The organism is Clostridium sp. FS41 (assembly GCF_000954015.1).
GTDB lineage: Bacteria > Bacillota > Clostridia > Lachnospirales > Lachnospiraceae > Enterocloster > Enterocloster citroniae.
Map to the genome: position 1 here is coordinate 1 of NZ_JYHN01000064.1, position 115,343 is coordinate 115,343.

The window sequence follows — 115,343 nt, forward strand, 5'->3', positions numbered from 1 at the left end:
CTGAAGATATTCCCTCCACCTGCAGAGCAGGTGGTTTATTTTTACTGTGACACAATAAAAACACCTGCGGGACAATACGAGTAAACGACTGTCCCACAGGTGCTTTCCTACCTGCTGCCGCATGTTGCGGCCCGGCTCCTTTATGGTTTCATTCCATATCAGGCCTGTTCAGATTGTACTGTAGCTCTTATGCAGTGCAATGGATCCGGATATATCGGTTTATATCCGTTTGTATTAAGGTATGATGGAATGATTCGATTTGTGCTATATAGGTTTACAGAAGGTGCTTTCTAAGTTCTTCCCCCTCCTGGGCGCTGAGGTAAGACGGCGCAATGTCAAACACAGTCCTGCATCCGGTCTGCCCTTCTTTGCTCAACCGGTAGGCGGCTCTTGCATAGGCCGCGATCACGGAAGCTGTAAATTCAGGATTGGAATCCAGCTTCAGGCTGTATTCGATCACATGGCTGTTCTCATCCTCCCAGCCTGTCTTGCCTGTGCGGATGACAAAACCTCCGTGGGGGATCCCTGCATGGTCACGGAGAAGTTCCTCCTCCGAGATAAAATGTACCGTGGTATCATAGTCTGCAAAATAGTTGGGCATGGTCACAATGGCCGTTTCAATGGCCTTAAGATCCGCCCCCTCTTCTGCCACTACAAAACACTCCCTTGTGTGCTTCTGCCTGGTGGTAAGCTCCGGGCAACTCCCGCTTCTCACCGCTGTCAGCGCTTCCTCCACCGGAATGGTATACTGCCTTGCATCCTTCACCCCATGGATGCGGCGGATGGCGTCCGAATGGCCCTGGCTTACGCCCCGGCCCCAGAAGGTATAGTCCCTGCCGCCCGGAAGGACAGCGCTGGCATACAGGCGGTTCAGTGAAAACATGCCCGGATCCCAGCCAACGGAAATGATTCCTATATGTCCGCCTGCCCTCGCAGCCCTGTCCACCGCGTCAAAATGCTGAGGAATATTGGCATGGGTATCAAAGCTGTCGATCACATTAAAATATTCCGCCATCTGGGGCGTCTGCACAGGAAGATCCGTGGCGCTTCCGCCGCAGAGGATCAAAACATCGATCTCATCCTTCATGGAGGGAGCATCCTCTGCTGATAAAACCTTTGCCCCTTCCGTAAGGATCTGAAGGCCCGCCGGATCCCTCCTGGTGAAAACAGCCTTCAGTTCCATATCCGGATTGTGCCTGACCGCACACTCCACGCCTCTTCCAAGGTTGCCGTATCCTAAAATTCCCACTCTGATCGCCATGTATAACACTCCTTTTGCATATGTTTTTAATTTTTGTAAATTATACTATAGCTAAAGGTGAATGGCAAGTTTTTTTCTCTAAAGTATAATCCTGGTCTTTTACTGTACTTACTTTTTTCAGGCTGACAGGATCGACAGCAGTTCTTTGCTGATCAGGCCATTGCTGGCCACAATAGGACTGGGCACTGAAACATCCGGATCCTCACCATTGTAACCGGTAACCCTTCCTCCAGCTTCCTGTATCAGCAGCATTCCAGCGGCAAAATCCCAGGGTCTTAACACCCTCTCAAAATAAGCATCCGTGCGGCCGCAGGCCACATGGGCAAGTTCTATGGCCGCAGATCCGTTCCTCCTGATATCGGAGCAGCGCAGAAACACCTGTTTAAAATCCTGGAAATTCCTGTCCGCCAGCTGGTGGTCATAGGGGCTGGTGCCAATGGCGATCAGGCTTCTCTCCATGGTGTCCACACCGCTTACATGGATGGGTTTTCCATTGAGCCATGCCCCTCCTCCCCGGATCGCATAAAACATCTCGTCCGTGTAGGGCTGGTAAATAATCCCCAGTTCCAACTGCCTGTTGTCACAGAGCGCAAGTGACAGCGCGCTGTTTCTATTGTCATGGATCAGGTTGGTGGTTCCGTCCACAGGATCCAGGATCCACACAGCTCCTGAAAAGTCGATCTCACTGTTATCCTTTTCCTCCCCCATAAACTGGATATCCGGATACAAGTTTCTAAGCCCCTTCTGTATCATCTCCTGCACCTGGAGATCCACCTGGGTCACAAAATCCGCCACCCCCTTAACCTGGATCCTGGATGCCCCCTCATGGTCTAAAAACAGGGGCTTTACCGTCCTTGCAAGCTCCATTATCTTTGCCGCGTCAACCTTCATCTTCTTACGTCCTCCTGTCTTTCTATGTGTACTCTCGGAGTCTCCTCCGCACCCATTTTTACGGGATGCCGGATCACTGTCTTCCGCCTGGAAGCCTCGGTCTTCCTGGGATCGGAAAGATAGATTTCATGGTGCAGGCGGGTGGCGCTTAAATCGTTTTCATAGCCGTTGGCGGCGATGTACCCATCCATCCTGGCAACGGTGGCTGGCTCCTCATCATATGCGCCGTGGTGCATGATCTGGACACACAGTCCTTCATCTATGGTAAGATATTCGGCAAGGGAACAGTCCAGTTTTTTCTTTCTCTCCGCCTCCCTTACCGCCCAGTCAAAGTCCTCTTTTTTCACAAAATCCGGCAGCCGGATCACGCTGATCCAGTTAAAACTGCTTTTGTCCGAATAATCCACGCCATCAACGCCGTCCTGCCACCTGAAGCCCTCCAGAGGAGGAACCACATACTCAAAAAAGCCATCGATCTTGTAGGGTCCCTTATAGCTCATCTTTATGGTATAGGCGACTGCATATAAAATCCCCACCCCGCGCTGGTATTCTCCCCCCTCTTCGTTGGGATCGCCCTTTCCGCGGACAGCTATGTACCTGGCCGGCTTAACCGTAACAAACTCAGGCTGGTCCTTTGGCATGTAACATTCTTTGTACTCCTTTTTAAAGTCAAACGGCATTGCAGTCACCTTCCTTTGTTTTACTAGAATATTTTTCTTTTTGTATACCTTTTCATTCTAATATCCGTCTGTGAAAAAGTCAAATGGATCAAACAAAAGGAAGGTCTTATATTATGCCCCATCCACTGAGTTCAGCCGTTCCATCACCTGCCACTCCCTCTCAATATAGAACATCTGGTCCAGCATCAGCCAGTTGGCCCGAAAGAAACTCATCAGCTGCCAATAACCGGCCCCGGAAAGCCCGTATTCCTTGATCAGGTCAAACTTGGCTTTGATGCTCCTGACATCCTCAAACCACACCTCATGCTGGATCCCATACTGCCAGTACCGGAAATAGGGAGACATGGCGGTCTCGTCAAACCGGATATCCACTCCAAAATCAATGGCGATCTGCACGGCCTGCCTGTTATTGATCGTCCTGGCCCTTGTCACTCCCCTCTCATAGGGAAGGGCCCAGTCATACCCGTAGTTGGGAATCCCCAGGCTCAGCTTTTCCCTGGGGATGGCGGTTATGGCATAATCCACCACCCGTCTCACCATGTTGATGGGTGCCACGGCCATGGGCGGCCCCTGGCTGTACCCCCATTCGTATGTCATCAGCATAGCCCGGTTGGCGGCCGCCCCCAACAGCGCATAATCAATGCCCTCGTACAAAAGCCCTCTCTGCTCCGCCGATGTCTTGGGGGCCAAAGCCACTGAGACAGGATAGCCGAACAGGTTCATCACCCTTGTTGCAAGGCTTACAAAGGCTGCGAACCCCTCCCGGTCATCTGCCAGCACATATTCAAAATCAATGTCCAGGCCGCCGAATCCCTTTTCCTGCATGGTGCGTCCCAACTCCCATATAAGTCTTTGCTGCAGCTCATGATCCCTGACCAGCCCGGATACAAGGTTATTGTTAAAATGTCCGTCTTCCCCCAACGGAGTCAGCGTCAGTATGGGCCGTGTCCCCCACTGACGCGCCTTTTCAATCATCCAGGCATCATCCGTCATGGGCGGTACCAGCTCTCCCTCCAGGGTGAACCCATAGGAAAATACCTTCAGTCCATCCAGAAACGGCAGGGTTTCCTCCAGTACCTCATTATCAATAAAGGGATATGCGTACCCACTGGTGTAAAGAGGCGTCCTGTCATGGACAGGATTCCCATCTGAAATATAAAGAGCCTGGCCAACGGCCAGGCGGTATGGGTATTCAATCTGATTATCCCAGATCACGGTCTGGGTGGAAATGTTGAAAGTCCTTGCAATGGAGTCCACACTGTCCCCCTGTTTTACCACATATAGTTCCAAGGCATTGCTCCTCTGCCTGTATTTATAGAATTATATGCAGCAGCAGCGGGTTCTCATTCGTAAATTATGCGTGATGGGACTCTCTTTATTCCGCAGAACTTTATTCCGCAGAACTTTATTCCACAAGACTTTTTGACATCCATTTCCCGCTCTTTACCCGCAGGAAGGAAAATATAAATCCAAAGGCCCAGCCGGTGGGAATGGACCACCAGATCGCGCTGGCGCCTATGTAGTGCGCAAGGAGGTATGCGATGGCCACACGCGAAAACAGGTTGACCATGGAGCTGAGCATGAATGCGCCCATGTCCCCGGCTCCGCGCAAAAGACCATTGCCCACAAACAGTGCGCCCATCAGCAGATAGAACACGGAAACTGTCTTCATGTACTTAAGGCCGTAACTCATGGCGCTTCCCTCCGCCCCCTGGTTCAGGAACAGCCCCAGAAGCTGCGGGCCAAAGAGGTAGATCAGGGTGGTGATGATCAGTGAGAAGATAAATACCATAAACATACATGATTTATATCCCTGCTTCACCCTGTCCATCTTGCCCGCTCCGATGTTTTGGGCCGTATAGCTGGAAATGGCATTGGAAAAGTTCATATTGGGCAGCATGGCCAGGGTATCGATCTTGGTGGCCGCTGTATAACCGGCCACAAACACCTTGCCGTAGGAGTTGACCAGTCCCTGCATCATCATCATACTCACCGACACGATGGACTGCTGAAGCATGGAGGGAACGCCCACCTTGGCAATCCTCCTGGCCGCATCCATATCAAAATAGGCGAAGGCAGCTCCTCTGGCTGAGGGTTCATTTTCCATCTTCCTTAAACGCCCTATGAGTACAAAAAATGAAATACATGCGCAAAGTCCCTGGGCGATCAGTGTCGCCCATGCAACGCCTGCCACTCCCATATTAAACTTAATGACAAACAGCAGGTCCAGTACAATATTGGTCAGGGCTGACACCATAAGAAACTTAAGGGGTGTCTGGCTGTCTCCCAATGCATTATAAATACCATTCAGGGAATTGTATAAAAAGAGGAATATGGCTCCTCCAAAATAGATCCTCAGATAGGCCAGGGAATCAGCCATGATATCCGGATCTGTTCCCAGAAGTTTCAGCAGAGGGCCTGCTGCCAGTTCACCGATCCCCATTATGATCAGCCCAATGACACCCAATGAGATCAGGGCGGTGGATACAGTTACCTTCATCTCCCTTATCTTTCCCGCCCCAAAAAACTGGGAGATCACCACCGTACATCCCATGGACAAACCGGCCGCCACTGCCACTGACAGGAATACCACGGGGAAAGATGAGCCAACCGCGGCCAGGGCGTCCTCGCCCACAAACCGGCCCACCACCATAGAGTCCACCATGTTGTAGAGCTGCTGGAACAGGTTTCCCACCACCATGGGTATTGCAAAGAAAAACAGAAGTTTTAAAGGCTTTCCCTCTGTCAGGTTATTGATCATTTGTACATCCTCCTTGTCTGTGTCGGTATTTCATTGCATTCTCAGCAATACGTCTTACAAAATCCTGATGAAGGGACCGCTCCTCCTCCGTAAAGCCGGAATAGCAGATTGCGTCCCATCTCATGAATATCTTGTCTGTCTCCGCCAGAACCTTCTCACCTTCCGCTGTCAGGCTCACCAGCTTCTGCCGCTTATTCTTCTCATTGACCACCCGGCAGACCAGCCCCTTTTCCTCCAGCTCCGACAGATTTCTGGCGATCCTGCCCTTGTCCATGTCAAAATGGGCGCACACATCCTCCTGGGTGCAGCTGCCCCTGCGCAAAAAATTAAGGACCTTCCCCTCCAGCGGTTGAAGTCCAAATCGTTCTAACTCGTTCCGTATAAACAACAATTCACAGCGGCGGTATATTCCCGTATACTGATTCATCCTTCCTCCCGGATCCCATGGATCGCTGAACGTTTGTATAATACAACAGTTGTAACATTCAACTATTATAGTGGCATATGGTATGGATGTCAAGTCCGTTATGTGGTATTATGTTGGATAGTATCATATTTTGAAAAGACAGGTGATCCTATGAAGAACTTCCACAAAAAAACAGCCCTTGAAGCAGAATGGGCCAGATTACAAAGGCGGGAGGAGCGTTTTCTCAAAAAAATTGCTATGGAAAAAGAATCCGTTCTGAACCGCCGTCTGGAGCATCTTGTTCCCCCTAAGCTGTCCTCCACCCTTGATACGGCGTTCTACAAAGCATTTGAGGTGGTGTTTGAAAAAGGCACTCCCATCATAGAAAAAACATACCGCAAAGAGGATCGGGAGACGGCCTACAAGGTCAGCGCGTACGCGGTGAGCCTGAAGGAAAGCAGGCGGAATCTGAAAGCATTTTCCAAACGCGCGCAAAACAGCAGGGCGGTCAACCTCCTGGCCTCCGGCGCCAGCGGAATCGGGCTTGGCGCCCTTGGCATTGGGCTGCCCGATATTCCGCTGTTTACGGGAATGCTTCTTAAATCTATTTACGAGATTGCATTGAACTACGGATTTTCTTACGATACGGTGAGGGAACAATGCTTTATCCTAAAGCTGATCCGGGTTCCCCTTTTACCAGGTGAGATGGCTGTCCGGGCGGACGGGGAAGTAAATCAGCTGATTGCGGAGAATCATGGCGGTGACGGCAGCATCCGTATGACAGGTGAAGCAGAAACATCCATCCACGAAAAAAAGGCGCAGATGCGCCTGACCGCCCAAGCTCTCTCCCACCAGCTTTTATACATGAAATTCCTGCAGGGGATCCCCATTGCAGGGATCGTGGGCGGAGCCTTTGATGCCGTGTATTTGAAAAAAATCACAGACTACGCGGACCTGAAATACAGGCGGCGGTTCCTGTTAGGACGCGGCCCGCAAAATGAAGGATAGCACTAATATGGCGTGGGAATGGCGCAAAGATGTACCAGTTACAAACAGGCTTTCCCGGTTCACCAAAATTTATTTCCATCCTGCCTATGGTCCCCCAAAACTCCACGGTCTCCGCCCCTGCCAGTCCGCCTCCGATTTTCATGGAAAAGCTTTATGTACTGGAGGATGCGCCAGTCATAACCGAGGATCTGCTGCGGGAAAATTATCATTTTTCCACCTGCTCATCCGGCTCCCTATCTGCTTTGCAGTTCAAGCCCCTGAAAACAGCGGCGGATGAATTTGAAAAACAGTATATCAGGGAGGTGCTGGAGCATTCCCATGATCTGGACGAGGCTGCCATGATCCTTGAAATTGACAGGAACTGGCTGGACCATAAGTTAAAGGAATAAGGGGCGCTGCAGGATGGTAAGAACCATCGCCGCAGCACCCCTTATTCCTTTAGTCCTGTAAATCTAATACAACCGTTTATAATCATTGGGAGTTACCCCCATTTGCTTCTTAAACACCTGGATAAAATAGCTGGTATCATGATATCCCACCAGATCCCCAACCCTGGAAATACTGTAATCCGTTGATGTTATAAGCTCCACCGCCTTATTCATCCTGATCCGCAGCACATTCTCAGAAAAGCTTTTGCCCGTATACCGCTTGAGCAGGCGGGTAACATAGTTTTGGCTCACGTGGAATTCATCCGCCAGTTCATCCAGGGAAATGTCGTTTTTGTAGTGCAGTTCCAGATATCCCAGCATGCTTCCCACGGTGAGCAGAGAGTTGGTGGACATAGGACACACATTGGGCATGAACTTGCTGAAGGAATAAAACAGCTGAATGGAGTAGGACAATGCAAATGCCACCTGGGGCAGTATGATGGCCGCATATGTGTTCAGCAGTCCCATCTTGCTGAAAATAGTAAAGAGGGGGATCAGCGCCACCTGACATGGAAGCATCAGCCCCAGCATAAAATAATTCAGCATGAATTGATTCCGTTTGAACTTGATCTTGGCCAGCGCAAACCCGGCCATTGAACTGATGACCAGAAGCACTGCCAGGGTGAATACCAGAATGATGATGCTGTTCTTAAAGTAGGTGACAATGGGACTGACCTCCAGCACCCGTTTGTAATTGGCCAGCTGGAAGGAAGAGGGAAATGCATAGGACGGCAGTTTGCGGAAATCTTCCTGGGTTTTCAGACTGGATAAAAACACATAGAAAATAGGGTATACCTGAATGACCGCAAGGATAACGGCCGCCAGCCCTTTAAGAGGCGCAAAAACCATTTTTTTCTGACTTGTCTTCATCCCATCACTCCCTTTCCGCCGTCATTTTCCGAAATCCCAGGCCAATGACCAGACACAGGATCACAATGGCCATGGCCACCGCACTTCCGTATCCATAGCGCTGGCTGGTAAACGCCTGTTTGTACATGTAGGTGGACATCAGTTCAGAGGCATTGGACGGCCCTCCCTTTGTCAGCAGGAAGGAGACGTCAAAGGACCTCAGTGAGCCGTTTAATACCAGCAGACAATTGGCCACGATCACCGGCATGATATACGGAATCTTTACATAGATGAATTCCTGGACCACATTGGCTCCGTCCACAATGGCCGCCTCGGACAATTCCCCCGGCACGCCGATCAGGGCCGCATAAAAGATGACCATATAAAGCCCCAGATACTTATAAGCTTCTACAAAGGCCGCCACATAAAGGGCCAGTTTCCGGTTGGAGATCCACTCCATGTATAACAGGTCCGGATTGATGGCTCCCAGCACAGCGTTGATCACACCTGTTGGGGTAACGGAAAACAATTTGCTGAATATCTGGCAGATAGCCACGGACGAGATGACCACAGGCACATAGTACAGGGTCTGAAGCCCTGCCCTGAAATGGGTGATCCGCGTCAAAAAGATTGCAAACAGCAGGCCTCCGAACACCTGGATCACCACATCCACAACCGTATAGATCAGCGTATTCTTTACGCTCAGCCAGAACACCGGGTCCCCGGTCAGCAGATCCATATAATTCTTAAGCCCTGCAAATGTCATGGAACCCACACCGTTCCAGTCAAAAAAGCTGTAAAAACAGGCCCAGACTACTGATACCGCCACAAAAAGCGTGTACAGTATAAAAGCAGGAAGCAGGAAAGTAAAGATCACCTTTCTTTTTCCAAATGCGTTCTGCATGGTTCCTCCTTATCCCGGTCCGGAGGGGTAAGGCCCTCCGGACCGTCCCACTACTTTGTTACATAGGTGTCTGCAATTGCACAGTATTCATCAGGCGTGATCTGGCCCTGAACCAGCAGCTGCTGTAGATCCACCAGCTTTGTGAGGGTGGCTGAATCCAGCTTGTCGTCCCAGGATACCCAGCTCTGCTTTGCATTTTCAAAGAACGGGTACACTTCCTTCATGATCGCACCTGCTGAATCCGGCACCGGATCATTAAAGGGCGAAAACACCTTGGCCTGGTCATAACAAAGACCGGTGAACTCATTGCAGAGATACTGGAAGAATTCTTCCATCACATCATCATAGGTCTGTTTATTAAAGGCATAGGCAAATCCTGCGTGAAGGGGTACGTTGGTCTCCATGTTCTCCATGCCGTCCACGTCCGGCACCGGGAAAAATCCCAGCTGGCCATTGCCGTAAAGTTCATCTGCTTTTGCAATATCGCCTGAGCCTGAGTACATCATAGCGCCTGTCCCGCCATAGAACAGTTCTCCGTTGGCCGTATTGTCCGTGCTCAAAAAGCCCGGCTGGAAGTAGCCTTCTGTCCCCAGTGTATAGAGCAGGCCAGCCCCCGCCTTTGCCGCTTCATTTTTCTCAAAGCTGTCCTCCCCGGAGATATATCCTGTTATGAACCCGTCATGGGTCACCCTCCAGGGGGCAAAGGAGAGGTAGCGCATCAGCTGCCAGTTTTCCTTGCCGCCTACGATCAGGGGGATCTCTCCGTTATCCTTAAGGACCTTACACACATTCAGGAACTCATCCCAGGTCTTTGGCACCTCAAGCCCGTACTGACCAAAGATATCCTTTCTGTAGGCAAAATACTCGGCATACAACGCGTTGGGCATAAGATACATCTGACCGTCTTTTGCATCCGTAAGGAAATCAATGATCGCCTGATTCATGGAGTCATATTTTCCGATTTTTTTCAGCTCCTCCCCTATATTCACCATGGCGTCAATTTCCTGGGCCGCTGCAGACAAGGAGCCATTGGCACAGCCGTAAATATCAGGAAGGGAATTGCTGTTGATGTAAAGCTGGAGCTTTGTAATATAATCCGCATCCGTGGGCACAAGTTCGATCTCACAATCCAGGCCCTTCTGCTGGCAGAAATCCTTGATCGCCTTGCCGTATATCATATTGGACTCCGAGGTCTCGGATCCTTTTAACAGGGCTGTGATCTTTTTTCTCTGGGAACCGGCCCCGGCTGTTTCCCCCAAACCGCCGGCTGTAGCGGACGATGAACCGCAGCCGGCAAGCAGGGAAGCTGCCGTCACCACTGCCGCCAATAAAGATATCATTCTTTTCTTTCTCATATAATTCTCCCTCTTATAATTAGTTTTTGCTTGTATCGGATCCGATCTCCTTTGATATACGAATTATACCATTGCCCATACCGGCCAACAATCTTAAATAAACACACAAATATGACTATTCAACACAATGGATGAATTAAAATAGAGGAACAAAGCAAAAAAGCACTGCCCGTCCCACCAGACCAGGCAATGCTTTTTCTATTACTATGATCCCCACCCGGGAACCATTTTTTTATTCAGCTTTTTCCCCAGCCATGATCATCATGATCTCATTGCTGCGGCTGACAAACTTTGTCATACGCTCAGGTGACAATGCACCGTGGCTTAAGCTGGCCAGATCATAGAGCTGCTCGCAGATCTTGCCTGTATTGTCCCCTTCCTTGTGGTTCAGCACATACTGTACCAGCGGATGGTTGGCATTGAGCACCAGTGTCTCTCCGGTTCCGCCAAACATTCCCATATCCATACCGCCCATGCTGTACATCTTCATCATATCCTGCATACGGCGGGTATCCTCTGACACGGTGATCATGGATGCCACTCCGGCATTCTTCATCTTCTCTACCTTGATGTCCAGCTTGTCGTTATCCAGGGCTTTCTTAAACAGCTCCGACAATTCCTCTGAAGTCTTCTTAAATTCCTCATCATCCTCCTTTACTTCCTCCTTAAAGGCAGCGTTTAAGTCCGTGTCAATACGCAGGAATTTAAGGCCTTCCTTCTTCTGTTCCACATGGCTGATAAAGGGGTTGTCAATGGCGGCCGGCATGATGACAGCGTCAATTCCTTCCTCCTTAAACATGTTGATATACTGGCTCTGCTCCTTCTCATTGGTCACATAGAACACTGTATTCTCATGCTTTTCCTTATTCTCATCCAGGCAGCCCTGAAGGGTGAGGTACTTGCCGTCCAGGTTCTTGTAGAGAATGAAATCTCCCATCTTCTCAGCAAACTTTTCATCCTTAATATATCCGAATTTGATAAAGGGCGCAATGTCGTCCCAGTACTTCTCATAGTTTTCACGGTCTGTCTTGCACATACCGGACAATTTGTCCGCCACCTTCTTGGTGATATAATCGGAAATCTTCTTTACAAAGCCATCGTTCTGCAGGGCGCTTCTGGATACGTTCAGAGGCAGGTCGGGACAATCGATCACACCCTTAAGCAGCATCAGGAACTCCGGGATCACTTCCTTTATATTGTCCGCAATAAACACCTGGCTGTTGTACAGCTTGATGGTTCCCTCCAGACTGTCGTATTCCATGTTGATCTTTGGGAAATACAGGATTCCCTTTAAGTTGAAAGGATAATCCATGTTCAGGTGGATCCAGAACAGCGGCTCCTTGTAGTCCCTGAACACCTTGCGGTAAAAGCTCTTGTAATCCTCCTCGCTGCACTCGTTGGGATGTTTGTTCCACAGCGGATTGGTATCATTTAAAGCAACCGGACGTTTTAAGATCTTATATTTTTCCCTGGACGGTTCGATCTCAACTGTTTCCTTGGTCCCGTCCTCATTTTCCTTTTCCTCAGTCTTCGCAGGCTCGATGACAGTCTCTATCACCTTGTCCCTGTCCGTGAGCTCGTCCTTCTCAATAGTCTCATACTGGGGTTCTGCCGTTTCATTATCCAGGAAAATGTTCACCGGCATGAATGCACAATATTTCTCAATGACTTCCCTGGCCCTGTACTCGTTGCAGAATTCCGTGCTGTCCTCGTTGAGATAAAGGGTGATGGTGGTTCCCACACTTGCCTTATCCCCTTCTTCCATCTCAAACTCGATTCCGCCCTCTGACTCCCAGTGGACAGCCTTTGCGTCCTTCTGCCAGGAAAGGGATTCGATACTTACCTTATCAGCCACCATGAACGCAGAATAAAAGCCCAGGCCAAAATGTCCGATGATCTGGTCCTCGTTAGCCTTATCCTTGTACTTGGACATAAAATCCTGCACGCCGGAAAACGCGATCTGGTTAATATACTTGTCGATCTCTTCCTCTGTCATGCCCAGACCGTTGTCCGTGATCTTGATGGTCTTGTCCGTGGGGTTCACGGTGACCTGAATCTTATATTCCACATCCTCAGGTCTTTCATACTCTCCCATCAATTCCAGCTTTTTCAGTTTTGTAATAGCATCACAGCCATTGCTGATCAGCTCCCTGTAAAAAATATCGTGGTCTGAGTACAGCCACTTTTTGATTACCGGGAAAATGTTCTCGCTCGTGATTGATAAACTGCCTTTCTTTGCCATCTTTCATCCGCCTCTTTCTTATATAATAATAGTTCTTGTAAATTCTGTATGCTTACTCACAAGGTACATTTTAGTACCTACTGAAGAAAATGTCAATAAAAAATTAGCACTCATTTTTATTGAGTGCTAATAATTTCATTTAAGCTTATACCGTTACCTGTTTTTCTTTTTTGCTCCGCATAACCTGCAAACTCAAAAGGCTTATCATTAAGATTACCCCTATCAGGTCCGTGACAGTCTCCGGAATAACTAAGCACAGGGAAGCCGCAATCGCCAATACCCGTTCCAACATTTTCATGGGCCCGATCCCGCATCCAATCAGCCCCATACTCAATCCGTAAGCCCCCACAAGGCAGGTAAGACCGGATTGGAAAAGCTCCAAGGGAGTCCCAATCCCCAACATGGCCGGACTATACACAAAGGTATAAGGTATAAGGAAAATAATAAAACTGTATTTAAACGCTGAAAGGCCAAGCTTCCACATATTGTCGTTCACAATCCCCGCGGCGGTGAAAGAAGACAGCGCTACAGGCGGAGTGATCATAGACAGATTGGCAAAATAAAATACAAAAAAGTGTGCTGCCAGAACAGGCACGCCCAGTTTAATAATACTGGGACACAGCAATGTGGCCGACATGATATAAGCCGCACTGGTAGGCATGCCCATGCCTAAAACAAGTGCCATGAGCATTGTGGCGATCAGAGCAAACAGCAGGTTGCTGCTGGCCAATGCATTGATCATGCTGGAAAAGCGGATCCCAAGGCCCGTGGCAGTGATCTGACCAACGATAATGCCGGCCAGAGCACAGGGCATGGTAACAATAACAGCCTGTTTTCCGGTGGCCACCAAGGCTTTGATAAAGTCAAACAGCGTAATCCGTGTATCCTTGCGGATCATGCACAGGGCAATCAGCACAATTGTTGCATAGGTACAGCACCGCATCATAGAACCGCCCCGAATAATCAGCGCAACCAAAACCACCACGCTTAGAAGCAGATGGATGTCCTTCATAATCTCTTTCCGGTATGCCGCTGCCTCAATCTGAGGCTTGGCCAGCTTATTTTTCCTGGCGTACATGTCAACCAGAAAGTAAAGGGCTGCTAAAAAGATAAATGAAGGGATAATGGCTGCCAGCATGATATTGGAATAACTGATCCCCGTCATATCAACCATAATAAATGCCGCTGCTCCCATTACAGGAGGGATCAGCTGTCCTGCGGTTCCGCCAATGGCCAAAATACTCCCGGTAAAACGGTTCTCAAAGTTCTGCTGTTTCATTGGCTCATACATGATGGTTCCAATGGAAGCTACATTGCCCGGAGCACTGCCAGAAATCATGCCAAAAAGAGCGGAAGCCACGATTGTAGCTTTTCCCGCGCCTCCGTTGGCCTTACGGGTAAGCAGGGTAGAGATATTCACAAACAGTCTGCCTGCCGGTGTCGCTGTCAGGAACGCACCAAACAAAAGGAAATAAAACACAGTACCGCAGGCAGTGCTCACAGGTGAACCAAATACACCCGTAGTAGAGAATATCTGCACCTCCACAAATTTTGCAAGCGACATATTGGAATGCGCCAGCAGGCCCGGCATCATTTCCCCAAAAAATCCATAGCCGATAAAAATCAGTACAATGATGGTCAAAGCCAAATTCACGGCACGCCTGCTGCATTCAAGCATCAGAAGCAGCAGGGCTATGGCTGTAACATAGTCCATGGTGGTAAGGGGATCCACGTAGGCCATCCTGGTGTCATAGCGCGTACTGTTCATCACCATATAGACACAGCAGAAAAGAATGATTCCCACGAAGATATATTCATACCACTGGGGAAGATATTTCTCCCCCTTTGGAACCTTATATTTTTTGAAGGTTGGAAATGTAAGAAATACCAATCCCATAGCAAAACAGACATGGATGGGACGCATGATAAGGGCGCTATAGGAGCCTCTGACCACTACCCAAAGCTGGAACATGACCCAAACCAATGCCCAGATCGCTCCTGGATTACAGAACGCTTCTATGTATTTATTTTTTTTCATAATTTAGTTTCTATACCCTTTCTTCAGTGTATTCAAGGCTTAGAACTATCATCCCAGGCCCCTTTTATCAGTCCAGTATCCCAGCTTCTTTGTAATATTTCTCAGCACCTGGATGGAGCGGAAGGCCCATACCAGCCAGATCACCGGCCTTTTCAGCTGTAAAACGCTGAAGGGCAGTGTGTCCCGCCTTCACATCATCCACATTTTCACACAATGCCTTTGCAATATCATATGCTACATCATCCGGCATGTCTGCGGTACAGAATAATGAGGAGGTAACTCCAAAAGTATCAATGGCGGCGTCCTGTCCTTTGAAGCAGTTGGCCGGCAAAGTCTCAGGACTGAATCCCTTTTCACCGGTAAATGTATCGATCATCTCCTGAGGGAACTGGATAAAGGTCATGTCAACAGTGGATGACAGTTCTGTCACGGCAGCATGGCCCTGGGTAATATTGTGACATACAAAATCCGTACGTCCATCTTTGATATTCTCCACACTGGTGCTCCAGTCCGCGTATTCTACCGTGCCGCCCCAGGAAATGATATCGTCAAAGGTCATGCCGTAATACTCCAGGATCATGGATGTAACGATATTGCCCATGTTCCCTGCAGGAAGCACGCTGATCTTTATGGGGGTGTGGTTGGCGGCCACCTCGGCCAGATCCGTCCAGCCAGCATCGGTGCGGACCAGCGCAATATAGTAGAACGTGTCTAAATAACCGGCAATGCCGCGAAGGCTGTCGTAAGCCTCTGTGTACAGGTTCTCACCGTTATATGCCCATTTATTTGATAAGTTGTATCCGATCCCCATCTGGTAGGTGCCTGCTGCAACCTGAATGGGATTGGAAGTGGCGCCGCCCTCGGCTACGGCATTAATCATGGAACCGGCAGGAAGTCCCTTGGGGATTACCTCAGAAAATGTTGCACCGTAGGAGTACCAGGAAGTTCCGGTGCTTCCGGTAACAAGATCCAGGGTTACCGGATCACCGGATGGATTGCCGCTGCTTTCCCCTGCAGTCTCCCCCGATGCGCCGGTTGTACCGGCAGGCGCGGCTGTGTCCGCCTTCTTGCTGCTTGTGCAGCCAGCAGCTGAAATCATCATTGCCAATACTAAACCTAATGAAACTAATTTTTTCACTTTCATTTTCGTACCTCATCCTTTCATTTTTCACAATTGTTTTTTCATACTTAACGGATTACCACTAAATCCCGGACAAGCGTCCCTTCCCCAGGTTCCAGAAACATCTTTTCAGCATCAATATCCACTATTTCCGCACACGCCAGAATGGTTCTGCCATTTAAACGGCAGGCGCAGCGTCCGCAAATTGCCTGGCAGCAGGAGGAATGACGATAATAAGCCAGTGTATGATCCAGATTGGCATATATGTAATCCAGTACATCCATAACCTTCATACCCTGTACAACCGGAACCTCATAAACAGAAATGTCCTTGTTTCTTTTAATCTCTACCCTCATGACATCTCTCCTTTCAAAATCGTTTCAGCTATGCAATCCAGAACTGAAGGATAATTCCTGGTATCAAGGGGCAGATAGGTAGGGATAGGTACTTCCTTTTCATAGACCAACTCTCCATCTTTCAGTTCTGCCAACCAGCTGAACAGAAAGTTTTCATTGTCTACCTGCTGCTCATCCATTCTCAGATGGCACCCCCGGCTTTCTTTTCGGTTCAGCGCAGAATAGATTCCAATTTCCGTACACAAAGCCAGATTCCGGATTATTACGGAATTAATCCATTCCAGGTTGTATTGATCAGCGCCAGGCGCCGCCAATTGATCCAAAGAAGCCCGCAGCTCTCGTATATGGTCATAAGCCAGCTGCAACCGCCTGCCATCACGGACAAATCCAAAACCTTCCTCGCTTATCTGTTCCAGTTTCTTCCAAGCCTCAATCGCACTGACCCCTTGGGATTTCTTTCTGGGCCCCACCAAAAATTCCTCTGCCTTATCCAGATTAGCAGGCTCAAGGTCAGCAGCATTCTTGGCGTAAACTGCCGCATTTTTTCCGGCTGTCAGCCCGTTAGCCAGCATTTCCGTCAGGCCGTCACCGCTTCGGAAAGCGCCGAACAAACCTCCGGTGACCTCTCCTGCCGCGTACAAGCCCGGAATATCCGTTTCAAACTTCTCATTGACAACAATGCCGCCCATGCTGTACTCGTTTCCAAAACCGCACATCAGCCGTTTGCCATTGGCGATCATGTCCTCAGCCAGCTGCTGAAGATCGATGTGGTGGTACTTATCCTTTCCATGCCACCAGTGTTGGTTTTCATAGAATGTCCTAAAACCATCCCGGATCTCCTCATCCGTATAAGCCGAATAATCCATGTAAAAACGGTTCCCATATGTATCCCATTTTTCATACATGCCGGGAGCATAAAAGGCACAATAGAGAAGTTTCTTGACCTTACTGTTGGAAGCATTCGTCTTAAATCTTGGCTCGGAGGAATAAGGAAGCTCCTTGCCATCCAAATCAGTGGCCTTGTGCCGCAACGGAAAGATGTTTGGCATAGTCATCTGAAAAGGAAGGATGGACCCCTTTGCGTAAAGGGGCTCCTGGATTGTGGGAATTGCCAGAAGAAACTCCATGTCCTTAACCTTAGCACCCGCTCTAAGGGCCATGGCGATTCCATCCCCTGTCATATCGCTGTTGGTATTCTTAAGCTCATAGGGCTGCCAGCCTCCGGTAGCCATAATGACCGACTTTGCCCGAAACTCAATGATCTCCCCGGTATAAACATTAAATCCAATAGCTCCACAGACCTTACCATCCCTGGTAAGCAGATCCGATACCATGATATCTTCATAAACAGGAATTTCCTTTTGGGATTCCAGCCCCCGCTTCAAAGCTCTGCCAAAGGCCACCCCTCCAGCCCGCCAACGGCATGCCTTGGGGGCGAACACAAAAGTACTCCCACACTCCTTTACCCAGTGAAGCAGCTCCTTTACAGCATAAGGACCGTCTTCCACAAACCTCTTTTGAAGCTCCTGGTTCCCCAAGCCAAAGGCGCAGGCCACCATTTTCTCAAACAGGCTTTCCGCCGTATACTCCTGATTGGCATCAGCTTCACCGCAGACATCCCTGGCCCCCTGGCCATCCACCCCAAAGCTGCCTCCCAGCATAATAGCATTGCCGTTTTTCCCCACTTTTCCTTTTGAGACAAGGACAACTTCTGCGCCTTCCCGGGAAGCCGTCACAGCGCTCATTACCCCTGCGCCTGAGCCTCCGATAACAAGGATATCGCTCTTAACCATGCTCCGTCCCATTTTATCCCTCCTTGTATTAACGTTTAGCCAAACGATAAGAATGGCGGTTCACCGTCATATTGATCATATAAGCAATCCCCTCCGCACTGTCAAAAAAGCTCTCATCAAGGGTTCCATCCATCCATTCCCTGGTGGCCTGACGTAAATGCTCGGTAAAATAACTGCGAAAAGTGGAAATCCCCTTTTCTGTCACGCCGCCTTTTGTTGCCCTGTGCTTCATATCCAGCTCCAGTTCATTCCGGTCCGACAACTGTACTGCCAGAGAAAAGGCTTCAAAGTTTGCGCCATGAAATCCCTGGGCCAATGTTTTATCAAACCCAACTGATACTATATAGCGCAGAATACCGTCATACCATGAAACAGACAGGCGGTACACAAATTCTCGAATATATTCAGGGGCATCCGTCTCGCGGCAGGGATACATCCCTTGCCCCTCCAGTCCAGCATGTTTGCGGAACGCCGCGCGCCACACAGAGGCAATGTCCTGAATGGGAACCTGAAATCCCTTATCAGCTAAACCATCCGCAATTGCACAGACGCAGTCGGAAATAGTATAAGTAGTAATCTTACTGGAAAGACCACATAAACTCTGATCCTGATCCATTACAAAGCTCTGGCTGAATACATTGGAGAACTCAATGGCACGCGCTTCCCTGTCTTTTGGAAAGGGGCTGCCAAAGCATATAAAACCCGCGCCCAGCTTCTGCAAAGGAACCCCTTGTTTCTCTTTGACCATACTGGGCAGAAACTTTGCAACCAGAACATCCCCGCCCAGCAGATCCAGATACATTTGAGGCGCCGGGGTGGGACCAAAGGTATATATATCCGGCAGTCTCCAGTTTTCTTTACGCGCCTCTTCAAAATAGGGCTTTAGGGTTTCTTCCGCCACAAGGGGGATTACTTTGGGCGGGGTGGAAACAATCACAATGTCAGGCTTTTTTTCCCGAAGGAGTTCAAGCGCATTACCTGCCGAGACTTGGAACGGGACCTGCTTTTGCAGCTCTGATACTTTGTCCGGATTATTGCGTACCCCGAAAACATTGGTTTCCACCTTGTCTCCCAAAAGCAACCGGTAACCTGGCATCAAAAATTTTCCGATGTTCCCCATTCCAATGACCACAATGTTATAGTTGGGCTCCATCATCATATCCTCTTACCTCCTTATCATTTTGTTGTCATCTTAAAACATATCTAAATCTGCCTATAAATTCTCGATCACATGGAGTCTTAAACGCCCCGGGGTGATAGCTGTAATGGGAACTGTCAGGTGAGCTGTTGTCAGCTCTATATGACAATATATCGTTTTGTCATATACTATAACCCTTAATGGTTCAGGTATATGGCTTGAAGGCTCCATGAAACCGGATCACAACTATAATTTTAATAATTAAAATTCATAAGCAGGATATTTCCCTGTATTTTAATTTGTAAAAGCATTGTCTATGGTTAGATGAGCCAAATTTTAATAAATGAAATGATGTTTTAATATTTGACATTGTTATTATATCAGTGCACTTTGTACAAGTCAATATATTTGTATAATATATTTTATCATTTATTCACATACGAATGAATTGTATTTAATATGTTCAATGGTAATTATAGATTAAAATATAATTATTTATATTTATTTTTTAGTTATGTCTACTTCACACATTAATTTTGGGTATACAAAAAGGCTGGTTGATCACCAGCCTATATGCCCATATTCAGGGAAATTCTTTAATTGGTATGCAACATTCGCTCCTGCATCATATATTCGCAAGAACTTATCGATTCAGGCAATGTCATCAGCCGGGAAGAAAATCCCGGATTTTCCTGCTTTTGGAAGGATTTCTCAGTTTTCTCAGTGCTGCTGTCTCAATCTGCCGGATCCTCTCCCTGGTAACATTAAACCGTTTCCCCACCTCCTCCAGGGTCAGGGGATGGCCTGTCTCAAGACCGAACCTGAGGATAATGACCTCCCTTTCCCTGGGGTTCAGCCCCTGGAGCATGGCATCGATCTCTTCCCTGAGAAGAAAGCTTTCCGCCTTATCCTCTGTGGATGCATTGGCGTCATCCGCCACAAAATCCCCCAGATTGGATCCCTCCTCATCTCCCACGGGCGTTTCCAGGGAAACCGTATCCCCGGAAGCCTGGATCAGCTCAATGACCCTCTTTTCCGGAAAGCCTACTTCCTCCGCCACCTCCTCCGTGGACGGCTCCCGTCCCAGCCGGACCGAAAGGCTCCGCTGGGCTCTTCTGATCTTGTTCACTGCCTCCACCATGTGCACCGGCAGGCGGATGGTCCTGGACTGGTCTGCCAGGGACCGCGTGATGGACTGTTTCACCCACCAGGTGGCATATGTGCTGAGACGGTATCCCTTGGCGTAATCAAACTTTTCAACAGCTTTCATAAGGCCCAGGTTCCCCTCCTGGACCAGGTCCAGGAAACTCATCCCACGGCCCGTATACCGCTTGGCAATGCTCACCACCAGGCGCAGGTTGGCCTCCACCAGCTTGCGGCCCGCCTCGGCATCTCCCTCTGATTTGCGCCTTGCAAGTTCTGTCTCCTCCTCCGGTGTCAGGAGGGAAATGGAGCCGATCTCTTTTAAGTATTCACGGATAGGATCTGCGGTGGATACTCCGTCCAGGATTTTCTCGGACTGGTATTCATCATACTCCTCTTCCCCATCCTCCCCGCTGCTGTCCATGTGGGCGCTGCCGCTGTCCGGATCATCCGTATCACTGTCCCTGAACCTCCACTTAAACTCTTCTCTCACCAGCCCCGTATTGTCAAGGGGCGTTTCATCATCCAGGAGAAGTTCACTGTCCGGGACTACTTCCTCCCCTTCCTCAGGTACCTGGATCTGGACACCCTTCAGCTCCAGTTTGCGGTAAACATCCTCCATCTCCTCCGGAGTCACCTGCTGGCCGGCAAATGCATCCAGCACCTCCGTCATCTCCAGGCGGTTCTCCTTTGCGGCGGCATTGCTGACCAGCTGTTCCAGTTTTTTAGACATTTCCATCTTATCCATATGCTGTCCTCCCCCTTCATATGGGACCTGCCTCTTCTCAAGTGCACACAATCTCATGGGAACGCATAAAATTCCTTACCGCGTTATCCCATTCCGTTTCAAGCGTCTTGTCCAGTGTAAAGAAATTCAGAGAAGTTCCCGTTACACAATATAATGCGCCGTCTTCGTACCGGATATTCAGATAAAGTCCCTGAATCTGTCCGCTTGCGATCCCTGTTCCGGATTTTCCTGCAAATTGCTCCACATCATGGGACGACAGACACAACACAATATGAAAGCTCCCCGGAAGCTTCTTTCCCTTGATCAGCGAAAAGCAGATAGGCTTAAGCATTTTCCACGAAGAAAAATCCCCAATTTGTTTCTCCTCCAGCTCTTCCTCCGAATAATACCCCTGTTTAATATGACCGTCAATGGTAAAGCTGTTGAAGGTGACAATGGTGATCTCTTTCACAAGAAAACCGTCAAAATCCTCTTTTACAAACAGCTTGGATGTAAATGCCCTGACATCTTCAACTTTTAATGCAACCATAACCTTCTCCTGCCCGCAGCACTGCTGCAGTTTTCCAAATTCTTACTCAATTATACAGTTTTTACCTATTAACGTCAAATGAAAACTGATACACATTTACATGCTTATCTTGTCTGTTTTTATCAAGAAAAACAGCTTCCCATGAGGCTTATCATGAAAAGCTGTCCTGCATATTGTCTCCAGCATCCCGATATGAAAATTCGTCCAGATATCACACATCCGGCCTAAAAATGCCGCCATATATAGTTATAGGGAAAACAGGGAAATGACAACTGACAAAACCAGCATATCCGGGATAATAAAGACAGAAAGACAAATCAGTAAAAACAGTTTAGCACATACGGTACGCCGTGAACAGAGTCTTCATACTGACTACACCGCGAAAGGAAGACGGACAGTTTCCCACCGCCTATACTCCCTTTCCCATCAGAAGGTCGAAAGAGCTCTGCTTTCCCTGCTGCAGATGATAGATCATTGCCTGGGCGGCCTTTTCGTAATCACTTTCCAGCAGCCACTTGGTGATCTCTATGTGCTCTTCCATAATATACTTTAAACGTGAGTTCCGGTTTCCGGTCATGTTGCGCAGTCTTCTGGTCTGGTCCTGAAGCTGGTTCATGGTCCTTGTCAGATGGGCGTTACGGCACTGGTCCAGGATCATGTCATGCAAAATATAATCCAGCTTGAATTTGCCTTCCTCATCCTTGGTGTTCTCCAGGGATTTTTTGCAGTGGTCCATGTATTCCTTTAATTCGTCCTTTGAGATATCGCAGCCCCAGCGCCTGATGATATGGGGTTCGATCAGTTCCCTGACCTCATATACGTCCCGTACATCACTCATCACAATGTCAGTTACCCAAATACCCTTCTTTGGCATAAATTTCACCAGGTTTTCCTGTTCCAGCCTGCTGAGTGCTTCCCGTATGGGGGTATGGCTGGAGTCCACTTCCTGTACCAGCTCGATTTCATTCAACAGGGTTCCCGGTTTATACTGACATGTGATTATCTTTTCTTTTATGATCTGATACGCTTTATCTTTAAGGGTTTCCTTAGCCATATGTCTCAATCACTCTCCTTATAAAAATCACTGCCGGATCTGCAGCCAAAGGGCACCTCCGGCAAAACGCATGATAATTATTATAATACCACATAATCCCCCATCTTTGGCAGGTTTTTTTTATTTTTCGGCATTTTCGGATAAAACCATAACTTTAGACCGTTCCTTCAGATATGTTTTAGCTCAATTGCTGTATGGGCACCATAAATGCTTCCCGGTTCCATCCCATCCCCGGCGTTTTCTTGCGGGAACCGGTGCGGCCTTTTATCATATAATAGAATAAAAAGCCGGATATCCCCACATTATGTCCTACATGATCCGGCCGCAGCAGGAGCCCGTCTATGAACAGAGAACCATCCTTCAGCCTTGTAACCATCAACTATCTGAACCGTTTTTACAGCATCCTGGACAGAATGATCCAGGACATGACAAACGCCCGGCTGGGAAACAGCATCTCCGTCAACTTTATGACGCAGATGATCCCCCATCACCGGGCAGCAATTGAAATGTCACAAAATCTTCTTCAGTATACCACTAATATCCCACTGCAGAACATTGCCTTACAGATCGTATCAGAGCAAAACAAAAGCATTGAGAACATGAAGAGCATCATCGGCACATGCGGCCAGTTCTCCAATTCCCCGCAGGAGCTGGACGCTTACCAGAGGGGGATGGATCAGATCATGGACACCATGTTCTCCGAAATGGAGCATGCCTGCGCTGTCAATAATATAAATGTCAGCTTTATCCATGAAATGATCCCTCACCACCAGGGGGCGATCCGCATGTCGGAACTTACGCTGAAGGCTTCCATATGTCCCCAGCTCCCCCCTATCCTGCATGCCATTATCACTTCCCAAAAACGAGGGGTGATGCAGATGGAACAGCTTCTCCAATGTATATGCTGATATCCTAAGCCAGATTGGAGTACCCCATCAGGCTCTTATCCACGGCGCGGGCCACCTCACGGCCTTCCCTGATGGCCCAGACCACCAGGGACTGTCCCCTGTGCATATCACCTGCGGTGAACACTTTATCCACGCTGGTCCGGTATGACCCCGGTTCCGTATCCACATTGGTCCTTGCATTCAGCTGTACCCCAAATGCATCCGCCACATAACTCTGGCTTCCCAGGAATCCGGCCGCAATGAGCACCAGGTCAGCCTGGATCTCCCTCTCGCTTCCCTCCACGGGAACCATAAGGGTGCGGCCGTTCTCCTCGTCCTTCTTTGACACCAGGTCCACGATCACGGCTTTGCACACCCTGCCCTCTGCATCCTTTACAAACTCCTTTACCGTTGTCTGGTATATCCTTGGGTCCTCCCCAAACACGCAGACAGCTTCCTCCTGGCCGTAATCCGTTTTAAGGACGCGTGGCCACTCCGGCCAGGTGTTATCCTCCGCCCGTTTAACCGGAGGCTTAGGCATCATCTCCAGCTGGATCACTCCGGCGCAGCCCTGGCGGACGGATGTGCCCACACAGTCATTGCCCGTATCGCCGCCGCCGATCACCACCACATGTTTATCCTTTGCGGATATGTAATTTCCGTCCTCCAGGTGTGAATCCAGCAGGCTCTTAGTGGTTGCCTTCAGGAAATCCACTGCAAAATAAATGCCCTGGGCATCCCTTCCCGGCACATCGATATCCCTGGGATTGGAGGCGCCGCAGGCCAGGATCACCCGGTCATATTCCTTCATGATCCGGTTGGCCTTATAGCCCTTACCCACATCGGCTCCCGTGACAAAGCTGACGCCTTCCTGCTTCATCACATCCACCTTGCGGTCAATGACCCATTTCTCCAATTTCATGTTCGGTATCCCATACATCAAAAGGCCGCCCACCCGGTCGCTGCGCTCAAACACAGTAACTGAGTGTCCCCGTTTGTTCAGCTGGTCCGCAGCAGCCAGGCCCGCTGGGCCGGAGCCGATCACCGCCACCTTTTTACCTGTGCGGATGCTGGGCGGGTTGGGACAGGCCACCCCCTGGTCATACGCCTTTTCAATAATGGCCCATTCATTTTCCTTTACCGTTACCGGATCGCCGTTTAGCCCGCAGGTGCAGGCCGCCTCACAGGGAGCCGGACACACCCTGGAAGTAAACTCCGGAAAACTGTTGGTCTTTTTAAGCCGGTTATATGCCTGGCTCCAGTTTCCTGTATACACCAGGTCATTCCATTCCGGGATCAGGTTGTTCAGGGGGCACCCGCTGACCATTCCCTTTATCATAATGCCCGACTGGCAGAAGGGGACACCGCAGTCCATGCAGCGTGCGCCCTGCTTTTTCCGTTCCTCCTCGTTTAAAGGGGTGTGAAACTCATTCCAGTTCCTGATCCTGTCCTTTGGAGCCGTCTCAGCACTCACTTCACGTTCAAACTCTAAAAATCCTGTCATCTTTCCCATGATGTTCCACCTCCTTAACCTCTGACATTTGCATAAAATGCTTCAATCTGCGCCTGTTCGCTGTTCAGTCCCTTTTCCTCCATCTGCACGATCGCGTTCATCATACGGCGGTAGTCGTGGGGGACGATTCTTTTGAACCGGGGGAGGTACTCGCTGAAGTGGTCCAGGATCCTCTTGCCTTTGTCCGAATTGGTATAGGCCACATGCTCCTGGATCAGTCCTTTCAGTTCCAGCACATCATATTTATTGGTCACTTCCTCAAAGGATACAAGCTCCTTATTCAGTCTCTTATACAGGCTTCTCTCTTCATCCAGCACATAGGCAATACCGCCGCTCATGCCGGCCGCAAAATTCTTGCCGGTGGTGCCCAGCACCACCACGCAGCCGCCTGTCATGTACTCACAGCCGTGATCTCCCACGCCTTCCACCACAGCGGTGGCGCCGGAATTGCGGACACAGAATCGCTCTCCCGCAACGCCGTTTATAAACGCCTTGCCGCTGGTCGCTCCGTACAGGGCCACATTTCCGATTATGATATTGTCCTCAGCCTTAAACTGCACCCCCTTGGGCGGGTACACCACCAGCTTGCCGCCGGAAAGCCCCTTTCCAAAGTAGTCATTGGAATCCCCCACCAGTTCCAGGGTAAGTCCCTTGGGTATGAATGCCCCAAAGCTCTGTCCGCCGCTTCCGCTGCAGTTGATGGTAAAGGTATCTTCCGGCAGACCCTCCGGATACTTTCTGGTGATCTCCGAACCAAAAATGGTTCCCAGGGTACGGTTTACATTGGACACATCCACCTGTACACTCTTTTTTTGGCCGCTGTTTAAGGCGCTCTTTAACTTTTTAAGGAAAACCTGCTCATCGATGGTTTCCTCCAGCTTGAAATCAAATACCTGTTTTTCACTGTAGCCCGCAACTTTCCGGCCCGCATAAGGGTTATCCAGTATCTTGCTTAAATCCACTTTTCTGCCCCGGGCGCAGGGTATGCCGTCCCTGGACTTTAAAAATTCAGTGCGGCCCACCAGGTCATCCACTGTGCGCACTCCCAGCTTTGCCATATATTCACGCAGCTCCTGGGCAATAAACTTCATAAAGTTCACCACATACTCCGGCTTGCCGATAAAACGCTTGCGTAGCTCCGGATTCTGTGTTGCGATCCCCATGGGGCATGTGTCCAGATTGCATACACGCATCATCACGCAGCCCATGGTCACAAGGGGCGCGGTTGCAAAACCAAACTCCTCCGCCCCCAGCATACATGCGATGGCCACGTCACGGCCGGTCATCAGTTTGCCGTCCGTTTCCAGGATCACCTTATCCCGAAGCCCGTTCATGATCAGGGACTGATGGGCTTCGGCCACGCCCAGTTCCCACGGAAGACCGGCGTTGTAGATGGAATTTCTGGGCGCCGCCCCTGTTCCGCCGTCATAGGAAGAGATCAGGATCACCTGGGCACCGGCCTTTGCCACACCGGCTGCAACCGTACCCACACCGGCCTCAGATACCAGCTTAACCGAGATCCTGGCTTTGGTGTTGGAATTCTTAAGGTCGTAGATCAGCTGGGCCAGGTCTTCAATGGAGTATATGTCATGATGGGGAGGCGGGGAGATCAGGCTCACCCCAGTGGTTGAATGCCTTGTCTTAGCCACCCATGGATAAACTTTCTTTCCAGGCAGCTGACCGCCCTCCCCAGGCTTTGCTCCCTGGGCCATCTTGATCTGGATCTCCTGGGCGCTCACCAGGTAACGGCTGGTAACGCCAAAGCGTCCCGAGGCCACCTGTTTGATGGCTGAACATCGATTCCTGTTGGCCGGTCCCGGCGTCAGGCGGTCCAGACTCTCGCCGCCCTCTCCCGTATTGGACTTGCCGTGTATCCGGTTCATGGCAATGGCCAGGCATTCATGGGCCTCCTGGGAAATGGAGCCGTAGGACATGGCTCCTGTCTTAAACCGCCTGACAATGGAATCCACGCTCTCCACCTCATCCAGCGGGATACCCCCGTCCTCAGGGAGGTCAAACTCCATCAGGGAACGAAGGTGATATGCCTTGTCATCCCTGTCTATCTCTGATGTATACTGTTTAAATGTTTCGTAATTCCCCGTCCTGGCAGCTTCCTGAAGCAGATGGATGGTCAGGGGATTATATAGATGGGCTTCCTGCCCGGACCGAGACTTGTGGCTTCCCACACTGTCCAGAGTCAGGTCCACATCCAGGCCCAGGGGATCGAAGGCCGCTGAGTGAAGGGTATCCACATCATTGGCAATGTCCTCCAGGGTGATGCCGCCCACACGGCTTACGGTGTCGGTAAAATATTTGTCCACCACTTCCTTGGAAATGCCAATGGCCTCAAAGATCTGGGCGCCCTGGTAAGACTGGATGGTGGAAATTCCCATTTTGGAGGCGATCTTCACAATGCCGTGAAGCACCGCCATATCATAGTCCATTACAGCCGCATAATAATCCTTATCCAGCATTCCTGATCCGATGAGGGAACGGATGGACTCGTGGGCCAGATAGGGATTGATGGCACATGCGCCGTATCCCAAAAGGGTGGCAAAGTGATGGACTTCCCTAGGTTCCCCGCTCTCCAAAATAAGAGCCACGCCCGTGCGTTTTTTAGTCCTCACCAGGTACTGCTGAAGGGCTGAAACCGCCAGCAGCGAAGGAATGGGCACATGGTTCTCATCAATATCCCTGTCAGACAAAATAATGATATTGGCTCCGTCCTTATGGGCCCGGTCCACTTCCAGAAACAGCCGGTCAATGGCCTTTTCAAGGGACGTATTCTTATAATATGTAATAGGGATCTGCTCCACCTTAAAACCGGGCTTCTTCATATTCTTTATCTTCAGAAGATCCGTCTCCGTAAGGATGGGGTTTTCCACCTTTAAAATCTTACAATTTTCCGGAGTCTCCTCCAGAATATTCCCCTCCTCTCCCACATACACCGTGGTGGAGGTTACGATCTCCTCCCGGATGGCGTCAATAGGCGGGTTGGTCACCTGGGCGAACAGCTGCTTAAAATAGTTGAACAGAGGCTGGTGTTTTTCAGAGAGCACGGCCAGGGGACTGTCCACTCCCATGGCGGACACTGCCTCGGCCCCGTTTAAAGCCATGGGCAGGATCATGGTCTTATACTGCTCATAGGTGTATCCATACGTCTTCTGCAGCTTCAGGAGCTGCTCCCGCTCCATGGGCGGCACCCCCTTATTGGGCACGGAAAGCTCCTTGATATCAATGAGATTGGAGTCCAGCCATTCACCGTAGGGTTTTCTGGACGCATAGTCATGTTTCAGGCGGTCGTCATCTATGATCTCTCCCTTTTTTGTATCCACCAGAAGCATTTTCCCGGGACGCAGGCGGTCTTTTCTCACCACCTTTGTCTGGTCAATGTCAATGGCGCCCACCTCTGAGGCCAGGATCATGTATCCATCCTCTGTAATATAATACCGGGAAGGGCGCAGTCCGTTTCTGTCCAGCACCGCTCCCACCACATCACCGTCCGTGAAAAGAATGGAGGCAGGGCCGTCCCATGGCTCCATCATGGTGGCGTAATAACGGTAAAAATCCTTGATCTCTCCGTCCATGTATTTGTCATACTCCCAAGGAGCCGGGATCGTGACCATCACGGCCAGGGCCAGGTCCATTCCGCTCATTACCATAAACTCCAGGGCGTTGTCCAGCATGGCTGAGTCAGAGCCTTCCTGGCTGATGATGGGAAGGACCTTGTGCATATCGTACTTAAAGTACTCGGATTCCATGTTTTCTTCCCGGGCAACCATCTTATCCACATTGCCGCGTATGGTATTGATCTCGCCGTTATGTACGATAAAGCGGTAAGGATGGGCGCGCATCCAGCTGGGGTTTGTATTGGTGCTGAACCTGGAATGGACAATGGCAATGGCCGACCTGTAATCCTTATCCTGAAGATCCTGGAAAAACCGCCTCAGCTCCCCTACCAGGAACATCCCCTTATACACAATGGTACGGCTGCTCAGGGAGACCACATACGTGTCCTCATTGCTCTGTTCAAATACCCGGCGCACCACGTACAGTTTCCGGTCAAAGTCCAGTCCTGCCTTTACCTGTTCCGGCTTTGCCACAAAGCCCTGGGCAATGTAAGGCATCACTTCCAGTGCCCTCTCCCCCAGGATTTCCGGGGTAGTGGGAACTACCCTCCATCCCAGAAAGGTAAGCCCTTCCTTTTTCACAATGATCTCAAACATCTTCATTGCCTGGTTGCGGGCCAGCTCATCCTGGGGAAAGAAGAACATACCCACGCCGTATTCCCTCTCGCCTCCAACGTGGATGCCCAGAGGTTCTGTTACTTTCTGAAAAAAGCTGTGGGAAATCTGCAGCATGATACCCACGCCGTCACCGGTTTTGCCTTCAGCGTCCTTACCGGCTCTGTGTTCCAGATTTTCCACAATGTGGAGTGCCTGGTCGACTGTCTCATGTGTTTTTAAGCCCTTAATGTTGGCAACCGCACCTATGCCGCAGTTGTCATGCTCAAAACGGGGATCGTACAGTCCTGGCTGTTTCTGTTTGGAGTCCATAGATTTCTTCCTTTCTTTCGCATTGGAGACGTGCCTTCACACGGCATCTTCTTGGGGGAGTCTCCATTTGCTTTTTTTATAGAGGTGATGATACTACAAATTTTTCTATTTGTAAACAGATTTTTATTTTAAATTTTCAGATAATTTGATAATTTATGCTTAACGATATTATAATCTGATTATTTATGTGAAAACAAAATACCGCGCTGTTTTATCAGAATATTCACGCCTCACAATTTTGACCGCATTTGCTCATATTTTAGCTTTCAAAGCACAGTCAGAAGGAAAACAAACCAACAAAAAAAGACATCCCGGACGCGCCAGCCCCATCCGGGATATCCTTTCCTTTTCTTCATCCTCCTGGAAAATCAATATGGATGAAACACATACCTTTGTATCTCCTCCTCACACAGTGAAATGCCCAGGCCAGGCCCCTTGGGAATCTTCACCCTTCCCTCTTTCACCGGATAGGTTCCCGTCACACAGGTATCCTTCATAGGGTTGTCCCCATGATCATATTCCATTATATGGGCACCGGAAGCATTCATTACCTGCATGGTTGCCGCATACCCTACCCCGTTTGCCAGGAAATGGGGCGCTACCTCCACCCCATATTGGTGTGCAAGCCGGGCAGCTTTCATGAATTCCGTGATCCCGCCGCATTTTGTCACATCCGGCTGGCAAACCTGCAAAAGCCCTTTAGCCAGATGACGCTCAAAGTCTGCGCCATAAAGATTTTCGCCTCCGGCTATCCGCATTCCGGTCTTCCTGACCAGGACTTCCAGGTCCTCCACATGATCCGCCATAAGAGGTTCCTCAACCCAGTATAGATGAAATGGCTCCAAAAGCGGAGCCATTTCCAAGGCAGTCTCAAGATCCCATCCCTGGTTCACATCCGCCATCACCAGGCAGTCTGGGCCGACCAGCCAACGCAGCTCAGACAGATTCCGGATATCCTGCTTTGGATCCATTCCGATCTTCAGCTTAAAGGCAGTAACCCCCTGTTCCCAAAAGCGCGCTGCCTGTTCTGCCACCCCGTCCGGTCCCAGAGCCGAACAGTAAACCGGAACGCTTTCAGCTGAAGATTCCAGCAGCTCACAAATTGACTTGCCTTCCGCCTTTCCCTGGATATCCCAAAGTGCAATATCCAGTCCGCTTAACACCTGATAGGCGATCCCGGGAGCCCCCCACTGAAGACCGATCCGTTTGAACTTCCTGCCAATCGTTGCCCAGATCCCCTCCCTGTCCAATGGGTCAGCGCCGATGAGCATGGGCTTTAATCCCTGGTGGACGGACGCCTCCTTCTCATAGTGGCTCCACTGGGGGAAATTGCAGAAGATTTCCCCCAGCCCAGTAATCCCGGCATCCGTGTGCACCAAGAGGAACATTCCGTTTCTGTGGTTCCAGACCCCAAGGGCGCTCTGTACACGCTGATGCCCCTCATAGGTGACACGCATGCAAATAGTCTGTATATCCGTAATTTTCAACTCGTCCACTCCAATACTCTTGATTTGTTTGATAAGGTATCAGTTTTCCAATATGGGTGCGATGATCTTTTCAAATGTTTCAAAGGTCTCCCCTGTCTGCTTTGCATCCAAAACAGTAGACGTGGCCCCGGTCTTTTCAACATTTTCCAAGAACTCCGGGCTGTTTGCCGCTTTCATCAGCGCATCCTGAAGAATTTTCACATCCTCCTCCTTCATATCGGGAGGGCCGAATACGCCGCGGATCTGTTCCACATTGGCCGCCTCAATTCCCAATTCCGCAAAGGTGGGAACATCCGGCCACACGGAAGCCCGCTTACTGCCTGTAACACCCAGGGCGATCAGGTTTCCCGCATCGATATGTGCCTGGCTCTCGGCAAAGGAGCCGATTGCAAGATTTGTGTGTCCCCCTGCGCACTGTGTACAGCAATCTGCGCCTCCTCCTGTACCGGCAATGATATTAAACTCGATTCCCAGAGCATTGGCAACCGCATTGGCGATAATGTTGGTCACACCCCCGGAGGAGCTGGTGGCGATGGTTACCTCTCCCGGATGTTCCTTCGCATAGGAAACCATTTCCCCAAAGGAAGAAAAGGGCGCGCTGGAGGACATAAGGATCGCCGATGCCTCTGTCTGATAAGTCATAATAGGTGTCATATCCCTGAATGAATGGTCAATGGTCCCCATTAAATTGTGGGTCAGCAATGTGAGGGTGCCCTGGACAATGGTATATCCGTCCGGTTCATACCCCATGATCTCCTTATAACTGACCGCCCCGGATGTTCCCGGTTTATTCAGTATATTGACGGAAACCCCCAGATCTTTTTCTGCCAGGGACGCCAGCAGGCGACCGGAGACATCCGCGCCTGTGCCGGGATCAAAACCGATCATAAACGTAATGGGTTTGCTGGGATAAATATCTTGTTTCTTGCAGCCCGCACCACAGGCGGCAATCAAAGTAAACACCAGGAATAACTTAAAGAACTTACTTATTTTTTTCATAGCAGCTTCTCCTTTTGCATGATTGACATTATTTATTTTGCAGCGCCCTTTGTCTCCACGCCGTCACACCGTAACGGATCACAGGCCAAAATAGCATGATGGCTGTGAGAAGTAAAATTGCAACTGCAATTGGTTTTGTAAAAATAAACAGAAAGCTCCCCTTGCCTAATTGTACTGCAGAGCGGTAATTCCGCTCGATCAGTCCGCCAAGCACGGTTCCCAGCACGGTTGCGATCACAGGAAAACCGCGCTTGTCAAAAATATATCCTAAAATCCCCATAAAGATCATGGTGCCCACATCAAATATGCTGCGTTTAACGGAGTAGGAGCCAATAACGCAGAGCACGGCAATAATCGGGATCAGGACATTCTGGGGCACCCGGATAACCTTCATAAACAAACGGGCGGCCAGAAGCCCCAGCACCAGCATCAGTACGGCGGCAATCATATAATTGGTGTATATGGAATTCACCAGATCTGCATGATTGACAAACAGTATGGGGCCAGGGGTGATGTTATTCATCATAAATGCCCCCAGCATCACGGCAGTGGCGCCATCTCCCGGAACCCCCAGGGTCAGCAGGGGAACCAGTGCGCCTCCATTGGTACCATTGTTTGCTGATTCCGATGCCGCCACGCCCCGGATGTCGCCTGTCCCAAAGGTCTTTTCCTTGTCTACAAGCCGCTTTTCCGTATCATAAGCCAGGAAACTGGCAATCGGTCCCCCGGCACCGGGCAGGATACCTACAAAGGTTCCAATGATACCGCCGCGGATCGTTGTGGGAAGGATCCTCAGCATCTGCGTTCGGGAAGGCAGGATCTTATTCACCTGCTTTACAACCTCATAGGACAAGTGTGCGGATTCCGCCTGTTTCAGCACCTCACGAAATCCAAAAAGGCCAACCAGCATGGGAACCAAGGTCAAACCGCCTGTCATGGAGACATTCCCAAACGCGTATCGGGCCACTCCTGTCACCGGGTCGCTGCCCGCCAGATTAAAACACACGCCGATCAGCCCGGCGGCCAGGCCTTTATAAATGTTTTTTCCCACAATACCGGCTATTAAGCTGAGTGAAAACACACCCACTGCAAAATATTCCGCCGGCCCGAACTCCAGGGCAACAGAGCCCAGCTTGGGTGCTACAAAAATCAGAACCAGTCCTGAAAGTACGCCTCCTATAAAGGAGGAAATGGTTGCGATCCCCAATGCTGTCCCGGCTTCGCCTTTCTGCGCCATGGGATATCCATCCATTCCAGTCATCATGGAAGCCGGGGTTCCCGGAATGTTGATCAGGATGGATGAGATGGAACCGCCATATGTGGCACCCACAAAAACGCCAAGAATTGCCGCCATGCCCAGGTCTGCCGGCAACACATATGTAATGGGCAGAATCAGCGCAATAGACATGGTGGCTGTCAATCCGGGAATAGCGCCGCAAATAATCCCCAATATGGTGCCGCCCGTAATGATCAGGATATTCTGCAGCTGAAACGCTTCCTGCAGACATCTAAAAATCGTTTCCATATCATCCCTCCCTATAGAATCATGTGCAGCAGGCCGCTGGGCAAAGTCACCTTAAAGCCATAAGTAAAGACCGTATAGACCGCAGCCGTCACCCCCACAGTAATTGTGACTGCCCTTTTTGGAGATGTCCCCAGTGCATACAGCGCAGTCCATAGAAACAGCGGCGTAATGATCAGAAAACCGATCGGCTTCCAGAATAGCTGATAAGCAACCACCATAAATACCATAAACAACGGCGGCGGAATGACGGATGGTTTCCCAAACAGACAGTATCTCTTATCCCTGAAGGATCCTGGTTGTTCTGCCGCAGATCCTGATACCTCCTTTTTTCCTTTGATCACACCGGATAGGATCAAAAAGGTTCCAAGCAAGAAAATACAGCCGGCCAAAAAATAGGGAAATGCCCGGGGAGAAACACCGTCATTCCAATTTTTCAAACTGATGTTCCTTCCATTCATCACTAAAAAAAGTGAAAATACCAGCAGCCCAATCCCATCTGGTATAGATGATTTGCTCCATTTCATTAAACCCCCTCCTTACGATCATTTTATTAATTGACAAGTGTCCTTCTGTTAAATGTTAACATTCTATATTTAAAATTTTTCGTCTCATAATACAACCGTGTCCTTGGTTCCCACTTCACCTTCCCATACCATTCCTCCCCCTCCATATGTTAAATGTTAACATTTATAGTAATACAAATCCTCCTCTCCTTACACTTTATGATAAACTGCCTTTTAACTGCTCCGTGTCACCTCCTGCATCTTATGGAAATTCATGCGGCCGCTCTTATAATGGGTCTGTAGCCCCTGTTCCATCCGGGCGATATCACCGGATTCAATTCCTTCTAAAATCCCCATGTGATCCCGAAAATAATTATTCTTTACGCTGCCCGCGTACTTGATGTTTGTCTCCATGATACTGCGGCGGAATCCGGAAATGGATTTCCATGCCCGGAGCAGCACAACGCTCCCTGCCTTTTCCATCAGATTGTCATGGAATGAATAATCATACTGGTTGCTCATGATTTCAATACCCGATTCAATGCTTATGGCCAACTGCTCCAAGTCATATTTGGCAGCTGCCATCCAAGAGGTAAAGGCAGCATCATAGGGAGCATGTTTCATAATGATCTTGCATGCCTCCGATTCCAGAAAGGTACGTAATCTCAAATAATCCTCAAAATCGCTCTCATCAAATTTCATCACCTTGGTGCGTCCGTTGCCTGGTCTGTAAACCAAGCCGTCCGCTTCCAACTGGCTGATCGCTTCACGGATCGGCCCCCGGCTGATATTCAGTTCCCTTGCCAGCTCAGGTTCATTCAAATGATATTCCGGCGGATAAACACCTTCTATAATGGCCTTACGCAAATAGTTTGCCACATCATCGCTTAACTTTGTTTTAATGAATTTGCTTTGCACCTGCTGATATCCTCTTTTACATATTGTTAGTTTCAACAATTTTCTTAGATTTTACTTCTTTCTTTAGTATAGATTTACAAATGTAAAATGTCAACACTTTATGATAAAAATTATTTCTTCTCCCTAAAACCAAAAAACAGGCAGCATCTCCCAAAAGATACCGCCTGCGGTCATTCTTATCCATTGTATATATAAATTACATCTCGCCCAATCCACTCTCAATTGCCGTGGTCAGGGTCTCCATTGCTGCCGCCTCATCCTCACCGTCACAGATCAGGGTAATCTCAGTTCCGCACTTGATGCCGGCTGCCATTACGTTCAGTACGCTCTTTGCAATGATCTTCTTCTCCCCGCATTCAATTGTAATGTCGCTCTTGAACTTCATGGCTGTCTGAGACAGGACACCTGCTGGTCTCAAATGTAAACCGGATGGGTTAACAACCTTTAATGTTTTACTAAGCATAATACACTCTCCTTATCCACTATTTTATACTCTCGGACACACGATTAACGCCATGTCCCCTATGAAAGATTCTATTACATCTGCCTGCCTATGTCAAGTTAATCGGAAAAATCCTGAGCAACTTTTTCACAATCTTTCCCGGGGCTAACGGCCTGCATCACCGCAGGTTATGGCCTGTATTCCTGTGGGGCCGCGGGCCGTATTCCCGTGGGCTGCGGCCTGCCTCACCTTCCGTTCCCGGCGCTTTTGCGGGCCCTTGCTTCTGCCTGTGAAAAGACGCAGCCGCAATAGTCCTGTCTGTAAAGGCCGTACTCCGCGGACAGCTGGACCGACCGCTTATATCCGTTCTTTTTCTTAAAATCCGACAGCAAGTAGGGTACCCCCCATTGATCCCCCAGCCTGGCGCCTATCTCATTCAGCTTATCCGCGTTCTTTAAGGGACTGATGGAAAGTGTGGTTGTAAAATAGTCATATCCTCCCCGGGCAGCCACCCCGGCAGCATGGGCCAGGCGCAGTTCATAGCACCTAAAGCACCGTTCCCCGCCTTCCGGGTCCGCCTCATGGCCCTTTGCAGCTGCATAAAAGTCCTCAGGCACATACTCCCCTGCCAGGAATTTCACAGGCCTCTGAAGCCCCATCTCCCGGATCAGGCGCTCCTGCTCCTTTACGCGTGTTTCGTACTCTTCTTTGGGCGCTATGTTGGGATTATAATAATAGACCGTGATATCAAAATACCGGGACAGGTATTCCAGGACATAACTGCTGCAGGGCGCACAGCAGCTGTGCAGCAAAAGGCTGGGGATCCTGCCTTCCCGTCCCTCCCGCTCCATGATCTGTTCCATCTCCCTCTGGTAATTCCTCTTTTGACCTGGCTGTGTCATCTGCGTCTCCTTCCCGCGGCCGCCTATTCCTGCTCCTATGATCCTTCTATCCTTGTACCAATTGTTCTAATCCAAAAAGCAGATTTTCGGAAAGCAAAAAGAGACCGTCTGCAACAACGGCCTCCTTAAATGCCATATTTCCCAGCGCATGTCCAAATATGCTAGGTCCGGACACACCCTAATCCTTACAGGAAATCCCTGATTCGTTTGCTTCTCACCGGATTGCGCAGTTTTCTGAGAGCCTTTGCCTCAATCTGACGGATACGCTCCCTGGTAACGTTGAATTCCTTTCCAACTTCCTCCAGGGTACGGGGATGTCCGTCCTCCAGACCAAATCTGAGGACAATGACCTGGCGCTCCCTCTCCTTCAGATCACCCAGCAATGCATCGATATGTTCACGCAGCATAACGGATTCCACATTGCCTTCCGGTGTCACCACATTATTATCTGCCACGAAATCGCCTAAGTTGGAGTCATCCTCCTCGCCGATGGGTGTCTCCAATGAAGCCGGTTCCCTTGCGATCTGCATAATCTCCATGACCTTGTCCTCCGTCATGTCCAAAGCCTCTGCCAGCTCTGTCACAGACGGCTCATATCCCAGCTCCAATGTAAGCTTCCTCTGCATCTTAGACATCTTGTTAATGGTCTCAACCATATGCACCGGTACGCGGATGGTCCTCGCCTGATCTGCCAGAGCCCTTGTAACCGACTGGCGGATCCACCATGTTGCATATGTACTTAGTTTATAACCCTTTGTATAGTCAAACTTCTCCACGCCTTTGATCAGTCCCAGATTGCCTTCCTGTACCAGATCCAGGAAACTCATCCCTCTTCCGGTATAGCGCTTGGCAATGCTGACCACAAGACGGAGATTGGCCTCGATCAGCCTTTCTTTGGCATAGTCATCGCCATCAGCTTTGCGCTGGGCCAGATTCAACTCTTCGTCTGCCGTAAGAAGGGGCACGGTGCCAATTTCTTTGAGATACATGCGGACAGGGTCCTCTGTGCCGATCCCCTCCAACAGGTCCACTGCATCCAGGTCGATTTCTTCCTCTTCTGCATCTTTAATGAAGCTGTCATCGTCTAAATCCAGGTCTAAATCAATGTCATCAAGCAGAACAGTGTCCTCGGTAAGCATCGCTTCGTCCAGTACGGGAACAACGTCAATATTACGGTTCTCCAGGTAACTGTAAATTTGGTCCATCTGTTCCGGTGACAGGTTATCCCCGGTAAAAAAATCATTAATCTCCCCTGCATCCAGCGTGTTATGCTTGGATTTTGCATGTTCGACCAGCTTTTCCAGCTTCTTTAAAAAATCGTCCTTTTCCACTGATAAACGTCCTTTCGCTTAAAGGTAAATGTGGAAACTCCCACAACTTATCATTATATACCATTGAATACTGTATTTCAACATATTTCGACAAAATATTTTATTTTTTTAGAAGAATCTGTATTCGTTCCTTTAAATTTCCAATATTTACCTCTGTTCTGGTTCCGCCGTACTCACCGTCCAGGACCCAGTCCACTCCCCATTCCGATGTCATTCGGATGGATGAGGTCTTAAATTTATACACATATTCGTTGGGTTCTTCCTTGAGAAACATATAGGATACAATGTTGCTCAAATCCACAGGCGTTCTGGGCATACGGATCAACAGCACCTCGAACAGCCCGTCATTTAAGGCCACGGACTGGTTCACCAGTCCCTTGAAACCGCCCACGCTTCTGGTATTGGTCACCATGCCAAAGGCAAAATCCTCTTCCAGCACCTGATCCTCCCATTCCACCTTCATGCGGTATGGCTTCAGGCCTGCCAAACTCTTTACGCCCTCGATCATATAGGCCTGATGGCCCAGCAGGTTTTTCCTGTCCTGGGATGTGAGATAAGACACTTCCGTAAATGCCCCAAAGGCGGCAATATACATAAAATACCTGTCATGGCAAAAGGTGCCGATGTCAACGGCAAAGGGCTTGCCCTCCATAATATCCGAGGCCGCCTGGGGCATCCTCTTAGGTATCTCCAGGCTGGAGGCAAAGTCATTGGTGGATCCGGCCGGAATGTATCCCAAAAGAGGCAGCTTCTTAAGCTTCATCATGCCGGACACGGTCTCATTCAGGGTACCGTCCCCGCCGCTGCACACCACCAGGTCCACACGGTTACCGTATCGGTGCACCACTTCCACGGCATCGCTCTGCTTCTGGGTCACATGGACACGGATCTCATAACCCGCCCTGGTGAAAATGTCCAGTATTTCCATGAGATGACCCTTGATCTGCTCCTTGCCTGAACGGGGATTAAATACAAACAGCATTTTCTTCATCCTGCATTCCTCCCTTTCAGTGTAACCAATTTTAACAAACTTATCCAATCAAAGAAGTATATGCCTGAAATGCATTGGGCAGAGCATATTTTTCCTCCACTTCCTTCCTGGAAACCATGAACCAATCCCCGGCCCGGTCCTGTTTCTGGACAGATGCCGGCTCCTGGGCCAATGCCGGCTCCCGGGCCAATGCCGGATCACGGGCCAATGCCGGATCACGGGCCAATGCCGGATCACGGACAGCTTCCGGCCCCTCGGCAAAATCCCAGCCTGCGCCGTCCTCCTTCTGCCTCAGGACCACCCGGTATCCGCTCATATGCCATTCCACATGGGAAAATACATGCTTGGCCGATGGCAGAGGGATCAGCTGCTCCACTGCCTCAGGCTCCAGACCCAAAACCTCCGGGACCTCCTCCGATCCCGGATACCCCAGCACATTGGGGAGTTCATAGAGAGCTGCCAGAAGGCCTTTGGGCGGTCTCTTATGGATGGCTACCTTGTCTTGATATTCTATGATGAAAACGGTCCTCTTCTCGATTTTCCTCGCCTTTGCAGGCGATTTATAGGGAATTTCCTTCCACCAGCCATTCTTTTTTGTGAGGCATACAGAAGCCAGGGGACACTCGCTGCATTTGGGCTCTCCTCCCGGTATACACACCAGGGCGCCGATCTCTATGAGCCCCTGGTTGTAGTGACTGGCTTCATCTGCGGGCATCACGGCTTTAAGTTCCTGTTCCATCCCGGTCTTCACAAAGGCCTTCTTTATATCCTCCCGGTCCCCCAGGATCCGTGAGATAACCCTGAGCACATTGCCGTCCACGGCAGGGAGCGGCTGGTTAAAGGCAATGGAAGCAATGGCTCCTGCCGTATAGCTCCCGATCCCGGGCAGCCGGATCAGATCCTCAAAGGATGCAGGAAGGCAGCCGCCGTATTCCTCCATTACCATCTTGGCCGCTGCCTTTAAATTCCTGGCCCGGTTATAATATCCCAGGCCTTCCCACATCTTCATAAGATGATCATCCTCTGCCTCTGCAAGATCCCTCACAGAAGGAAACGCTTCCATAAACCGTTCAAAATACGGCTTCACCGCCTCAACCCTGGTTTGCTGCAGCATGATCTCCGATATCCAGACCCGGTAAGGCTGGGGATCATCCCTCCAGGGCAGGGAACGGGCCCTGGAGCCGTACCAGGCCAGCAGGGGCCGTTCCATGGCACGAAGCCGTTCCTGCCGGTCAAGCGGCGCATCTTCCGGTTCCAGCACCTGGAGACGGTCATAAAAATGTCCTGAATCATACATATCCATAAATACCTCTCACCGACACTTCCCCGGATATGACGGAAGCAACCGTGCCGTCCTTTTTCTTTACCAGCAGGCTTCCTTCATTGTCAATTCCCAGAGCGGTCCCCTCATACTGGCCTTTGGGGTCAAGCACCATCACTTCCCTGTTGGTATTGGCCAGTTCCCTGTTATACTCTTCCTTTAATATCGACATGTCACAGGTTTCCAGGAAAATGTCATAATATTCCTCAAATGCTTCCGCCACGGCGCTGATGACCGGGCTCCGCCTGATGTTCTCCCCCTTTTCCAGCTTAAGGGAGGTTGCTGTTTCGGCCAGTTCACCGGGGAACTCATCAATGTTTACATTGATCCCGATCCCTGTGATCACATACCGGATGCACTCATCCTCCGTGCTCATCTCCGTTAGGATCCCGCAGATCTTCTTTCCCTCCAGCACCGCGTCATTGGGCCATTTGATCATGGCATTCAGACCCGTGGAGGATCTGACCCCTTTTACCACCGCCATCCCGGCGATCAGTGTAAGCATGGATGCATGCAGGGGGGAGATGGCCGGCCGGAGGACCACGCTCATCCATATGCCCACGCCCTTGGGAGAGGTCCACAGCCTGCCCCTTCGGCCTTTGCCCGCCCACTGGCTGTCCGCCACCACCAGGGTGCCGTGGATTGCTCCCTCCTCAGCCAGTTTTCTGGCCCTGGTGTTGGTGGAATCCGTTTCATCAAAATATTCCAGCCTGCCCCCAATCCATTTGCTGTGAAGCATGGACTGCAATTCAGCCTGGGTGATCACGTCCGCGTTCTCCACCAGGTGATATCCCCGGTTGCGGACAGCTTCAATTTTGTAACCTTCTTCTTTTAGTTCATTCATGGCCTTCCACACAGCTGTGCGGGAGACCCCCATCTTATCACACAGCTGCTGGCCGGAAAGATATCCATCCGCAGCCCTCAGCATGCTTAAAATCTCTGACTTCATGTTCACCTCTATGTCCAAATGCTGATGGCGCTTAAGACACCGAGAACACCGAGGCCCACGGCCAGTACCAGCTGCAGGATTCCCAGGCGGAACTTTTTCTTATCCCTGCCCCAGGTCTTGCATTCAAATATACCGCTTACCGCATTTAATAAAGCTGCCAGCAAAAACACCAGAGGAAAAAGCATGTGATTTCCCTCCGGGTTAATGAATGACAGCACGGCCAGAATTACAATTGCAATTCCCAGTATCAGGTGGGCCATGTCCAGGAATACCCCGGCATGGCGCTCACCCCTTCCTCTTTGCCCATGCATATGTGCTATTCTCCTAACGTTGCCAACATTACCGCCTTGATGGTATGCATCCTGTTCTCAGCCTCGTCAAAGACAACGGACTGGCTGGATTCAAATACCTCATCTGTCACTTCCAGTTCCGATACGTTAAAGCGTGTGCCCATCTCATGGCCGATCTTGGTCTTCAGGTCATGGAAGGATGGCAGGCAGTGAAGGAAGATGGACCGGGGGCCTGCGTGATCCATCACGGCCTTTGTCACCTTGTAAGGCGTCAGGTCCTTAATACGCTCTTCCCATACCTCGTCCGGCTCTCCCATGGAAACCCACACGTCCGTATCAATTACATCTGCTCCCCTGGTCGCAGTATCCACATCCTCTGTCAGGGTGATGGAACCGCCGCTTTCCTTTGCAAATGCCTCACATTCCGCCACAAGAGCCTTGTCAGGGAAATACTTGGCCGGTGCGCATGCCACAAAATGCATGCCCATCTTTGCGCAGGCGATCATCAGGGAATTACCCATATTATAACGCGCATCGCCCATATACACAAGCTTTACACCCTTTAAATGTCCCAGATGTTCGCGGATTGTGAGAAGATCCGCCAGCATCTGTGTGGGATGGTCCTCATTGGTAAGGCCGTTCCATACAGGCACGCCTGCATATTTGGCCAGTTCCTCCACAATCTCCTGTCCGAATCCGCGGTACTCGATCCCCTCATACATCCTTCCCAGGACCCTTGCCGTGTCAGCGATGCTTTCCTTTTTGCCGATCTGGGAACCTGACGGGTCCAGATAAGTGGTGCCCATTCCCAGATCATGGGCAGCAACCTCGAACGCGCAGCGCGTTCTGGTGCTGGTCTTTTCAAAGATCAGAGCCACATTCTTACCCCGAAGACTGTCTGTCAGGATTCCATTCTTTTTCTTTTCCTTCAGTTCAGCCGACAGATCCAGTAAGTATGTAATCTCCTCTGGTGTATAATCTTTCAATGTCAAAAAATTCCTGCCCTTTAAATTCATACTGTCCTCCGTATCCACCACTGTGTATGGTTGTTTTTTTATTAATATTTATGCATCTTTATGCATAATATACTACACCTGGCGTCCGCTGTCAAGAGTGGGAATCAAAGCTCTCAGCGCAGCTGCCCCGGCTTTCTTGTGTATGAGGTTCAGCATTTCATCCACTGTATAAATTTTAAACCGGCCGATCCGGTACTGTTTTGCCAGATCTTCCAAAAGGGACAGGTACAGGTCCTTGTAATCCCAGCCCTCCTTCATCCTCAATTCCTTTGCCAATTGGGGAAATATGGTTTCCGTATACTTCCGGTACCCCGGCATATCCTCCTCATCCCTTGTAAACTCAGGCTTCAGGTAGGAAAGGAGAACGTGGATCTCCGTCATCATCTTGTCAAAATAATAGGTTTCCCCCTCCGGGGCATTGATATAATACACACGGCCCGCCAGGCCGTAAAGCATCCTCTTGCTGTCAAAATATCCCAGAAGCATATTCCTCCTGGCCCTTTTTCTGTCAAACTCCAGGATCCCGCCCAGGTCCTGCCTGGGCGCCACATGATAGATGGAGACATCTTCGGGAATTTCCAGCTTTTTCTCCGTATCAATCCCATACCCGTAAATACGCAGCACAATGATATCCTTATATCCCTTGTCGATGAGCACATCCACAGGCACATTGTTGATGCCTCCGCCGTCCATATAATACTTTCCGCCCAGCTTTTCCTGGCGGAAACCGATTAAATATGCACTGGCCATAAGCATGTCGCTGATCGTGCCCTCCGGCGCTTCCTTTACATTGGCTATCAGAGGCTGACGGTCGGACAGGGAGTAGGTCACCACATAGAGCTCCCTGTCCGAACTCCTGATCTTCTCCTCATCCACCACGTCATCGATCAGTCCCTTCAGGGGTGCAATGTCAAAGCCGCCGTCCTTTAAAAGGCGCTTTGCCCCTGATATAAGCTCCCCCACATTAAGGGATGTGAGGCTGGAGAGATTTCGGATACTGAATTTCTTCAACTGGTCCATCAGCTGGTCATCCACATCCATTACCCTGGAATAGCTGATGTTTTCCCATATGTGCTCTGCCTTTTGAAAATCATCCATGCAGATAAGGGCGCCGTTGAGAGCGCCCACTGAGGTGCCTGCGGCTCCCCTTATCTTTACCCCGGCCTCCCGGAGGGCGCGCCAGGCGCCCACCTGGTATGCTCCTTTGGCTCCTCCGCCTTCCAGAACAATGCCGTATTCCCTGTCCAGATCCAACTGAAGCTTAATTCTGACCACCTGCCCTTCTATGTCTGCCGGCCATATGCCGATTGAATAAAAATGCAGCAGGCCGTATGAGTATCAATGTGAGAAATGATACCGCCACAAAGCCAGCCAGCTGCGCTTCCATGGAAGCGCCTGTCAATGCAATGATAAAAGCCCCGGCTGCCCCGGCCGCAAACCACAGCGATGTCAGGCAGCGAAACGCCAGTTCCACCCCCAGAAATACCAGAAATGATACAAGCCATCCGATTGATGCCATGCTTTGTCCTCCTTCCTGTGGGCGTATTCTGTTTGGCCGGTTCAGGCACCGGTGTCCCTTGGCAAAAAGCGGTCCGAAACAGCCGGTTCAGCCATTCCTGCGCTGTCTTGCCACCTCAAACATGAGCACGGAAGCCGCAACCGCCGCGTTCAGGGATTCCACCTCCCCTGCCATAGGGATCTTGATATAGCAGTCGGCCAGATCTGCTGTCTCCGCTTTCAGACCACCGGCCTCATTTCCAATTAAAAAGCCCACACTGTCAGTATAATCTTCCTGGTCATAATTATTCATACCCTTTAAGTGGGCTGCAAATAGTCTAACTCCCTGGCCCTTCATTCTCCCGCACGCTGCCTTAAGGTCATCCACATACACAAATGGCATCCTGTAAATGGATCCCATGGTGGAACGGATCACCTTGGGATTGTAGATATCCGCCGTCTCCCTGTTCATCACAATACCGGTGATCCCGGCTCCCTCCGAGGCCCTGATAATGGTTCCCAGGTTTCCAGGATCCTGAAGGGTTTCCAGGATCATAATAGCCAACCTCTTTCCTGATCCCGGTCCCTTAAGAATATCATCCAGGGTATACTTTTTCTGCCTGACAACTGCCAGAACGCCCTGAGGCGTCTGCGTATCCGCCATTACCCCCATCACAATATCAGTCACTGTCTCATATGAATATGCCGACAGCCACGTTTTATTTTCCCGGTTTGCTGCAAACCCCTCGGTTACAAACATGCTGTCCACATCTCCCGGCGGGAGTTCCCTGCACATACGCAGTCCTTCCACCACGTACACGCCTTCTTCCCTTCGGGCTTTGGCCCTGGTCCTTAAATTCACCACACGTTTTACCTGCTTATTGGACGTACTGTTAATCATCTGTCAATTTCTCCTTATCAGTGAATCTTCTCCAGTTCCTCCATCCACAGCCGGCTGCAGGCATCGCTGGGCATACGCAGATCTCCTCTGGGGGATACTGCCACCGATCCCACCTTAGGACCGTCCGGCAGGCAGGAGCGCTTAAACTGCTGGCTGAAGAACCTGCGGTAAAATACCTTCATCCACTTTAATATGGTCTCCCTGTCATACTGTCCCTTAAAAGCCTGAAGGGCCATCCGGTAAATCTTGGCCGGTGCATAACCGTACCGAAGGATATAATAAAGATAGAAGTCATGAAGCTCATAAGGCCCCACCAGGTCCTCTGTTTTCTGTGAAATCTGTCCGTCCTCAGGCGGCAGAAGCTCCGGACTTACCGGAGTGTCCAGCACATCCATGAGCACCTCTGACAGTTCCTGCTCATTACAGGTATCCGCATAATAGCGCACCAGATGACGCACCAAAGTTTTAGGCACCGAGGCATTGACCCCGTACATGGACATATGGTCGCCGTTGTAGGTGGCCCATCCCAGGGCCAGCTCCGACATGTCCCCTGTTCCGATCACAAGTCCGCCCACCTGGTTGGCAATATCCATCAGGACCTGGGTCCTCTCCCTGGCCTGGCTGTTCTCATATGTTACATCATGATTGTCCATATCCTGCCCGATATCGGTAAAATGCTGGCTCACGGCCTGCCGTATATTGATCTCCTTCAGTTCAGCCCCCACCTTTGCAGCCATGGTGCATGCATTATGATAGGTTCTGTCCGTGGTTCCAAAACAGGGCATGGTGACACAGTGGATATTGCTCCTGGGGATCTTAAGGGAATCAAATGCCCTGACAGTCACAAGTAATGCCAGAGTAGAATCCAGTCCCCCTGAAAGCCCCACCACCGCGTGCTGGCATCCTGTATGCTCCAGACGCTTTTTCAGCCCCATGGCCTGGATGGACAGGATCTCTTCGCAGCGGCGGCTGCGCTGTCTCTCATCATGAGGCACAAAGGGAGCCGGGTCAACAAAACGCAGGATATCCTTGCCTGTGCCGGACAGTCCGTATGCCTGGGCAGCCTGAGCGCTGCGGTCATCGCCGTCCTTTAAAGACAGTTCAAAATCCACGATCATATAGCTGCCCTCTTTCCTGGCATCATCCGGTGACGGGAATGTGGTCATTCGCCTGCGCTCACTGCAGAGCCGTTCCACATCCAGATCCGCACAGATACTCTCATTGATAAAACGCCGGGATTCCACCAGGCAGTTTCCATTCTCCGCAATGATATTCTGTCCTCCGAACACCAGATCCTGGGTGGATTCCCCCTCCCCGGCATTGGCATATACGTAACCGCATACCAGCCTTGCGGACTGGCTGCAGATCAGCTCATGGCGGTACACATCCTTGCCCGTTGTCTCATCACTGGCTGAGCAGTTGACTATGACCGTTGCCCCTGCCAGGCAATGCCGTATACTGGGCGGACAGGGTACCCATACATCCTCACAGATTTCCGCACCCACAGTAAACCCCTTCATATTGGTGCACCTGAACAGCAGATTCGTGCCCATGGGCACCTGCCTGTCCTCCCATGGGACAAAAACAGGGGTTTCATTGCCCGGACAAAAATGGCGGGCCTCGTAAAATTCAGAGTAATTGGGAAGGCTCTTCTTGGGCACTAAGCCCAGAAGCCGTCCCCCCTGTATGACCGCAGCCACGTTATAAAGTTTCCCTTCCCGCTCCCAGGGCATACCAAGAAACACCAGGATATCCTTGTCCTTTGTGGCGCTGATGATGCGTCCCAGTTCTTTCCTTGCTCCTTCTAACAGCGAGGACTGGAAAAACAGGTCGCTGCAGGTGTATGCAGTGAGACACAGTTCAGGGAATACCATAAGCTTCACGCCTCTGCTGTATCCCTGATGGATCAGATCAATTATCTGCTGCGCATTATATTCCGGGTCAGCCACCCTGATCTTCGGCGTGACTGCCGCTACCCTTATGAATCCATCTCTCATATTACGGCCTCCATAACTTATTACGTACCTAGTTCTTCATGTGTGTACTTAGTTCTTTGCGTCATAGCATGGTACTTTGTCTACCTGCACATTATATCATAAAAGTTTTCCGCATGACACCCCCAATCATACACGCGTCCTGTACATGATCCCATACACATTCTGTTTACATTTGCACGAAACTGATGTACAATCGTTGAAAACAAAAAAGTTCGCACAGGAGTAATCATAAAATGATCAATGAATTTTCCAGAACAGAAATGCTCATAGGTTCCCAGGGTATCATGTCCCTGAAAGCTGCCACCGTAGTTGTATTCGGCGTGGGGGGCGTGGGTTCCCATGCCATTGAGGCCCTGGCCAGATGCGGTGTGGGCAGGCTGGTACTGGTTGACAATGATACCGTATCCCTGACCAACATCAACAGGCAGAGTATTGCAATGCACAGCACCATTGGACGGCCGAAAACACAGGTCATGAAAGAAAAGATTGCCGACTTAAGTCCCGATACCCGGGTGGTCACCAGTGAGCAGTTCGTGCTTCCCCAGAACCTGGATACTCTTTTTGAAACAATAAAAAGCCAGATGGAACCATCTGACCGTTTGTCCTATATTCTGGATGCAATTGACACAGTGACCGCTAAACTGGCACTGGTCTCCTATGCCCAGGAGAACGGGATCCCCATCATCTCCTCCATGGGCACCGGCAATAAGCTGCATCCGGAGCTGTTCAGCATATCCGACATTTCACAAACCTCCGTATGCCCCCTGTGCCGGGTCATGCGCAAGGAACTGAAAGCCAGGAATATCAGCCATCTCAAGGTTTGCTGGTCTCCCGAGCCTCCCCTCACCCCAGGTCCGGCTGAGGAGGACACAGGAAACCGCCGGGCGACACCGGGCAGCATCTCCTTTGTCCCCCCGGTGGCGGGGCTTCTCATCGCAGGTCAGATCGTCCGGGATATCTGCGGCCTGGACTGAGCCGGCCCATGGCCGGCCCGGCATCTTTATTCCAACGGCGCCCTGTAAAACCGTCCCACAAACTGCTGTGTCTTCAGCACATTGATGATCACATGCTCATCCGCTTCCTGCATCACATGGACCGCGTCATTTACCTCGTAGGCTGATATGACTGTGTTGAGCAGATACATCTTCTTTTTGCTGTAACCACCCATGGCCTCCACGCAGGACATACCATGCCTGAAACGGCTGATATATGCCTCCACCACCTCCGGCCCTTTGATGGTGGTAACCTGAAGTGTCACCAGCTCATACCTGTGATGGAAGGCGGAGATCATCCTTGTGGAAATGAACTGGAAGATAATGGAGTAGCCGGCATACTTCCATCCGAATATGGAGCCGTAAAAACAGTACATGATGGCATTGCCGAAAAACACATAGCTCCAGATAGACTGTCCGGTGCGGTTGGAAACAAAAAGGGCGATAAAATCAGTGCCTCCGCTGGAGGCATTTCCCCTTAGGGCAATGACAATGGCACTTCCAAAAATGACCCCGCCGAATATCACGTTCAGTACTTCATCTGTAAATATGGGCGTAAAGCTGAATATCTGCAGGAATACACTGCTTAAAAATACCTGCGCCAGGGAAAACACGGTAAAGCGAACGCTGATCCCCTTACAGCACATAAAAGCCACGGGAATATTCATCAAAAGCATGGTTATCTGCATGGGAATAGTAAGCCCCCACAGGCCTCCCAGACGCTCGATCAGCATGGCGATTCCGGTAAATCCACCGGAAATAATGCCTGCGGACCGGACAAACACCTGCAAAGCATATGCCTGGACCAGCGCAGAGAGGATAACCGCGGCCAGTGTGATCCCCAGCCTGACGCGTCTGTCCTTTTTCCATTTATTAACGAAGGCGGAAATACGCCTGAGACTTTTCATAATTCCTCCTGCTGCCCTAAACTGCTACATTATATGACATAATTATCTTTCATATTCTTCCGCCACTGGACCAGATCCTCCAGTGTATACCGGTCCACCACTCCCTTGATAGCTTCATCCAGCTCCCTCCACAATCTGAGGGTTACACAGTCCAGCTGCCTTGTGCACGGATTATCCTCACCGCTTAAGCAGTCCACCGGCGCAAGGCTTCCCTCTGTAACCCTGAGTATCATGCCCACCGTGTATTCCGCCGCGGGCTTTGAAAGGTAATATCCGCCCTGGTTTCCCCGGATACTGCGCACATAACCGGCCCTGGACAGGATGGATATGATCTGTTCCAGATACTTACCGGAAATACCCTGGCGGTTTGCAATATCCTTTATCTTTACCGGTTCCCCATCCCCATGGACCGCCAGGTCCACCATGGTGCGCAGGGCATAGCGCCCTTTTGTCGAAACTAACATATATCTTCACGTCCTTTTGGTTTAGTATTTGTAGTTGATGTATAAAATATCCACATATGATTATCATACTATTCCTGTAGGAAATATGTCAATAGAAACTTATGGGCCTCATGTATAGATACTGTGGATTCAGGAAAACTAAAAGGTGTTTGAAACAGATAGATAAACGGCTTAAACGAAGAATATGAGAACAGAATGGAGGATTCACATGAAAGCGGAGATTAAAACAGAACCTGTATTCCTTACTGATAAGAACCATATTGTGGTGCTGGAAGCTCTTTGCGGCGCTCCGGGCGCTGCTCTGCCCGATACCTGCAAGCCCTTTGAGGTGCTGGAACCGGGTATGACCGAGGGTGCAAGCGAAAAACATCTCCCTCTGGTGGAAACAGACGGGCTTCACGTCACAGTTAAGGTGGGCGAGATCTTCCACCCCATGGGCGAAGATCACAGCATTGGGTGGGTATGCCTGACAACAAAAGCCGGATGTACCATGCGTGTCTGCCTGAACTCTGACTGCGAGCCCGTGGCACACTTTACCCTGGAACAGGGAGATTCCCCGGTGGCAGCCTATGCATACTGCAACCTTCACGGTCTTTGGAAGACAAACATCTGATGTAGGCACAAGCTAAAAGATACATGTGTTTAACTTTATGGTACTCTCAGTGGACAAGGCAGCCAATTTTTAAATAAAAAAAGGGAGCTGCCCTTCCCCCACAGAAGGCAGCTCTCAGTCACGATCAAAACCGTCACACTATTAGTTTATTTGGCATCCCCATACCAAACAAAAACCCGTAAGGCACTCCTTTGTGCTTCTTACATGGACACTATAACACCGTTCCCATGATTTGTCAATCTTTTTTGTGCACATTAACATAATCCATTCCCTTCCAAAGGCATTTTTATATAAAATTCTTCCAGCTGTCCCCCTGCCAACGACATATGTATTCATGTATAATCACACCTCTTTGGTACATACTAACATTATGTATTTTTTTCATCTGAAGTCGCGCAGAAAGGAAGAAACAATGGAATTTTCCCAAAATTTAAAAGACAATATTACCTACCTTCATGAAAAGCTGAATGTTCAGACGAATTTTGATGTGGTATACCGTGTGATTCACATCGGCGGACGGGAGGCCTGCCTGTATTTTATAGATGGCTTCACCAAGGATGATTCCCTGTTAAAGATACTGCAGGCATTTTCCACCATCAAGCCCGAGTCCATGCCGGAAGATGCACATGCATTTTCCAAACAATACCTGCCCTATGGAGAGATCGGACTTCTGACCAATGATACAGACATGATCACCCAGCTTTTGTCCGGTGTCTCATGCCTTTTTATTGACGGTTATGACAAATGCCTTACCATCGACTGCCGCACCTACCCTTCCCGAGGGGTGAGTGAGCCTGAAAAGGATAAGGTCCTGAGGGGGTCCAGGGACGGATTTGTGGAGACACTGATCTTTAACACCGCCCTGATCCGGAGGCGGATCCGTGACCCCAAGCTGACCATGGAAATCATGAGTACGGGTGAAAGCTCCCACACCGACATCGCCATCTGTTATATGGAAAACAGGGTGGATAAACAGCTCCTGGCCAAGATTAAGGAACGGATTAAAAACCTGAAGGTAGATGCCCTGACCATGAACCAAGAAAGTTTGGCCGAGTGTCTTTTTCCCTATAAATGGTTTAACCCGTTTCCAAAATTCAAATTTTCGGAACGGCCGGACACGGCTGCTGCCTCTGTGCTGGAAGGCAACGTCATCATCCTGGTGGACAATTCCCCTTCAGCCATGATCCTTCCATCCTCCGTGTTCGACATCATAGAGGAAGCGGACGATTACTATTTTCCGCCCATCACAGGCACCTACCTGCGGCTTTCCAGAATGACCATCTCCATCCTCTCCCTGATGCTGACGCCCACATGGCTTCTGCTGATGCAGAATCCCGGATATATTCCGGATTGGCTGGCCTTTATCCGGGTATCGGATCCACTGAACGTGCCCCTGATATGGCAGCTGCTCATACTGGAATTTGCCATAGACGGACTGCGCCTGGCTGCTGTGAACACCCCCAGCATGCTGACCACCCCTCTCAGTGTGATCGCCGGTATCGTACTGGGTGAGTATGCGGTAAAATCAGGCTGGTTCAACAGTGAAACCATGCTCTACATGGCCTTTGTGACCATTGCCAACTATTCCCAGGCCAGCTTTGAACTGGGTTACGCCATGAAGTTCATGCGTATCATCATACTAATCCTGACCTCAATTATCAATATCTGGGGGTATGCCATCGGCACCATACTGACCATATGCGCCATTGTATTTAACAGGACCATTGCAGGAAAGAGTTATATCTATCCCCTGATCCCATTCAGCCTCAGCGAGCTGAAAAAGCGGTTCCTCAGAGGACGGCTTCCCCACACAGAAAAGTAACTGTCTCCAACATACACGTGTAAAAGCAGCAAAATGCTCCTCCCCGGGCGCCTGGCACAATCCAGGTGCACACTCCGGGAAGGAGCATTTTCAGTGCATGGCACTCTCAGTTTACAGATAGTACAGGGGACAGATCATACAAAATCCTCGCGCATGGGAGTAAAGATATCCAAAAGGATCCCCGCCTCCAGGCAGACGCAGCCATGTTCCACCCCATCCATCTTAAGCATGGTATCACCGGCCTTCACGATCCTCTTCTCACCCTCTATATTAAACTCAAACTCACCGCTTACCACATATGTGATCTGAGTGTGGGGATGATGGTGCAGGCTGCCCACCGCGCCTTTTTCAAATGTATTCTCAACACACATCAGGTCTTTGCTGTAAGCCAAAACCCTTCTCACAACTCCCTCTCCTGCCTTAACGGCCTCTGTATCCCCGTGGAATACCCATCTCTCATCCAACATGATCCTGCACTCCTTTTTTATGATTTCATATTCATATAAGTTATTTTATCTATCGTTTTCCCTATCAAACAATACGGTCAGCACTCTGCAAATCCCACGCTTTTCAGGAACTTTCCAAATGCCTCACGTCCCTTGGTATCGCATTTGTAAACACCTGCATCCTCCAGAACTCTGGCAAACACGTGCCCCACTTCCTCCTGAAGGATGTCCTGCACATTCTCAGATGTGACCGCAATACCTTTTTCCTCATATTTAGGAAGGAACTCCTCCACCCAATCCCCGTGTTTTTCCAGGGTTCCATTGCTGCGGATATCTCTTCCTTCTATTATATACTGTCCCAGCTCAGCCAGCTCTGTCTTCAGCCTGGAAGGAAGTACCGCCAAACCCATGACCTCGATCAGGCCGATGTTTTCCTTCTTAATATGGTGCAGTTCCTGATGGGGATGGTATACACCCAGGGGGAACTCATCCGTAGTGATGTTATTGCGCAGCACCAGATCCAGTTCATACATATCCTGGACCTTTCTGGCAATGGGCGTAATGGTGTTGTGGGGCTCACCGTCTGTCTGGGCAAAGACGAATGCGTCTTCATCCGTGTATGCCCTCCACGCCTGAAGGACCCGGTCCCCCAGCTCAATGAGCCGGTCAGCATCCTTGGCACGCAGCCTCAGCACGGACATGGGCCAGAACACGATCCCCGCCTCCACATCCTCAAACCCTTTTAATGTAAAATGCTTCTCTATGGCAGCCCTTGCCATGGCAAAGGTGTAATGTCCGCCCTGGAAATGGTCGTGGCTTAAAATGGAGCCGCCCACAATGGGAAGATCCGCATTGGAGCCAAGAAAATAGTGGGGAAACTGCTTAATAAAATCAAACAGCTTCCTAAAGGCAGCCCGGTCGATCTTCATGGGGATATGCTGTCCGTTGAATACAATACAATGCTCATTATAATACACATAAGGGGAGTACTGGAATCCCCACTGGCTGTCATTGATGGTGACTGGTATGATCCTGTGGTTATTCCTGGCCGGATGGTTGGTGCGGCCCGCATATCCCACATTCTCCATACACAGCTGGCACTTTGGATAGCCGCTCTGTTTGGCAAGCTTGGCAGCTGCAATGGCCTTGGGATCCTTCTCCGGCTTGGACAGGTTAACGGTGATATCCAGCGTACCGTACCGGGTCTTTGTTGTCCATTTCATATCCTTTACAATGCGGTAACGGCGTATGTAATCCGAATCCTGGCTCAGCTTATAGTACCAGTTGGTGGCCTCCTCCGGGGATACCTTATAATGGTCCCAAAATTCCCGGACCACCTCACTGGGTCTTGGCATCAGGCAGTTCATCAGCTTTGTATCAAATAAGTCCCTGTATACAATGCTGTCATCCTCCAGTGCGCCGGTCTCATGGGCATGATCCATCAGGGCTTTCAGAATATCCTCCAGACTGCCTGCCGCTGCATCCTCCGTGGGTTCCTGGTATTCATCCATCTTCATTACATCCAGGATCTGGTTCCTGGCGTAGACAGCGTCCACCTCACTTATCAGCCCTGTATCCAGGCCATACTGTACCAGTCCCTTAATTGCTTCATAAACCATAACAGCACCCTCCATTTTTTATTCCTATTTATTATATCCCTTGCACAAATCCATGACAATGGCATTTTCTTAGCATTTATATCAAATTTCTCTGATGACACGGCTGATCCGCTGCACAACCATCCCCCCCAGCAGTCCAATCAGGGCGCCTGCCACAGTCCCTGCTGCCAGAAGCACCGGAAGGTATGAGAACACGCCAAAGGTGTGGACCACAAAGGCAGCCATCAAAAACTGCCCGATGTTGTGGGCCACTCCCCCCAGTATGCTGACTCCCACCATGCCAAACAGGCGGAATTTCCTGCACACCGCCATCACGGTCAGGCTGAACGCAGCTCCGGCCAGACTAAAAAGGATGGCGGAGGCAGGCCCGAAGGTAAACCCCGACAAAAAGATCCGCACCACATTCACTGCAATGGCTGCTTTTACTCCCATACAGTACAGGGTTATCATGGTGACCAGGTTGGCCAGTCCCAGCTTTACCCCGGGCGCCCCCAGATAAACCGGTATCAGGGACTCCACATACCCCAGCACAAACGCCAGGGCAATCAAAAGTCCGAACAGCGCTGTCCTTTTTGTGGATACTGCCTGTCCCCTCCTTGTTGTTTCCTTTTCCTTCCTGCTGATCATAAAACACCCCTGCCTGTCCTTTGTTTTCAAATATACTCAGTATAGCATGGATCCCATGTGAATTACAGAGGATTTTCCATCTGCTTCCCATACCACTCCTCAAATCCTTCCTCCGTCCTATCACCGGTGGACTCCTGATAATATCCCTTTAGCTGGTCCTTAAATTCCTCCAGACTCTTCTGGTCCTCCAAATGGGGGGATGCCAGTTTCTCCCGTATCCTGCAGGCTGAGACAGCATACAGGATGGCGTTATTCAGATCATGTTCTGTATCCGCATAGGCAATTGCCAGATAGGACCGCACGGAGGATTCCGCCGCCTCATATCCTCCGTCTCTGTTGATCAGTTCCAGCGCTTCCTGATACAGGGTAAATGCCTCCTGCCCTCTGCCCATTTTCTGGTACAGTATACCCAGATTAAACCGTATCACTCCCCTTGTATAATTGTCTGCGTTCCCGGACAGGGCCGCTGTGTGATAATATTCCTCCGCCGTCCCATCCTCTCCCATTTTATCATAGACCCTGGCCAGCCTTATATAGATCCAGGTCGGATCAGACTGTTTTTCCTTATATAGTTCCAGCGCCTGCAAATAGGAATCCAGCGCCTTGTCATACTCATCATTCTTCTTGTACGAATCTCCCAGGCCAATAAGGAACTCAGCCGTATCTCCTGAATGTTTTCCGCTGACTTTTTTGATGGCTTTCAGGCCCTTCTGGTAATAATCAATTGATGCCCCACAATCTCCAGCCTCCCTGTACACCCTCCCGATCACAAAATAATCCCAGGCCAGTTCCTCTGTGTTGGAGGTGCGCTGGTCCACATCCGCACATTCATTCAGGTATTTGATGGCCTGCTCATAGCTGCCCAATTCGTAGTATATAACTCCCAGCCGGTAGTAGAGCGGTCCATTCTCAGGCTTAAACCGGCCGCCCTGGGCAAATATACGATCCACTGCCTCCTGGTAATACTCAGCCGCCTTCTCATAATCCCCATCCTGATAATACTGCTCTCCCGGATCAGCCTCCCCCGTCTGTCCCGGACCGATCACAAACCGGACCGTCATCCTGCGGCTGCAGGAGGGGGACATATAGATGAAGCCAAGAATAAAAACAAGGATGATTGCACACTTGGCCAAGGTGGGCCCTTCCCTGTATCCTCTTTTAGGCAAAAGCTCCGGCCTTTCCACCGGTCTGTCCTCCTGCCCCGCCCTCTGCTCCCGATCATCCATCCTCAAATCCCCCCTCCGCTGTACATGATTTTATTATACCATACTCTTTGGCTGATCGGTTATTTATTCTGTCCCTGTTAGTGATTCTAATGGTTTAAACTTACAGGTAAATTTTATTGTATAACATCTACAATTGTGATAAAATAAACAATGTGCCGATATCCCAATAAAACGGCAAAAAATAATGAATTTCCAGGAGAGTAATTATGAGCAGAAAAACAATGACGCCATCTGTAAAAAGCGCCATCGGCATTGCTGTCATGGCTGTTATGTCACTTGCTGTCATCGCAGTGTCAAACCCTCTATACCATGCAATGAAAGGCCCAATTACCACAAATCAGCCCGAAGTCCCACTCGCTGACGGAACTTACGTCTACGAAGTCCCGGAACCGGACTCCAAGGGCTATAAAGACCGTACCACCATCACGGTGTCCAATGGTATTATCGTGTCCTGTGTCTGGGATTCCTTTGATGCCGAGGGCAATGGCAAACAAAAACTGAGCATGGACGGCCAGTATGTCATGACCGACAATGGACCCACCTGGAAAGCCCAGGCTGATTCAGTTGGAAAATATGTGATCGAACACCAGAAAGTAGAGGGCCTTGCCAACCAGGAGGGTTATGCCACTGACGCCATTTCCACGGTCAGCATTAATGTATATCCCTTTATCAACGGAGTGGAGGAATGCCTGAAACAGGCAGCAGAATAATGAAACTATCAGGTAAACGTGATCTTATATTGGCCGCAGCCATCCTGCTGATCGCCGCGGCCCTATTTGGATTTAATTATATTTCCCACAAAAAACCGGCCGTTACCGCGCAGATCACCGTGGACGGCAAGGTAGTGGAAACCCTTGATCTAAGCAGGGACACGGAACTTACTGTCACGGGCGCCAACAAAGGGACAAACCATCTCATTGTCAGGGACGGCGAGATCTGGTGCAGTGAAGCCAGCTGCCCCGATAAGGTCTGTGTGCACCAGGGCAAAAAGCACTTAAGCAGCGACACCATTGTATGCCTGCCCAATAAAATGATCGTAACCATCACAGGGGACGAGTGAGACCAGAAATTCCCGGATCAGCGCCGCGCTCTTACGGCAGCGCATACCAGAAGGAGGTCTTACCGTCCTTTTTTGCACGTTCACGCAGTTCCCTGCGCTGGCCTTCTGTCAGTTGATTGGCCACAGCATATAAGTATTCCATGCGGTCATCCTCATACGCCCTTAGTGCGATCGCTTCTGCCTGCTCTGAAGTCAGCCCCACACATGACAAATAGAAGATTTCCATATTGTTTCCATTATAGGCATCCATGGCATACTCTCCCAAAATGGAATGGGGAAGTTCACCGGCGGCTATGGAGAAGAACTCCGCCTTATTATCCTGCGCAGCCCTCTTTGCAACAGCCGCTATCACATCCCGGGAAATCTGTGCATCATTTCCCAAGGTTGAAGCAAAATACTCCACCCGGTCATCTGCATAAGACTGTTCTATGATGGATTCACATGTCTCCCTGCCGGCGCTTTTTAAAACCGCCATGTAATACGTGATATTGTCAGCCTTGTAAAACTTCTGTGCCAGCTGGTCCGCCGTTTCCCCAAAGGGCCCGTCTACTCCCAGAACCACCACTTCACCGGGCTTCATATCCCCCGTGTCCTTGGTATCCCTCAAAGCTGCCCTGATCGCATTCACCACAGGGGCATGGTCTGCGTAGGAGGCTGCTTTCTGAACAAAGCAGACCGTCTTTCCATCTATCTGGCGGACCGTATCATACTTGGATGCGTCCACATTCCATGCCAGCCCCATAATATAGCCTTCCTTCCACACCAGCATTGAATGGAACCTTGTCTGGCCCGGGCGCCGTATGATATCTTCGCTGTTCCAGCTTATTTTGTCTTCTGAAGGATCTGTTTTTTGGCTTTCTTCCACTGTCCCTGCAAGTTTTAAAAGTCTTTTTTCTTCCATTAAGCCGGAATTTAAGGTAACAGATCTTGCAGCAGCCCATATGCCGGCCGGCCGTATGCGATCCGCAGATCCCCCGCCAGCAGCCATGTTCTGTCCGGCAGGTGCAAACCCGCACAAGATCCCTCCGCCTGCAAGTATGGCTGTCAGTGCCAGCGATGCATACAGATGTCTTTTTCTCCTTTTTGATCGATCCATGATATCCCCCAGCCTTTCCTTCATCCATTTTGCGTTTTCACCCAGGGACAGGGTCATTACAGGCCTGTCTGCCGTCCCGGCATACATCATGCTCCGGCCTAAGGTGTCCAGCAGCACGCTTCCGTAAATGCGCCGCTGCCCATCCCCCAGAACCCGGACCACCGCCTCATCACAGGCCAGTTCACATGCCCGGGCCGTCTCCCGGCGCAGTACATACACCATGGGATTAAACCAGTGGATACACACTGCCAGTTCAACTGCCCATTTATAGAGGGCATCCCTCTGGCGCACATGTCTGAGTTCGTGAAGGAATACATAATATGCCTGATCCTCCGGAAAATCCGCCGGGATCACCACCAACGGGCGCATGATCCCCACTGCCATGGGAGACGGCAGCCCCCGGCCGGCAAGCAGCTTAGGCTTGTGATCCATTCCCAAGTCACGGCATGCATGCTCAAATGCTTCCTTGAATCTGTCCGCCGGTTCCGCCTTCGCCCCAAGGTATCTCACGGCCCGTGAATACCCCAGTATTTTCCTGGCCAATGATCCGAGACCCACAATGATCCAAAGTGCAGCGAAAAGCAGCTGATAGCCCATGACCGGTCCTGCTGTGATCGCTGCGCCTCCGGTTCCATTCCATGCCGGGATTACCGCAGTGCCGTTTCCACCGGCTTGTACCGCATCTCCTCCCGTTTCACCTAAAGGATCCTCCCCATAATGGTTCCAAATCTCACTGCCGCCAGCCGTCTCCTGCCCTTCACCCCAGGGCGCGCTTATCTCTTTTAAGTTAACGGACGGTTCAAACACCTGCCTCATAAGATTCACAGGTCCGGCCACGGGCAGCATAAAGCGCAGAACCGCCAAAAACCACACGTAATACTGCCACCTGCGGCCCAGCTGTTTTCCAAAAATCCTGGTGGCTGCCAGAAGGATAAGCGTCAGCAGGGCTCCCGAAAGGGACAGTGACAGAACTGCTTTTATCCATGGATTCATGTTCCCTCTCCCTCCTTTTCCCAGAATGCCTTCAGCTCATCATAGTCCTCTTTTGTCAGGTAATCCTGCTTTACAAGGGCAGAGATCAGATGCCTGGTATCTCCGCCAAACACCCGCTCCACCAGAATACACGCCTGCTTCTGTTGATATTCCTCCCTTGTAACCCGGGCAGTATATTCGTTGAGCCTGCCCCGCTTACATACGGTGATCATCCCCCGCTCAGCCAGCCGTGAAAGCAGGGTCAACACCGTATTCGGCTTCCATTCCCTTCCCCTGTCCTCCAGTTCCTCGCTCAGTTCACCGAACATGATGGTTCCGCCCTTATCCCATATGACCTGCATAACCTCCAACTGTGTATCCGGCAGTGATGTTCCCTTTTCCATAACCCCAGCTCCTTTCACCTACAATTTGTAGGTACTAATCTCAGTGTACACCTACTTTTTGTAGGTGTCAAGGATAATCTGGCTTTTACAAAAGAAGACAACTGAGCCAGCACAGGCTTTATGTTTCCAATACCTGGTCTGCTCAGCTGTCTCCTTTGATCCTCTCATCCCCAAGGGGCTTTCCTCAACAGGGTTCCGACACATAACCATCAGAACTTCCTGGAAGTCCCAACTCCTGCCAGAGCCTTTTTAATAGCTTCAAAACTCATACCGCCCACAGAATTAATGGTGGCAACCACAGCGCCCTCCACCAGAGGACAGTCTACCATTTCCACCTTTTTGCCTTCATAGGTTTCTATTACCATTTCCGTTGTCATCACAGCGCTTCCCATGTCCATCAGCACCAGAACGCCGTCATCTGAATAGACGGATTCAATGGCTGCCTGGATCTTCTCAAAGCTGGTGCCGAATCCTCCATCGTCCATGCCTCCCGCCTGGGCGATCTTCGCGCTTGGGGCCATGATGGATGTCAGTTCCACCACACTCTTGGCCAGATTCTCACTGTGGGACACGATCACAAAACCTACCATATATCAACCTGCTCCTTTCAAAGGGATATTATTTTGTTCCAACTACTCCCCGGCTACTTATACCAGGCACACGCCATGACCCGCATGGCATAATCTATCCATCTGTGCGCCTTAAGCAGTCCGCCTCATCATCCAACAAGCCGGGCAATGGTCTCCAGCATATAGGAATAGGAGGTTGCACCTGGATCCTGATGTCCCAGCCCACGTTCGCCCACATAACTTGCCCGTCCCTTGGTGGCAACCAGATCCTTGGTGTGCTCAGCGCCGGCCCAGGCTGCTCTCACACCCTCCCCCAGCACTTCCACCGTACTTTTTCCTTCACCGGCAGCCGTCTCCATAGCTGTAAGGGACGGTACCATGGCATCCAGCATGGTGGCTTCCTCCACCGTGGCATGGCCTCTTTGCATCACGCCCTCCACTGCCGCCTTCATCATAGCCAGAAAATCAGTTATATCCATCTCATTCTTCCCGGCCAGAACCATTCCTGCCTTCATATAGGCTGTTCCGTATAAAGGCCCCGAAGCTCCGCCCACTGTGGAGACAAGCGTCATTCCCACCATCTTTAAAATGGTGCCGATATCCTTGCCCTCCAGGGAATCCAGTTTGCCTTCCACCGCCCCAAAACCGCGCGCCAGGTTAATCCCATGGTCGCTGTCGCCGATCGGCTGGTCCAGCTCTGTAAGATATTCCTTTTCTTCTTCCATCTTAAGACCAATTGCCCTGATGATCTCTAAAACTTTGCTGCTGTCTGCCATGATATTCCACCTCTCTGTTTATTTCAAACCGCATAGCCGTTCCAATCCAAACCCTTCAGCTGCGGCAATTTACAAACATGCTTTAAAATCCCCGCCCATAACAGGCGGGGATATACGATATCTCTATCTCCATGCCGGTGTGTCTGCCGGTGCGTCCAACAGCTCCTTTAATTCATTGTCCAGACGCAGAAGGGAAATGGAAAAGCCCTGCATCTCAATGGAGGTCATATACTCTCCCACCATTGTCTTATAGACTTTGATCCCTTTTTCAGCCAGCACATCCGCTACCCTGTTATTAATGATAAACAGCTCCATGAGAGGAGTGGCTCCTGCGCCATTGATCATCACCGCAACCTCAGAACCCGTATAATCCAGATCAGCCAGGATCTGAGCCAGCAGCAGATCCACTGTCTCATCCGCCGTTTTCATCGGCTCCCGGTGGGTTCCCGGCTCACCGTGTATGCCAATGCCCACCTCCATCTCATCCTCTGCCAGTTCAAATCCCGGCTTGCCTGCTGCCGGAACAGTACAGGGACCGGCAGCCGCGCCCATGGTCCTTACATTGTCGATCACCTTCTGGGCAACTGCCCGGACCTCATCCAGGGTTCCGCCTGCCTCAGCCAGGGCTCCTGCAATCTTATGTACGAAAATGGTTCCGGCCACCCCTCTGCGCCCTATGGTGTAAAGACTATCCTTTACCGCAACATCATCATTTGTAACCACATGTTTTACCGTGATGCCTTCCATCTCGGCCATCTCAGCAGCCATCTCAAAGTTCATCACATCCCCTGTGTAGTTCTTTACCACCATCAGCACGCCTGCGTCAGTGGCAACCGCCTTGATGCCTTCGTAGATCTGATCCGGTGTGGGTGATGTGAACACCGCTCCTGCTACGGCCCCATCCAGCATTCCAGTTCCCACAAATCCGCCGTGCGCCGGCTCATGGCCGCTGCCTCCGCCGCTGATCAGTGCAACCCTGCCCTCCTTTTTATGAGCGCGCACCACAACGTTGCCGCAATCCAGCTTTCTCAGATACTGCGGATACGCCTTAACCATGCCCTGGATCATCTGTTCCTCTACCAGCCCTACGTCATTAATAAATTTCTTCATATTGCGAAAACCCCCTTTTGTTATTTTCAGTCCGGCAAATACCCTTGCAAACACTCATACTACTGCACAAAGCAGGGGCTCCCCCCGGAGCCTCTGCCTGTTGTCCCTGTTCCCGTACCTATTCGCCTAAACAGTTCATGTCGTTAAGGCCGCATGTCTTGTCCTCATCATCACCAACGCAGTTCATGTCATTGAGGCCGCATGTCTTATCTTCCTCATCCGCAACACAGTTCATATCATTGAGACCGCATGTTTTATCCTCTTCTTCCGTCATGCCGTTCATATTGTTGATATCAAGCTGCTTTTTCTCCATGTAAAGTCCTCCTTTACTCAAGGCCGCCTATTACGGCTTATTCTCAGTTACTTCCCGGGAGCATGCCCGGATACGGACCATTCATAGGCACAAACCGCCCACAGGCACGAACCGCCCACGAAAAGGCCCTTCCTTAAACCACAGGAAGCCGGCATCCGCCTAAAGGGCGGCTGCCGACTGTCTGCTCACGCATCCCTGGTAGCTACAATGTCCACTCCCGTATCAGCCACATTGGCTACGATCACATCGCCAATATGCACAGGTGCCTTTACGGTTACTCCCTTTAACGCCTTCACGCACTGGAAGATCTTCTCCTTCGGTATATCCTCTTTTGTCTTAACGGAAACCCTTGCCACCTTTCCGCCCTCCACATCCACTGTGGATGTGACGATCCTGGTGGGATTGGTAACCTCCTTCCTGGCATATACCTCCCCACGCCTGCAGGTATGCCCTGTAATGCTGAGGATCTCTCCGCCTTCCAGTTCCACGGTCAGAGGACAGCCCATGGGACAGCCAATACAGATAAGTTCTCTCTTTTCCATGGTCTATGCCTCCTCTACCTTTATTGTAATGGTCTTAAGTTCCGGATGCAATAGTAATTTCTCCTTTTCCAGTTTAATCTCCTCCATCTCACCGGGAGCCATAACCGGACGTTTTCTGTGCATCACCTGTTCATCATCAAAATATACTCCGATATAGCAGTTCTTATAAACATTCCCCACACGGAACCTGACCACCTGGGTATCCTCCATGCGTTGTGGATTCACGGTACATGGCACGGTATAGCGCACGCCGTCCACGGCCTTAAGGTTAATTTCCTGGCCCTGGCGGTCCATCTCTCCCTCCATCACATACCTGGCCGCATTCTTTCCCGCTGCCGCCGCTTCCTCGGACACAAAATCCACCAGATCATGGACATGGAGCACGTTGCCGCAGGCAAAAACGCCTTCCACACTGGTCTCCAGGCTCTCATTTACAATGGGACCGGACGTGACGCGGTTCATCTCCACCCCCATGGAACCGGAGAGTTCGTTCTCAGGGATCAGCCCCACTGACAGAAGCAGGGTGTCACAGTCGTAATCCTCCTCCGTTCCCGGAATAGGCTTCCCCTTTTCATCCACAGCTGCCAGGGTGATCCCCGTAAGTCTCTCCTTTCCCCGGATGTCGATCACCGTATGGCTCAGCTTCAGAGGGATGTCGTAGTCATTGAGACACTGTACGATATTACGCTTCAAGCCGCCGGAATAGGGCATCAGCTCTGCCACCACCTTGACCTTGGCTCCTTCTAAGGTCATGCGCCTTGCCATGATCAGACCAATGTCGCCGGACCCCAGGATCACCACCTCACGGCCGGGCATAAACCCTTCCATGTTCACCAGGCGCTGCGCCGTACCAGCTGAAAAAATGCCTGCAGGGCGGTAGCCCGGGATGTTCAGCGCACCCCTGGAGCGTTCCCTGCATCCCATGGCCAGGATTACGGCTTTGGCCCGGATCTCAAACAGCCCCTCTTCTCTGTTCATGGCTGTCACCACCTTGCCACGGCTGATATCCATGACCATGGTGTTTAATTTGTACTCGATCCCCCTGTCAAACACCTGTTCCTCATATCGGGCCGCATATTCCGGTCCTGTAAGCTCTTCCTTAAATGTGTGGAGGCCAAACCCATTGTGGATACACTGGTTTAAGATCCCCCCCAGTTCCCTGTCACGCTCCAGGATCAGGATGCTTTCAATTCCATGATCCCTGGCCGCTACAGCTGCAGCAAGACCCGCAGGACCGCCGCCGATTATAACAATATCGTATTCTTTCATCCTAAGCGCCCCCTTATATCCTGTCCTTATTGAATCCCACTACCAGTTGCGATCTGCCGCCTGTCTTGGTGATCTCCGTCATAGGGATCCCCAATTCGCGGTGAAGCAGTTCCATGGATCTGGGTGTACAGAAACCGGCCTGACACCGCCCCATTCCTGCCCTGGTCCTGCGCTTGATACCGTCCAGGGACCGGGCCCCAAGAGGCCTGTGGATGGCATCCAGTATCTCGCCTTCCGTAACCATCTCACAGCGGCAGATAATATTGCCGTATGCCGGATCCTTCCTGATCAGTTCCGCCCGCTCCTCCTTGGTCAGGGTATCCGGGTCCAGGATTCCCTGACGGGTCCCCACAAAATCGGGGTTGGGCTCAAGCCCCATCTTATCCCGCAGTATGCCTGCCACCATCCTGCCAATGGCCGGACAACTGGTAAGCCCCGGAGACTCAATGCCCGCGCAGTCCACAAACCCGGGAGCATCCTTTAATTCTTCAACAATGAACTCGTGATGATCCTCATGTGCCCTGAGACCTGCAAATGAGGTGATCACCTGCCTCATGGGCAAATCTTTCACATTCATCCCCGCCTTACTGATAACTTCGTCCAGGCCCTCTCTAGTGGTTGCCGTGGCTTCCTTGTCTTCAATATCGATGGCTGTTGGCCCTACGATCAGATTGCCGTGGACCGTAGGAGATACCAGTACACCTTTTCCATACTTTCCAGGCAGTGCAAAGATGGTACGGCTTACATGGTTTCCTGCGCTCTTATCCAACAGACAATAGTCGCCCCGCCTTGGGGTGATGTGAATCTTTGTTTCGCTGACCATATTATGGAAATGGTCAGCATGAACACCGGCCGCATTGACCACATACCTGGTCTCATACACGCCCTGATTGGTATCAATGGCCCAGCCGCCTTCAATTTTCCTGATGGTCTGGACTTCCGTGTTAAACTTAAAGTCAATACCATTTGTATACGCATTTTCGGCTAAGGCAATGTTCAGGTTAAAGGGACAAACAATACCCGCAGTGGGAGCATAGAGCACCCCCACAACCTCATCCGCCAGATTCGGCTCCATTTCCCTGAAACGCGCCTGATCCGTGATCACCTCCAGGTCTCTTACCCCGTTGGCTGTCCCTCTCTCATAGAGAGCCTGAAGATCCGGCAGCTGCTCCTCATCCACACATACCACAAAGGAACCGCACCGGCTGAATGGGAAATCCAGTTCTTTTGAAAGAGCAGGCATCATCTCATTGCCTTCCACGTTCAGTTTTGCCATCAGGGAACCCTCTGGGGCATCATATCCTGCATGGACAATGGCACTGTTGGCCTTGGAAGTTCCGCAGCACACATCCTCTTCCCGTTCCAGCACGCAGGCATTGACCCTGTATCTGGACAGTTCTCTTGCCGATGCGGACCCAGCCACTCCGGCGCCGATAATAATTACGTCATACATATTCTTCGTTCCCTTCCTTCTCTGTAAAATGGAATCCTGCGTCCGGACCCCTGCACCGCTGCATACTGCAAGTCGGTTAATTCTTCTCTGCGTGCAGCGGGCATTTTCCGAAGAATCCTCTGTGGGCAATACCATTACCGCCTCATAAAAAGCGGGGCAAACAAGGCGTGTTTCCACACCCATTTGCTCCGCTCCACTCTCACGCAATCAATATTAAATTAGATAAAACTTATGCCCATGGAATTGCCTGGTACAGCAATGCCGCAACCACTGCGCCAACCACCGGACCAATGATCACAACCGGTGCATAACCCCAGTTGGAATCCCCTTTGCCCTTGATGGGAAGCACTGCATGGGCGATACGCGGACCAAGGTCACGGGCCGGATTGATCGCATATCCGGTAAGGCCGCCAAGGGACATACCGATTGATACAATGATACCGAACACCAGAAGTTTGTCAACGCCTGCCGGAATACCTGCCACCTGGCCGATCCCCTTGATTGCAAATACAAGTACAAATGTACCGATGGCTTCGCTTAAAATGTTGCGTCCCATGTTAGGAACGGACGGTCCTGTGGAGAACACGCCCAGCTTGGTGGCAGCTGACTCCGTGGCATCAAACTGGTCCTTGAACAGAAGATAGACCAGAACAGCGCCTGCAAATGCGCCTGCAAACTGAGCCACAATGTATCCGGGCACAAGCGCCCACGCTAAACTTCCGTCCACTGCCAGCGCAATGGTCAGGGCCGGGTTAAAATGTGCGCCTGATGCCGCGCCGAAGATAAATGCCGGAAGCATGACCGCAAGACCCCATGCAAAGGTGATCTGGATGGAACCGGCACCTTTCATGCCGGATTTGTTCAATGTAACGTTAGCCACAACACCGTCACCTAAAAGTATCAGTATCATTGTTCCTAAAAACTCCGCTATATATGGCAACATATAGAACCCCCTTAATCTAATTTGTCGTCAACAGTCTCATACTTCATATGATCACTCTTCCTTAGCCCATCCATAGGAACACTTCACAGCCTTGTTCCAGCCATTCACCATCTCTGCCCTCTTTTCCTCGCAGATCTCAGGTGTAAAGGTTCTGTCAATTGCCCAGTTCTTAATAACCTCTTCCTTGTTAGCCCAATATCCGACTGCCAGACCCGCCAGATAAGCAGCTCCCATTGCAGTGGTCTCCACACACTGGGGGCGGTTAACCGGTGCATTGATGATATCGGCCTGTGTCTGCATCAGATAATTGTTGGCGCTCGCACCGCCATCCACCTTAAGCGCTGCCAGTTCAATGCCGGAATCAGCCTTCATGGCCTGGAGCACATCATTGGTCTGATAACACAGGGAATCCAGGGTTGCGCGTATGATATGATATTTGTTCACGCCGCGGGTAAGACCTACAATGGTTCCCCTTGCGTACTGATCCCAATGGGGAGCTCCCAGCCCCGTAAAGGCAGGCACCACATAGCAGCCGTTGGTATCCTTTACTTTCTTTGCCATATATTCGGAATCCGGTGAGGAGTCGATCAGCCTCATCTCATCCCGGAGCCACTGGATCGCAGCTCCGGCCACAAAGATGGATCCCTCAAGGGCGTAATTCACCTTGCCGTCCAGGCCCCAGGCAATGGTGGTTACCAGGCCATTCTTGGAGAACACCGGCTTTTCCCCTGTATTCATCAGCATGAAACAGCCTGTTCCGTATGTATTCTTTGCCTCGCCGGGATTATAACAGGTCTGGCCAAACAGGGCGGCCTGCTGGTCGCCTGCAGCTCCGCCAATGGGGATCTCTCCGCCAAAGAAGGAGGAATCGGACAGGCCGTATACACAGCTGGACGGTTTTGCCTCCGGAAGCATGCACTTGGGAATATTCAGTTCTGCCAGGATCTCATCATCCCATTCCAGGGTGTTGATGTTAAACAGCATGGTGCGCGATGCATTGGAATAGTCAGTCACATGAACCCTTCCCTTGGTCAGCTTCCAGATCAGCCACGTCTCCACGGTGCCGAACAGCAGCTCGCCCTTCTCAGCGCGCTCTCTCACGCCCTCTACATTGTCCAGGATCCATTTTAACTTGGTTCCTGAGAAATATGCGTCAATCACAAGTCCTGTCTTGGCACGGAAGGTATCAACCAGTCCCTTTTCCTTCAGGCTGTCACAATACTCAGATGTCCTGCGGCACTGCCATACGATTGCATGGTACACAGGCTCCCCAGTTTCCTTATCCCACACGATCGTGGTCTCACGCTGGTTTGTAATGCCGATCGCAGCGATATCCTCTGCCGTTGCCCCAATCTTCGACATGGCTTCCACTGCTACGCCCAGCTGTGTGGACCAGATTTCACTGGCATCATGCTCTACCCAGCCTGGTTTTGGAAAATACTGGGTGAACTCTTTCTGTGCAACACTGCACATGTCACCCTTCTCGTTAAAAAGGATACATCTGTTGCTTGTTGTTCCTGAATCCAGTGCCATTACATACTTTGCCATAAAAACCCTCCTTTTCTTTCCGCGCCTGCTTTCATCGCGGACCTTCCTTTTACATCTTCTATTTAAACTTTTTCCATACCCCGTGGAAAAGTTCAAATCCCTCTTTACATCAGCCACACATTGGGATTGGTGGTTGAAACAGATATGGCTCCCGCTGACAGCGCAGCCACCACATCCTCTTTCTCAGATATAAGTCCCCCTGCTATGACCGGTACCTTGACCAGCCTGCACACCCTGCGAATCACCTTTGGCATAAGCCCGGGCAGGATTTCGATGGTGTCAGGCCTGGCCACGGCCATCTGATGCTCAATATTCTCAAACGCCATGGAGTCCAGTACAAATACCCTTAATGTTGTATACAGCGACAGCTCCCTTGCCCGCTTAATCATTGCCGGCTTTGTGGAAATGATGCCGTCTGCTGCCGTATTGTTCTTTATAAAGTCAACTGCCACTTCCTTGCCGCTGAGTCCTGTGATCAGGTCCACGTGCACCATAGCCACCTTATCAACCTGCTCAACCTGATCCACAATGGCTCCGATATTACATATATCCCCAAACAGTATAAACACCACCTTGATCTCTTCCCTGGTACAGCAGGCCTTCAGGCCTTCCATATCCTTAACAGCCGCTATAACCGGATTTGATTCAAGCAGATCGTAAAACTTCTGGTCCATTGGAATCCCCCTCCTTCTTTTAACCAATAAAAAAGAGCATAGTCTTAAACCAACATTTCTGTTGTTCTACTATGCTCTCGTCATCTCAGCACTATTATTTGTCTAAAACCACTATAGCACAATGCACATATGTTTGCAATAGAAAACATTTTTTTCTTAAAAATATCACAATTTATTCTCTCTGACAGCTTTATTTGTTATCTAATTTTAACGAAATTTTAATTTTTGTTCTATGATTGAGTTATTTTTTTAACAAAGCCACTATCTCCGCCATTTCCTTGCTTCCCACGTGGATCTCAGTGTCATTGATGATGATCATGGGTATTCGTTTGATATCATACCGGGCCACCAGGTCCTCGTACAGGGCGGCATCGATCATCTCCGCCTCTATGTTGGGATTGAGTATGGCAATGTGCTGACATGCTGTCACCACTACCGGGCAGTGATGGCAGGCCAGGGAAACACATATCTTGATATTGGTTTTCTGAGCCAGCTTATCGATCTTTTTCTTAAGTCCGCCGGGAACCGCCTGCCCCGGGCCGGCCAGGTTATAGATGGCCAGCACAAAAGAATTGATCTCCTTGCCCCCAGGCACTCCGTGAAATGCCGCCCTGCCATAGATGTTGTCCTTATACAGGCCGGTCACCGGCAGCCAGGCCGTATTAAGCTCCGGCACCATGGACGCCTCCTCCGGGCCGTAAAGCTCCAGGTCCAGCTTTTGGCTCAGGGCAGATACAGCCTTTAAAAAAGCCGCCATCTCCTGATCCTTATCCCGGCTTAGATCCACCACCGCCTTCATGGTCACACTGCCTTCCATCTTCCCGAAAATACCGGAAAGCTGGGCCTGTAATCCCTGATCCATAAGACTGCTCTCACACGGTATCCTTGTTAGATCGATCGTATCCCCCACCTCCTTACAGCATTCCAACCAGATCCAGGCTTGGAGTCAGCGTCTCCTCTCCCGGTTTCCACTTGGCCGGACAAACCTGGTCACCATGTTCCTCCACAAACTGGGCTGCCTGAACCTTGCGCAGCAGCTCCTGCGCATTCCTTCCAATCCCCATGTCGTGGATCTCATATGCCTTTATCTTCCCTTCAGGATTTACGATAAAAGTTCCCCTGAGCGCCTGTCCTTCCTCCTCCACCAGCACGCCGAAGTTCCTGGCCAGCACACCGGCCGGATCCCCCAGCATAGGGTACCTGATCTTCTTAATGGTATCGGATGCATCTGCCCACGCCTTATGTACAAAATGGGTGTCCTCGGAAACAGAGTAGATCTCACACCCTGCCTCTTTAAAATCCTCGTAAAAATCAGACAGATCCCCCAGCTCAGTGGGGCATACAAAGGTAAAATCAGCAGGATAGAAAAAGAACACAGACCAGTGTCCCATGGTATCCTGCCTTGTCACTTCCCTGAACTTGCCCTGATAAAACGCCTGCACTTTAAAATCTTCCACCGCTTTGTTGATCAGATTGTCCATAAATGCACTCCTTCCTGTATTGATTGGTTATATTTTCAGAATTAATTCGATTGTAGCATAAGCTATCTGATACTACAACTGGTTTTTTATCCTGCCGGACCAATCGTTCCAAAAGAAAAAGCCCGCTTAAAAAGCAGGCACCAGGGATTTTTCCTATCCCCGGGATACAGGCCGCTTCATGGCCCTGATCACCGCTTTGGTCTCCCCGTCCACGCGACAGGATTCCGTGATCTTTTGCAGGGCCTTGTTAAACGTCCAGTCATCCAGATGATTGTGTTCCAGATACGGCATCACCGGCTCCGGAAATTTTATAAAGTAGATGGAAATGGCCCAGGCCACTGCCATTTTCACATAATATCCCTGATGATGGATGTGATCCATCAGTTCCAAACCAGCTTCCACATAATCCTCATCCACAAAATGGGACAGCATCATGACCACCGCGAACCGGATCTCGTACTCCTTGTCCGACCGGAGATAGGGGCGGATAAATTCCCAGGATTCCTGCCTGTATTTCCCGGCCACTTTCAGGGAACTGCAGAAGATGTCGCACACAGCCCAGTTATTGATGGCCGGTACAAACTCCTCGATATAGGGAAGGGCCCTGTCCCAGTCTTTGAATCCACCGCAGATACACAGCCCCCAAAGGATCATTTCATCATAATACACGCCTTTCTCCCCCTGGCCTGTCTGTTTCCATGCCAGGGATACTTGTTTTATGTACTCCTGCCAGCCATCTTTTATAAGCTGTTTTGACAGGCCGCGGAGCTGGGGAGTTCGCACCCCCATGATGCCTGTGATCCCCGGCAAAAGCCTGCTGTGGAATTCCCTGTACTCCGGATCCGCCAATTCCCTCAGCTGTCCTCTTATGGTCTCCATCAATGTATTGTCCTGCATGTTCCAACTCTCCTCTATGGCAGTAAAAACTCACTGAGCACAAAATTGCTCACATCCATCCCCCACTCGGTGAGGGAGATCCACACCCCATTTTTCACAAGAAGCCCGTCCGAAATAAGGCGTTCAATCACCGGACCGTAAATTGTCTCCAGCTTGATCCCAAACATGGATACAAAGTCAATCTCAGAGATCCCTTTTGTGAGGCGCAGTCCCAGGAACATAAATTCTTCCATCCTGGCTTCCCGGGTCAGTTCCGTCAAAGGACCGCGAAGCTGTTCCAGGACATTTTCCGGATTCCGGACAGGTTCACCAGGGGGCACCCCCATGGACCCGGCGGTCTCCCCGGCAGTTTCTCCCATTGCCCCGGCGGTTGCCTCCATGGACCCGTTAAAATCCAGGTTCATATACGTGTCCATGTCGCTCACATTGCTGAACCGGCAGTTCCACATAAAGGAGGAGGCGCCCAGGCCCAGGCCCAGATAGGGCACCTCCGTCCAGTACCCCACATTATGTCTGCACTTAAAGCCCGGTTTTGCATAATTGGATATCTCATATCGCTCATATCCCTGCTCCTGCAAAAAATTCCTGGTCAGGTGATAGATGCGGCTCTCCGTCTCCTCATCGGGCAGGGGAGGGTATCCGGGCCCGACCGTCCCCTCCTGCCCGTACCGGTCCCAGAAGGGGGTTCCCTCTTCCACGATCAGGCTGTAGGCGGAAATATGCTCCGGTTTGAGCATGGTCACCTTTTTCAGGGTATTCTTAAAAGACTCCAGCGTCTGGCCGGGAATACTGCTCATAAGATCCACATTGATGTTGGAAAACCCGACCATTCTGGCGCACTGGTAGCTTTTCAGGAACTCCTCAAAGGTATGTATCCTTCCCAGTTCCTTAAGCTCCTGATTGTCCGCCGACTGGAGGCCGATGCTCAGCCGGTTGATGCCGCATTCTTTGTAAATATGCATCTTGTTGTGAAGCAGGGTGCCGGGATTCACCTCAATGGTGATCTCCGCATCCTCCGCCACATCAAAATGATACTTCAGAGACCGCATGATGTCCCCGATCAGGCATGGTTCCATGACAGAAGGAGTGCCTCCTCCTATGAATATGGTCGTGACCTGATATTCACTGCAAAAGGCACCCTGGGCTTCTATCTCCCGTATCAGTTGTCTTGTATATGCTTCCTGAAGCGATTCCAGCGCCCTGAAGGACAGGAAATCACAGTACAGGCATTTCCTGGCGCAAAAGGGGATGTGGACATACAGCTCCATTGGTTTTTTCTTTTTGTTGGTCATAGTCTGATTCATCTCGTTTAGTGGCTCCCGGCACGGGCCGGAATCATTCCTCATCCAGCTTTAAGACACTCATAAATGCCTTTTGCGGGATCTCTACATTTCCAATCTGGCGCATACGCTTCTTGCCTTCCTTCTGCTTTTCCAGAAGCTTTCTCTTACGGCTGATATCACCGCCGTAACATTTTGCAAGCACATCCTTGCGCACAGCTTTCACGGTCTCCCTGGCAATGATCTTACCGCCGATGGCTGCCTGGATCGGAATCTCAAACAGATGTCTGGGGATCTCCTCCTTCAGCCTTTCGCACATTCTCCTGCCGCGGTCATAGGCGGAGTCCGCATGCACAATAAAGGATAGGGCATCCACTTCCTCTCTGTTTACCAGGATGTCCAGCTTCACAAGGGTGGAGCGCTCATATCCCTTCAACTCATAGTCAAAGGACGCGTATCCTCTGGACCGCGACTTCAGCGCGTCAAAGAAGTCGTAAATAATCTCGTTGAGAGGCAGCTCATATTTGAGAAGTGCCCTGGTGGTCTCAATGTACTCCATGCCCAGGTAATTGCCCCTGCGCTCCTGGCATAGGGTCATGATTGGTCCTACAAATTCCGTGGTCACCATGATCTCAGCACTGACAATAGGCTCTTCCATATAGTCGATCTCCGTTGGGTCCGGAAGATTGGAGGGATTGGTCAGCTCGATCATCTCCCCGGTGGTCTTGTATACGCGGTACACAACGCCGGGAGCCGTGGTCACAAGATCCAGGTTATATTCCCTCTCCAGGCGCTCCTCTATGATCTCCAGGTGGAGCAGTCCCAAAAAGCCGCATCGGTATCCAAAGCCCAGGGCCAGGGATGTCTCCGGCTCATAGAACAGGGATGCATCATTGAGCTGAAGCTTTTCAAGGGCGTCCCTTAAGTCATTGTACTTTGCCCCGTCCGCCGGGTAAAGCCCGCAGTAAACCATGGGGGTTACCTTTTTGTAGCCGGGCAGCGGAGTGGCACAGGGGTTGTCCCTGTTCGTCACCGTATCACCCACCCGGGTATCCCTTACATTCTTAATGCTGGCCGTGATATAACCCACCATGCCTGCGCTGAGTTCCTCACAGGGGATGAACTGTCCGGCGCCAAAATATCCGACCTCCACCGCATCCTCCTCCGCGCCTGTGGCCATCATTCGGATGGGCGTTCCCTTTCTTACGGTCCCCTCCATAATACGGCAGAAGATGATGACCCCTTTATAGGAATCGTAAACAGAGTCAAAGATCAGTGCCTGCAAAGGAGCCTGGGGATCTCCTGCCGGAGCCGGTATCTTATGGACAATGGCTTCCAGCACGTCCTCTATGTTTACTCCTGTTTTAGCTGAAATATGAGGGGCATCGCTGGCATCCAGGCCAATGACATCCTCAATCTCCGCAGCCACCCGCTCCGGTTCGGCACTTGGCAGGTCGATCTTATTGATGACCGGAAACACGTCCAGGTCATGGTCCATGGCCAGATAAACATTGGCCAGGGTCTGGGCCTCGATACCCTGGGAGGCGTCCACCACCAGCACTGCTCCGTCACAGGCTGCCAGGCTTCGGGATACCTCATAGTTGAAATCCACATGCCCGGGAGTGTCTATGAGGTTAAAAATGTATTCATTTCCATCCTTTGCCTTGTACACGGTGCGGACCGCCTGCGACTTGATGGTGATCCCCCTCTCCCGCTCCAGGTCCATATTGTCCAGTACCTGTTCCTGCATCTCCCTGCTGGTAAGCAGTCCGGTCTTCTCAATGATACGGTCGGCCAGAGTGGATTTGCCGTGGTCTATGTGTGCTATGATACAAAAATTTCTGATTTTACTTTGGTCAGCGTGGGCCATATTACTTCCTTCCTCTTTCTGCGGCGCGCCGGGGACCAATGGTTCCTGATATCCCCGCCGTGCTCTGTTCATCATGTATAGACGTATTCTCACTGTTTCGCTTAGTAGAATATACCATTTTTTGCCCCTAAGTGCAACTTTTTGTTTGAAAGAATCCCTGGTCCCTATTTCTTTGACAGCACCATATCCAGAAGTTCGGACAGCGGCTCCATTGCGTTCAGGGCCTCTTGGTAGGTATTGTTCTGCGCACCCACTTCGATCAGGCTGGATTTTGGCCGCAGGTGTTCATTGTACCGCAGCCCCTTTAAGTAGATTTTCCTTGTGAATCCGGGATAATAGGCGGCCGCGTCCAGCTGCATCTGGAGGCTGAAGGCCAGGTTATCCTCGCGGTAAGGGTTCTGCAGATATTCAATAGGGCCTTCCGGCGTCTGGCTCAGCCCGTTAAAGAACATAATCTGGGCCGTATCCTTGCCGTCCACCTGGGTTACCAGATGCACATTCTCCCCCACCCCATCCCTGTGGATGTCCAGCACCACCTCAATGGACGGATTCTGCTGAAGGATATTGGTGATCCCGTCCAACGCATAGTTATACGCCTTGCTGCGGTCCAGCTGCCCGTTTTTCAGGTCATATACCGTGGTATCATGGTATACATTATATCCCTTTGCTTCCAGGAGGCTGGTCAGGTATCCCCCTACCCCCACCACGGTCTGACCCGGACCCGAATCTGCAAACGCTTCCTGGGAATGGGTATGATAGATCAGGATCTGGGGCTTTGAATGATCCCCCTGCATGGACATATCCCGTTCCAAAAGAGCTTTTGCATTCATCAGATCCCTGCCTGCCGTTGTGGAAGTATGTACACTGTAAAAATGCTTCATCAAAAAGTCATAATCCGCCAGCTGCTCCATTACATATGTATTGCCGGTGATCGGCCGGTTCAATGTACCTGTCAGGGTTTCCGGAATCTCCATGGTCCCGCTGCCGCCCTGCAGCCCGCTGCCGGGAGCGCCGCCCCGGCCGGCATTTCCCTGGGTATATGTATTCCCGTCCGCATTTCCCTGGACATATTCAGTTCCCTGGCCGCTTCCCTGGCCCGATGCCGCTGCCAGCTGCTCATCCTCCGGCGACTGCTGCCCCGTCTCCTCGTTGCCATACCAGGCCAGATACTGATGCTCCTGGTAAAAGGTCTTCACTGCCTGGTATTTCCTGTAGGAGGGATCCGGGTCAGCCTGCCCCACATAGGGATCCCCGCCGCCCTCCCCGGATATCCGCTTTCCCGGCTGTGCCTGGATCCATATGGTTTCCACCAGCCATTGTCCGCCTGCTTTTATCATACGCCTGTAATCATTCCTCGGAATACTTCCTGCTGCCCGGCCTATATAGCGGCCGCCGAGAAGAAGCAGCATAAGCAGGACCGTGCCGGCAATGAACCGGCGTATCAGCCGGTCTGAGCCTCCACGTCTTACTCTCATATCATTTTTCACCTGTCATCATACTATTATTATGATATGCAGGTGGGATATGGATATTGCGGTTTTTTATTCTTCAGGGCTGTTTAAATTCCTCCCGGGACCGGCTGGGGGATCTGGGCGGCCTGCCCAAAGCCGGGCCAGTCTGCCCTCAGAGATGAAAAGCCCGGCCAGTGTAAGAAACGTACCGGCCGCGGTCCAGGGAGTGATCACCTCCCCCAGCACGGGAATGGATATGATAATGGTGATCACCGGCACCATATAGATATAAATACTGGTCTTTACAGCTCCCAGGATGCGCACGGAAATATTCCAGGTGACAAAGCACATGGCGGACGCCCCCAGGCCCAGATATACCATATTAAACAGGTTCACGCCTGATCTGAGTTCTCCCAGAGAAGGATGGAAATCCATAAAGAACAGTGCTGGGATCATACACACGATTCCATAAAAAAAGGTCCTTCTGGTGGTCTGGATCACATCATATCCAAGGCTTCCGATCTTCCTTGACAGTATGGAATACACTCCCCATATCATGGCGGCAGCTACTGCCATCAGGTCTCCGGCCGGATTAAAGGCCACCCCGCCGCTCCCCCCGAAACTGATCAGCCCGATCCCCGCAATGGCGCAGAAAAATCCCACGATAAAGCTTCCCTTCAGCTTCTCGCCGTCCAGGAAAAAATGTGCCAGGATGCCGGTGAAAATAGGAGCAATGGATACGATCACGCTGATGTTGGACGCCTGGGTATATGTAAGGGCCACATTCTCCAACAGGTAATACAGACAGATACCCGTAAGGCCTGCCAGCGCCATCATGGCCTCCTCCTTTTTACTTTTTGTACGAAAAGGTTTGGGGTTGATGATGCACAGCATGACAAAGCCCAGCACAAAGCGCAGGAACAGGATCTCCAAGGGCGAAAATGCCCTGAGTAACACCTTTGTGGAAATGAATGTGGTCCCCCACACGATCACTGTAAAAAGGGCGGCCGCATGTCCGGCCGCGCTGGTTTTATTAGATAGCATACAATTACGTCCTTCCTGTGTCAAATGTCAATCATCACTATCTTATCACAGGACGGAATATTTATCCACCGGTCATCTACGGAAAAACTGCCTGGTGGATCCCCTCCGATATGGTAAAACTCAGCTGTTTTACCGACTGGTCAATATCCGGAGGCGTCACATACAGGGGACCGAACTCCGGCTCCAGGAGTTCCCTTATAAGCTGGTACTGTTCCTCTGAGTCCATATCCTCGATCCAGCTGCCCGTGCCCTTTGTATTTTCATTTTCAGAAAGTACCCGCACCAGGGCGGACACGGTATCGTGTACAATGGCCGCTGCCCCCACCACGGTGGGAACGCCGATGGCCAGCACAGGCACTCCAAGGCTCTCCTTTGTAAGGCTGTGCCGGTGGTTGCCCACCCCGGAGCCGGGGTGGATACCCGTGTCCGTCAGCTGTATGGTGGTTCCAAGGCGGTGTACGCTTCTGGCCGCCAGAGCATCGATGGCAATAATCAGGTCCGGGTGGGTCTGGCCGATGATCCCCTTTAAGATCTCCGCTGTCTCCATTCCGGTCTGCGCCATAACCCCCGGTGCGATCCCGCTGATGGCGGGAAGGCTGCGGTCCTTTAAAAAGGTATCCCCGTACTGTCCGTCCAGGTGTCTTGTGACCTGGAGATTTCCCAGAACCCTTGGGCCAAGGGAGTCCGGCGTCACCGAGCGGTTGCCCAGCCCCACCACCAGAACAGAGGGCAGGTCCTCCTCCTTCCATCCTATCATTTCCCCCATAAGCTTCCTGATCTGCCTTGCCAGTTCCTCCGAGATCTCGCTGTGGTATTCGTCATCCGCCTTGGACAGGCGGTCCGCCTCCAAAGTCAGATAAGTGCCCTTGGGCTTGCCCATGGCTTTTGCCCCCTGTTCATTGAGAATCTTCACCTCTGTCAGCTTGACCTGGCTCTTCTGGTGATGCCATTCCTTTAATTTAACTCCGGAAATCTCACCGCCGTCCCCCTCAAAGCTTTCCTTCTGTTCTAACGCCAGGTCCGTCCGTACCTCGAATCCGCCCTGAGCCGCTGTGTTTATTGTATCCGTAACCGTCTCCGCCGCGTTATTTTCTGCCGCGTTATTTTCTGACACGTTCTTTTCCTCCATATTTCCCTTCACCTCTTGCTTTATTTTTCTACAGCAATTCTGCGCAATCATGTTTCTATCTGCGGTTATTTTAGGCAAAGAAAGGAAAAAATATGTATGGCAGCCTGTGATACGTTTGACATTTTCCTGCACCGGCTTTAAAATAACAGTAAATGAACCGCGCAATGACTGTGACGGAGGAATGAGCATGAACAGGAATGGTACAAAGGACCGAATCCATGTAACGCCCAATGATCCCTACATATACATTATGATTACCATGTTTGTGCTGATGGCTATCAAGAGTCTGCAGGATGACCTGTTGCCGCTCAGCATCGTACTGGCAATCGCCACACTACTTATGATCACAGGTTACAGACGCCGCAGGATAATCGCAGGCTCAGGCGGGATTATATTTTACAAGCGCTGGGGAAACACGGTGAGAATCCGTTACTCCCAGATTACCAGGATCGAGGTGAGCTTTTGGGTCCGTGGGACCTCCATGGACTTCTTTATTGGAAAGGAATGTGTCGGGCGCTGTTATTCCGGCGACAATAATTTTGACATTCTTCTCAATTTTTTGCTGGAAAAGATGCCGGAACGGTTCGACTTCCATAGTTCTCCCCTTTAATCCATGTTTTTCTTCAAAAATCCTCCATTTTTGTCTTGACATTCCGTCCCGGATTCGCTAGAATACAATAGTATGTTTACATTAAACTGTCCGTGTCCAGACTTTGATGGAAAACACAAAGATTATATGTAAAGAACGGAGGTGTATTTCATTGGCTAACATTAAATCTGCAAAGAAAAGAATCTTAGTAAACGAGACTAAGGCTGCAAGAAATAAGGCGATCAGATCCAAGGTTAAAACTGCAATCAAGAAGGTTGACGCTGCTGTTGCTGCTGGGGACAAGGCTGCTGCCCAGACTGCACTGCTGGCTGCTACTTCCGAGATTGATAAGGCTTGTACCAAGGGAGTATATCACAGCAACACTGCTTCCCGCAAGGTATCCCGTTTATCCAAGGCTGTTAATTCCATCGCTTAATTCATAGAGACAACGAACGAATTAGTAGTTAACAAAAACCTTTCCGGCTCAACCCACCGGAAAGGTTTTTTTGTTATATCTGTCAACGGTCAGCTGCCTGCATCTTACTTTCCTGCCCGGCGTTCCCGGAGGACCAGGGAATTCTCCTCCACCTTCTTCTTGTTAAGAGGATATACCACCAGCAGCATGATGGTCACGCAGAAAAACAAAAGGGCGGGAACCAGGGTGGAAATAGTATACAATCCGTTTAACACCTGGGGACTCTGAACCTTGTCGGCCGACTGGTATCCGATCATCTCCAGGGCATAACCGCTCAAGCCCCCTGCCAGTGCCTGCCCCACCTTTCTTGCAAAGGAATACACCGAATAGATGGTCCCGTCCTCCCGCTTGCCGGTCATTACCTCCGCATCATCGATCACATCCGTAATATTGGCCCAGATCACCAGATTAAAGAAATTCACACCCAGGAACCCGATGGCCGCAGAGATCATATACACCCATGGATTGGTCAGTTTTAAAAAGAACAGCACCAGGTAGACCGCGCCGGTAAACGCAGTGGCCGCCACGGCAGCTTCCTTCTTGCCCATGCGCCTTGTGATGCTGCCCACAAAGGCGGCCAGGATCAGGGACAGCATGATATTGATAAAAGTGTAGCTGGAAAATGCTTTAATGTCCCCAAAATAATCCGCATACAGGTAGTTGTTCAGACCGCTGATCAAAAGCTGGCTCAGCATCAGGAACAGGGCCGCCCCTATGATCCCCAGCATGGCGCGGCTGGAAAATATGGTCTTAAAGGTTTTTGCCAGGGTGATCTTCGGAGCGTCCGGATCTTTGTCGATCTTCACCCGCTCTGTGGTGCATTTGTAACAGATCACATAGCAGACAATGGCACACAGGGAAAATGCAGCTGCTACAACCGGGAAAATATGGCCGTTATTGCGGATGACCTGCGCCCCGCTCTCATCCGTGGCATAGATAATGACCGGTCCCAGTACGCCAATGACCAGCTGTGCCAGGTTTGCCCCAATGCCCCGGAAGGTGGATAACCCGGTGCGCTCATCCGGTTTATCGGTGATGGCAGACGCCATGGAACCGTAAGGGATATTGATGGCAGTGTAGCAGATGCTGCCCCACAGCAGGTAGGTCACATACATGTATACGATTTTGACCGTCATGGATGCCCCGGCCAGGGAGGACTGGTACATGAGGAAGCTGGCAATGGCCACCGGCCCGGCCATGCGGCGGATCCACTGCTTGAACCTTCCGTCCTTTCCGGGTCTGCACACATCCACAATACGGCCCATTGTGATATCCGTAAACGCGTCAACCACCCTGGCCGCCAGGAACAGGGTCCCCACCGCTGCCCCCGGTATTCCCAGCACCTTCATATAAAAAACCATGAGAAAGGTACTGGCAAATATAAATGTAAAATCGTTTCCGAAATCTCCAAATAAGTATCCGATCTTATCTCTCAGGCCAAATGGCCTCACCTGTTTCCCGTCCATCATTTCTCCGTCCCTTCCTCTCTCTAAAACCTTGTTTCCCATCGATTACAGAAAACATTGTCATTCAATCGTCCCATGAATTTGCTCTTTCCCATCATCTTGGACAGGGCTGCCTCAAAGGCCTCATGGCTTGGCATATACGCGTTAATATAGCAGCGGGCCATGGGCACATCGATCAGGTTGTTGGTAAGGCTCAGGGACAGTACAAAGGTGGGAAGTTCGGACATGTACCATGGCTGTTTGGCCGGCTCATCCCATTTGATGCGCATGGTGTTGAACTGGGCAAACCCCTGTACGTTGAGCACCAGAAGGACTGCGTCATACCTGGCTTTAAATTCTTCCATCCTGCCCTTTTTCTGCTCCACCACAGCGTCCACCTCAAATCCCCGGGACTCAAGCTGGCTCACAATATCCCCTATGATCTCCTGGTCATTACTCTTAAATTTGGTTCCTGCTATCACAGTGGCCTCAGAGCCGATATAGACCAGCTTCAGACGTCTGTATTTTTCCGTTGTCATGGGAAGGTAGGAGCGCCTGTCCTTAACCAGGGTGATATAACGGTCAGCCAAAGCGGCTGCGGTCTGATGGTGTTCCTTACACCCCACCACCAAAAGGTTCTCCCTTGGAGGAACCAGGGTCCCTTCTCTCTTGTGCACATGAAGATTCAGGGCGGCCTTGACGCCAAGGATCCGGTGAAGTGCATCGTTTAAGCGCTCCTGGGTGATGGTGCCGTTTTTATACCCTTCCATCATATATCCAAAGTCTTCATCCCTGTCATTAAAGAACAGGAACATGTCACATCCGGCTGCAATGGCCCCGGGAACCTGTTCCCTTCTGGAAACAGAAGCGCCAAACATGCCGATCATGTGGGAGGCATCCGTGACCACCAGGCCGTTAAAGCCAAGCTGTCCCTTTAGCAGTCCGGTGATCAGTTCCGGTGCTAAAGTGGCCGGACGGATATCCTCGTCCCTGATACCGGGGCAAAGCTTTCTGGAATAAGCCGGAAGGGCAATGTGCCCTGCCATGATGGTCATGCATCCCTCATCGATCAGCGCCTTATATACGCGTCCAAAGCTCTTATCCCATTCCTCCACGCTCATATCATTGATGCCCATGATCAGGTGCTGGTCATTTTCCTCCGTGCCGTCCCCGGGGAAATGCTTCATGCAGGTGGCAAAGTTCTGGGTCCTCATGCCCCTGAAAAAGGCGGCGGCGTATCGTATCACATCATCCGGCTTGTCGTTAAAGGCCCGGAGCTGGACAATGGTATTTCTCCAATTATACGTCAGATCCACCACGGGAGCAAAGTTCCAGTTGCATCCCACGGCCGCGCTCTCCTTTGCACTGATGGAAGCCACCTCATACACGGCATCCTCGCTGTCCATGGCAGCCATAGCAGCCCCATTGGCCAGCATGGTCCCCTCATTGACGCCGCCGTTTCCTCCCATCTCGCAGTTGGACGCTATAAGAAGGGGGATCCTGGAGGCATCCTGGAGATTCTTTGCCATCTCCCACAGTTCTTCCTTGGAAGCATTATGATACCGGATAGCCCCCGGGTGATATGTATCCAAAACCTTTTTTATATTTTCCGGCCTGCGCTCCTCCTCATTGGCCACCATGTTCACGAATAATTGTCCTATTTTCTCCTCCAGGCTCATGGAGCGGATGGTTTCCTCCACCCACTGCACCTGTTCCTCACTCAGATTATACGGTTTCTGTCTCAGATCTACCATTTTATTCTCCCTTCTCTTTACGCCTGTAAGTTCTTCTCAAATTCATCTGTCAGCTGACCCTGCCACAGATCCGTGAAATCATCCTCCGCCAGCCGTTTCACGGCATCTGCAATGCCCCTCCAGCTCTCATACTCATGGGCCACAAGGATCGGATAAAAATGTATGCGGTTCTCTTCCGCCGCCAGCCGGTCCCCCGGCGCATCCCCCACCATCATCACATGTTCCCTTTTATACCCGTATTCCAGCAGCTTCCTGATACAGGATGATTTAGACCCTGCATTCTGGGCCAGCAGAATATCCACATACTCCAACAGCCCGTGCCTCCCCCATTCCTCCTTCACCGCATCCTGATTGGCAGACGATACAATGGCAATATCCGCATACTGGCGGATCAGCGCAATCCCTTCCCTGACTCCGGGAAAGGGAAGCATGTCTGTTTTGGGAAGCTGTTTGATCTCCCGGTTCACTGTCTCCGACCAGTGGAGTGCCTTTTTCAGGCAAATGCTGCCTGAGGATCGTACCTGTCTCTCCAAAGCGCTGTTTGACAGCTCATCTGTCTCTCCGGCCCAGGCAGTCAGGTCCGAAAGCTTTGGAATCTCCAAGTACAGATGATCCACCGTCTCCAAAACCAGGGCCAGGGCTTTAAACCGGTTCGTTCCCCTTGTCATGGAATAAAGATTGACCTTATTCCACAGGTCCAGAACTTCCCTTTCCCGGTTTTCCAGCGCCCACTCCTTTACCATGCACGGACCAAAGCACCTGAAATGCTTGATATCCATGGTATCCATGGCACATCCGTCCGAATCGATACAGACCAGATGATCCTTCTTTTTCTGAAAGCCTGTAAATGGACCGTCTTCCACATATTCCATATATGCTGCCTCCTTTTCCCTTTCATGGTTTTAATCTAGCCCAAAACCACAAAAGAAAAAAGAGAGGATATTGCTTTAAAATAGTACTATTTTTTGGTATACTAATTATTAGTAGAAAATTTTCCTAAATAATCGCAATATTATAGTATTAATCTGTAACTGTTCAGGACATCCGATGTGGACTGTTACATTCATTTTATGTTAAGAAAGGAATCTTTCATGAATACGGATGTTCTCACCCTGTTTTCCCAGATTATCCAGGCCCATCACATGAACTGCCTGCAGATTGAACCTGACTTTTCCAACCTGTACAAGGCTGACATGGAACTTCGGTGCAAGCTTTACTCGGATTACGATTACAGAGGTCTGGAATACTTTATCCAGCAGAACTGCCGTGAGGCAGAGATCGTTAAGATGGTGGATGATTTTTCCCTGACCATTTACATCCTGCGCATTGGCCAGACATCCATTTCCCCTGTCCTTCAGGATGTGATCATGCTCATGGGACCTGTTATGGAGACGCCGCCCTCCCTTACGGATATCCGGCGTATCATGGCGGACAAGAAGCTGCCGGAGAACCTGCTGCGGGAACTGCAGGCATTTTACAACAATGTCCCTGTGCCCTCAGACCTGAAGGCCCTGGAGTCCACGCTGCTGACCATTGCGGACAATCTCTTCGCCAGAAACCACATCCTGCGGCTCATTCCGGAGGAGGGAGGGCTTTCCTTTGAGACCTCCCCGGGTTCCCTGACGCTGAATGAGCGCCCTTCCATTGCCATGAGCAGCATCGAAGAGCGCTATGAGGTGGAGGAAACCATGTTAGATGCCATCACCTGCGGGGATCAGGATAAAGCGGGGCGGTATTACAGCCTGTTTAAAACCTACCGTATCACCCCGCGCACGGAAAACGCACTGATCAACCGCAAGAACATGATGATCATTTTTAACACCCTGTGCCGGAAATCCGTGCAAAAAGGCCACGTACACCCGGTCTACATTGACGACCTGTCCACCCGCTTTGCCATCCGCATCAACCAGGCGCGCTCCATGAGCGAACTGGATTCCATTGACAATGATATGGTGCACAAATACTGCCTGCTGGTGAGGAACCATTCCATGAAGAACTATTCCCAGATCGTGCAGCGCTGCATTACATACACGGATTTCCACTATGCCGAACCACTGACCCTGGCCTTTTTCGCAGACATGTGCCATGTGACCAAATCCTATCTGTCCAGCCTGTTCAAAAAGGAAACCGGATCTAATCTGACCGATTACATCCATGGGGTGCGCATACGCCATTCCCTGCAGCTTCTCAACTCCACCACACTGCCCATCCATGTGGTGGCCAATGGATGCGGGTATACGGACGTAAATTATTTTATTAAAATATTCAAAAGGATCCATGGGATTTCGCCAAAGCAGTACAGGAATCAGATGCATAAAGATTAAGGGCGCGTTGCATAATATTAAGGAAGTTAACATGCATCGCACGTAAGGGACCAAAAGACGGTCCCTAAGTGCTCATAGCGAACCACTCCACTAGGTTCGGGGAATACCTCACCAAGTGGAGATGACATGCATCGCACGTAAGGGACCAAAAGACGGTCCCTAAGTGCTCATAGCGAGGTGGTTGGAATGGCATCTTATGTGTCCCCGAAGATTCGGGAGAAATTTGAAACCCTTTCCGTGGACCTGAAAAATGATATCCTGGAGCGCAATGTGCATCTGGAAACGCTGCAGGATCTGATCCAGGTTCTGGAAACGATCGTGAAAGAAGGCGGTTCTTAAAACGCGCCTGCAATTGCTTTCTGACTGCTTTTTGCAGACAGGCAGTTGGCCGGCGCGTACATCAACAGGAGGTGGCATGATGGACAAAACAGAACATTTGACCAACAAGACAGACAGGGATTGCTCCCATGATACGGACAAGGTAAAAAAAGACGGCTGCTCCTATGTGGAGCCGCTCCCTGAATCATCCCGGCCAAGACGGGATGGTCCTGGAGGTAATTAAATCCACGGAAAAAACAGGACCAGATATCCCCTTGGGGAGCCGGTCCTGTTTTCTGGATCCAGATTTTCTTGGTTATGTTTTTCTTTGTTCGGCTTGTTTTAGTTCTGTCTTTTGGGCGCTATTTTTCCTGCACCTGCCTTTCACGGCTCTTTTCCGCTTTTGGTTCGCCGTCTTCCCAGATGATTCCCGGTCCGTATGGGGCCAGGCTTACCATAATATAGGGACATGTACAGGCGTCCTTCGTGGTTTTGGCAAACTGCCACATTTTCCTGCACATGCTCTTTACAATGCCCTGATGCTCTTTCTCATTGATCACATTATGCAGTTCCCATGGATCCTGCTCCAGATCATACAGTTCATCCTCGTCAAATCCGTTAAATACATATTTCCATTTCTGATCCCACACAGCCCGCTGTATCCCGTATAGTTCGTTTCCGTTTGTCTGGGTGTAGATCTCTCTCCTCCACTCCCCGGGGATTTCCTCGTTCAGGAAGGGGCACAGCGACCGGCCTGCTGTTGGAAGCGCCTCCTTCACGCCTGCCAGTTCCAGGATGGTGGGGGCGAAATCTGTAATGGATACCAGCTCCTTCACGCTTTTATGGCCCAACATGCCTCCGCCTCCGATCGCTGCGCAGATGTGGTATGCTTCCCTGAAACATGGGAGGCCTTTTGCCCACAATCCGTGGGCTCCCAGATAATCCCCATGGTCAGTCAGATATATGATATACGTATCCTGAAAAATTCCTTTTTCCTCCACTGCCTGGAGCAAACGGCCGAACATGGCATCCTCAAAGCTGACAAATGCAAGATACCGGCGCATACTTTCCTTTTCTTCCTCCAGGGTCAGATCAAACCGCCGGCGCGTCCTTCGATAGAGCGCCGGCTTATCCTCCATGGGATCGTCAAAGCTTTCCGGGAGTTTCATATCAACTCCCTCATACAGTTGGATGTACTCCTTTGGCGGACAATAGGGATCATGGGGTCCTGTAACTCCCACGTACATGAAAAAGGGATCGGCTTTGTCATAGTCGCGTATGACATCACAAGCCTTTTGCACCGTGATCCGGTCCCCAAAGGGGTCCTGGTCTTCTCCAAATTGATAATATATGGGATACCCCTCCCGGCTGATCTGTCCAAAACCCTCTTTTTTTCCTGACAGATCAATGTTTTGTACTGATTGGTAAACACGCTCCCAGTCATTGCTTCTTGGTCTGTTTTCCGGCCGGAACCTTCCGTAATTGGAAACATACTCATTTAAAACATGTTCAAAGCCCCGGTCCTTGGGGCCCTCATAGGCGCTGACATGCCATTTCCCCGAAAAATAAGTACGGTATCCGGCCCTGCACAGCACCTCCGGAAACAGTTCTACCCCATCATATAGTCCGCGGGATAAGGCATTGTCAATCTCTACATTATTCCAAACCCCATGTTGTGAGGGATATAACCCGGAAAAAAAGGAAGCTCTTGAGGGACAGCAATGGGGCGACACACAAAATGCCTCCTCAAACACCACTGCCTTTTCGCAAAATGCCTCTATATTCGGTGTTATGGCCTGATGTTCTTTCTTTATGGTATCCGCATTCTGCTGATCCGTCATAAATACAATGATATTTGGTCTTTCTTTCACTTTTTCACCACCAACGTATTAAATCTGTTACTTCATTTCGGATTTTTACAAATTCCCGGTCTGCCACATCTCTTGGCCTCTCCAGATGACAGTCCAAAATCTGCTTGACCCCGGTTGGCTTATTGGTGAGAACCATGATGCGTTCCCCCAGATAAACCGCTTCCTCCACATTATGGGTAATAAAAATTACAGTTGTTTTTGTTTTCTGCCAAAGCTTCAGCAATTCATCTTCCAGCTTAAAGCGCAGGTCCAGGTCCAGCTGCCCATAGGGCTCATCCATCAACAGCAGTTCCGGATAAGTCGCAAATGCCCGGGCAATAACCGTGCGCTGGAGCATGCTGATGGACAGCTGTCTTGGATAGTAATGCCGGTATTCCGTAAGTCCTACTATTTCCAGCATTTCTTCCACCCGCTCCTTCAAAAGCGTTTGCGGCACCCGTTTGATCTGCAGGCCAAACCGGATATTCTCCTCAACCGTAAGCCATTCCATAGCCGAGCTTTCCTGTAAAATATAAGAAATGTTGTTCTTCCTGCAATCAATAGGCGCTCCATCTACCAGAATCTCTCCGTCCGTTATATCATAAATTTTAGTCAGGCAGTTTAGGAACGTGGTCTTTCCACATCCAGTCGGCCCTACAATACACAAGAATTCCCCTTGCCTGACATCGAACGATATATGGTCCAATACTTTCAGGTCGCCAAAACATTTGGTCAGGTTCCTAGCCTGCACCTTTATATTTTCTTTCCCCATATCCTACCTCTTCCTGTTTACCATTGCGCTGATCTCTTTTCTCAGCTTTAAAAACTCAGGGTCCACATAATTTCTGGGCCTTGGCAGCTGGATTCTTATATCTGCCAATACAGTAGAAGGACAGGTTGTCATTACAATGATCCGGTCCGCCAGATACAGAGCCTCTTCAATATTATTTGTAACAAAGATCACAGTCCGCTTTTTCGTATTCCTGATCCGTATTACCTCATCCTGCATCAAATATCTGGTCTGTGCATCAAGGGCGCCAAAAGGTTCATCCATCAGCATCACATCCGGTTTGGTACAGTATGCCCTGGCGATCCCCACACGTTGTTTCATCCCGCCTGATATTCTGACCGGGTATACGGTCTCAAATCCATTCAACCCTACCAGATCGATATATTTCTGCGCTTCTGCCCGCCGTTCCTTTTTATCCGCACCGCGCACCTTCATGCTGTATTCCACATTTCCCATCACGGTCAGCCAGGGAAACAACAGGATGTTCTGAAATACCATGGCACGGTCCGGTCCCGGTTTTTCGGCTTTTTTTCCCCGGATGTATACCTCCCCCGAGGAAGCTTCCTCTAAACCTGCTATAATATTCAGCAGTGTGGTCTTCCCACATTGCCCCGGCCCGAAGACTACAACAAATTCGTTTTCATCCACACTGAAGTTCACATCCTTCAGGACCTGGTTTCCCTCTCCCTCCTTGGTTTGATGGAATGTTTTTGTTAGATTCTTCACTTCTATAAGCGTTCCCATCTACTTCCCCCTCACATTCCAGGCACATAGCTTAGACTCGGCAAAACGCATGACAGAGGCCAGAAACAGGCCGATCAGACCAATCACCACAATACCGGCAAATATCTGCACCATGTTCATGGAACTCTGTCCGGCCAGGATGATCCACCCCACCCCCTCGGAGGAGCGCACCATCTCCGCTGCCAGCACGGCTGCCCATGCGGACCCCAGTGCGACCTGGAGCCCATTAAAGATCTGGGGAACCGCGCTGGGAAGGACAATATGGATAAACAGCTGATTCTCTTTTGTGCCCAGCATCCTTGCCGCACCCAAAAGGTCCGGGTCTACAGCTTTTACGCCATCCATGACGTTTGTCATAATGATCATTACTGCTGTGATAAAAATAATAAAGTACTTGGATCTCTCCCCGATCCCCAGCCAAAGGATCGCCAGGGGAATCCATGCAATCGAAGGAATGGAGCGCAGTAAGAGGTAGAACGGCTTGATAACAGCCTCCCCCACTTTAAACCAGGAGGCACAGAAACCAAGCAGGATTCCGCAGACAGCCGCTGCCACATATCCTACCATAACCCTTGACAGGCTCCAAAGGATATGCTGTCCCAATGCCTGCCTCCCAATGGGAGTCACCAGGCCCTGACCGATGAACTGTATCACTTCCACAGGGCTTGGCATCAGCCTGCCAAAGGACGCTGTACATGATAGGACATACCACAGACCAAACAAGGCGGCCAGGCTTCCTGTGCCCCAGACTAATTTTTGAACACTTTCTCTATTCTTCATCGCTTTTTACCTTTAACCAATATCTTTTCCAACAGCTCCAAAGCAACTGTGAGAAGCGCACCGATCAGGCCGATGGTCAGCATTCCCACAATTACAAGGTCAGGTCTGCCCAGGCTTCTCGCCACTTGGATCATATAACCAAGTCCGCTCTGGGATGCCAGAAGCTCAGCTGCCACAATTCCCAGCCATGCCATGCTCAGGGAAACTTTCAATCCGGTAAAAATATAGGGCAGTGCAGATGGTATGGCAACCTTCCACAGAATTTCACTTTTTCCCGCTCCAAAGATCTGGGCCACCCATATATGGACTTCGTTTGTCTGCTTGATTCCAGAGTAAACATTGACCACAGTTCCCACAAACACATTGACAAATATAATTGCCGCCTTTGCCTTTAATCCAATCCCCAGCCAGACCGTAACCACAGGGATCCACGCAACCCCGGGGATGGTCCTTAAAAAATCAAAGATGGGCCTGACCACATAGTCCACCGGCTTATACCATGCCATAAAAATCCCTGTGGGCAGTCCGGCCGCCACCCCGATCAGGTAGCCGATCACCACTACGATCAGGCTGGCCTTTATATGCCCCAAAAGGGTATTGCCATCCGGAACCTTAGAGGTCAGCTTTACAAAAAATGACTGGACGATTTTGCCCGGCCCTGGCAGCATATTGTGGCGGAATACATGAAAAACATCTGAAATCAGATACCATACCAGCAAAAAGACGAGAATGGACACACCCGATATTACATAATATTTCCATTTAGTATTTTTCTCTCTCATCCTACTTCTCCAGCTTTTTTAATGCATCCTCAACAACATCTGCGGTCGTGTTCTGCTTCAGGGCGTCCAGTACATTTTCTTCCATTGCCCCTGCCTCAACATAACACTGGATCAGTCCCTGCATCCATGCGCCGGTTTCTTTGTCCTTGATATTGGATGCATCCATGTATGTATTCCATCCGCACTCATCCTTGACATCCTTTTCAGAGAAATCACTGCGCCCATGCTCTGTATAAAACTTTGTAACCATTGTCTCCTCATACTCCTGATCCGAGTTTAACTTGGCTGCTGCTTCCAGCCAGGATGCCATAAAATTCACACAGGTATCGTAATTGTCTTTATAGAAATCCTCGCTTACCAGTATGGAATCCTGCTGCGGATTCCCCTGCTGCCTTAATCCGCCAACCAGAACATATCCTTCCTCCATAAGCTTCAGCCCTGCAGAGGGTGATCCCATACATGCCAGATCTCCCTGTCCGGAAACAAAGGCAGTATAGACATTACTGGTTTCCATATTTAGGAAATTTACATCATCTATGCTCAAGCCGTATTTAGATACATAATCAATGGCCATGTAATGTGATATATTTCCCACGGTTCCCAGTATGGTAGCACCGCCTATGGAATCCGCACTCCCTATCAACTCCGGATAGTCGGTCAGGTTCTTTCCTGCCTTTGCGATCTCGCTGTCCGGACGTGCAAATATCCAGGCTCCATCCATCTCATACTCCACATCAGCGATCAGCTTGGCGTTGTAATTGGGAATTGCGATCATTCCTCCTGCACCAATGGGGCCAATGTCCCACTCTCCTGCGCCCAACGCCTCCGCCATGGGTCCCCCTGACGGGAAGTCGATAATTTCAAGCTGATACCCGTATTTCTGATCCAGCTTCTCATCCTTGATAACCTGTAACGGCACGCTCAAATAGTAAGGCATCGCTCCTGCCCGAACGGTTTTCACCCCCGTATCTTTTGTCTCCCCATTTTTGCCGCATCCTGTAAACATGGAACAAACCATCATTGATACCACTGCAACTGCTGCCGTTTTCTTCAAAATACGTCTTATCATGATTCCCTCCTATACATAAGTAATTAAAAAAGTTTTTCATTTTTATTTTTGCTCTATCTATAACCCCATGTTTTGTTGACACGAGTCAATACCGGGCACAATGCTGCTCTTTTTTATTTCACTGCCACAGATGTTCCCATCTCTGTCCATAGAGCAGCACACATCAAATCCCCTCCTTTCTTTCCCGGCATTTCCCTCATAAATCATTCCTGCTGCTGGACTCCCGAATAATCAGCTTCGGGACGATCTGATAATCCTCAACTTTCTGTCCTTTTGACTTTTCGATTAACATGGATATGGCTATATCACCAATCTTCTCTGCGGAAATCTCCGCGGATGTCAATCCAGGGACACAAAAGCGTGATTGAAATGTATTATCAAATCCAACCACTCCCACATCCTCCGGGATGCGAAGCCCCAGCTGTGTAACGCCTTTCACAACACCAATGGCAACCGCGTCATTGGAACACACAAAGGCGTCAGGGCAATCCTCCTTGGAATAGGTATCTGCCACGAACTGGAACGCTTCTTTCGTGTCTGTAATATTATAGGTTATGTCTCCGCTTCGCTCCCTGCCCACCGCATTCCGGTAGTTTCTGGTCTTTTCATCCACCTCATCAGGTTTTCCTGATTTTGCACCTGATATGTAGTGGACATTCCTATAGCCGCCCTTTTCCAAATGGACTGCAATTTCATGAAAAATATTGCTGTAATCAATCTTAATCTGCATAATACGCTGGTCCAGATCACTCCACGCCACATCACGCAAAACCACAACCGGAATCCCCTGCTTTACAATTGCCTCCAGATTCTCTTTCTTAATTTTATTGTTGGATGCAAACAGACCGCTGATCTGATAACTGCAGATCCGTTTTAAATACTCATCATCATCAATTACATTGCTGAATAAGATAAAATATCCCTTTTCATAGGCAGCATTGGTTGCGCGATAAACCAGCTGTGCATAGAAAGGATTTCGTATCTCATTACACAGAAACACAAACTGCTTGCTGTCTTTGATCTTTAAGCTTCGTGCAATCTGGTTCGGACTGTAATTCAGCTTTTCTATAGCCTCCTGGATGCGCTTTCTGGCCTCCGCACTGACATACCCATTGTTATTAATATAATAAGAGACGCTTGCCGCCGATACTCCGGCCTCTCTTGCCACGTCTTTTCTTGATGCCATCCTATTCTCCCATCCCATGCTTTTGTTCCGTTTATTATAAGCACAGTATAGCCCAAGTGTTGACTCGTGTCAATACATGGAGTATATTTTATTAAAAAATATTGCTTTGTTAATTATATCCACATCTTATTGCAGTCCGCAGCAATCTAGTGTAATATTATTACAGTTATTTCTATAGACATGGGCTATTATTGCATCACATTTATCAGGAGGTTCTGTTATGGATATACTGGTCTTTGGGATTGCCGCAGCCGCATCCTATTGGTATGAAACAGAGGTATTTTTGTTTTTTGGCTGTGTATACGTTATGTGCAGGTTTTTATATAAGTGGTATATACCTCTGGTGGAGTCCTGGCCGCCTGAACGCGGGAAGACGGGACGCTGGATTTTGGGCTGTCTGCCCCCAATCTCCTTTGTGATCATTCTCTTTGTTCTTCTTACCATGGCCTCCTATGATGTGGTTGGAATTTGGGTTGTGTTTTATATTGTAATGGGGTATGCGTGGCTCAGAGGCGGAGTTTATATGCTGGAGTGCCTGGATCTGTCCTGGCCCTTTGATGCGGTCTACCTGGATAACAAGGCGGCGGTCTTCCCGGCAGCCGGAGGATTTGTGGGCATAACCCTTATCTATGCGGGAGCCAACACAGGTGATGGCCCCTGCTGGTGGGTTGTTCTGTTTGCTGCAGGTCTGGGGTTAGTAGCCTGGCTTGGACTGGCACTGCTGATTAATGTCTCAGTCCGTATATCTGAGCGTGTCAGCGTGGACCGTGATGTGGGAAGCGGCATCCGTTTCGGGGCGTATCTGACCGCCAGCAGCATGATACTGGCCTATGCGTCCGGAGGAGACTGGACCTCCGTCCAAGCTACGCTCCTGGAATTCACCATTGGATGGCCGGTCCTCCCCCTCATGCTGTTTTTTCTTCTGGCAGAATGGTTTTACATACAGCCTTCCCATTCCCTTGTGGATGACGGCCCGCGGGTGGATCTGCTTCCGTCCATTCTATTGGGATGTGTTTACCTGTCTTATGCATCAATTGTGCTTTTATTTTTTCACCGGATATCTGAACGTGTATCCGGCCGGGTGTTCCTGTGAGCGGGGCGGGTGTTCCTGTGCGCGGGGCGGGCATTCCTGTGAACGGGGCGGGCATTCCTGTGCGCGGAGCGGTGTTGGCCCGTATCCCTTCGGAGCAGTATTCGGATTACCGCTACGAGGCAATTTTCCGGGCATACAAATGGGATCCTCAGGTGGAAGACCACAACACAGTAGCCGAACATGTGGTCCTATTTGACAAGCAGACGGCCGGCCGGCTGGAACATTGGGCGGAACAGCTGTCCGCAGAGACCATGGCGATGGAGCAGGCCATGGCTGGCCGGACCGATTTAGTGAAAAAACTGGGATTTCCCTCAAAAATAAAAAAGGCTATTCCCAAAATAGACAACTATTCCCGGGAAAAACATATACGGCTGATGCGTTTTGACTTTCATCCCACCACTGAGGGCTGGTCGGTGTCAGAAGTCAACAGCGATGTTCCTGGAGGATTAGCGGAAGCGTCTGTGCTTCCGCGGATCGCACAGCAGTATTTTCCCCGACATGAACCCCGCGGTCATGTGGCCCACAGTCTGCTGGAGGCATTTCAAAAAAGGACCCAGCCAGGAGCAAGGATTGCCTTTGTCCATGCCACCTCCTACGCGGATGACCGTCAGGTCATGCAGTTTTTAGGAGATTATTTTGAACAAAATGGATACCGCTCCCTATATGCCGCTCCCGACCATCTGGTCTGGAAGGAGGATCGTGCCATGAGTCTGATTCAGGGTAAGGAAGGACCTGTGGGCGGGATAGTACGCTTTTATCCGCTGGAATGGCTTCCCAATCTTTCCAGAGGGACGGACTGGAGCGGTTATTACCGTACTCAGACACCGTCCTGCAATCATCCCATCGCTATTTTTGCCCAGTCCAAGCGGCTGCCTCTTATATGGGATGAACTGGGGATTAAGCTGCCCGCCTGGAAGTCGTTGCTTCCTGAAACCCGTGCTCCTGAAATCCGCATTCCCGGGTCCGGGGACCCGGGGGACGACTGGATCTATAAGCCGGCTCTGGGCCGTGTGGGGGAAGGTATCTCCATCCGGGAGGCATTGACGCCAAAAGAATACCGGCAGATCCAAAGGGATGTGCGCCGGCACCCCAAAGACTGGGTCATGCAAAAGCGGTTTCAAAGCAAACCGGTTGCAGGAGAGGATGGAGAAAGTTTCCATCTCTGTGTGGGAGTGTTTACAGTGGATGGAAAAGCAGCGGGTTTCTATGGGCGCATCAGCTCCTATCCCCGCATTGACGCCAGGGCAAAGGACATTCCCCTTCTGGTGGAAAAGGAGGATCGAACCAATGAATGACAATTACAGTACATACCGGATCTGGGCGCCGGACAATGCCCTGTGGACCCAATGGGCCAAACCGGTGCTGTTCTCCCAGGCTATGCATGGAAGTCCCCAGGAACTGACCATCCCCGGTGTTAAATGGGCCCCCTATTCGGACGGCAGAACTGCTCTGTTTGTGGATCTGCCGGGAAAAAGAAGCGTACTGGAAGGGCTTGCCCTGGCACGGATGGGTTACCGTCCCGTGCCGCTCTATAACGGCGTTTACGGCGCAGGCGAAGGGACCATGGCCGTGGATGTAACACCGGTGGCAAAAGCCCTATACCAAGGCGCGGATTACCTCCGCGGTCTGCGTATCCGTGAGGATGCTCCTCCCGTGTTTCTTCTGGACGCAGCCAGGATGAAGGGTCCTGCCCGTCAGCCGGGCAGATACGATAACCGCTGGTGTGTCTTCCCCCAGGATGCGCCCTCGGCTGATTTTCTGGCATCCCACGGTATCGGCTCCATCTATGTCCGAGCCAATAAGATACAAAATGATCTGGCTCATATACTCCTGCGCTATCAGAAGAGCGGAATCCGGATCTATCAGGTCGGTGATAACAATATGCCAAAAGAGCTGACAGTCGTACGGCCTTCCCATTTTGAAAGTTTCCTGTATCGTTTTCTCGCCACGCTGGGTCTGACCAGAAATGCAGCCGGCGGATTCGGCGGAACGGTTCCGGAACCTACGCAAACCTCCGGTGGCCGCCATTATGGCATTGGATGATATTCTCTGCCATAACAGAACTTCATATGTGCAAAAGAATCCCGGATCGCAGATGATCCGGGATTCTTAAACATTTTATTTAACATGATTTATGTATGCCAGAGCTGCATCCAGGCATCCGTCCACTCCGATCAGCCCGCTGTTAAGGCAGATATCATATGCCTCCATCTTTCCCCATTCAATGGGGGAATAATACTCGTGGTAAGCCTTACGCCTTCTGTCCACAATATTGATTCCGCCTCTGGCCTCATCTCTGGAAAGTTCCGGGTTCAGTGACATGATCCTCTTGATCCTGCTCTCCATATCTGCAAACACGAAAATGTTCACAGCATGTGGCAGTATGGCGTCAGCGCAGCGTCCAACGATTACACAGGAGCCCTTTTCCGCCAGTGATTTAATGACTGTTTCCTGTACCGCATAAATGCGCTGGGTCATGGCGATCTGGTATTCCGGCTCAATAAGGCGGGTGGAATAATTGTCCAAATCCGGCTCCACCTCATCATTTGCCTCCAATATAGATGGTTCAATGTTGCCCTCTTTGGCGATCATGGCGATCAATTCCTTGTCATAGAAGGGAATCCCCAGCTTCATTGCCAGCTTTTCCCCCAGCTCACGTCCCCCGCTGCCATATTGGCGGCTGATCGTAATTGCTCTGTTCATAAACAGTACCTCCTCCTGCTTTATTAGTTGGTGCTACATATGTTCCTCATCATAATGCGCCCTGACACCGCCAATAAACTTAGGCCTGGTCCTGGCACACACTACATGGGCACTGCCGATCTCCTTTGTCTGGATGCGCACAGGCACGGCCACATCCCTCAAATGCATCCCAATAAGAGTGTCTCCTATATCAATCCCCGCATGTGCCTTAATATGCTCCACTGCCACGGGATGCTCCAATACCGCGTATGCTGCTGTCGCAAAGGAGCCGCCTGCCTTCAGCTGGGGCACCACGTTCACCGTTTCATATCCGTAGTGCTCCGCTGCTTCCTCCTCCAGGATCAGTGCACGGTTGAGGTGTTCACAGCACTGGGCTGCCAGGAATATTCCAAGGGGCTTAAGTTCCTCATTCAACGCTGAAAAAACAGCCATTCCAATATCACCGTTAGAGTGGGAGCCAATTTTAAAGCTGTCTATCTCACTGGATGAGCATCCCACCACCAGAATCTGTCCTGGCTTTAAGCGAGCCACCTCAAGAAGTTCCCCCAGCACCTGCTTTACCTGATTCTTAATGTCCTCCAACTCAATTGATTCCATCACATCCATCGCCTTCATTCCTTTTTATATTAATATTGATTTGTTATTAAAAGCTCCACGGCAAGCCTGTCCTGAAGCTTACCTGTCTTTACCCCTTCCTCCGCGTCCACGCAGAGGTTCACATAGGATAAGATCTGTTCCCGTGAAAATGTCTTGGCCTGCATCATGATCTTCCCGGCCACAAAGGGCTGCAGTTTAAGCTTTGACGCTATGGCGCCCTTCTCCAAACCCTTCCCCATCAGTTCCTTCACCTGCAGGATCTGATTAAACTGCCTTGCAATAAGAAAAAGTATGCGCATAGGCGGCTCCTTCAGGGTCAACAGATCCTCGTACAGATCCATGGCCTTCCTGGTCTGCCTGCCCGCTATGGCTGTGATCATATCAAATATCTTGTTAGTCACCTGGGTTGTGCAGATGATCTCCACATCCTCATCCGTGATCACATCCCTGCCCAGCGTATAGCTGATCAGCTTTTCCAGTTCTGAACTTATGTTCTCCATGTCATCCCCTGTCTTACTGAGGAAAAATTCCATGGTCCGACCAGTGATCTTTTTTCCGTTCTTAGACAAAATACCGGCTGCCCATCTTGCCAGCTGTCCTGCATCCTGATGGGATAGTTCAGCGGCATAGCCGTGCTTTTTCACTGCCTTATATAGTTTGCTCCGCTTATCTACTTCTGATTCCACAAAAATGAGACATGTGCTTTCAGGGATCCGCTCCATATACTGAGTCATATCCTCAGCTCCCTGCCCGCCTTTGAAGAATCCGCTGTCCTCCATGAGGATCAGACGCTTTTCTGCAAAAAACGGCATGGTATCGGAAAGGCTGATGATCTCATTCACATTCATGCCCTTTCCCTCATAATAGTTATAATTCATGGTATCCCCGTCCGTGATGGCATCCTTTAAACGGTTTTTAAAACTCTTTTTTAAAAATGCTTCTTCGCCGAACAAAAGATACACCGGTTTAAAACTATGATCCTTTATGTCCTGGTTCAATGTCTGCATATGCGGGTCGTCCTTCCATATTCTGTATTAAGTATAACATGGACGGGTAATTTTGTCACTAAGCACCCGGAAACAAAGCTTAAGGACTGGCCGCACGGAAAGTGGCAGGACACTGCAGGGCATGGAATCTGCCAGTATGTAACAGGGTTAGGGGACGGGAGGGATCCAAACGCAATCATTAGCAAAAGTGTCTCATATGTGCTCATGTTATACCACCCCCTTTCGGAGATGGAAGCCACCCGGCAGTAGGAACTGCCTATATAAAGTATATAAAATGGTAAACCGGATGTAAAAGGTGTTTTAAGAAAAATCTCTCCCTTGTCCATTCTTTGATTTTATAGTAAACTTTACCTATTAAATTTAGATGGAGATATAAGAATGACTAACCAAAACAAAGGCACCATCAATATCCTTTTCGTTTGCCACGGCAATATACTCCGAGGCTTTCCAATAAGATTGAATAGTTGAATATATGCAAGGAAAAATGCAAGAGAAACACTGAAAAATTATGATTGACAGGCGAACCGAAAATGGCCTATAATAAAGGTACAAAAAAGGCAGTTCACTCCAGTGAGTGGCTTCCAAGTTTATAATCTAATTAAAAATAGTCACTAGGCTTGGTAGGCGGGTGACTATTTTTTTGTACCTATAATCATAACAACAAGTACTCCAAACGCAATCATTAAAGAAAGTGTCTCATATGTACTCATGCTATACCACCCCCTTTCGGAGATGGAGGTCACCCAGCAGTAGGAACTGCCTACATAAAGTATATTAAATGATAAACCGGATGTAAAGGGTGTTTTAAGAAAAATCTCGCCCTTGTCCATTCTTTGATTTTATAGTAAACTTTACCTATCAAATTTAAATGGAGATACAAGAATGACTAACCAAAACAAAGGCATTATCAATATCCTTTTCGTTTGCCACGGCAATATGCTCCGAGGCGTTCCAATAGGGTTGAATGTATATGAAAAGAAAATGCAATAGAAGAACTAAAAAATCATGATTGACAGATGAGCTGAAATCGGCTTATAATTAAGGTACAAAAAAGGCAGTTCACTCCAGTGAGTGGCTTCCAAAGTATAATAACTAAAAAATAGTCACATTTGCTCTGGTAGGCGGGTGACTATTTTTTTGTACCTATAATCATAACGATAAGTACCCCAAACGCAATCATCAAAGAAAGTGTCTCATATGTACTCATGTTATACCACCCCCTTTCGGAGATGGAAGTCACCCAGCAGTAGGAACTGCCTGTACCAATTATACAAGATGGGAAACAGGCTGTAAATAGAAGAATAAAAAAGAAATACTTGTTCAAAGTATGAACTTATAGTAGACTTTAGCTATCAAAAAGTAACGGAGATATAGTATATGGCTAAGCAATTTAATAATAACATTAAGATACTTTTCGTCTGCCACGGCAACATCTGCAGAAGCCCCATGGCTCTGTACTATTTCAAAGACCTGGTCCGCAAGAAAGGACTGGAGGATATGTTCTATCTTGACTCCGCAGCCACATCCACTGAGGAGATTGGCAACGGAGTCCATCATGGTACCCGTGAGAAACTCCGACAGGCCGGTATCAGCTGCCAGGGCCATCACGCCAAGCAGATGACACGCCAGGATTATGAAACTTACGACTATCTTATAGGCATGGATGACTGGAATATCCGCAATATGAACCGCATCACCGGCGGGGACCCGGACCACAAGATTTATAAACTTATGGGATTTACCGGAAATGACAGGGATGTGGCTGATCCTTGGTACACAGGTGACTTTGAAACCACATGGCAGGACATCACCGCCGGATGCAACGCTCTGCTAGAGCTGATTGGACGCACCAGGTAATGCCGCGGCCTGCTGCTATGGAAAATAACTGCAAATCAGTTCTTTTCCATCTGTCCATAATATGACCGCGCCGCCGATTCCTGTTTCCATAACAGGAATACGGCGGTTTTTCATGCGGTCAATCACTTCCTTTGAAGGATGTCCATAGGAATTACCCCTGCCATATGAGATAACAGCAAGCCCCGGGCTGAGATACTCTAAAAACTCCTCTCCCGTGGATGTGCCGGAACCATGGTGGGCGGTTTTCAGCACCTGAACATGACTTAAATGTTCCTGCTGCAGGCTTCCGCCCACTCGTGCCGCCTCCAAAAGCCCTCGCTCCTGCTCCGTTCCCATATCCCCGGTAAACAACATGTGGAAATCCCCATAGTCAGCGCAGACAACCAATGAATGGGCGTTGCGGTCATCCGCCTTTACATACTTCCCTCCTGCATACAGGCAGGTCATCCTCAGATTCCCGGCCTGTATCTGTTCTCCCGGCCCCATATAATGGACTCTTCCTCCTCCCAACTCAGCTGCCTGCTCCAGCCGTTCATACACCTCCTGTCCCTTTCCCGGGGACGGCAGGATCAGATTTCTCACCTTGATATCCCGGGATTCCTCCAATAGGTATAAAATCCCGCTTATATGGTCATTATCCCCATGGCTTACCACTGCAAAATCAATCATTGTAACCCCCATGCTTTTCAGACAGGGTTCCATGGTCCTGTTCCCCAGACTTTTATCACTGCTGCTTCCTCCGTCTATGAGAACTGTGTAATTTCCAGTTCGCATCAGTATCCCATCCCCCTGTCCCACATCCATCACAGTCACTTCCAGCCCCTTCACATGACGTGGAAATAAAAGAAAAAAACACAGCCCATACAGACCGCCAGACATAACCAGAAAGAACCAGGGCGCTGACCATATCCTGTTCACAAAAATATGCTCATCTTTAACTCGTTTTTCTTTTGACCATATGGCCCTTTGCTGCTCTACTCTCCCTTTTTGCTGCTCCCCCCTCTCTTTTGGATACTTTTCTCCCTTTTTTTGCCGCATGGCCCTCATGTTCCGCTGTTTCCATACGATTAGCACATGTAAACCCACCGCCATGCCTGTACTGTAAAGCCCAAGCTGGCCCCAGGAGGGCCTCCCCATTACCAGGCAATATCCCGGAAGTTGTTCCGCCTGCCTGCATAACCATTCATACAGGCTGAGCACATAATGGCCTGCTCCCACTGCCGCCATCCCCCCAGTCAGCCAGACACTCCCCAGCATAATTCCCAACAGGCCGGAATACATAAGCACCGCAATGAGAGGTATCACCAAAAGATTCAGAAAAATACCATATAGCGGATGCTGATAATAGTGATATAATACCACAGGCGTAAGTACGATCTGTACACACAGACTGATCAGTATCGTATTCTCATATCCCTGTTTTACATCAAATCCTGTTTTTAGACAATTTCCAAGGCCGCCAATGGACAGCACCGCGCCAAAAGACAGTTGGAATCCGCTTTGGTACAGGAGATAAGGTGATTTCCAAAGCAGCAGCAATGCTGCAAGTCCCAGTGCGGACAGGGTGTCATAGCTTCTCCCTTCCTTTGCGGCCAGCCACAGACACAGGATCATAATAACAGCCCTTACAGCAGAGCCTGAACTTCCTGTCAATATACCATAACTTATGACCAGGACAGCGGATAGGGCTCCGGCCTTTCCAAACCCCAGGCCAATCCTCCGTATCAGAAGATAGATCCCGCCCCCAATAATTGCAAGATGCTGGCCGCTGACCGCCAGCAGGTGAGAGATGCCATGGCGCTGATACATGGTCCTGACCTCCGGCTCCATCCCCGATGTATCCCCCAGCAGAACAGCTTTAAATATGGCACTGTCCTCGGGAGTGCAGATCGTATCCAAAATATTGGCACATCTAGTCTTAAACTTCAAAAGAAATACCTGGTAAGGCACAAAATCCGTCTCTATTACTTCCAGCTTTTCTCCAAACATTCTGCACACAGTTCCTTTGGAGCGGTAATAGGATTGAAAATCAAATTCCCCTGGATTCCTGGGCTTCTCCATAACATCCAGCTTTCCCTTAAGTTCCACTGTCATGCCGGGAAGCGGCTGCGTTTCCAGTTCCGGCTGCGTTTCCAGTTCCGGCTGCGTTTCCAGTTCCGGCTGCGTTCCCGATGACGCCTGTATTCCGGAGTCCTCTTTGGAAATCCCCAGCCCTGCCTCATCCATATAAACAATCACCCGGTCCAATTCCTCCGCCCTGTTTCCCGCTCTCGCCCGTACGTCTTCCATCATCATGGTAACCGTTCCATCCCCGTGTTCCATCCATATGATACGTCCGCGAAGGGTAAGCCTCACCCCTGCTAATTCTCCGGCCGCAGCAGCCTCCTGATCAAGGCGGCTCCGCTCCCATTTTCCCCGTCCAAATCCAGCTATTCCCCCTAAAAACAGTAAAACCAAACAGAGCAGAAGCGCCCTTTTACCAGCACTCCTGCCCTGCATATTATTACCTGGATCATTGTCACAGGGATTTTTTCTTAAAATCCCGTACATCCACACTCCCGCCACCCCCGCAGCGGCACAAGTCCACCACAGAGCTGCCCGGAATACCGCTTCATGATCCTGCAGGGCCAGCACCTCTCCAAGTACGAAACCAACTGCTAATACAATAAGCGGTCTTTTCATATTCTGTTTTCCTATTGATCCTTCTTTTGATTTTCTTTTTCTGTTTTCCCTTTTCTCTCTTGGATCCCCAACTCCATAACACTTTATTTCCTCACCCTGATGTTTTTACTGCGCCCCCTCTATATAATCCTGGCTTTTCTCAAAGGGGGTGTTCAGGGATATCACATCCCGGAACATCACGTTCTGGGAGCCGTTAACCATGATCTGTACCTTGGTCACTGTGGTCATCTCGGACAATGAATCCACAATGGAATAAATGGGCACATACTCGCTTACCGGCAATGAGGTGTTCAGAAATGCGGAATCAAAATTAATATAACACACATTGTCAGTGACGGACAAGCTTAAGATCTTGCAGTCAGAGGGCAGGGTGGGATGACGGCCTTCCTGGCCCGGTCCTGCTATAAGCTGTTCCACCACCAGCTGTTCCAGGGATGTGTTGATATTGTGCACCACTTCCCTCTTTTCCTCCAGCAGCTTATTCCCTGTTTCATCTGCAAAATACAGGGTCAGCTCCGTCTTCTCATATGCGTTCACATTGCTGGTATTCATAATGAAATCAGTGGATGCCAGCATACCCACAGGGTTTCCCTGGCGGTCCATAAGGGGCTGGTCACCACAGTAAATATTGATATAATCCACCCCCGGGATCTGGGTCAGCGTCCTGGTCAGGGCTGCCCGGCACAGGATCTCCCGTTCCGGCTTCATACCCGTATAGTTCACATCAAAATACAGGTACAGAACCTGTTCCTCCTGACGGCTGCCCTGATAGGCCACCTTGTCTATGAGCGCGGCCTGGCAGTCCAGCTCCTTGGGGACATGGAGGAATTGTTCCATCAGTTCATCCACCAGCGCCTCCTTATCCGTTGCCTCTGCCTCATACTCCCTGGGAACCAGCTTGGTTGTGGCTGTATTCAGATAATAGATCAGGTATTTGCCTTCCTCCGGGGTCGGTCTTGGCATCTCCTTTTGACTGCATCCCGCCAGAAGGCCGGACAATATCACAGACAAAAACAGTATTTTCTTTATTCCGGCTCCACTCATGACTTCACCTCCTGCCGCAGCACATAGGTAAGGGGAATCCTCATACTGAACGTAGTCCCCTCTCCCGGCGTGCTCTCCACGTCAATGATGCCATGATGCATCTGTATCACGTTTTTCGCAATGGCAAGGCCCAGGCCTGTGCCTCCTACTTCCCTGGAACGCGCTTTATCCACCCGGAAAAAGCGCTCGAAAATATGCTCCAGGGCATCCTCAGGAATGCCGATCCCAGTATCCGTCACCTTTACATAGAAATACTTGTGATCCGCGTCCAGGGTAACCCGTACATTGCCGGAATCCCTGTTATATTTGATCGCATTTTCCACCAGGTTGGTGATGGCCAGGGATATCTTCACACGATCCACATCTGCTGTCACTTCCCGGATACTTTCCAGGACCAGCTCCACATTTCCCCGCTTTGCAATGGGACGGAGGCGCTTGAGGATCAATTCCAGTTCCCCATTGATATTCACCTGTTCAATGTTCATCTGGCTTTCCGCTGATTTATCCATCTTAACCAGGGTGAGCAGATCCTCAATGATCTGATTCTCCCGGTCAATCTCATCTGAGATATCTGTCATGAACTCCCGGTACAGCTCCACCGGCACCTCCTCCATTCCCATCAAGGAATCCGCCAGTACACGGATGGAGGTAATGGGTGTTTTCAGTTCATGTGATACATTGGACACAAATTCCTGCCGTGACTGGTCCACTGCTTTCAGCTTGCTCAGCGATTTCTGGACAGCCTGGGACAGCTGTGTCGTCTCCCTGTAGGTGTTCTCCGTAATATCCGCATCCAAGTCCCCCTGGGCCACCCGGTCAAAGGACAGCTGAAGCTTCTTAAAGGGCCGCATCAGAATATGTACGGCCACCACTGCCAGAACTCCCATGGCAAGACAGATAAACACAAGGAATAAGTTGGATTTACCCATCACCTTATCGGTGAGGGAAAGGATATTCTCTGTTGATGCAGTAACCACGATAACCCCGTAAATGTTCTTCTCATTGGCCGGATCATACACGGGAATCGTCTGTGCCAGGTACTGCATGTCCTTATTATAGTGGCTGCTGTTCTCACCTTTAAAACATTTGATGACTTCTTCCGAAATATAGAACTTTCCTGTTGAAAGGTTGAAGGTGTCTGTGATCACACGGAAATTGGAGTTTACGATCACGATCCTTCCATTATACACATCGGAAATCGCCTGCATCTGGCTGTCCAGTGCAGTATTGTTCTTTTTCTCCGCCGTCATATAGCCTGAGCGGGTCATCTTGTTGCTCAGGATCACACACTGGTTCTGGATCTCAATGGTCCTTGCATCCAGCTGTCCCTGATTAAATGACCCCAGCATCACCACTGCCTGAAGAAACAGTGGGATCAGCGCCGCAGCGATCATAATGATCGCCAGAGGCACTTTCATGCTCATGCCATAGGTACGGATCTTATCCATAAATTTCACTTTGGGCACTTAATCCAGCTCCTTTAACATTCCGGTACACGCAACAGCCAGAGCCCCCGGCCCTATATGGCAGCCAATGCTCAGTGAAAGAGGGGCCACAAATACAGGGGCTGACGGATACAATTCCCTGACCGTTTCCTTCAGCTCTTCCGCCGCATCTTCATTGCATGTATGAGCGATCTGCAGGTAAGTATGGAATGCGTTCTTATCCCCCAGCCGTTCCTCCAGATCATGGGCAAGGGCCGTCAGCATAGTAGTCCTGGCCTGCTTCATGGTCCTGGCCTTGGAAAATGCATCCAGCTTTTCGCCCTCAATGGTGAGCACGGGCTTGATCTTTAACAGGGTTCCAAGAGCCGCGGCGGCAGGGGTAATCCTACCACCCTTTCGCAGATACTTCAGCGTATCTACCGTAATATAAATAATACTGTTAAATTTGGTTTCTTCCAATATATTCTTAATTTCCCCGGCCCTGTAACCTTTTGCCGCCAGATCCCTGGCATCCAGAGCCGACTGCCTCTGGGTCACGGAAATGCGCTGGTTATTCACCACCTGCACCCTGCCGTCATACTCATCAGCCAGCATCATGGCTGTCTGGCAGGAACCGCTTAACCCGCTGGACATGGGAATATATACAATCTCATCATATTCTTTTAACAGGTTGTCCCACAACTCCAGAACATCCTTGGGAGACGGCTGGGACGTGGTAATGTCCGCCCCCTCCTCCATCCGTTTATAAAACTCCTGATGGGTCAGGTCAATGCCCTCATAATACACTTCCCCATTAATCATAAAAGGCATGGGAAGCACATGGATTCCCAGCTCCCTTGCTTCATTCTGCGTAACTCCGCTGTTGCTGTCCGCAACAATAGCAATACTCATACTATAAAATCTCCTTTATGCAATTCCCTGATTTAATCGGTTCGCTGTGTTGTACAGCTGATAATACATTCCCTTTTTTTGAAGAAGGGCCTCATGGTTTCCTTCCTCCACGATCCTGCTGCCGGACAGCACAAGGATCCTGTCCGCCCCCTGTATGGTGGTAAGGCGGTGGGCGATGGTGAATGTGGTACGCCCTTTTGCCAGCTTTTCCAGGGATTGGGATACAAGGAATTCACTCTCATTGTCAAGAGCAGAGGTGGCCTCGTCCAGGATCAGGATAGCAGGATTCTTTAGGAACACTCTGGCAATGCTGATCCGCTGCTTCTGTCCGCCGGACAGCTTCACGCCCCTCTCTCCCACATACGTATCATATCCATCCTGGAGCTCGCTGATAAACTCATGGGCTCCCGCCATCCTGGCTGCCTCAATCACTTTCTCTCTGGACGCCCCGGGACATCCGTAGCTGATATTCTCATAGACAGAACCTGAAAACAGATACACATCCTGCTGAACCACACCAATGTTGGACCGCAGGCTGCGCAGGGTCACCCCCCTGATATCCTGGCCGTCAATGGTAATACTTCCTGAAGCAGCATCATAAAACCTGGGCAGCAGGTTGCACAGAGTGGTCTTACCCCCTCCGGAAGGTCCCACCAGAGCAATCCTCTCCCCCGGCTCTACTGTTAAATCAATATCCTGCAATACAGGCGCATGATCGCCCGGGTAGGAAAAACTCACATGGTTAAAGACAATTTTCCCCTTCACGTGTTCCAGCATCTTCGCATTCCTGCAGTCCCTTATATCAGGCACAACATCCATGATCTCCTGAAAACGTTCAATTCCCGTCATACCGCGCTGAAACTGCTCGGCAAACTCAATGATCCTTCGGATCGTGGTGAGAAGCGTGGTTACGTACAGCGTATAGGCCACAAGATCTCCGGCCTCTATCTTCCCCTGTATCATAAAAATGCCTCCGGCCACAATAACCACCACATACATCAGACCGTCAAAGGATCTGGTGGTGATCTGAAATGCAGCCATATAACGGTACGTATATTTTTTAATATCCATAAAAGCCTGATTGCCTTTTCCAAACTTGGCAATCTCCACCGGCTCATTGGCAAAAGCCCTTACAACCCTGTTTCCAAGAAGAGCGTCCTCAATCTGGGCATTGAGTTCTCCGATCTGGTTGCGCTGTCTGCGGAAGGCTTCCTTTACTTTCATGTTAAACCAGATGCAAGACACCACCATAACGGGGATCAGCACAAAGATCAGCAGGGTCAGTTCCAGATCGATTTCTGAAAGGATGATAAACGAAACCACTGTCTTAAGGGCGGCAATAAAAAACTCCTCGGGACAGTGATGGGCAAACTCTGTCACATCAAAAAGATCACTTGTAATACGGGACATGATCTGTCCCACCTTGGTGCTGCTGTAATAACTATCAGACAAGCGCTGAAGATGCTCAAATGCGTCCTGGCGCATGTCTGTCTCAATGTATACCCCCATCACATGGCCGGTGTAAGCCATATAGTAGGCTGCAAAGGAATCGATGATCCGAAGCACCAGATACAGACCGCCGATCCTCACCACAACGCCCACCGTGATCGCGGCAAGGTCCTGCATTCCCTGATTTGTAATATAGCGCAGCATAAGCGGAAACACCAGCTCCCCTAATGTGGTCAGGGCAGCGCAGAATAGATCGAACAATAAAATCCCTTTATATTTGCCGTAGTAAGGCAAAAAACGATTTAGAAGCCTTCTTGTCCTCATACCCCTCTTTTCACTCACATCAACCGACTCCTGTTTTGTTCCGCCCGTGCCATTTAACATTGCCTGTGATATAAAGCACTATCTTTCATTCTATCCTATTTCCCAGAAAAATGGAAGGGCTATTTTGCCTTCAGATGTTCATAAATCAACCGTATATTGTCAATCAGCTCCGGATGGATGAAATCCTTCTGATAAACCATGTCGATCTGGCGCACCATGGTGGAATTCTCAATGGGGATGATCGCCAGCCGTCCGCTGGCAAGTTCCTCGCGGCACGCGCTTTTTGCGATGATCGTTATCCCCAGATCCATGCTTACCAGCTCCTTGATCATGGACACATTATCCAGTTCCATCATAACATTAAATTCAGAGAGGCTCATATCCCTGGCACCCAGGTGCTTTTCAAACAGCTGCCTTGTGCCTGCACTCTGGCTCCTTAATATCAGCTTCTCATGGCGGATTTCCCGCAGGGATACGGTCTTGGCCCTGGCCAGCCGGTGGATGGGGGATACAGCCAGACACAGGTAATCCGTGTCCAACGTGGTGGTGACCAGGGCGTCATCCGGCACTGCGCCTTCCACCACTGCAAAATCAAGCTCATACGCCTTTAAGCGGGTATAAATTTTTTGAATGGTATTAACACCAATATTTATATGTATGCCGGGATTCTCATTGCAAAGGGTGGCCAGTACCTGGGGAATGATGGTCTCGCCTGCGGTTGGCGTGATGCCCACATTCAGGTGGCTGGTCTCAGTCTTGCTGTCCTCAATAGCCTGCCACGCATTGCTGTACACAGCGGCTGCCCTGCGGGCGTACTGGACCAGGATCTTACCCTGGGGTGTCAGTTTTAGTTTGTTTTTGTCTCTATAAAATATTTTAATGTCGAACTCATTTTCCAGCATACGTATCTGGTGGCTTACGGCCGGCTGTGTCAGATTCAGCTTCTGAGCAGCCTTGGTATAACTTCCAGTCTCGATCACCGCCAGCAACGTATTAACTTTTACATCAAACACAGTCCCGTCCCCCTCCAAAATATAAATATTTTTTATGTACCAATTAATTAATATCATTTGATTTTATCACCAAATACTACTATAATCAAGCAAAACAAAAAAGGAACAGGGTAAAAATATACGCCCTGTCCGCAGAAAGGAGTGTTCCATATGGCACTGTATTTATCAAATCTGGGGGCAGCAGGAATCATATTAAGCATCGCAATCATGCTGGCATCCGGCTTTCTGCTGACTCGTATCACAAAGAGGCTTCACCTTCCTAATGTTACCGGTTATATTATTGCGGGAGTCATCATCGGGCCCTGGTGCCTGAATCTGGTTCCCTCACAATATATAGAACAGATGGACTTTGTCACGGATTTAGCTCTTGCGTTTATCGCGTTTGGGGTGGGAAGATATTTTAAGCTCTCCGCTCTGAAGGCAAATGGAAAAAACATGGTTATCCTCACGCTGTTTGAGTCGCTGATGGCCGGCGTGTTCATTACGGTTTCCATGCTGCTTTTAGGATTGTCCCTGTCCTTCAGCCTTCTTCTGGGCGCCATTGGCTGCGCCACAGCACCGGCCTCCACCATTATGACCATCCGTCAGTACAAGGCCAAAGGCCCATTTATTGACACCATTCTTCAGGTGGTAGCACTGGATGACGCGGTAGCGCTGGTGGCCTTCAGTGTCTGCGCTGCATTTGTTCAGGCAAGTTCAGGTACCGGAGCCGTGTCCATTTCCCAGGTAGTCATTCCCGTGCTGCTCAACATAGCCGCACTTGTCATGGGCGCTGTTTCCGGGATCGTACTCAGCCGGATGATCAACAAACGCCGCAGCAAGGATCACAGTCTGGTCCTGGCCTGCGTTACCATCATGGGCGTGGCAGGTGTCTGCTCATCCATGAATGTTTCGCCCCTTTTGGCCTGTATGGCATCCGGCACAGCCTACATCAATGCCAGCGGCAACAAGCATCTGTTTAAGCAGCTGAACCAGTTTACACCGCCCCTTTTGGTAATGTTCTTTGTACTGTCCGGAATGCGGCTTTCCATCCCCAGTCTGGCTGCCGCAGGCACCATTGGCGTCATCTACTTCCTGGTGCGCATTGCAGGCAAGTACGCTGGTTCCACCGTAGGGGCAGCCGTTATCCATGCATCACCGGAGATCCGCCGCTACTTTGGCCTGGCCCTGATTCCCCAGGCAGGTGTATCCATTGGCCTGGCGGTTCTCGGCCAGAGAATGCTTCCCGCTGAAAGCGGGCTCATGCTGTCCACCATCATCCTGTCCAGCGGACTGCTCTATGAGATGGTCGGACCTGCTTGCTCCAAGATAGCCATAAAACTGTCCGGAAGTATACCGGATAAGGAAAAATGTACAAAAAAAGAGAAGAAGGGGGATGGAGGTGAAATGGAGGAGACTGTTTCTGCGCAGGCAAGGCATGTGGTGGTTTGAGGGATTGGAATAAAGCCGCGGGACTGGCCTGCATGGGTGAAGGACGGATCATAATAATGAAACAGCCGGAAATAATGCTGCTGGCCAAAATTAATTGGTGGATGCGGCTTTATTTCCGGCTGGCTTTGTGTTTCATGTCAGATAGGAGTAAATTTCGTGATTATTTTACCAGGAGTGACGTTCCGGTCATCTCCCCCGGCTGCTCCATGCCCATAAGTTGGATCAGGGTAGGGATGATGTCACACAGTGCTCCGCCTTCGCGCAGTTTGTAAGAAGGATCTGCATTGACCAGGATAAAAGGCACCGGGTTGGTGGTGTGGGCTGTAAATGGCTCGCCTGTCTCATAATCCACCAGCTGCTCTGCATTTCCATGGTCAGCGCAGATGAACATAACGCCATCCACTTCCTTAATGGCTTCCACCGCACGGCCCACGCATACATCCACGGTTTCAATTGCCTTGATGGCAGCTTCCTCCACACCGGTATGTCCAACCATATCCGGGTTTGCAAAGTTGATAATGATCACATCATATTTGCCGGACTTGATGGCTTCCACCAGCTTGTCGCATACGCCCAGGGCACTCATCTCCGGCTTCAGGTCGTAGGTGGCAACCTCCTTGGGAGACGGCACCAGGATGCGGTCCTCTCCGGGATTCGGCTCCTCTACGCCGCCGTTAAAGAAGAATGTAACATGGGCGTATTTCTCAGTCTCGGCAATCCTTACCTGGGTCTTGCCGTGAGCGGCCAGGAACTCACCGAATGTGTTGGTGATTCCTTCCTTCTTAAATGCAACCAGCTTATTCTCAATGGTCTCATCATAATCAGTAAAGCAGACAAACACAAGATCCAGTTTTTTGTCTCTTGCAAAGCCATCAAAATCATTATCACAGAACGCACGGGTGATCTCTCTTGCACGGTCCGGACGGAAGTTGTAGAAAATCACGGAATCCCCATCCCCGATCACGGCTGTTGGCTTTCCGTCTTTTTCCACTACAAAGGGAACCACGAACTCATCCGCTTTGCCTGCGTCATAGGATGCCTGGATGCCTTCAGTCGCGCTGGAAGCAGTATTTCCCCGCCCCTTTGTCAGTGCATTGTAAGCAAGTTCCACACGGTCCCATCTCTTGTCACGGTCCATGGCGTAGTAGCGCCCCATAACGGATGCAACCTCTCCCACGCCGATCTCCTTCATCTTGGCTTCCAGCGCAGCCACATATCCCTTGCCTGACTCCGGAGGCGTATCACGTCCGTCCAGAAAGCAATGGACATATACCTTTTCCAGGCCGTTTCTCTTAGCCAGATCCAAAAGGCCGTAGATGTGCGTGTTGTGGCTGTGCACTCCGCCATCGGACACAAGGCCGAACATATGAAGTGCGGAATTATTTTTTTTGCAGTTTTCCACAGCCGCAAGGAATTCCGGGACCTGGAAAAAGTCGCCATCCTGAATGGATTTTGTGATCCTTGTCAATTCCTGATAAACAATGCGGCCGGCGCCCATATTGAGATGTCCAACCTCAGAGTTTCCCATCTGTCCTTCAGGAAGTCCCACTGCCATTCCGCTTGCCTCACCCTTTACAAAAGGGCACTGGCTCATAAGCTGGTCCATGACCGGTGTCTTTCCCTCACACACCGCATTATGGTCACAGTTGTTGTTAAGGCCGTAGCCGTCAAGTATCATTAATACTGTTGGTCTCTTGCTCATAGTTCATATCTCCTTCTACTTTCATTCTCCTGGAAAGAGCAGCTCTCCTGGAAAGAATTAAACCCTGCAGCCCGTCTGACCCGGCCGCAGGGCAATCATATCATTTATTACTTATTGTAGTTGACGATCTTTCCAAAATCAGGCTTCAGGGATGCGCCGCCAACCAGTCCGCCGTCAATGTCAGCCTGGGTAAAAAGCTCAGGAGCGGAGGAAGCTGATACGGAGCCGCCGTACTGGATACGGATGGCCTCTGCTGTTGCCTCATCATAAATCTCGCCAATACATGCACGGATTGCCGCACATACTTCCTCGGCCTGCTCCGTGGTTGCAACTTTACCAGTGCCAATGGCCCAGATCGGCTCATAGGCGATCACAGCCGTCTTGGCCTGGTCAGCGGTCACATTGAGAAATGCGATCTTGATCTGCTGACGGATCCAGTCAATGGTAATCCCCTGTTCCCTCTGGGTCAGTGACTCACCACAGCAGACAATGGGGGTGATCCCATGCTCAAATGCCTTAAGCACCTTTTTGTTCACGGTCTCATCTGTCTCGGCAAAATACTCACGCCTCTCAGAATGGCCGATGATCACATATTTAACTCCGGCATCTGTGAGCATGTTAGGAGCGATCTCGCCTGTGTAAGCGCCTTTTTCCTCATAATACATGTTCTCAGCGCCGATACAGATGTTGCTTCCCTTGGCAGCTTCCATGGCCGGTATGATGTCAATGGCCGGAACGCAGAATACTACGTCCACATCGTCATTTGCTACCAGTGGTTTTAACTCGTTAACCAGAGCAACTGCCTCAGATGGCGTCATGTTCATCTTCCAGTTGCCTGCGATAATTTTCTTTCTTGCCATATCAAATCCCCTCTCTTTGAACGGACGCGATCAGTCCTTGTTGTCAGCTGCAGCCACACCCGGAAGTTCCTTGCCCTCTAAGAATTCCAGGGAAGCGCCTCCTCCTGTGGAGATGTGTGTCATCTTGTCAGCAAAACCAAGTCTCTTGACAGCATTCACGGAATCACCGCCGCCAATCACTGTGGTAGCATCCGCCAGATCTGCCACTGCGCGGCATACTTCCAGTGTTCCCTCAGCAAAGTTGGAGAACTCGAATACGCCCATGGGTCCGTTCCAGACAACCGTCTTTGCGCCCTTTAACGCATCCTTATAAAGAGCAATTGTCTTTGGCCCGATATCAAAGCCAGACCAGCCGGCATCGATCACATCCACTACCTTATGCTCTGTCTCATTGGAAAATTCCTTACCCTCTACATGGTCAACGGGAAGCAGCAGCTTAACCCCCTTCTCCTCCGCCTTTTTAACCATCTCCAGAGCGTAATCCAGCTTATCTTCCTCACATAAGGAATTGCCGATCTCCTGTCCCTGTGCCTTGGCAAAGGTATAAGCCATGCCGCCGCCAATAATCAGGGTGTCAACCTTATCCAGCAGGTTATTGATCACATTGATCTTATCGGAAACCTTAGCTCCGCCCAGGATCGCAACAAAGGGGCGGACCGGATTCTCAACAGCCTGGCCTAAGAATTTGATCTCCTTTTCCATCAGATAACCAACCACGTTCTCCTTGGTATATCTTGTAACGCCCACGTTGGAGCAGTGAGCCCTGTGTGCGGTACCAAACGCGTCATTTACAAAGATACCATCGCACAGATCAGCCAGTTCCTTAGCATATGCCTCGGTAGCGGCATCGCCGTCTTTAAATTTTGTCTCTTCGATCCTGTAACGTGTGTTCTGCAGCAGAAGTACTTCACCGTCCTTTAACTCAGCGGCAACTTTCTGTGTCTCCGGTCCTGTAACCTTGGCATCATCCACGAATTTCACTTCTACGCCCAGTCTCTCGCTCAGCGCGGGAGCAACCGGTGCAAGGCTCATCTCCGGCACAGGTTCACCCTTGGGCTTGCCCAGATGGGAGCAGAGGATCACCTTAGCGCCCTGGTCAAGCAGCTTCTTAATGGTTGGGATGGCACCGTCAATACGGTTATAGTTCTGGATCACCCCTTCTTTTAACGGTACGTTGAAATCACAGCGTACCAGTACTTTCTTGCCCTTTAAATCTTTTAAATCATCCACAGTTTTCTTATTTAACATGGTTATGTTCCCCTTTCAGTGTCATGAGATTTTTTACTCGCCATATCCAATGGGATAAAAAGGATCCGGTCCAAACGACCGGACCCTTCATGAGTCTACTTAATGCTTAATTCAGATTAGCCTAACTCAGCAAAGTACTTAATGGTTCTTACCATCTGGCTTGTGTAAGAATTCTCATTGTCATACCATGAAACAACCTGAACCTCATACAGATCATCAGCGATCTGAGCTACCATGGTCTGAGTTGCATCAAACAGGGAGCCGAATCTCATACCGATCACGTCAGAGGAAACAATTGCATCCTCATTGTATCCGAAGGACTCACAAGCAGCAGCCTTCATTGCGGCATTGATATCTTCCTTGGTAACGCCAGCCTTCTTAACAACAGCTGTAAGGATAGTGGTGGAACCGGTCGGTACCGGAACACGCTGTGCGGAACCGATCAGCTTGCCGTTCAGTTCCGGGATAACCAGACCGATTGCCTTAGCTGCGCCGGTAGAGTTAGGAACGATGTTGGCTGCGCCAGCTCTTGCTCTTCTTAAGTCGCCCTTTCTGTGCGGTCCGTCCAGGATCATCTGATCGCCTGTGTAAGCATGGATGGTGGACATGATACCGCTCTGGATCGGAGCGTAATCATTCAGAGCCTTAGCCATAGGAGCTAAGCAGTTTGTTGTACAGGAAGCTGCAGAGATGATCTTGTCATCAGCTGTCAGAACATTCTCGTTAACACTGTATACGATAGTAGGAAGGTCATTGCCTGCCGGAGCAGAAATAACAACTTTCTTAGCGCCGGCCTCGATGTGTGCCTGAGCCTTGTCCTTAGAGCAGTAGAAACCTGTACACTCCAGAACTACGTCAACACCGATTTCGCCCCATGGAAGATCAGCAGCCTTTGGTTCCTTGTAGATGGTAATCTTCTTGCCATCAACAGTAATGGAATCCTCTCCAGCCTCTACAGTGTGCAGACCCTGGCCATAGACGCCGGCATATCCGCCCTGTGCTGTATCGTACTTTAAGAGATGAGCTAACATCTTAGGATCGGTTAAGTCATTGATTGCTACTACATCGTAACCTTCTGCTCCGAACATCTGACGGAAAGCCAGACGTCCAATACGTCCAAAACCATTAATTGCTACTTTTACTGCCATGATTCAATTCCTCCTAGTTTGTTAAAAATTATATTATTGTTAAATAATAATCAACCTTATTACATTGTAATCAATTTCTCAGCAAATGGCAAGTCCTTTTTTCATTTTTTCGCAGGACTGGCTTTTTCTGGAAATTTCTTTCATCCCCTGCCCCTGTACGGGCCTAAAGTCCCCTGAATTTCCCACTATCCATTATGCCACGCCTTGGAGCACTCTTATTCATTTGTTGATAAAATAAAATCTTTTCTTTCGGGAACTTTCTGCTATAATGAACCTAGAGCGTGCCTGGGTGGAACTAAATGTCCACACGCTCCGGCAAATTTTATTTCATATAATAATGCCTATTTAGTAATAACTACAAGGAGAACCTTCCATGATTTACGACTGTCATCTGCATACTGAATTTTCCGGTGATTCCGATACCCCCGTGCGCCGGCAGATTGAACGGGCCATCCGGCTTGGCATGATGGAAATGTGCATCACTGACCATCATGACTATGATACCAGCTTCTGCGACACCAACTTTAACCTGGATATACCGTCCTATCTCACTGTCCTTCAAAGCCTTAGGAATGAATATAAGGAAAGGATACGTATCAATATAGGGGTGGAACTGGGCCTTCAGAACCACCTGAAACGATATCTTCACAATCTTGAAAAGGAATACGGCTCCTGCTTTGACTTCATTATCGGGTCCAGCCATTTTGTGATGGGAATGGATCCCTATGATTCCGATTACTGGGAAACCTACGGTGAGGAGGATGGTCTGGAGCAGTTTTTTAAAGTATCTTTAAGCCGTGTGCGCAACCTTTATGACACCTTTGATTCCTTTGGTCATCTGGATTATATTGTGCGTTACGCCCCTCATCAGAATTCCTGCTATACCTACCAGCGCTATGAACAATGGATCGAACCCCTTCTCATGGAACTGATCCGGCACGGCAAGGGACTGGAGTGCAATACGGGCGGCTTTAAATACGGTCTGGGACAGCCCAATCCCTGTAGCAGGATTTTAAAGCGCTACAGGGAACTTGGCGGTGAGATCATCACCATTGGGTCGGATGCCCACTCTCCGGAATTCCTGGGCAATGCCTTTGAGGAATGCCGCCGTATCCTGTTAGAATGCGGCTTCCGCCATTATGCGGTATACCATGAAAGGGTGCCGGAATTTCACCTGCTGTAACCGCCCGTCATTTGCTGCCTTTCATGGCAGCATCCACGTCCTTTTTAAACTGCTCCCATGCATCTTCATGATCTACAAAGTACTTGGGACAAACTTTTCCGTTGATATCGTAATGGCGGACCACGTCTTTGGATGTCAGTTTCAGTTCCTTGCACAGAGCTGCGGTCAGGTTTACCACCGACTCATAGGTTGCATCGTTGAATTTCCCGGTCTCATCAGGATGGCAGACCTCT

At 50.1% G+C, this 115,343-nt stretch carries 107 protein-coding genes and 1 riboswitch (1 of these 108 running past the window's edge); of the genes, 19 read left to right on the top strand and 88 right to left on the bottom strand.

The features are described from left to right. Window positions 1–86: 86 nt before the first annotated feature. Window positions 87–182, bottom strand: a riboswitch (NiCo riboswitch). Between the two features lie 92 nt (window positions 183–274). The 6 genes from CLFS41_RS18075 to CLFS41_RS18100 all read right to left on the bottom strand — a co-directional run bounded on the left by CLFS41_RS18075 (window position 275) and on the right by CLFS41_RS18100 (window position 6,020). Then, entirely contained in the window at window positions 275–1,261 is a 987-nt protein-coding gene (locus CLFS41_RS18075; RefSeq protein ID WP_007869965.1) for a diaminopimelate dehydrogenase, read from the bottom strand. Window positions 1,262–1,378: 117 nt separating this feature from the next. After that, a complete protein-coding gene (locus CLFS41_RS18080; protein WP_045093080.1) occupies window positions 1,379–2,152 on the bottom strand; it encodes an inositol monophosphatase family protein in 774 nt (257 codons plus the stop codon). After that, the gene (locus tag CLFS41_RS18085) at window positions 2,149–2,832 is read right to left on the bottom strand and encodes a GyrI-like domain-containing protein (protein WP_045093081.1); all 684 of its coding nucleotides are present in this window, start codon (window positions 2,830–2,832) and stop codon (window positions 2,149–2,151) included. The genes CLFS41_RS18080 and CLFS41_RS18085 overlap by 4 nt, the downstream gene beginning before the upstream one ends. A 111-nt stretch (window positions 2,833–2,943) precedes the next feature. Beyond that, window positions 2,944–4,122 carry a glycosyl hydrolase family 18 protein gene (locus CLFS41_RS18090; RefSeq protein WP_007869975.1) on the bottom strand — a complete coding sequence of 393 codons (1,179 nt, stop codon included), beginning with the start codon at window positions 4,120–4,122 and terminating at the stop codon, window positions 2,944–2,946. A 115-nt stretch (window positions 4,123–4,237) separates the two neighbouring features. Further along, window positions 4,238–5,593, bottom strand: a complete 1,356-nt coding sequence (locus CLFS41_RS18095; protein WP_007869978.1) for an MATE family efflux transporter — start codon at window positions 5,591–5,593, stop codon at window positions 4,238–4,240. Further along, entirely contained in the window at window positions 5,583–6,020 is a 438-nt protein-coding gene (locus tag CLFS41_RS18100) for a MarR family winged helix-turn-helix transcriptional regulator (RefSeq protein ID WP_007869981.1), read from the bottom strand. The genes CLFS41_RS18095 and CLFS41_RS18100 overlap by 11 nt, the downstream gene beginning before the upstream one ends. A 150-nt stretch (window positions 6,021–6,170) precedes the next feature. Here CLFS41_RS18100 and CLFS41_RS18105 point away from each other — a divergent pair, with 150 nt between their 5' ends. Both CLFS41_RS18105 and CLFS41_RS18110 read left to right on the top strand, forming a co-directional pair. Further along, window positions 6,171–7,007 (top strand): EcsC family protein, encoded by an 837-nt coding sequence (locus CLFS41_RS18105; protein ID WP_007869987.1) that lies wholly within the window; start codon window positions 6,171–6,173, stop codon window positions 7,005–7,007. Between the two features lie 29 nt (window positions 7,008–7,036). Next, a complete protein-coding gene (locus tag CLFS41_RS18110; RefSeq protein WP_045093082.1) occupies window positions 7,037–7,396 on the top strand; it encodes a helix-turn-helix domain-containing protein in 360 nt (119 codons plus the stop codon). 63 nt (window positions 7,397–7,459) lie between these two features. Here CLFS41_RS18110 and CLFS41_RS29505 read toward each other — a convergent pair whose 3' ends face one another. From CLFS41_RS29505 to CLFS41_RS18170, 12 genes are all read right to left on the bottom strand, one after another. Beyond that, entirely contained in the window at window positions 7,460–8,305 is an 846-nt protein-coding gene (locus CLFS41_RS29505; RefSeq protein WP_082082628.1) for a helix-turn-helix domain-containing protein, read from the bottom strand. A 4-nt stretch (window positions 8,306–8,309) separates the two neighbouring features. Beyond that, complete coding sequence (locus CLFS41_RS18120; protein WP_045093083.1) at window positions 8,310–9,188, bottom strand: sugar ABC transporter permease; 879 nt, start codon at window positions 9,186–9,188, stop codon at window positions 8,310–8,312. A 50-nt stretch (window positions 9,189–9,238) separates the two neighbouring features. Continuing rightward, entirely contained in the window at window positions 9,239–10,543 is a 1,305-nt protein-coding gene (locus CLFS41_RS18125) for an extracellular solute-binding protein (RefSeq protein ID WP_045093084.1), read from the bottom strand. A gap of 232 nt (window positions 10,544–10,775) precedes the next feature. Further along, window positions 10,776–12,785 (bottom strand): molecular chaperone HtpG, encoded by a 2,010-nt coding sequence (htpG, locus tag CLFS41_RS18130; protein ID WP_045093085.1) that lies wholly within the window; start codon window positions 12,783–12,785, stop codon window positions 10,776–10,778. A gap of 145 nt (window positions 12,786–12,930) precedes the next feature. Beyond that, window positions 12,931–14,823, bottom strand: a complete 1,893-nt coding sequence (locus tag CLFS41_RS18135; protein ID WP_045093086.1) for a TRAP transporter fused permease subunit — start codon at window positions 14,821–14,823, stop codon at window positions 12,931–12,933. Window positions 14,824–14,890: 67 nt separating this feature from the next. After that, window positions 14,891–15,967: a TAXI family TRAP transporter solute-binding subunit gene (locus tag CLFS41_RS18140; RefSeq protein ID WP_007870017.1), complete on the bottom strand. Its 1,077-nt coding sequence runs from the start codon at window positions 15,965–15,967 to the stop codon at window positions 14,891–14,893. A 44-nt stretch (window positions 15,968–16,011) separates the two neighbouring features. Further along, window positions 16,012–16,299 carry a 2Fe-2S iron-sulfur cluster-binding protein gene (locus CLFS41_RS18145; protein WP_007870019.1) on the bottom strand — a complete coding sequence of 96 codons (288 nt, stop codon included), beginning with the start codon at window positions 16,297–16,299 and terminating at the stop codon, window positions 16,012–16,014. Beyond that, on the bottom strand, window positions 16,296–18,104 hold the full coding sequence (locus CLFS41_RS18150; RefSeq protein WP_045093087.1) for an FAD-binding protein: 1,809 nt from the start codon (window positions 18,102–18,104) through the stop codon (window positions 16,296–16,298). The genes CLFS41_RS18145 and CLFS41_RS18150 overlap by 4 nt, the downstream gene beginning before the upstream one ends. A gap of 16 nt (window positions 18,105–18,120) precedes the next feature. Then, window positions 18,121–19,251, bottom strand: a complete 1,131-nt coding sequence (locus tag CLFS41_RS18155) for an NAD(P)-binding domain-containing protein (protein ID WP_045093088.1) — start codon at window positions 19,249–19,251, stop codon at window positions 18,121–18,123. Window positions 19,252–19,894: 643 nt separating this feature from the next. Next, window positions 19,895–21,121, bottom strand: a complete 1,227-nt coding sequence (locus tag CLFS41_RS18160; RefSeq protein ID WP_007870023.1) for a sigma-70 family RNA polymerase sigma factor — start codon at window positions 21,119–21,121, stop codon at window positions 19,895–19,897. A gap of 37 nt (window positions 21,122–21,158) precedes the next feature. Beyond that, window positions 21,159–21,650 (bottom strand): DUF5721 family protein, encoded by a 492-nt coding sequence (locus tag CLFS41_RS18165; protein ID WP_007870024.1) that lies wholly within the window; start codon window positions 21,648–21,650, stop codon window positions 21,159–21,161. A gap of 409 nt (window positions 21,651–22,059) precedes the next feature. Then, window positions 22,060–22,704 (bottom strand): GntR family transcriptional regulator, encoded by a 645-nt coding sequence (locus CLFS41_RS18170; protein WP_040417501.1) that lies wholly within the window; start codon window positions 22,702–22,704, stop codon window positions 22,060–22,062. A gap of 341 nt (window positions 22,705–23,045) precedes the next feature. On the opposite strand from CLFS41_RS18170, the gene CLFS41_RS18175 reads away from it, so the two are divergent. Then, a complete protein-coding gene (locus tag CLFS41_RS18175; protein WP_007870026.1) occupies window positions 23,046–23,612 on the top strand; it encodes a DUF305 domain-containing protein in 567 nt (188 codons plus the stop codon). Between the two features lie 4 nt (window positions 23,613–23,616). On the opposite strand, the gene CLFS41_RS18180 is transcribed toward CLFS41_RS18175, so the two are convergent. From CLFS41_RS18180 to CLFS41_RS18270, 19 genes are all read right to left on the bottom strand, one after another. Further along, a complete protein-coding gene (locus CLFS41_RS18180) occupies window positions 23,617–25,104 on the bottom strand; it encodes a glutamate synthase subunit beta (RefSeq protein ID WP_045093089.1) in 1,488 nt (495 codons plus the stop codon). Window positions 25,105–25,118: 14 nt separating this feature from the next. Beyond that, window positions 25,119–29,660, bottom strand: a complete 4,542-nt coding sequence (gene gltB, locus CLFS41_RS18185) for a glutamate synthase large subunit (RefSeq protein ID WP_007870042.1) — start codon at window positions 29,658–29,660, stop codon at window positions 25,119–25,121. Window positions 29,661–30,028: 368 nt separating this feature from the next. Beyond that, entirely contained in the window at window positions 30,029–31,156 is a 1,128-nt protein-coding gene (locus tag CLFS41_RS18190; protein WP_152649050.1) for a mandelate racemase/muconate lactonizing enzyme family protein, read from the bottom strand. A gap of 30 nt (window positions 31,157–31,186) precedes the next feature. Beyond that, the gene (locus CLFS41_RS18195) at window positions 31,187–32,146 is read right to left on the bottom strand and encodes a tripartite tricarboxylate transporter substrate binding protein (RefSeq protein ID WP_045093091.1); all 960 of its coding nucleotides are present in this window, start codon (window positions 32,144–32,146) and stop codon (window positions 31,187–31,189) included. A 28-nt stretch (window positions 32,147–32,174) separates the two neighbouring features. After that, window positions 32,175–33,671, bottom strand: a complete 1,497-nt coding sequence (locus CLFS41_RS18200) for a tripartite tricarboxylate transporter permease (RefSeq protein ID WP_048930731.1) — start codon at window positions 33,669–33,671, stop codon at window positions 32,175–32,177. Window positions 33,672–33,682: 11 nt separating this feature from the next. Beyond that, complete coding sequence (locus CLFS41_RS18205) at window positions 33,683–34,195, bottom strand: tripartite tricarboxylate transporter TctB family protein (protein WP_045093092.1); 513 nt, start codon at window positions 34,193–34,195, stop codon at window positions 33,683–33,685. 213 nt (window positions 34,196–34,408) lie between these two features. Beyond that, a complete protein-coding gene (locus CLFS41_RS29095; protein ID WP_048930733.1) occupies window positions 34,409–35,092 on the bottom strand; it encodes a GntR family transcriptional regulator in 684 nt (227 codons plus the stop codon). 196 nt (window positions 35,093–35,288) lie between these two features. After that, window positions 35,289–35,555 carry an HPr family phosphocarrier protein gene (locus CLFS41_RS18215; RefSeq protein ID WP_007870059.1) on the bottom strand — a complete coding sequence of 89 codons (267 nt, stop codon included), beginning with the start codon at window positions 35,553–35,555 and terminating at the stop codon, window positions 35,289–35,291. Between the two features lie 224 nt (window positions 35,556–35,779). Next, a complete protein-coding gene (locus tag CLFS41_RS18220) occupies window positions 35,780–36,436 on the bottom strand; it encodes an epoxyqueuosine reductase QueH (RefSeq protein ID WP_045093093.1) in 657 nt (218 codons plus the stop codon). Between the two features lie 185 nt (window positions 36,437–36,621). Further along, window positions 36,622–37,767 (bottom strand): RNA polymerase sigma factor RpoD, encoded by a 1,146-nt coding sequence (rpoD, locus tag CLFS41_RS18225; RefSeq protein ID WP_007870074.1) that lies wholly within the window; start codon window positions 37,765–37,767, stop codon window positions 36,622–36,624. 100 nt (window positions 37,768–37,867) lie between these two features. Then, the gene (locus CLFS41_RS18230; protein WP_007870077.1) at window positions 37,868–38,758 is read right to left on the bottom strand and encodes a YegS/Rv2252/BmrU family lipid kinase; all 891 of its coding nucleotides are present in this window, start codon (window positions 38,756–38,758) and stop codon (window positions 37,868–37,870) included. A gap of 40 nt (window positions 38,759–38,798) precedes the next feature. Continuing rightward, window positions 38,799–40,061 carry an A/G-specific adenine glycosylase gene (gene mutY / locus CLFS41_RS18235; RefSeq protein ID WP_045093094.1) on the bottom strand — a complete coding sequence of 421 codons (1,263 nt, stop codon included), beginning with the start codon at window positions 40,059–40,061 and terminating at the stop codon, window positions 38,799–38,801. Further along, window positions 40,048–41,028 carry a biotin--[acetyl-CoA-carboxylase] ligase gene (locus CLFS41_RS18240; RefSeq protein WP_045093095.1) on the bottom strand — a complete coding sequence of 327 codons (981 nt, stop codon included), beginning with the start codon at window positions 41,026–41,028 and terminating at the stop codon, window positions 40,048–40,050. Before CLFS41_RS18240 ends, mutY begins: the two co-directional genes overlap by 14 nt. 8 nt (window positions 41,029–41,036) lie before the next feature. Beyond that, window positions 41,037–41,339, bottom strand: a complete 303-nt coding sequence (locus tag CLFS41_RS18245; protein ID WP_007870086.1) for a DUF6637 family protein — start codon at window positions 41,337–41,339, stop codon at window positions 41,037–41,039. Window positions 41,340–41,344: 5 nt separating this feature from the next. Next, window positions 41,345–42,334: an ornithine carbamoyltransferase gene (argF, locus tag CLFS41_RS18250; RefSeq protein ID WP_007870088.1), complete on the bottom strand. Its 990-nt coding sequence runs from the start codon at window positions 42,332–42,334 to the stop codon at window positions 41,345–41,347. A gap of 72 nt (window positions 42,335–42,406) precedes the next feature. Next, window positions 42,407–43,609: a patatin-like phospholipase family protein gene (locus CLFS41_RS18255; protein WP_007870090.1), complete on the bottom strand. Its 1,203-nt coding sequence runs from the start codon at window positions 43,607–43,609 to the stop codon at window positions 42,407–42,409. Next, on the bottom strand, window positions 43,596–43,853 hold the full coding sequence (locus CLFS41_RS18260) for a hypothetical protein (RefSeq protein WP_007870092.1): 258 nt from the start codon (window positions 43,851–43,853) through the stop codon (window positions 43,596–43,598). Before CLFS41_RS18260 ends, CLFS41_RS18255 begins: the two co-directional genes overlap by 14 nt. Before the next feature lie 87 nt (window positions 43,854–43,940). Next, window positions 43,941–44,732: an RNA methyltransferase gene (locus CLFS41_RS18265; RefSeq protein ID WP_045093096.1), complete on the bottom strand. Its 792-nt coding sequence runs from the start codon at window positions 44,730–44,732 to the stop codon at window positions 43,941–43,943. A 17-nt stretch (window positions 44,733–44,749) separates the two neighbouring features. Further along, entirely contained in the window at window positions 44,750–46,729 is a 1,980-nt protein-coding gene (locus CLFS41_RS18270) for an NAD(+) synthase (protein ID WP_045093097.1), read from the bottom strand. A 233-nt stretch (window positions 46,730–46,962) separates the two neighbouring features. Between CLFS41_RS18270 and CLFS41_RS18275 the strand changes: the two genes are divergently transcribed. Then, on the top strand, window positions 46,963–47,703 hold the full coding sequence (locus CLFS41_RS18275; protein WP_045093098.1) for a tRNA threonylcarbamoyladenosine dehydratase: 741 nt from the start codon (window positions 46,963–46,965) through the stop codon (window positions 47,701–47,703). A gap of 26 nt (window positions 47,704–47,729) precedes the next feature. Here the strand turns inward: CLFS41_RS18275 and CLFS41_RS18280 are convergent, their stop codons facing one another. Beyond that, the gene (locus CLFS41_RS18280; RefSeq protein WP_007870102.1) at window positions 47,730–48,629 is read right to left on the bottom strand and encodes a YitT family protein; all 900 of its coding nucleotides are present in this window, start codon (window positions 48,627–48,629) and stop codon (window positions 47,730–47,732) included. Window positions 48,630–48,658: 29 nt separating this feature from the next. Next, a complete protein-coding gene (locus CLFS41_RS18285; protein WP_045093099.1) occupies window positions 48,659–49,093 on the bottom strand; it encodes an Rrf2 family transcriptional regulator in 435 nt (144 codons plus the stop codon). A gap of 208 nt (window positions 49,094–49,301) precedes the next feature. On the opposite strand from CLFS41_RS18285, the gene CLFS41_RS18290 reads away from it, so the two are divergent. Then, window positions 49,302–49,706: a desulfoferrodoxin family protein gene (locus CLFS41_RS18290; RefSeq protein WP_007870108.1), complete on the top strand. Its 405-nt coding sequence runs from the start codon at window positions 49,302–49,304 to the stop codon at window positions 49,704–49,706. Window positions 49,707–50,118: 412 nt separating this feature from the next. After that, window positions 50,119–51,528 carry a spore germination protein gene (locus CLFS41_RS18300; protein ID WP_007870110.1) on the top strand — a complete coding sequence of 470 codons (1,410 nt, stop codon included), beginning with the start codon at window positions 50,119–50,121 and terminating at the stop codon, window positions 51,526–51,528. Window positions 51,529–51,662: 134 nt separating this feature from the next. Here the strand turns inward: CLFS41_RS18300 and CLFS41_RS18305 are convergent, their stop codons facing one another. The 4 genes from CLFS41_RS18305 to CLFS41_RS18320 form a co-directional block, all read right to left on the bottom strand. Beyond that, window positions 51,663–51,995: a cupin domain-containing protein gene (locus tag CLFS41_RS18305; RefSeq protein WP_007870113.1), complete on the bottom strand. Its 333-nt coding sequence runs from the start codon at window positions 51,993–51,995 to the stop codon at window positions 51,663–51,665. Between the two features lie 77 nt (window positions 51,996–52,072). After that, complete coding sequence (gene galT / locus CLFS41_RS18310) at window positions 52,073–53,593, bottom strand: UDP-glucose--hexose-1-phosphate uridylyltransferase (protein WP_045093100.1); 1,521 nt, start codon at window positions 53,591–53,593, stop codon at window positions 52,073–52,075. 81 nt (window positions 53,594–53,674) lie between these two features. Then, a complete protein-coding gene (locus tag CLFS41_RS18315) occupies window positions 53,675–54,220 on the bottom strand; it encodes a Gx transporter family protein (RefSeq protein ID WP_007870121.1) in 546 nt (181 codons plus the stop codon). Between the two features lie 62 nt (window positions 54,221–54,282). Then, window positions 54,283–55,446, bottom strand: a complete 1,164-nt coding sequence (locus tag CLFS41_RS18320; RefSeq protein WP_045093101.1) for a tetratricopeptide repeat protein — start codon at window positions 55,444–55,446, stop codon at window positions 54,283–54,285. Between the two features lie 206 nt (window positions 55,447–55,652). Between CLFS41_RS18320 and CLFS41_RS18325 the strand changes: the two genes are divergently transcribed. Further along, window positions 55,653–56,156 carry a hypothetical protein gene (locus CLFS41_RS18325; RefSeq protein WP_007870127.1) on the top strand — a complete coding sequence of 168 codons (504 nt, stop codon included), beginning with the start codon at window positions 55,653–55,655 and terminating at the stop codon, window positions 56,154–56,156. Beyond that, window positions 56,156–56,506 (top strand): NusG domain II-containing protein, encoded by a 351-nt coding sequence (locus CLFS41_RS18330; RefSeq protein WP_007870131.1) that lies wholly within the window; start codon window positions 56,156–56,158, stop codon window positions 56,504–56,506. Before CLFS41_RS18325 ends, CLFS41_RS18330 begins: the two co-directional genes overlap by 1 nt. A 31-nt stretch (window positions 56,507–56,537) precedes the next feature. On the opposite strand, the gene CLFS41_RS18335 is transcribed toward CLFS41_RS18330, so the two are convergent. From CLFS41_RS18335 to gpr, 20 genes are all read right to left on the bottom strand, one after another. Continuing rightward, window positions 56,538–58,595 carry a M56 family metallopeptidase gene (locus CLFS41_RS18335; RefSeq protein ID WP_007870135.1) on the bottom strand — a complete coding sequence of 686 codons (2,058 nt, stop codon included), beginning with the start codon at window positions 58,593–58,595 and terminating at the stop codon, window positions 56,538–56,540. Beyond that, entirely contained in the window at window positions 58,592–58,978 is a 387-nt protein-coding gene (locus CLFS41_RS18340; protein ID WP_007870138.1) for a BlaI/MecI/CopY family transcriptional regulator, read from the bottom strand. Before CLFS41_RS18340 ends, CLFS41_RS18335 begins: the two co-directional genes overlap by 4 nt. Before the next feature lie 209 nt (window positions 58,979–59,187). Next, window positions 59,188–59,568 carry a dihydroxyacetone kinase phosphoryl donor subunit DhaM gene (gene dhaM, locus CLFS41_RS18345; RefSeq protein WP_007870141.1) on the bottom strand — a complete coding sequence of 127 codons (381 nt, stop codon included), beginning with the start codon at window positions 59,566–59,568 and terminating at the stop codon, window positions 59,188–59,190. A gap of 128 nt (window positions 59,569–59,696) precedes the next feature. Then, window positions 59,697–60,323, bottom strand: coding sequence for a dihydroxyacetone kinase subunit DhaL (gene dhaL / locus CLFS41_RS18350; RefSeq protein WP_045093102.1), 627 nt, complete (start codon window positions 60,321–60,323; stop codon window positions 59,697–59,699). Window positions 60,324–60,446: 123 nt separating this feature from the next. Then, entirely contained in the window at window positions 60,447–61,433 is a 987-nt protein-coding gene (gene dhaK, locus CLFS41_RS18355; protein WP_007870146.1) for a dihydroxyacetone kinase subunit DhaK, read from the bottom strand. A 118-nt stretch (window positions 61,434–61,551) separates the two neighbouring features. After that, window positions 61,552–61,746 carry a hypothetical protein gene (locus CLFS41_RS18360; RefSeq protein WP_007870150.1) on the bottom strand — a complete coding sequence of 65 codons (195 nt, stop codon included), beginning with the start codon at window positions 61,744–61,746 and terminating at the stop codon, window positions 61,552–61,554. Between the two features lie 185 nt (window positions 61,747–61,931). After that, window positions 61,932–62,288 carry a DUF1667 domain-containing protein gene (locus CLFS41_RS18365; RefSeq protein ID WP_007870153.1) on the bottom strand — a complete coding sequence of 119 codons (357 nt, stop codon included), beginning with the start codon at window positions 62,286–62,288 and terminating at the stop codon, window positions 61,932–61,934. Window positions 62,289–62,291: 3 nt separating this feature from the next. Next, window positions 62,292–63,557, bottom strand: a complete 1,266-nt coding sequence (locus CLFS41_RS18370) for an FAD-dependent oxidoreductase (protein WP_045093103.1) — start codon at window positions 63,555–63,557, stop codon at window positions 62,292–62,294. A gap of 13 nt (window positions 63,558–63,570) precedes the next feature. After that, window positions 63,571–65,010, bottom strand: a complete 1,440-nt coding sequence (locus tag CLFS41_RS18375) for an NAD(P)/FAD-dependent oxidoreductase (protein ID WP_040417567.1) — start codon at window positions 65,008–65,010, stop codon at window positions 63,571–63,573. A gap of 229 nt (window positions 65,011–65,239) precedes the next feature. Next, entirely contained in the window at window positions 65,240–65,953 is a 714-nt protein-coding gene (locus tag CLFS41_RS18380) for an MIP/aquaporin family protein (RefSeq protein WP_007870162.1), read from the bottom strand. A 51-nt stretch (window positions 65,954–66,004) separates the two neighbouring features. Continuing rightward, window positions 66,005–67,501, bottom strand: coding sequence for a glycerol kinase GlpK (glpK, locus tag CLFS41_RS18385; protein WP_007870166.1), 1,497 nt, complete (start codon window positions 67,499–67,501; stop codon window positions 66,005–66,007). A gap of 104 nt (window positions 67,502–67,605) precedes the next feature. After that, complete coding sequence (locus tag CLFS41_RS18390; protein WP_007870170.1) at window positions 67,606–68,175, bottom strand: glycerol-3-phosphate responsive antiterminator; 570 nt, start codon at window positions 68,173–68,175, stop codon at window positions 67,606–67,608. A gap of 241 nt (window positions 68,176–68,416) precedes the next feature. Then, a complete protein-coding gene (locus tag CLFS41_RS18395; protein ID WP_007870171.1) occupies window positions 68,417–69,037 on the bottom strand; it encodes a thioredoxin family protein in 621 nt (206 codons plus the stop codon). Between the two features lie 52 nt (window positions 69,038–69,089). Then, complete coding sequence (ahpC, locus tag CLFS41_RS18400; RefSeq protein ID WP_007870173.1) at window positions 69,090–69,656, bottom strand: alkyl hydroperoxide reductase subunit C; 567 nt, start codon at window positions 69,654–69,656, stop codon at window positions 69,090–69,092. 153 nt (window positions 69,657–69,809) lie between these two features. Then, window positions 69,810–70,553: a DNA alkylation repair protein gene (locus CLFS41_RS18405; protein ID WP_045093104.1), complete on the bottom strand. Its 744-nt coding sequence runs from the start codon at window positions 70,551–70,553 to the stop codon at window positions 69,810–69,812. Window positions 70,554–70,567: 14 nt separating this feature from the next. Beyond that, window positions 70,568–71,857, bottom strand: coding sequence for a radical SAM family heme chaperone HemW (hemW, locus tag CLFS41_RS18410; protein WP_330412812.1), 1,290 nt, complete (start codon window positions 71,855–71,857; stop codon window positions 70,568–70,570). Window positions 71,858–71,888: 31 nt separating this feature from the next. Continuing rightward, window positions 71,889–73,703, bottom strand: coding sequence for a translation elongation factor 4 (gene lepA / locus CLFS41_RS18415; protein ID WP_007870180.1), 1,815 nt, complete (start codon window positions 73,701–73,703; stop codon window positions 71,889–71,891). A 164-nt stretch (window positions 73,704–73,867) separates the two neighbouring features. Further along, window positions 73,868–75,178 (bottom strand): stage II sporulation protein P, encoded by a 1,311-nt coding sequence (locus tag CLFS41_RS18420; RefSeq protein ID WP_045093105.1) that lies wholly within the window; start codon window positions 75,176–75,178, stop codon window positions 73,868–73,870. 66 nt (window positions 75,179–75,244) lie between these two features. Then, on the bottom strand, window positions 75,245–76,198 hold the full coding sequence (locus CLFS41_RS18425; protein WP_045093106.1) for a DMT family transporter: 954 nt from the start codon (window positions 76,196–76,198) through the stop codon (window positions 75,245–75,247). Window positions 76,199–76,274: 76 nt separating this feature from the next. Beyond that, the gene (gene gpr, locus CLFS41_RS18430) at window positions 76,275–77,258 is read right to left on the bottom strand and encodes a GPR endopeptidase (protein ID WP_045093171.1); all 984 of its coding nucleotides are present in this window, start codon (window positions 77,256–77,258) and stop codon (window positions 76,275–76,277) included. 256 nt (window positions 77,259–77,514) lie between these two features. Here gpr and CLFS41_RS18435 point away from each other — a divergent pair, with 256 nt between their 5' ends. Further along, complete coding sequence (locus CLFS41_RS18435) at window positions 77,515–77,937, top strand: hypothetical protein (RefSeq protein ID WP_007870203.1); 423 nt, start codon at window positions 77,515–77,517, stop codon at window positions 77,935–77,937. Window positions 77,938–78,088: 151 nt separating this feature from the next. Beyond that, window positions 78,089–78,352, top strand: coding sequence for a 30S ribosomal protein S20 (gene rpsT / locus CLFS41_RS18440; protein ID WP_007870206.1), 264 nt, complete (start codon window positions 78,089–78,091; stop codon window positions 78,350–78,352). Window positions 78,353–78,456: 104 nt separating this feature from the next. On the opposite strand, the gene CLFS41_RS18445 is transcribed toward rpsT, so the two are convergent. From CLFS41_RS18445 to CLFS41_RS18455, 3 genes are read right to left on the bottom strand one after another with little or no spacing between them, the layout of a single operon-like run. Beyond that, a complete protein-coding gene (locus CLFS41_RS18445) occupies window positions 78,457–79,860 on the bottom strand; it encodes a glycoside-pentoside-hexuronide (GPH):cation symporter (RefSeq protein ID WP_330583360.1) in 1,404 nt (467 codons plus the stop codon). Window positions 79,861–79,880: 20 nt separating this feature from the next. Further along, window positions 79,881–81,590 carry a glycoside hydrolase family 3 N-terminal domain-containing protein gene (locus tag CLFS41_RS18450; RefSeq protein ID WP_045093107.1) on the bottom strand — a complete coding sequence of 570 codons (1,710 nt, stop codon included), beginning with the start codon at window positions 81,588–81,590 and terminating at the stop codon, window positions 79,881–79,883. 17 nt (window positions 81,591–81,607) lie between these two features. Further along, a complete protein-coding gene (locus CLFS41_RS18455; protein WP_045093108.1) occupies window positions 81,608–82,462 on the bottom strand; it encodes an HAD hydrolase-like protein in 855 nt (284 codons plus the stop codon). 219 nt (window positions 82,463–82,681) lie between these two features. On the opposite strand from CLFS41_RS18455, the gene CLFS41_RS18460 reads away from it, so the two are divergent. From CLFS41_RS18460 to CLFS41_RS30265, 3 genes are all read left to right on the top strand, one after another. After that, window positions 82,682–83,914 (top strand): AraC family transcriptional regulator, encoded by a 1,233-nt coding sequence (locus tag CLFS41_RS18460; RefSeq protein ID WP_007870216.1) that lies wholly within the window; start codon window positions 82,682–82,684, stop codon window positions 83,912–83,914. Between the two features lie 186 nt (window positions 83,915–84,100). Next, on the top strand, window positions 84,101–84,253 hold the full coding sequence (locus tag CLFS41_RS18465; RefSeq protein WP_007870218.1) for a hypothetical protein: 153 nt from the start codon (window positions 84,101–84,103) through the stop codon (window positions 84,251–84,253). A 76-nt stretch (window positions 84,254–84,329) separates the two neighbouring features. Then, a complete protein-coding gene (locus CLFS41_RS30265) occupies window positions 84,330–84,476 on the top strand; it encodes a hypothetical protein (RefSeq protein ID WP_156200164.1) in 147 nt (48 codons plus the stop codon). Between the two features lie 118 nt (window positions 84,477–84,594). On the opposite strand, the gene CLFS41_RS18470 is transcribed toward CLFS41_RS30265, so the two are convergent. The 7 genes from CLFS41_RS18470 to CLFS41_RS18500 form a co-directional block, all read right to left on the bottom strand. Then, entirely contained in the window at window positions 84,595–86,103 is a 1,509-nt protein-coding gene (locus CLFS41_RS18470; protein WP_045093109.1) for a sulfatase-like hydrolase/transferase, read from the bottom strand. Between the two features lie 4 nt (window positions 86,104–86,107). Continuing rightward, window positions 86,108–86,854 carry an ABC transporter ATP-binding protein gene (locus CLFS41_RS18475; protein ID WP_007870231.1) on the bottom strand — a complete coding sequence of 249 codons (747 nt, stop codon included), beginning with the start codon at window positions 86,852–86,854 and terminating at the stop codon, window positions 86,108–86,110. Window positions 86,855–86,857: 3 nt separating this feature from the next. Continuing rightward, complete coding sequence (locus CLFS41_RS18480; protein WP_045093110.1) at window positions 86,858–87,616, bottom strand: ABC transporter ATP-binding protein; 759 nt, start codon at window positions 87,614–87,616, stop codon at window positions 86,858–86,860. Further along, a complete protein-coding gene (locus CLFS41_RS18485; RefSeq protein ID WP_007870238.1) occupies window positions 87,617–88,396 on the bottom strand; it encodes an ABC transporter permease in 780 nt (259 codons plus the stop codon). It lies immediately after the preceding gene. Beyond that, window positions 88,393–89,178: an ABC transporter permease gene (locus tag CLFS41_RS18490; RefSeq protein WP_007870248.1), complete on the bottom strand. Its 786-nt coding sequence runs from the start codon at window positions 89,176–89,178 to the stop codon at window positions 88,393–88,395. The genes CLFS41_RS18485 and CLFS41_RS18490 overlap by 4 nt, the downstream gene beginning before the upstream one ends. Window position 89,179: 1 nt before the next feature. Further along, a complete protein-coding gene (locus CLFS41_RS18495) occupies window positions 89,180–90,247 on the bottom strand; it encodes an ABC transporter substrate-binding protein (RefSeq protein WP_007870251.1) in 1,068 nt (355 codons plus the stop codon). A gap of 196 nt (window positions 90,248–90,443) precedes the next feature. Next, window positions 90,444–91,433 carry a LacI family DNA-binding transcriptional regulator gene (locus CLFS41_RS18500; protein ID WP_007870254.1) on the bottom strand — a complete coding sequence of 330 codons (990 nt, stop codon included), beginning with the start codon at window positions 91,431–91,433 and terminating at the stop codon, window positions 90,444–90,446. A gap of 220 nt (window positions 91,434–91,653) precedes the next feature. On the opposite strand from CLFS41_RS18500, the gene CLFS41_RS18505 reads away from it, so the two are divergent. The 3 genes from CLFS41_RS18505 to CLFS41_RS18515 are packed head-to-tail and all read left to right on the top strand — an operon-like array spanning window position 91,654 to window position 94,569. After that, complete coding sequence (locus CLFS41_RS18505) at window positions 91,654–92,526, top strand: hypothetical protein (protein WP_045093111.1); 873 nt, start codon at window positions 91,654–91,656, stop codon at window positions 92,524–92,526. Beyond that, window positions 92,523–93,821 carry a glutathionylspermidine synthase family protein gene (locus tag CLFS41_RS18510; RefSeq protein WP_242856890.1) on the top strand — a complete coding sequence of 433 codons (1,299 nt, stop codon included), beginning with the start codon at window positions 92,523–92,525 and terminating at the stop codon, window positions 93,819–93,821. The genes CLFS41_RS18505 and CLFS41_RS18510 overlap by 4 nt, the downstream gene beginning before the upstream one ends. Next, complete coding sequence (locus tag CLFS41_RS18515; RefSeq protein WP_007870267.1) at window positions 93,814–94,569, top strand: hypothetical protein; 756 nt, start codon at window positions 93,814–93,816, stop codon at window positions 94,567–94,569. Before CLFS41_RS18510 ends, CLFS41_RS18515 begins: the two co-directional genes overlap by 8 nt. 75 nt (window positions 94,570–94,644) lie before the next feature. Here CLFS41_RS18515 and CLFS41_RS18520 read toward each other — a convergent pair whose 3' ends face one another. From CLFS41_RS18520 to CLFS41_RS31200, 4 genes are read right to left on the bottom strand one after another with little or no spacing between them, the layout of a single operon-like run. Beyond that, a complete protein-coding gene (locus CLFS41_RS18520; protein ID WP_007870270.1) occupies window positions 94,645–95,229 on the bottom strand; it encodes a cytidylate kinase-like family protein in 585 nt (194 codons plus the stop codon). A 33-nt stretch (window positions 95,230–95,262) separates the two neighbouring features. Next, window positions 95,263–95,844, bottom strand: a complete 582-nt coding sequence (locus CLFS41_RS18525) for a TIGR01440 family protein (RefSeq protein WP_040417517.1) — start codon at window positions 95,842–95,844, stop codon at window positions 95,263–95,265. Window positions 95,845–95,855: 11 nt separating this feature from the next. Continuing rightward, window positions 95,856–96,833, bottom strand: a complete 978-nt coding sequence (holA, locus tag CLFS41_RS18530) for a DNA polymerase III subunit delta (RefSeq protein WP_045093112.1) — start codon at window positions 96,831–96,833, stop codon at window positions 95,856–95,858. Continuing rightward, on the bottom strand, window positions 96,821–97,159 hold the full coding sequence (locus CLFS41_RS31200) for a putative holin-like toxin (RefSeq protein WP_082082631.1): 339 nt from the start codon (window positions 97,157–97,159) through the stop codon (window positions 96,821–96,823). Before CLFS41_RS31200 ends, holA begins: the two co-directional genes overlap by 13 nt. A 1,051-nt stretch (window positions 97,160–98,210) precedes the next feature. On the opposite strand from CLFS41_RS31200, the gene CLFS41_RS18535 reads away from it, so the two are divergent. Then, window positions 98,211–98,690, top strand: a complete 480-nt coding sequence (locus tag CLFS41_RS18535) for a low molecular weight protein-tyrosine-phosphatase (RefSeq protein WP_045093113.1) — start codon at window positions 98,211–98,213, stop codon at window positions 98,688–98,690. 15 nt (window positions 98,691–98,705) lie between these two features. Here the strand turns inward: CLFS41_RS18535 and CLFS41_RS18540 are convergent, their stop codons facing one another. The 6 genes from CLFS41_RS18540 to CLFS41_RS18565 form a co-directional block, all read right to left on the bottom strand. Then, entirely contained in the window at window positions 98,706–101,372 is a 2,667-nt protein-coding gene (locus CLFS41_RS18540; RefSeq protein ID WP_045093114.1) for a ComEC/Rec2 family competence protein, read from the bottom strand. 105 nt (window positions 101,373–101,477) lie between these two features. Beyond that, window positions 101,478–102,416, bottom strand: coding sequence for a GerMN domain-containing protein (locus tag CLFS41_RS18545; RefSeq protein WP_007870319.1), 939 nt, complete (start codon window positions 102,414–102,416; stop codon window positions 101,478–101,480). Continuing rightward, a complete protein-coding gene (locus CLFS41_RS18550) occupies window positions 102,413–103,882 on the bottom strand; it encodes a HAMP domain-containing sensor histidine kinase (RefSeq protein WP_007870323.1) in 1,470 nt (489 codons plus the stop codon). The genes CLFS41_RS18545 and CLFS41_RS18550 overlap by 4 nt, the downstream gene beginning before the upstream one ends. Then, a complete protein-coding gene (locus CLFS41_RS18555; protein ID WP_045093115.1) occupies window positions 103,883–104,752 on the bottom strand; it encodes a DegV family protein in 870 nt (289 codons plus the stop codon). A gap of 15 nt (window positions 104,753–104,767) precedes the next feature. After that, window positions 104,768–106,543 carry an ABC transporter ATP-binding protein gene (locus CLFS41_RS18560; protein WP_045093174.1) on the bottom strand — a complete coding sequence of 592 codons (1,776 nt, stop codon included), beginning with the start codon at window positions 106,541–106,543 and terminating at the stop codon, window positions 104,768–104,770. Window positions 106,544–106,644: 101 nt separating this feature from the next. Next, window positions 106,645–107,538 carry a LysR family transcriptional regulator gene (locus tag CLFS41_RS18565; RefSeq protein WP_007867730.1) on the bottom strand — a complete coding sequence of 298 codons (894 nt, stop codon included), beginning with the start codon at window positions 107,536–107,538 and terminating at the stop codon, window positions 106,645–106,647. Between the two features lie 150 nt (window positions 107,539–107,688). Here CLFS41_RS18565 and CLFS41_RS18570 point away from each other — a divergent pair, with 150 nt between their 5' ends. Then, entirely contained in the window at window positions 107,689–108,969 is a 1,281-nt protein-coding gene (locus tag CLFS41_RS18570) for a cation:proton antiporter (RefSeq protein ID WP_007867736.1), read from the top strand. Window positions 108,970–109,129: 160 nt separating this feature from the next. Here CLFS41_RS18570 and gpmI read toward each other — a convergent pair whose 3' ends face one another. From gpmI to gap, 4 genes are all read right to left on the bottom strand, one after another. Next, window positions 109,130–110,671 carry a 2,3-bisphosphoglycerate-independent phosphoglycerate mutase gene (gpmI, locus tag CLFS41_RS18575; RefSeq protein ID WP_045093116.1) on the bottom strand — a complete coding sequence of 514 codons (1,542 nt, stop codon included), beginning with the start codon at window positions 110,669–110,671 and terminating at the stop codon, window positions 109,130–109,132. A 107-nt stretch (window positions 110,672–110,778) separates the two neighbouring features. Continuing rightward, window positions 110,779–111,531: a triose-phosphate isomerase gene (gene tpiA, locus CLFS41_RS30795; protein ID WP_007867741.1), complete on the bottom strand. Its 753-nt coding sequence runs from the start codon at window positions 111,529–111,531 to the stop codon at window positions 110,779–110,781. 30 nt (window positions 111,532–111,561) lie between these two features. Continuing rightward, a complete protein-coding gene (locus tag CLFS41_RS30800; protein WP_007867743.1) occupies window positions 111,562–112,779 on the bottom strand; it encodes a phosphoglycerate kinase in 1,218 nt (405 codons plus the stop codon). Window positions 112,780–112,895: 116 nt separating this feature from the next. Beyond that, the gene (gene gap / locus CLFS41_RS18590; RefSeq protein WP_007867757.1) at window positions 112,896–113,927 is read right to left on the bottom strand and encodes a type I glyceraldehyde-3-phosphate dehydrogenase; all 1,032 of its coding nucleotides are present in this window, start codon (window positions 113,925–113,927) and stop codon (window positions 112,896–112,898) included. 373 nt (window positions 113,928–114,300) lie between these two features. On the opposite strand from gap, the gene CLFS41_RS18595 reads away from it, so the two are divergent. Continuing rightward, window positions 114,301–115,110, top strand: a complete 810-nt coding sequence (locus CLFS41_RS18595; protein ID WP_045093117.1) for a histidinol-phosphatase HisJ family protein — start codon at window positions 114,301–114,303, stop codon at window positions 115,108–115,110. Between the two features lie 7 nt (window positions 115,111–115,117). On the opposite strand, the gene CLFS41_RS30805 is transcribed toward CLFS41_RS18595, so the two are convergent. After that, window positions 115,118–115,343 carry the final stretch of a peptidoglycan recognition family protein gene (locus tag CLFS41_RS30805; RefSeq protein ID WP_242856892.1) on the bottom strand. 959 nt of this gene lie beyond the right edge of the window, so 226 of the gene's 1,185 nt are visible here — the last part of the coding sequence; its start codon lies beyond the right edge, outside the window — the gene reads right to left on this strand; the stop codon is at window positions 115,118–115,120.

What these genes read in the sequence shown, in the direction of transcription:
- CLFS41_RS18075 (WP_007869965.1), bottom strand. Translation starts at nt 1,261, where the DNA reads ATGGCGATCAGAGTGGGAATTTTAGGATACGGCAACCTTGGAAGAGGC.
- CLFS41_RS18080 (WP_045093080.1), bottom strand. Translation starts at nt 2,152, where the DNA reads ATGAAGGTTGACGCGGCAAAGATAATGGAGCTTGCAAGGACGGTAAAG.
- CLFS41_RS18085 (WP_045093081.1), bottom strand. Translation starts at nt 2,832, where the DNA reads ATGCCGTTTGACTTTAAAAAGGAGTACAAAGAATGTTACATGCCAAAG.
- CLFS41_RS18095 (WP_007869978.1), bottom strand. Translation starts at nt 5,593, where the DNA reads ATGATCAATAACCTGACAGAGGGAAAGCCTTTAAAACTTCTGTTTTTC.
- CLFS41_RS18100 (WP_007869981.1), bottom strand. Translation starts at nt 6,020, where the DNA reads ATGAATCAGTATACGGGAATATACCGCCGCTGTGAATTGTTGTTTATA.
- CLFS41_RS18105 (WP_007869987.1), top strand. Translation starts at nt 6,171, where the DNA reads ATGAAGAACTTCCACAAAAAAACAGCCCTTGAAGCAGAATGGGCCAGA.
- CLFS41_RS18110 (WP_045093082.1), top strand. Translation starts at nt 7,037, where the DNA reads ATGTACCAGTTACAAACAGGCTTTCCCGGTTCACCAAAATTTATTTCC.
- CLFS41_RS29505 (WP_082082628.1), bottom strand. Translation starts at nt 8,305, where the DNA reads ATGAAGACAAGTCAGAAAAAAATGGTTTTTGCGCCTCTTAAAGGGCTG.
- CLFS41_RS18120 (WP_045093083.1), bottom strand. Translation starts at nt 9,188, where the DNA reads ATGCAGAACGCATTTGGAAAAAGAAAGGTGATCTTTACTTTCCTGCTT.
- CLFS41_RS18125 (WP_045093084.1), bottom strand. Translation starts at nt 10,543, where the DNA reads ATGAGAAAGAAAAGAATGATATCTTTATTGGCGGCAGTGGTGACGGCA.
- htpG (WP_045093085.1), bottom strand. Translation starts at nt 12,785, where the DNA reads ATGGCAAAGAAAGGCAGTTTATCAATCACGAGCGAGAACATTTTCCCG.
- CLFS41_RS18135 (WP_045093086.1), bottom strand. Translation starts at nt 14,823, where the DNA reads ATGAAAAAAAATAAATACATAGAAGCGTTCTGTAATCCAGGAGCGATC.
- CLFS41_RS18140 (WP_007870017.1), bottom strand. Translation starts at nt 15,967, where the DNA reads ATGAAAGTGAAAAAATTAGTTTCATTAGGTTTAGTATTGGCAATGATG.
- CLFS41_RS18145 (WP_007870019.1), bottom strand. Translation starts at nt 16,299, where the DNA reads ATGAGGGTAGAGATTAAAAGAAACAAGGACATTTCTGTTTATGAGGTT.
- CLFS41_RS18150 (WP_045093087.1), bottom strand. Translation starts at nt 18,104, where the DNA reads ATGGGACGGAGCATGGTTAAGAGCGATATCCTTGTTATCGGAGGCTCA.
- CLFS41_RS18155 (WP_045093088.1), bottom strand. Translation starts at nt 19,251, where the DNA reads ATGATGATGGAGCCCAACTATAACATTGTGGTCATTGGAATGGGGAAC.
- CLFS41_RS18160 (WP_007870023.1), bottom strand. Translation starts at nt 21,121, where the DNA reads ATGGATAAGATGGAAATGTCTAAAAAACTGGAACAGCTGGTCAGCAAT.
- CLFS41_RS18165 (WP_007870024.1), bottom strand. Translation starts at nt 21,650, where the DNA reads ATGGTTGCATTAAAAGTTGAAGATGTCAGGGCATTTACATCCAAGCTG.
- CLFS41_RS18170 (WP_040417501.1), bottom strand. Translation starts at nt 22,704, where the DNA reads ATGGCTAAGGAAACCCTTAAAGATAAAGCGTATCAGATCATAAAAGAA.
- CLFS41_RS18175 (WP_007870026.1), top strand. Translation starts at nt 23,046, where the DNA reads ATGAACAGAGAACCATCCTTCAGCCTTGTAACCATCAACTATCTGAAC.
- CLFS41_RS18180 (WP_045093089.1), bottom strand. Translation starts at nt 25,104, where the DNA reads ATGGGAAAGATGACAGGATTTTTAGAGTTTGAACGTGAAGTGAGTGCT.
- gltB (WP_007870042.1), bottom strand. Translation starts at nt 29,660, where the DNA reads ATGGACTCCAAACAGAAACAGCCAGGACTGTACGATCCCCGTTTTGAG.
- CLFS41_RS18195 (WP_045093091.1), bottom strand. Translation starts at nt 32,146, where the DNA reads ATGAAAAAAATAAGTAAGTTCTTTAAGTTATTCCTGGTGTTTACTTTG.
- CLFS41_RS18200 (WP_048930731.1), bottom strand. Translation starts at nt 33,671, where the DNA reads ATGGAAACGATTTTTAGATGTCTGCAGGAAGCGTTTCAGCTGCAGAAT.
- CLFS41_RS18205 (WP_045093092.1), bottom strand. Translation starts at nt 34,195, where the DNA reads ATGAAATGGAGCAAATCATCTATACCAGATGGGATTGGGCTGCTGGTA.
- CLFS41_RS18215 (WP_007870059.1), bottom strand. Translation starts at nt 35,555, where the DNA reads ATGCTTAGTAAAACATTAAAGGTTGTTAACCCATCCGGTTTACATTTG.
- CLFS41_RS18220 (WP_045093093.1), bottom strand. Translation starts at nt 36,436, where the DNA reads ATGACACAGCCAGGTCAAAAGAGGAATTACCAGAGGGAGATGGAACAG.
- CLFS41_RS18230 (WP_007870077.1), bottom strand. Translation starts at nt 38,758, where the DNA reads ATGAAGAAAATGCTGTTTGTATTTAATCCCCGTTCAGGCAAGGAGCAG.
- mutY (WP_045093094.1), bottom strand. Translation starts at nt 40,061, where the DNA reads ATGGATATGTATGATTCAGGACATTTTTATGACCGTCTCCAGGTGCTG.
- CLFS41_RS18240 (WP_045093095.1), bottom strand. Translation starts at nt 41,028, where the DNA reads ATGAAGTCAGAGATTTTAAGCATGCTGAGGGCTGCGGATGGATATCTT.
- CLFS41_RS18245 (WP_007870086.1), bottom strand. Translation starts at nt 41,339, where the DNA reads ATGCATGGGCAAAGAGGAAGGGGTGAGCGCCATGCCGGGGTATTCCTG.
- argF (WP_007870088.1), bottom strand. Translation starts at nt 42,334, where the DNA reads ATGAATTTAAAGGGCAGGAATTTTTTGACATTGAAAGATTATACACCA.
- CLFS41_RS18260 (WP_007870092.1), bottom strand. Translation starts at nt 43,853, where the DNA reads ATGGCATCAATCGGATGGCTTGTATCATTTCTGGTATTTCTGGGGGTG.
- CLFS41_RS18265 (WP_045093096.1), bottom strand. Translation starts at nt 44,732, where the DNA reads ATGATTAACAGTACGTCCAATAAGCAGGTAAAACGTGTGGTGAATTTA.
- CLFS41_RS18270 (WP_045093097.1), bottom strand. Translation starts at nt 46,729, where the DNA reads ATGAGAGATGGATTCATAAGGGTAGCGGCAGTCACGCCGAAGATCAGG.
- CLFS41_RS18275 (WP_045093098.1), top strand. Translation starts at nt 46,963, where the DNA reads ATGATCAATGAATTTTCCAGAACAGAAATGCTCATAGGTTCCCAGGGT.
- CLFS41_RS18280 (WP_007870102.1), bottom strand. Translation starts at nt 48,629, where the DNA reads ATGAAAAGTCTCAGGCGTATTTCCGCCTTCGTTAATAAATGGAAAAAG.
- CLFS41_RS18285 (WP_045093099.1), bottom strand. Translation starts at nt 49,093, where the DNA reads ATGTTAGTTTCGACAAAAGGGCGCTATGCCCTGCGCACCATGGTGGAC.
- CLFS41_RS18290 (WP_007870108.1), top strand. Translation starts at nt 49,302, where the DNA reads ATGAAAGCGGAGATTAAAACAGAACCTGTATTCCTTACTGATAAGAAC.
- CLFS41_RS18300 (WP_007870110.1), top strand. Translation starts at nt 50,119, where the DNA reads ATGGAATTTTCCCAAAATTTAAAAGACAATATTACCTACCTTCATGAA.
- CLFS41_RS18305 (WP_007870113.1), bottom strand. Translation starts at nt 51,995, where the DNA reads ATGTTGGATGAGAGATGGGTATTCCACGGGGATACAGAGGCCGTTAAG.
- galT (WP_045093100.1), bottom strand. Translation starts at nt 53,593, where the DNA reads ATGGTTTATGAAGCAATTAAGGGACTGGTACAGTATGGCCTGGATACA.
- CLFS41_RS18315 (WP_007870121.1), bottom strand. Translation starts at nt 54,220, where the DNA reads ATGATCAGCAGGAAGGAAAAGGAAACAACAAGGAGGGGACAGGCAGTA.
- CLFS41_RS18320 (WP_045093101.1), bottom strand. Translation starts at nt 55,446, where the DNA reads ATGGATGATCGGGAGCAGAGGGCGGGGCAGGAGGACAGACCGGTGGAA.
- CLFS41_RS18325 (WP_007870127.1), top strand. Translation starts at nt 55,653, where the DNA reads ATGAGCAGAAAAACAATGACGCCATCTGTAAAAAGCGCCATCGGCATT.
- CLFS41_RS18330 (WP_007870131.1), top strand. Translation starts at nt 56,156, where the DNA reads ATGAAACTATCAGGTAAACGTGATCTTATATTGGCCGCAGCCATCCTG.
- CLFS41_RS18335 (WP_007870135.1), bottom strand. Translation starts at nt 58,595, where the DNA reads ATGAATCCATGGATAAAAGCAGTTCTGTCACTGTCCCTTTCGGGAGCC.
- CLFS41_RS18340 (WP_007870138.1), bottom strand. Translation starts at nt 58,978, where the DNA reads ATGGAAAAGGGAACATCACTGCCGGATACACAGTTGGAGGTTATGCAG.
- dhaM (WP_007870141.1), bottom strand. Translation starts at nt 59,568, where the DNA reads ATGGTAGGTTTTGTGATCGTGTCCCACAGTGAGAATCTGGCCAAGAGT.
- dhaL (WP_045093102.1), bottom strand. Translation starts at nt 60,323, where the DNA reads ATGGCAGACAGCAGCAAAGTTTTAGAGATCATCAGGGCAATTGGTCTT.
- dhaK (WP_007870146.1), bottom strand. Translation starts at nt 61,433, where the DNA reads ATGAAGAAATTTATTAATGACGTAGGGCTGGTAGAGGAACAGATGATC.
- CLFS41_RS18360 (WP_007870150.1), bottom strand. Translation starts at nt 61,746, where the DNA reads ATGGAGAAAAAGCAGCTTGATATCAACAATATGAACGGCATGACGGAA.
- CLFS41_RS18365 (WP_007870153.1), bottom strand. Translation starts at nt 62,288, where the DNA reads ATGGAAAAGAGAGAACTTATCTGTATTGGCTGTCCCATGGGCTGTCCT.
- CLFS41_RS18370 (WP_045093103.1), bottom strand. Translation starts at nt 63,557, where the DNA reads ATGAAAGAATACGATATTGTTATAATCGGCGGCGGTCCTGCGGGTCTT.
- CLFS41_RS18375 (WP_040417567.1), bottom strand. Translation starts at nt 65,010, where the DNA reads ATGTATGACGTAATTATTATCGGCGCCGGAGTGGCTGGGTCCGCATCG.
- CLFS41_RS18380 (WP_007870162.1), bottom strand. Translation starts at nt 65,953, where the DNA reads ATGTTGCCATATATAGCGGAGTTTTTAGGAACAATGATACTGATACTT.
- glpK (WP_007870166.1), bottom strand. Translation starts at nt 67,501, where the DNA reads ATGGCAAAGTATGTAATGGCACTGGATTCAGGAACAACAAGCAACAGA.
- CLFS41_RS18390 (WP_007870170.1), bottom strand. Translation starts at nt 68,175, where the DNA reads ATGGACCAGAAGTTTTACGATCTGCTTGAATCAAATCCGGTTATAGCG.
- CLFS41_RS18395 (WP_007870171.1), bottom strand. Translation starts at nt 69,037, where the DNA reads ATGGATCAGGGATTACAGGCCCAGCTTTCCGGTATTTTCGGGAAGATG.
- ahpC (WP_007870173.1), bottom strand. Translation starts at nt 69,656, where the DNA reads ATGGACAATCTGATCAACAAAGCGGTGGAAGATTTTAAAGTGCAGGCG.
- CLFS41_RS18405 (WP_045093104.1), bottom strand. Translation starts at nt 70,553, where the DNA reads ATGCAGGACAATACATTGATGGAGACCATAAGAGGACAGCTGAGGGAA.
- hemW (WP_330412812.1), bottom strand. Translation starts at nt 71,857, where the DNA reads ATGAATCAGACTATGACCAACAAAAAGAAAAAACCAATGGAGCTGTAT.
- lepA (WP_007870180.1), bottom strand. Translation starts at nt 73,703, where the DNA reads ATGGCCCACGCTGACCAAAGTAAAATCAGAAATTTTTGTATCATAGCA.
- CLFS41_RS18420 (WP_045093105.1), bottom strand. Translation starts at nt 75,178, where the DNA reads ATGAGAGTAAGACGTGGAGGCTCAGACCGGCTGATACGCCGGTTCATT.
- CLFS41_RS18425 (WP_045093106.1), bottom strand. Translation starts at nt 76,198, where the DNA reads ATGCTATCTAATAAAACCAGCGCGGCCGGACATGCGGCCGCCCTTTTT.
- CLFS41_RS18435 (WP_007870203.1), top strand. Translation starts at nt 77,515, where the DNA reads ATGAACAGGAATGGTACAAAGGACCGAATCCATGTAACGCCCAATGAT.
- CLFS41_RS18445 (WP_330583360.1), bottom strand. Translation starts at nt 79,860, where the DNA reads ATGATGGACGGGAAACAGGTGAGGCCATTTGGCCTGAGAGATAAGATC.
- CLFS41_RS18450 (WP_045093107.1), bottom strand. Translation starts at nt 81,590, where the DNA reads ATGGTAGATCTGAGACAGAAACCGTATAATCTGAGTGAGGAACAGGTG.
- CLFS41_RS18455 (WP_045093108.1), bottom strand. Translation starts at nt 82,462, where the DNA reads ATGGAATATGTGGAAGACGGTCCATTTACAGGCTTTCAGAAAAAGAAG.
- CLFS41_RS18460 (WP_007870216.1), top strand. Translation starts at nt 82,682, where the DNA reads ATGAATACGGATGTTCTCACCCTGTTTTCCCAGATTATCCAGGCCCAT.
- CLFS41_RS18465 (WP_007870218.1), top strand. Translation starts at nt 84,101, where the DNA reads ATGGCATCTTATGTGTCCCCGAAGATTCGGGAGAAATTTGAAACCCTT.
- CLFS41_RS30265 (WP_156200164.1), top strand. Translation starts at nt 84,330, where the DNA reads ATGATGGACAAAACAGAACATTTGACCAACAAGACAGACAGGGATTGC.
- CLFS41_RS18475 (WP_007870231.1), bottom strand. Translation starts at nt 86,854, where the DNA reads ATGGGGAAAGAAAATATAAAGGTGCAGGCTAGGAACCTGACCAAATGT.
- CLFS41_RS18480 (WP_045093110.1), bottom strand. Translation starts at nt 87,616, where the DNA reads ATGGGAACGCTTATAGAAGTGAAGAATCTAACAAAAACATTCCATCAA.
- CLFS41_RS18485 (WP_007870238.1), bottom strand. Translation starts at nt 88,396, where the DNA reads ATGAAGAATAGAGAAAGTGTTCAAAAATTAGTCTGGGGCACAGGAAGC.
- CLFS41_RS18490 (WP_007870248.1), bottom strand. Translation starts at nt 89,178, where the DNA reads ATGAGAGAGAAAAATACTAAATGGAAATATTATGTAATATCGGGTGTG.
- CLFS41_RS18495 (WP_007870251.1), bottom strand. Translation starts at nt 90,247, where the DNA reads ATGATAAGACGTATTTTGAAGAAAACGGCAGCAGTTGCAGTGGTATCA.
- CLFS41_RS18500 (WP_007870254.1), bottom strand. Translation starts at nt 91,433, where the DNA reads ATGGCATCAAGAAAAGACGTGGCAAGAGAGGCCGGAGTATCGGCGGCA.
- CLFS41_RS18505 (WP_045093111.1), top strand. Translation starts at nt 91,654, where the DNA reads ATGGATATACTGGTCTTTGGGATTGCCGCAGCCGCATCCTATTGGTAT.
- CLFS41_RS18515 (WP_007870267.1), top strand. Translation starts at nt 93,814, where the DNA reads ATGAATGACAATTACAGTACATACCGGATCTGGGCGCCGGACAATGCC.
- CLFS41_RS18520 (WP_007870270.1), bottom strand. Translation starts at nt 95,229, where the DNA reads ATGAACAGAGCAATTACGATCAGCCGCCAATATGGCAGCGGGGGACGT.
- CLFS41_RS18525 (WP_040417517.1), bottom strand. Translation starts at nt 95,844, where the DNA reads ATGAAGGCGATGGATGTGATGGAATCAATTGAGTTGGAGGACATTAAG.
- holA (WP_045093112.1), bottom strand. Translation starts at nt 96,833, where the DNA reads ATGCAGACATTGAACCAGGACATAAAGGATCATAGTTTTAAACCGGTG.
- CLFS41_RS31200 (WP_082082631.1), bottom strand. Translation starts at nt 97,159, where the DNA reads ATGGACAAGGGAGAGATTTTTCTTAAAACACCTTTTACATCCGGTTTA.
- CLFS41_RS18535 (WP_045093113.1), top strand. Translation starts at nt 98,211, where the DNA reads ATGGCTAAGCAATTTAATAATAACATTAAGATACTTTTCGTCTGCCAC.
- CLFS41_RS18540 (WP_045093114.1), bottom strand. Translation starts at nt 101,372, where the DNA reads ATGAAAAGACCGCTTATTGTATTAGCAGTTGGTTTCGTACTTGGAGAG.
- CLFS41_RS18545 (WP_007870319.1), bottom strand. Translation starts at nt 102,416, where the DNA reads ATGAGTGGAGCCGGAATAAAGAAAATACTGTTTTTGTCTGTGATATTG.
- CLFS41_RS18555 (WP_045093115.1), bottom strand. Translation starts at nt 104,752, where the DNA reads ATGAGTATTGCTATTGTTGCGGACAGCAACAGCGGAGTTACGCAGAAT.
- CLFS41_RS18570 (WP_007867736.1), top strand. Translation starts at nt 107,689, where the DNA reads ATGGCACTGTATTTATCAAATCTGGGGGCAGCAGGAATCATATTAAGC.
- gpmI (WP_045093116.1), bottom strand. Translation starts at nt 110,671, where the DNA reads ATGAGCAAGAGACCAACAGTATTAATGATACTTGACGGCTACGGCCTT.
- tpiA (WP_007867741.1), bottom strand. Translation starts at nt 111,531, where the DNA reads ATGGCAAGAAAGAAAATTATCGCAGGCAACTGGAAGATGAACATGACG.
- CLFS41_RS30800 (WP_007867743.1), bottom strand. Translation starts at nt 112,779, where the DNA reads ATGTTAAATAAGAAAACTGTGGATGATTTAAAAGATTTAAAGGGCAAG.
- gap (WP_007867757.1), bottom strand. Translation starts at nt 113,927, where the DNA reads ATGGCAGTAAAAGTAGCAATTAATGGTTTTGGACGTATTGGACGTCTG.
- CLFS41_RS18595 (WP_045093117.1), top strand. Translation starts at nt 114,301, where the DNA reads ATGATTTACGACTGTCATCTGCATACTGAATTTTCCGGTGATTCCGAT.